We start from the raw sequence: 115,343 nt of genomic DNA on the forward strand, positions 1-115,343 counted from the left end.
ACGAAGGTCTCGCGACCTTCGTGAGTGGCAGTGATGTCATAGAAAACGAGCTCGTCCGCGCCGGATTCGGAGTAGTATTTTCCCAGCGTCACCGGATCGTCAACGTCCTGAAGATTGTGAAATTTTTTGCCTTTGACGACGCGCCCGTGGTTCACGTCCAGGCAGGGAATGATTCGTTTGGCTAGCATAATGTTGCATCCTTTGCGGGTCTACTCAAATGTGGTGGATAAAGAAGGTTCGGGGTCAGCCCGAGGGGCGTGCTGTCCCTTGATTGCATGCGAAAGAGGTTCAGCAGGTTCAAGAGGTCCAAGAGGTTCAACGGGGATGGTGCGGCGCATAATACTATGGAAGCGCCGCGAAGTAAAATAGAGCGATGCCCAAAAGTCGTATTCAAGTCACCAGTCACTAGTCCCCAGTCACTCGAGGCACCTAATTCCTAGCCACTCATCCCTAATCCCTGCTTTTAAACTTGTAGTGCGGCGCAGCCGCCACATCAACCTTGACCCCGTCAGCCTGAACCCTTTACTTTTCCTGGATCTCCACGATCTCTTCCATCGAAACTTTTTCTTCATAGAGGGCTTTGCCGGTGATCGCACCGTAGAGTCCCATGTCAGAGAGCTTCCGCAGGTCGTCTGCACAGGAAACGCCGCCGGAAGCGATGAGGTGGATCCCGGGAAGTGCCTGCAGCTTTTCCATCATCTCGAAATTCGGTCCTGTCAGCATACCGTCACGGCTGATGTCGGTGTAAACGATGGTATTGACGCCATTCTCCAGAAGCGTCTTGACGAAGGGCAGGACCTTCTGGCGACTGCCGTCGACCCAACCGTGGGTAGCGACGGTGTCGCCGTGGGCATCGACGGAGACGGCGATATGGTCAGCGCCGTATTTCTTAGCGGCCTGGATCGCAAAGTACGGAGAGGCGACCGCTTTCGAGCCGATGATGACGCGCCAAACGCCGTTCTCGATATGCTGCTTGATGGCCTGCTCTGTGCGGATGCCGCCGCCGACTTCGACGGGAATCTTCACCGCCTGACAGATGCGATGGATCACCTCGGTATTCACGCCATTTCCTTTGAAAGCACCATCAAGGTCGACGACGTGGAGGTATTTCGCCCCGAGGGATTCCCACTTGAGTGCCATTTTCACCGGATCATCGCCATAGACGGTGAGGTCCTGAATTTTGCCCTGTTTCAGACGGACGCAGTGCCCGTCTTCTATATCAATTGCTGGAAATATTTTCATTTTTGTAACCATTCTGCTAAATTCTTCCAGATCCTAAGTCCTACGGGCCCGGATTTTTCTGGATGAAACTGGAATCCCAATACATTGTCTTTCCCGACGACGGCAGGCACGGTGACGCCGTAGTCTGCGGAAGCGATGATGTCTTCGCTGTCCCCGGGTGTCTTGTAGTAGGAATGCACAAAGTAGACGTAGCTCTTCTCGGGGAGACCGGCAAGCACTTCATGCGGCCGGTGCATCACGAGCTCATTCCATCCCATGTGCGGGACTTTGAGATCGCCTGGCGGAAAATGAGCAATGCGCCCCGGAAGAAGTCCCAGAGCTGGCACTTCGCCCCCTTCTTCGGAGACTTCATAGAGCGCCTGCATGCCGAGACAGATACCGGCGAGTTTCTTGCCCTTTCTGACTTCTTCGCGGATGATGTCCGTGAGACCGTAGCCGGAGAGGTGATCCATGGCATCCTTCATCGCACCGACACCAGGGAGGATCAGGGCTTTCGCTTCGCGGATTTCCTGCGGATCACGGGTGACGACGACATCAAGACCGGCCCGGGTGGCAGCACGCACGACGTTCGCCAGATTTCCTGCATCGTAATCAATGATGGCTATTTTCATCAGAGCACTCCTTTGGTGGATAATACCGTGTCGCCTTCGATGGTGACAGCCTCCTTCAGCGCGTGGCCGATGCCTTTGAAAAGGGACTCGACGATGTGATGCCCGTTCACGCCATAGAGTGTCGACATATGAAGATTCATCTTCGCGTTGTTTGCAAAAGCGAGGAAGAATTCTCTCGTCATTTCCGTCTCGAAGCTGCCGATCCTCTCAACAGGGATATCGACATCAAAGACGAGGTACGACCGACCGGATAGATCGAGCACGATGCGGGAAAGTGTCTCATCCATCGGGCAGAAGAAGCAGCCATAGCGATGGATCCCCTTCTTATCCCCCAGTGCTTTTTCGAATACCTCTCCCAGCGTGATCCCGATGTCTTCGATGGTATGGTGGTTGTCTACGTCAAGGTCGCCCTTACAGGTGAGGGAAATGTCCATGCCGCTGTGACGGGCCAGAAGGTGCAGCATGTGGTCAAAGAATCCGATGCCGCTAGTCCCTTCAAAACGTCCTGTCCCATCGATAGTCAGACTGATGGAAATATCCGTCTCGCCTGTCGTGCGGCGAAGTGTGGCTTTTCTCATGCGAGTGCCTCCCGGAATACAGAAATCAGCACATCATCGACGTCTTTCGTGGTGACGGAAATGCGGAAACCATTCGGGATGTCTTGGCTGTTTCTATAAATCTTGACGAGAATGTCTTTCCTGCGAAGAGCTTCAAAGATCTCCTCCTGCTTTTTATCCACCTGAACGAGGAGGAAATTGGTGCAGGACGGGTAGACCGTGACGCTCGGGATCTCCTTCATGGCCGCGTAGAGACGATCTCTTTCCACGCAGATGGCATCGCGCACTTTGAAAATATCCTCTCTGTGACGGATGACGATCGGCGCAAAGAGCTGGGTGAAAGCGTTCAGATTGTACGGTGCCTTGATCTTCGCGATGGCTTCGATCAGCGCTTCATCGGCAGCAAGGTAGCCGCAGCGCATGCCGGCCAAAGCAAAGGCTTTCGAAAGCGTGCGGAGGACAATGAGATTCGGGTATGTATCGATGAGATCAATGACGCTTTCCTTCTGGGCGAACTCCATGTATGCTTCATCGACGAATACGATATTGTCAGCGGCCTTCAGCACTTCCTCGATGAATGCGCGCGGAAGCAGATCGCCTGTCGGATTGTTCGGATTGCAAATGACGGTCACCTTCGGCTGGTATCGCCTGACCGCTTCCAAAAGTCCCTTCTGATCGCGCCGGTATCCCGGAAGATCCTTGACCTTGATGGCAGATGCACCCAGCGTTTCCGCGCCAAGCTCATACATGTCGAAGGTCGGGCTGTGGATCAGGATCTGATCGCCCGGATCAAGGAAGGTCCCCAGAAGATAGGTGATCATTTCATCCCCGCCATTGCCGACGATGAAGTTCTCCGGCTTCGCGCCGATGTAATCCGCCAGCGCTTTCCGGATGTCATCGGACATCGGCTTCGGGTAGATCTGCGGACGGAAGGTATCGAGAGCTTGGATGAGCTCCTCTTTCACGCCGGGGATGGTCAGGACATTCAGGTAGTTTTCATTCGCATTGATAACATGCTTTTCTGCGATCGGCGCTACGAAGTACGGATCAAAGTCAGCGATCGTTTTTCTGAGCCATTCAGTCTTCATCACGCACCTCCATCGCATGAGCGTGAGCCGTCAGGCCTTCCGCTTTGGCAAAAATCTGGACCTTCTTGGAGATCTTCTGGAAGGCCTCTTTATTATATATTTCTACACTGCTGTGCTTGACAAAATCATAAACGCCGAGCGGCGAGGAGAAAGCGGCGGTACCGGAGGTCGGAAGCGTGTGGTTCGGGCCAGCCATGTAGTCACCGAGCGGTTCGGAGGTGTATTTCCCGAGGAAAATAGCGCCTGCATTATAAATGAGCGGCAGATACTGCTTCGGATCCGGCAGCTCGACTTCCAGATGCTCCGGCGCGATCTTATTCACGATGTCAAAGCACTGCGCCGCATCCTTGCAGAGGAAGGCCTTCGCATAATCATCGACGGAACTCTTTATGATCTCATAGCGGGAAAGCTCTTTCATCTGGCGCTCCATCTCCGCTTCGACCTTTTTACCAAAGTCTGCATCCGGCGTGATGAGGAAAACAGCCGCACGCGGGTCATGCTCCGCCTGCGATAAGAGGTCGGCTGCGATCCATGTCGGATCCGCGTTGGCATCTGCCACGCAGCACACCTCGGATGGGCCTGCGATCATGTCGATGCCGACCGTACCGAAGACGAGACGCTTCGCCATAGCAACGAAGGCATTGCCCGGTCCTACGATCTTGAAGACCGGCTCGACAGACTCCGTGCCGTATGCCAGCATCGCGATGCCCTGCGCACCGCCGACCTTATAGATCTCCTTTACGCCAGCCACATAAGCAGCCGCCAGGATATTCGGATTCACCTTGCCATCCTTCCCTGGCGGTGTCGTCATCGCGACCGAAGGGCAGCCCGCCACGAGCGCCGGTACCGTATCCATGAGTACAGTCGACGGATAGGCCGCGCGGCCGCCAGGTACATAGACGCCGACACGCTGGATGGGAAGAAACTGTTCACCGAGCTCCACACCATCTCTGAAATTCTTCGTCCAGGACTTTCTCACCTGTTCCTTGTGGAATGTCTCAATATTCGCTTTCGCTTCTTTCAGAACTTCCAGAAATTCCGGCGTCACCTGCGCGAGGGCTTCCTGCATCTCTTCTTCCGTCACACGGAAATCGGAGAGCTCTACCCCATCGAATTTCTTCGTCAGCTCACGGATGGCTGCATCTCCCCCATCTCTGACCTTTTCCAGAATGGCAGAGACGGACTTCTCCAGCTCTTCCGACAAATTCACATTGCGGTTTGTCAATGTACGTACTTCTCTCAAAGTAAAACCTTTTTCAGGTACTGTGATCCATTCCATGATGTTATTATCCTTCTTTCAGTATATAAGTTGGCGGTTTCAAGGTTCAGGGTGAGCCCCCGGGCGGGGTGCCCTTTGATTGCGTGCGAAAGAGGGGGGCGGGTACTATAGCTTTCTACGGGTTCAAAGGGGTTGGTGCGGCGCAAATAATAATGAAGCGCCGCGGAGTTTTGATAGCGCTTCGCGCTGTCGTCATTTCGAGCGTAGCCGAGAAATCTATATTGCAGAACACTCATTGCCTGATGTGAGGCAGCACCAAGACATCGTTTCCCCTCAGCGCATACACGCTGATTTCCGCAGTGCAGTAGAGATCCCTCGGCTACGCTCGGGATGACAATGCCGGAGAATCCCAGGCACCAGTCGCTAGTCACTCCTAATCTCCAATTTCTAATCCCTAGCTACTAGTCCCTAGCCACCAGTCACTTATTTAACCAACGTCATAAACTCTGCAATTTCCTTCTGCTTCATTTTATACGATACCTTATTACAGATGAGGCGGGCGGAGAAATCCATGAAATAATCATAGGCTTCGAGCCCATTCTCGCGAAGCGTCGTCCCCGTTTCCACGATATCGACGATGACATCCGAGAGGCCGACGAGCGGCGCCAGCTCGACCGAGCCATTCAGCTTGATGATATCAATGGGCTGGAAGCGATCTGCGAAATATTTTCGCGCGATGGACGGATACTTCGAAGCCACCGTCAGGATCCGCTTCTGCATGACCTTCTGATTTCCTTTGATACCAGACACCGCCATGCGGCAGCGGCCGATCCCAAGATCCAGCACTTCATAGACATCCTCTTCCCCGTCCTCCATGAGGACATCCTTCCCGACGATGCCGGCATCGGCTGCCCCGCGGCGTACATACACCGCGACATCCTGGCTCTTCACCAGCGTCACGCGGATACGCTCCTCATCATCGGTGAAAATGAGCTTGCGGCTCTCATCCGAATAATCAGAAAAATGGAAGCCCCCCTCCGCCAGTCGTTTCATGACCGTCTTCGCGATGCGCCCTTTCGCTAGTGCAATATGCAGCATACTACAGACCTCCCAATTTCTCTTCCAGCTCTTCCTTCGTGAGCGCCGTCCCCTCTAAAAGGAAACGCCCCTCTTTATAAGAAACGATCAATTTATAATCACCTCTGGTGATCGCATTCGTACTCGCGACCCCCATCACCGAGTAGCCCTTCTTGCGCCATGCCATGAGCGTCACGATGAGATCCCTATCCGCCTTCTCATAGACCACCGCCAGATCGCACGAGGGTGCCATCTCTTCCAAAAGATTCGAGTCAGCCATCACTTCATAGAGCAGATTCATATTCATCCCGAAGCCGCACGCCGGACGCGGCACCTGGAACTGCGCCGCCAGCGAATCATACCGCCCGCCGGAAATCAGCGAGTACAGCGCGCCATCCGCATAAATACGGAAAACCAAGTCCGTATAGTATCCCATGTGCGACGTGAAGCCGAAGTCCAGCTGCACGCGATCCGCATAGCCCGCGACCGCCAGATACTCATACACCTTCTCAAGGCGGGCGAGGGCATCCGCCATCTTATGATTCAGACAAAGACCTTCCGCACGCTTCAGCGTCTCTTCATAGCTGCCAAAGAGCCGCGGCAGCTCCAAGAGCACATCCCGCTGGATCTTCGTGATCGACAACCGGTCAGCCAGCTTCTCAAAGGAAACGAGATTTCTCTTCTCCAGGAACTCACGCACCTGCGACAGCTCCTCCTTCGAGAGACGCAGCTCTTCGAAAAGCGCATCCATGTACGCCACACTCCCGAGATCGATACGCATATCATGGATGCCCACCGACTCCAGGAATTCCGCCGCCATCACCATGACCTCGCCATCGCACTCCGGCGTCTCATCCCCCAGGACTTCGACCCCGCTCTGCAGGAAATACTTCCCGTGCGTCGACTTGCCATAGTATTCACGAAAGACCATCGACACGTAGCCGAATTTCAAAAGCTGCCGCGCATCCGGATACTCGCGCGACGCCGTCTTCACGAGCGGCACCGTCACATCCGGCCGCATGACCAGCACCTCCCCCTCGCTGCTGATGGTCTTGATCATCTCGCGCTGCAGCTGCGGGAAATAGGTGCCGTATGTATCATAATCCTCAAAAGTCGGCGTCTGGATGATTTTGCATCCGTGCCGCCGCATGATGGAAACCACCGCACTCTCGATGCGGTCATAATTTTTCATTTCCTCTTCATGCACCATTTTTAAATCGTCTATTGCATGAGCCATACGAGCCCTCCTCTTTCTTTGTTATGGTTATACTTTACCACGATAAAGAGAAAAAGTAAAGGGGCTTGCCGTATTTTTTATCACGCTCGTACATCATTTTCATTTCTAACGTGCGCCTCACGGCTCTTCACAAATAAAAATGCGCAGACCATAGGCCCGCGCATCCCAAACAACATGTATTTTCTTACATCATAAGAGATCCTTTTCTAAGGGGTATCTCTCCAAAAGTTTCGTTAAATCCTGTCGCGCAATCAGTTTGACGCCGGCTGCAGCGGCTCGTTCTTTATCATGGCTCGTGAAATCAAGTGCATTTGTGACTACCACCCCTGAAAAATGATACCCGAGCTTTTTCTCATAAAACGGGATCGCGCTGTAGATGGCTTCTACGCTATCATGAGACAGGCTTGCCCCCATCATCTGCTGGCATCGCACCAAAAGTCCCCGCCGGGATTTCTGATCGGTTTCCACAACCACATCTGCCCCGTAATTATTGGTTTGCTTCGTCTCTTCCGCCGCATAGCCGGGGATACTCGCATAGAGTTTCGCCACCATGCGTTCAAACACATCGCCTGTCACCTTATCTGTGTCTTCGATTGTCCAATATGACGCTGTGCTGCAGGCAGATCCCGATTCCATGTCATTATTCCATCCTACCAGCTTATTATACATATCCTGCCCATCTACTTCGGTATCCGCGGTAGGGAAAATGACACTCTGACTCAGTGAACGCTTGTACTGCAAAAGCTGATCCAGCTTCACATCGAAGGAGTCGCCCCCTTCATACTGAGCAATCGGCAAGTACACATGCACCTCTTTTTTCTGCCCGATGCGATACACGCGATCCGTTGCCTGATCCTCCTTGGCTGGATTCCAGCAGCGACTCAAATGGATAACATGGTTCGCTGCCGTAATGTTAAAGCCGACGCCACCAGCCTCTGCAGAAAGGATCAGAATCGCAAACCCCTCCTTTTGATTGAAGGCATCCACGATCTGCTGTCGCTTCAGGCCTATCAGTTCTCCATTGATGGGCGGCTGGATGGAAATCCCGAATGCCTTTTCCAGAAAACGCTTCAGGATTCGCTGCATTTTTCGGCTCGTCACAAAGATCAGTACTTTTTCTTTTCTGGCTTTGATATTCACCAGGGCCTGAAATGTTGCTTTCAACCGCGCTGACATATTGAAAAAAGCATCGACACTCATATTTTCAAACGTACTATCCGCATATGAAGTCAGATGCGGGCAAAGCGATGTATCTCGAAGCATCGCAATCACTTTCAGGATATCTTTCTTCTTTCCTTTCTTTGCGTCAGCAATTATTTTTTCATACGCTTCTCTCTGCACAGGAGGCATCAGCACAGGTTTCGGTATGACCTCTTTATGCGGCAGTCCTTCCAGGTAGTCAGTCTTCTGCCGCCTGAGGAAAATCGGCTGAAGCTCTTGTTCCAATTTCTTTCCCAGCGCTTCCTGTCCAGCCATATCTCCTTGCAGTTTCTTCAGTTGGTTTTGGTAGGTGTTACAGAAATTCTTCAAATCCCGCAAACGTCCTGGCTCTACGAAATCCATGATACTCCACAGATCCACCCATGCATTCTCGACAGGCGTCCCTGTGATAGCGATTGCAAAATCATATTTCATGGATTTCACTGCATTCGTGATGAGTGTCACTGGGTTTTTGATCTTCTGCGCTTCATCAAGCACCATGAATGACCAGTCAATACAACCAAAGCTGATATCGTAATTACGAAGCGTTTCATAAGAAGTCAATACAATCCTGTTCTTTGCCACCGGAGAAAAATCAAGGCGCAGATCATGCCCTCTTTTGAAATCTCTGAAACTATTTCCATACAGGGGGACTATCTCTTCAAAAACGCCTTCTTTCACAAAGTGAATGAATTCGCTTTCCCAATTTGCCAAGAGCGATACCGGGGCCACCACCAGAACAGAGTTCATGTCTTTTTCACCATAGGCATTCTTGACTCCGGAAATCAATCCCAAAACCTGCATGGTTTTGCCAAGCCCCATGTCATCGGCGAGAAGTACCCCCTGATACCCTGCCTTCCAGTTTTGTGCCATCCAGCGAATGCCCTCTTTCTGATAGGAAAAAGGCACTACGTCATCTTTGAAGCCGGATAATACCTGCTCCATCGACAAATCCGCGCCCAATTTTTGAAAACGCGCCTCTCTTCGCTTCTGCCTCCTCTGCTCATTTGCCTGCTCGTAGCCTACACTTTCGGCATTTTCTTCACTAATCAGGTTTCCTCTATCTTCCTTTGGCTTCTCTCCGTCTGCGCTGCCACCGGTGCTATCTGTTACGTCATTCTTCCCCATCACCTTCTCAATGAAAGCACCAGTAAGTTTGTACGTTTTTCCTTGATAAGAAATCGAAGACTTGTTTTTTGCAAAAGCATTCTCGATCAATTCTTTGAGAATCGCCACATTTTCCTCGGTCACTTCCGGTTCGTCAAGTTCATCAATCCCGTCAAGATCTTCTCTTCCTACACTCCCTTCCTCCGGCAGCCAGCCGCCTTCTATCCCGTTGAGGTAAGGATATTTTTTTGCGATAAAAGCTCCATACTCAATCACACGATCCGAGTACTCACCCCGATCAAAGCGAAATGGAGCTCCGGTAAAGACACTTTGTGGAGACAGAACCAAGGTTTTGGCCTGCTCCTTTGTCAGTTTCCGGGCCTTCTTGATCTGCTGCAATCCATCTTGCTGCTCCTGATCAAATACGTAATAGGTACGATCTTTCCCCATGTACGACCGCTGCGCTTTGCTCCCGTTTTTAAACTTGCGTCCAAATTCACTGGCATCCTTCTCCCCATAAGGACTGCCATCAGCATTCAAAATGACGGGAGAGGCATAATATGTACCATCCGTATCTTCTTTTACCGAGATACTTAAATAATCAGGTGCCACTACATCGATCTTTTCCAAAAACGGATCGAGTCTGGCGTCAATCTTTTTGGCATTCTCTTTGATAAGTGCCACATATCGCAGGCTGCAAGCTAAGATTTTCTCTCGCTCTTTCAATCGACCAATCTCAGCATTACATGACGATGCGCTTTTCAAGATGGCATACTGCTCCTCACTGCACATATAACAGCACCCGGGACGAATTTCTATATAGGAGCCAATCACTTCCGGATTCATGAAATATGTCTCATCCGCTTTTTGAAAATTCACTTTCAAGCGGAAACTGTTATTCTGCGGCAGACCTTCTTTTCCTACAAACAACGGATAGGGAAATATGGGAGGCAGCGTCAAGAGCTCCCTTTCATCACGCGAAAAAGAGACAGCTGTCTCGTGAGAAATTCGATACGAATCCCCCACCTTCGCTGCCTTCCCTTCCATTTCCAACATATCCAGTTCTGTATGGATATCTTCCCACTGCGGGCTGTCCCCCTCCCAGTGAAAATGGTATCCCTCTTCGCTGCAAGTCCAGTAGGATATATTCATGGCTGTACCTTCCATTGCTCTTCCTTTCTCCAAATGTCGCAATGATCATAAATCCAGTTTCTCACCTTAGGCTGCCAATTCGGCCCTCTCCCCATCGGATTGGTATGAACAAACTCCTGCTCCGTATCTGATTTTATTAAATCGCTGTAAGGAATCGTACGGTGTCTCTGATCAAAAATCTGGATTGGCGATTTTTCGCGGCTATAGATGCGAAGCTTTCCGTTATGACTGACCTCTATAAAAGTATACTGCCCTATCGTAAATACCAAGAGACTCGTGTCTGAAGATTTTCCTTCCAGATAATCATATGCCATTAGCTTGCTCTTCTCCTCTTTTGGCAGTTGATTCAGAATGAGCTTTGCCTTTTGGCCTATGATGATGCGGGAAGCACGTATTTCATCCATGTACGCGCCCCAAAAAGCCTGACGATACTTCCACATGCTATCGGCCGTGCTGGCAATGATATGAAAGAACACGGCAAAGTCATTTTTGACCAGCCAATGCAAGAAAATTTCCTTTGCTTCTTCTTCCACGTATAGCCAAGCCGTATCATTTCCTCTCGGATCTCCCATGTACCGAAAAATAAGCTGCATCAGCCAGTTCTTCGCACTGTCACTGCCTTCTTCGTCCACACTGATGATGACAGGCCCGACTACTTTGTTGGAAACCCACTCTTTATTATAACGCGGATCTTTCGTCAAATCGTTAAGCAGGTTCTGCTTCGCATCCAATCCGATATCCATTTGAAACGCATTCACTATAGCGGCTTTCACAAAATTGCTTCCATATAAAGTAGACGGAAAAGACAATGTTTGGAGTCCGCCATAGAGATCCCCCTCAGAAAAGAATTCTGCCATTTGAGAAACACCATCTTTGGCAAGAAGCTGCGGGAAATCCTGCAGAAAATGGATACTTCTTACCCTCCGGTCATTTTTCTGCATTTGTTTCCAAAGCACGGTACGTATCCATTCCGTCTTACGTTCTTTGGGCTCATAGTCACGAAAATAAGCAAAAAGCAACCGCCGAAAACAACTCGTTTTATCTAAATCCACCTGACGCAAAGCAAATTTAGCAACTGGCATGGATAACTCAGAAGAGGATATGACGAAAGGAAGATTTCTGATTTCCCTTCGCGTAAACTCTTCTTGACTTCCCTGATAAATACGTACTGTCTTTTTCACCAGCACTTTTTGATCCAAGGGGTCCACCCGGATCATCTTATCTGCCTTCTCTCTGAGTTTTCTGAGCACCATTTCTGTCCGAGGAAGGCGGAGCGTATTCCACCGTTCTTTGCTTTCTCTCGCTTGACGGCTCAAAGTGTTCGCTTTCATGTTGAGTCTGGCAATGGTTTGACTTAATTCACTCATCCTCTTCACACCCATTTATCAGAATAAAATCATCATTTGGACTCATCCACCGGAGGCATCATTGTAAATCGCAAATCAATACGCCGGTTCGCCTGCCTGCCTTCTTCTGAGTCCTCATCATATTCATCATCCACGATGGGCCGGGTATCTGCATAGCCGGAGCAAGAGAATATCGGCTGCTCATTGGCATTCTTTTCTCTATCCAGCTCCGGCACATCCCCACGCATCAGATTCCATGTATTGATGGCTCTCTTCGTAGACAGCTCCCAATTCGATGGAAATTCATCCGTATGAATATCCACATTGTCCGTATGCCCTTCGATAAAGACAGTTTCTACCACATTTTTATACTCTTTTTTATCGAGCAATTGGTACAAGACATCCCCCAGATTCCGGATGACCTGCTGCCCTTCTTCTTTGACATCGGCTTCTCCCTGTGCAAAAAGTGCGCCTTCCGGAATACGGAGAACCCCCTGCTTCTTATCGATCTTAACAGAGATTCCCCGCTCACTCATCTCCTCTTGGATTTCTTCAAGCAGCTGGTCTCTTTTGGCATTGTTTCCCATATATTGATCTTTTACCTGCCCCAAATTCAGCATGAAGTAGCAGACCGCCAAGATGAAAACAGAGAGCATCCCTGCCATGAGATCACTGATGGACAGGTTAAAGGCATTTTCATGATTTTCCTGCATTTGTGTATTTCCACGAGTTCTTCGCATAGTGAACTTTTACCTCGATTATCTCATTTTCTTAATGGCATCTGTCAAATCTTCAATGTTCTCATTTACCTCCTCCGTTACGCCGGCCAATGTATCGACCGCCGTCGAAATCGTTTCATCAAATTTTTTCAGCTTCTCCATCAGGCCCTCATTGGTGACTCTGTTATAGTTCTGCATCCCATTATCCAGCTGTACAAAAGCTTTCTCCAACTCTCCGCTGACACCTTTGAAACGGGCTTCGTAGGCAGTCCAAGAGTTCCTCGTCTCTTCCAGTGCGCTTTTTACATACTGAGAAGATTTCATATAATCGTCGGAAATCTTCTGCATCGACTCTGCTACGCTCTTTGCCTCCGCCTGCTGCTTTGTGATAGACTGAGCCAGCACCTGCACACCGCTGTCCAGTGAAGCCGCGGCCTGTTGCAGAGGCTGGGCTGCCTTTTGTAAAGGTTCTGCCGCTGTTTTCAATTTCATAGAAACATCATCCGCCGCTTCTACGAATACCTTGGCGGTCTTGCCCGCCGCCTCTACCGTCTTACCAGCCGCATTCACCACATTTCCAGAAGAGGACACCGCCTGCCGCATCTGGTCGAGCGTTTCCTGCATATGTTTTTCATGCGTATCCACCATCGACTGCATCTGCTGCATATGATCAGCAATTTCTGCCATGAGTTCCTTGACACTGGAATTGATAGCGCTCAGATTTTCTTTCGTCTGGTCAGCACTGTCTTTAGCGATTTTCCCAATTTCTGTGCGCTGTTCCTTCGCACTCGCTGACATCTCGTCAAAAATATCCTTCATGGTCGTTTTCATCTCTTCCATGAGAGCTGTCATCCTCTGAATATTTTTATCCGTCTCTTCCGTCTGTTTATTCGCCATGCCTTCCATGGTCTCATTCATTTGGGAAATCGCCTCATTCAATGCATCCAGCGTTTTCTGATTGGCTTCCGAAGAGGCCTTCGTCGAGCGGTCCAGAATGTCCCGAATTCCTTCAGCAAGAGATGCAATATCGGAAGATAAGTTCTTCAGCGAATTTCCTAATTCTTCTGCCCCCTGACCAACACCTTTTTTCAGAACATCCCCCAGCTGGTCAAAACCGCCACTTACAAGGGAACTGGTATTAGACGAAATCTGCATCAGCTGTTCAGTTTGCTTATCCTGTCTTTCTGAAAGTCCCGCAAGCATAGTATCCAGATTGCCCTTCATGGCACTGTCCATCTTCTCCGCCAGCTGATCCAACACATCCGGCAGATGATCGCAAATAGAGATAGCCATATCTGTGCTGAGCTGTTCCATCGCTGCCCGCTGCGCCCGGCTTTCTGCCAGCTCTTCGAGCAGGATCTCTTCCACGCTTTTGCGAATGAAGACCTGATCCAGTGCATCAGTAAAACGGGAAACCGCATCGCCAAACCTTTTCATATTCTGACTATGCCACACGCCAAATACAATAGCGCTCACAATGCCGAAAATAGATGTGTAGGATTACAATACATGTGTTACACATTGAAAACATGAAAAGCGAGATATCCTTGTGATATAGTTAATTCGTCAAAAGAAACTTTTATCAAAGGAGTATCTCGCATGAACAGTATAACACAACTTATGAAATATCGCAGATCTATGGTCGAATATGCATTGAAGCATGGCGTTACTAAAACTGCCATCAAATACAATACATATCGCCAATACGTATATCGCTGGCTTCGACGTTATGACGGCTCATTGGAGTCCCTACGTAATAAATCCCGCAGGCCAAAACACCATCCCAAAGCACATACAGCTGCGGAATTAAAGCTCATTCAGGATATGAGGCGTCGAAATCCAGAAGCCGGTCTGGTGGTTTTCTGGGTAAAGCTGCGTCAGCGTGGATACAGTCGTTCAGTTACCGGACTTTACCGTACATTGAAACGCATAGGGGTGACTCCGGTGAAACCACCTAACCCAAAATATGTGCCCAAACCCTATGAACAGATGCTGTATCCAGGGCAGCGAATCCAGATTGACGTAAAGTTTGTGCCGTCCGCATGTCTGACTGGTGAAGCCAAAGGAAAACGATTCTATCAATATACAGCCATTGACGAGTTCTCACGCTGGCGTTATGTGGAAGCCTTTGAAGAGCACAGCACCTACTCTTCCATGATATTTCTGGTGCATCTCGTTCAGGCTTTCCCGATGCCTATTGAATGTGTGCAGACAGATAACGGCACCGAATTCACTAAACGATTCACCAAAGCAAGGCTTGACGAAGACCTTACTCTTTTTGAACGTAAATTAAAGGAATTAGGCATCAAGCACAAAAAGATTCGTCCCTATACCCCAAGGCACAATGGGAAAGTAGAACGCAGTCATCGCAAGGATAACGAACGCTTTTATGCCACGCATTGTTTCTTCTCTTTTGAAGATTTCAGAAGACAACTCAAAAGATATAATTATCGAGATTATAACTGCTTCCCAATGCGACCGCTTGGATGGAAATCTCCCAAAGATACACTCCATGATTTCATCAAGCACGGTGTAACATATGTTTGACAAACCAACAAGCGCTCACAATGCCGAAAATAGATGTCACAAACGCAGTACTCATCCCGCCAAGAAGACCACTGATACTGGAAGAAAGCGCGCCAGTACTGCTGGTATCTACACCTGCCAGACCAATAGTCAACCCTATAAAAGTACCTAAAATGCCGATACCGGTAAAAGTCCCCGCTAACCCCGACCAAAGTCCGCCTTTCATGCCCTCGGTAAATGCTGCAACTGAAAAATAGGACTCAGATTCAACAGTCGAATACTTCTCTAGCCCATCGTTTCCAGGGATAGAAATCAGTGTCCGCTGATACTTTCTCCAAATCCCCTTTATGAGATCACTATTCTCCATTTCCTGAGATAATGACTCAAAATAAACATTGACATTCTGCGGATTGTATTTTTTCAATATATCAAGATATGTCTCTATTTCTTTATACCGAGCGTCCAATGGTTTTACAAAATGGTATTTATATAAAAGGAATGTAGCAACGAATGCCACAATGAACACCCAATTTATCGTTTGAGAAAAAAACATTTTACAAAACTGAATAAATTCCATCACGCACTCTCCAATTCAAAACACTACACTAAAAAAGCGCATTTATAGAAAATCAACGTCTACAAACACGCATGATAAAATGAATAGGGAGATAAATGCCCCACAAGACTTCTGGGCAGGTCAAAGTACTTTGCTAAATCACATTTCATATGGTTTCGGCTCATAATTCCCATCCTCCTCATCTCCTGCATATTTTATTTTTAATTATATATCATATGTAATGACAAAAACAGAGTCATTATAAAATTTATTTTACTTCATCTTCGTTTCATGCATTGCCTTGCCCCATCAATGCAAAAACCGCCGGAAGGTGATCCACAAGGGATCCTCCTTCCGGCGGTTTTATCCTGTACGCAAAGGGCTACAGAATGTAATTCGAAATATCAATATTTTCCGTGACGTCGCCGAGCTTATTTCTCACATATCTCTCGTCGATGGTGACGTGCTTATCTTCGAGGTCCGGCGCATCGAAGGAGAGGTCTTCCAAGACGCGCTCCAAGATCGTATAGAGGCGGCGGGCGCCGATGTCTTCGGTCTCGGTATTCACGCGGGAGGCGATGTCTGCGATGGCGGAGAGGGCGTCTTCGGTGAAGGTGATGTCGACGCCTTCGGTCTCGAGGAGCGCGGTGTACTGGCGGATGAGGGCCTGCCGCGGCTCGGTCAGAATGCTGCGGAGGTCATCCTTGGTGAGGCTTGAAAGCTCGACGCGGATCGGGAAGCGTCCCTGGAGCTCGGGGATGAGGTCGCTGGGCTTGGAGACGTGGAAGGCGCCGGCGGCCATAAAGAGGATGTGGTCGGTCTTCATCTGGCCGTACTTGGTCTTGACGGTCGCGCCTTCGACGATCGGGAGGATGTCGCGCTGCACGCCTTCTCGGGAAACGTCGGGGCCGCCGGAGGAGCGGCCGCCTGCGATCTTGTCGATCTCATCGATGAAGATGATGCCGCGTTCTTCGGCGTAGTGGATGGCTTTGTCTTTGACGACTTCCATATCGACCATCTCATCGGCAGCTGCTTCTGCGAGGATTCTCTTCGCGTCGCGGACGGTGACTTTCTTCTTTTTCATCTTCTTCGGCATCATGGAGGAGAGCATCATGGAAATCTGGTTCGCCTGTTCATTATCGGTGTTCCCCGGATTTCCTTTCTCTTCCACTTCAATCTCGATCACACGGTCGTCAAGGTCGCCGTTTCGGATGCGCGTCTCGAGGTCTTTTCTTCGCTCTTTCTCGCCTTCATCCATCGGCGTCTCTTTCTTCGTTTCGCCGAAGATGATGTCCATGGGGCTTCGTGTCTCGACTTTCTTGGAGGGCCACATGGCTTCCGCGATGCGGTGGATCGCTTCTTCATCGGCATCTTTGCCGTGGCGGGCGCTCTCTTCTTTCTTCACAAGGCGGACGGCTTCTTCGGCAAGGTCGCGGATCATGGACTCGACGTCGCGGCCGACGTAGCCGACTTCGGTGTACTTGGTCGCTTCGACCTTGACGAAGGGGGCGCGGGTGAGGGTCGCGATGCGGCGGGCGATCTCTGTCTTGCCGACACCGGTCGGCCCGATGAGGAGAATGTTCTTCGGGCTCACCTCTTTCGCCATTTCCGGCGTGAGGCGGCTGGCACGCCAGCGGTTTCGGAGGGCGACGGCTACAGATCTCTTCGCATCGCTCTGCCCGATGATGTACTGGTCCAAGTATTCCACGATTTTTCGCGGGGTCAGGTTTGTATTTTCGTTCATCAGATTTCCTCCACGATGACATTGTGATTCGTATAGACGCAGATGTCGGCGGCGATGTGCAGGGATCTCTCCGCAATGTCGCGGGCGGAGAGATCGGTCGCGGAGACCAGAGCGCGCGCGGCGGCAAGGGCGTAGTTTCCGCCGCTGCCGATGGCGAGGATGCCGTCGTCCGGCTCGATGACTTCGCCGTTCCCGGAAACCAGGAAGAGGTGCTCCCCATCAGTCATGATGAGAAGGGCTTCGAGCTTCTGCAGCACGCGGTCGCGTCGCCACTCCTTGGCAAATTCGACGGCTGCGCGGACAAGATTGCCATTGCAGTCGGAGAGGCGCGCCTCGAATTTATCGAAGAGCGCAAAGGCATCTGCGACAGAGCCTGCAAATCCGGCAATGACGCGGCCGTGGTAGAGGCGGCGCACTTTGCGGGCGGTATTCTTCATGACGACCGCATTGCCCATGGTCACCTGTCCGTCGCCGGCGACGGCGGTGTGTCCATCCTTCTTGACCGCGAGAATGGTGGTGGCGTGAAATAGAGAGTCTTGGGACATGGGGTGTTCTCCTTTATCGTATTAGCTAAGGGAAATAGTGTTCAGGGTTAGCCCCTCGGGGCGTTGCCTGCGTGCGAAAGAGGTTCAGCGGGTTCTACAGGTTCAGAGGGTTCAACAGGGTTGGTGCGGCGCATAAAAATCAAAAACGCCACGAGTATATATGAGGCAATGCCCGCATTCCAAATTCTCCCTCCTTCCTCTGAAAGGAGGGAGTACTATCGCGATCCGCTTCCTCTAAAAGAGGAAAACCCGCGCAGAGGAAGGGGTTGGCATTTTTATTTGCGTCGCTTTGCAACGCCTCGACTTATCTAAAACTCACGACGCCTACTTATTTTATGCGCCGCTCCGCAACCTTGAACCTGTCAACCTGAACCCTGAACCCGTCGCGCCAGCGACTAGACTAAAATGCAAAGAGACTCATCTGTTCTTCTTCCGGCAATCCTTTGAGGACGCCCATGGAGTCTAAGGTATCTATGATGGACTGGCTGACCTTGCCTCGCTTCTTGAGGTCCTCCTTCGAGGTGAAGGGATGATCCTGTCTGGCAAGGACGATCTCCTTAGCCACCGCATCACCCAGAGCAGGGATGCAGTTGAATGGCGGCAGGAGCTTTCCATCGACCATGAGGAATTGCGAAGCGTCAGATTTTTCCAAATCAATCGGCAGGAAGGAGAGGCCGCGCAGGTACATTTCAGCAGCGACTTCGATGACGGTCGCATTTCCTTTTTCCACGGCTGTCGGCTTGTCGAGCGCTGCGATGCGGGCCAGCTCCTGCTTCATGGACGCAAGACCGCGCAGGATGACGGGTGCATTGAAGGAGCCTTCGGCACGGATGGTGAAGTAGGCGGCATAGTAGGCCAGCGGCTGATAGACCTTGAACCATGCAATGCGGAAGGCCATCATGACATAGGCGACGGCATGGGCTCGCGGGAAAAGGTAGCCGATCTTGAGGCAGGAGTCGATGAACCACTGCGGCACGTGCGCGGCGTCAAGCTCGGCGCGGTTGTTCGAGCCGCCTTTTTCGAGGCCCTTGCCTTTACGGACATTTTCCATGACTTTGAAGGATGTCAGGGGCTTCACGCCATGCTGGATGAGGTAGTTCATGACGTCGTCTCGGGTAGAGATCGCATCCTCCAGTTTGACGACGCCGTTCTTGATGAGGTCCTGGGCATTGTTCAGCCACACGTCAGTGCCGTGGGAGAAGCCGGAAATACGAACCAGCTCCGAGAAATTCTTCGGACGCGTGTCTTCGAGCATGCCGCGGACGAAGGGCGTCCCGTATTCCGGCAGGCCGAGGGCTCCGACGGTGACGCCTTTATTTCCGATCGCACTCGCAAGCTCATCCGGCGTCAGGCCCAGTGCCTCGGGCGAGCTGAAGAGGGAGAGTGTCTTCTGGTCGTCGAAGGGGATCTTCAGCGGGTCGATACCGGTGATGTCCTGCAGCATACGGATGACCTTCGGATCATCGTGGCCCAGAATATCCAGCTTCAGCATACGGCCGGAGATGGAGTGATAATCGAAGTGTGTGGTGATGGTCCCGGGGATCTGCCGGCCATTCTCATCCTTCAGGTATTTTTTATTTGCGGCGTACTGGAGCGGCGTGAAATTGTGAATATCCATATCACGCGGGCAGACCATGATGCCTGCCGGATGCTGGCCAGTCGTGCGCTTCACCCCGGCTACACCGGCGGAGAGTTTTTCGATGAAAATATCATTGAATGTCAGCCCGCGATTCTCTGCGTATTTCTTGACGAAGCCATACGCTGTTTTATCCTGAATGCCTGCGATGGTGCCGGCACGGAAGACATTGTCGCGGCCGAAAAGCTCTTCGGTATATTTGTGCGCGACGCCCTGATCGTCTCCCGAGGAGAAATTAAGGTCGATATCCGGTACCTTGTCTCCGTCGAATCCGAGGAAAACGGCGAACGGGATGTCATGCCCGTTCTTTGAGAGGTCGCTCCCGCACTTCGGGCATTTCTTATCCGGCAGGTCGAAGCCGCCGCCGACAGAGCCGTCTTCGAAGAAATGGGTCCAGTGGCACTTCGGGCAGACGTAGTGCGGCGGGAGGGGATTCACCTCTGTGATGCCTGACATCGTTGCGACGAAGGAGGAGCCGACAGAGCCTCGCGAGCCGACAAGGTAGCCGCGGTCATTCGAGTGCTTGACGAGTTTATGCGCGATGTAGTAAAGGACGCCGTAGCCGTGATTGATGATCGGCGTGAGCTCAAGCGTCAGGCGGTCCTGTACGACCTTCGGGAGCGGGTCGCCGTAGATGGCCTTCGCATTGTCGTAGCACATCTTGACCAGCTTCTCATCCGCGCCTGCGATTTTCGGGTTGTAGGATTTCCACTCTTCAGCGAGTGGCTTTAAGACTTCGCACTGCTCGGCGATCTTTCTTGTATTCGTGACGACGATCTCGATGGCCTTTTCTTTGGGAAGGTAGCTGAATTCATCCAGCATTTCCTGTGTGGTACGGATGTAAACGGGCGGATGGGACTCGATCTTCCCCGGTTTCTCCCAGTTTGAGAGGAGAATGTCACGATTTCTCTGGTCTTCCGCAAACATGTAATGGGCGTCGGATGTCGCGCAGCAGGGCATGCCTGCCTTGTCGGCGATCTCGATGACCTTGCGGTTCAGATCCTCTAGGTCCTTCTTCGTATTGATCTTGCCATACTTGTCGTCATTGATGAGGAATTCATTGTTCCCGAGCGGCTGGACTTCGAGGTAATCGTAGAACTTGGCTTTTTGGATGAGTTCCTCATCGCTTTCCCCCGCAAGGACCGCGCGGAAGAATTCTCCCATGACGCAGGCGGAGCCGTAGATCAAGCCTTCGTGAAGCTCTTCCAGAATGGGCTTGGGGATGAGCGGACGTTTTCTGTAAAATTTGAGGTGTGACAGTGTCACCATGCGGTACAGGTTGCGCAGGCCGGTGATGTTCTTCGCAAGGATGATGATATGACCGTACTGCTGGCGGTCGGCGTCCGGATCTGCCGGGATCTCATCGATCATGTACCCCTCCATGCCATAGATGACCTTCTGGTGATACTTGTCTGCGAGATCCTGGATCTTCGGGAATGCCTGAATGACGCCATGGTCTGTGATCGCGACCGCCGGATGATGCCACTTTGCTGCCGTCTTGATGATCTCTTCATTGTCGATAAGACCATCAAGGCTCATTTTTGTATGCAGATGGAGCTCGACGCGCGGCGTCTCGTAATTGTCCTCGTGGTCGATCTTGACTGTCTCTCCCTTTTCCATCTGAGACAGCTCCAGCACAAGCCCGCCGGAGTACTTGTCGAGGCGCACATTGCCGCGCACCTTGACAGTCGTCCCCGGCTTCAAAGACTCGACAGCTTCTGCCTCCTCGGGGCGGTCGAAAAATTTCTTGCACGGGATGCCATTCGTTTCATCGGCGAGATTCATGAGAAGGAGCTTCTTTTTGCTGCGAAGCTCGCGGACCTCGATAGAGATCACCGTGCCGACAAAAATGACACCATCCTTCTCTTCATTTACGCTGCGGATCTCGATGGCCTCTCCCGTGATATGCTTCCTGCCAAGGTATATGCCATTCACTGCGCCGCTTTTTTTGGCTGCGGGCGAAGGCGCTATGAAAGCGCTCTTCGGCAGGACGCTCGAAAGAGATGGCAGACTGCTCGGCATGGAGATCCCCGGCATCGGTGTCTCTTCTGCCATTGCCGGCATCGCCATTTCCGCTTCCTGCGCCGCGGCAATGTCGTCAGCGGTCGGGAAGACAGGGATATCCGGCGCAAGGCTGTAGCTCTCCATGGGTTCTTCCGGCGGCGGAAAATCCACCGGCGGCATATCCGGATCCATCATGGGCGCTGCGGGCGCAAAAACCACACTCGACACATCATCTCCATTGATATAGATCGTTTCCACGCATGCCAAAGCCGGCCCCATATCTTTGAGCGCCTTCAATGCGGCTTCTTTATGGTCGGCCTTGATGTACCATGCGCGGCTCTCTGTGTCGATCTCCATCAAAGTGATGACGGATCCCGCCTGTCGGGACTTCAGACGATACTTTCCCATAGGATCTCCTTTCGAGGTATAGATAACACAGGTGGTGGCATTTCGACTTTTTAGGATGAGACATTAGAAATTAGGGATTAGGGATTAGGGATTAGAAATCCCAATTAACCAGTGACTGGTGACTGGTGACTAGTGACTAGTCACTAAATGCCACCGTCAGGCATTACCATGATTTACGCTCCGCGGCGCTTCTATATTTTGATGCGCCGCTCCACCATTTCTCATTTCTAATTTCTCATTTCTCATCACTTCATGCTCCCTTCTTCACTGCCTTAGGGGAGGGCGGCTCGGATGGCTCTGGTGGGTCTTCCGGTTTCACCTGATAGGTGATGACGGTGTCGACCGGTTCATAGTCGGAGTAGAAGCTGTCATGGTAGATGCGGCCGTCGGCCCACTTGACAGACTGTGTGACGAGGACATTGTGTCCTTCGTGGCCTTCCTCGACCTTTTTATCCTCTTCCTGCGAAGGGTCGACACGGATCACGGTCTTAAAGGGCAGGACTTCGTCGCTCTTCTTTGCGATCTCTACGAAAGAGGGCTTGTCTTCTTGATTTCCTAAGATGCGCACGGTCACAGCACCCGGTTCGTAGACCGCATAAATGTAGACGCCATGCTTCAAATGATTCAGGAAGCAGAAATCTAGAGAACCTTCCGCGACGGTCGCATCACGCCCGATCGGTGCATAGGATGCCGGCGAATAGTGGCAGGTACGCTCTGTCACGGCAAGTCCTGACAGGATGACGGCATTGAAGAGCGTCGTACTCACCTGACAGACGCCGCCGCCTGGCCCCGGCTCGACCTTGCCATTGATAATGACAGGGGCTTCGAGATAGCCATTCGCGCTGGAACGGGAGCCTGTCGCCTGGTTATAGGAAAAAGAGACTCCCGGTGCGATGTACCTGCCGCTGATACTGTTTGCAGCGATCTCGATATTTCTGCTGCGGTTGCCCCCGGCATAAAAGGTGGTCGTGTATTCGGCAAGGACCGCATTGATTTCCTTGGCAGCCTCCTTTGTCATATTCGGCTTCTGGATGTCTGTGGCCGGGATCTCCACCTCTCCGCTTTCGCCCTTTTTGAGTTGGAGCGCGGCTGCTTCTTCCAGTGCCGCCTTGTCGATTTTCATGGAAGGCCTGCCTTCATCGAAGGAAACGGATCCGTCTTTCCCAAACCGGGGCTTCGCATTGACAGGAGGCTTCGCATACTTGGCGGCCAGCTGGGCGATATCCTCGATGAGGTGCTTCTCATCAAAAGAAGCATCGATGGCCGCACTATGCCCTGTGAGGAGGATCCGCCAGCGATCGTACCAGCGCTGAAAGAGCCCGCCCGTCCGTCCAAGAGCCATGGCTTTCTCTATGGCCTTCTCGTCATAGCGGACAGAGAGCGAGCGGAAGGAGATCTCTTCGTGAGCATCCTCCTTTGTAAGTACCAATTTTCCGTGCAAAAGATCCGCATTTTTCACGGAAAAAAGCTCCTTGAGCTCTTTCTCCGTCGAGCCGCCTGCCTTTGTCCCATGGATGGTGACGCCGGGGATGACCCTGCCGTCACTTACCCAGAGAAACGGCGCGCTTCCGATGCCGATAACAGCCAGTGTGAAAAACAGTCCGAATATCCGCTTCCAGCGGTATCGTCTTTTACTCAATGATAGTCCCTTCGTTTCGTATATGACATTGGGGTGTAAGGTGTATGGGTTCAGGATTAGCCCCTAGGGCGTGCTGCCCTTTGATTAGGGATGAAAGTCTCTCTTGAATGAGGAATTAGGAATGAAGGTGGCTGCTTCGCCGCGAATATATATGTGGCGATGCCCGAAGGTTCCTTGGATAGCAGATTTCCCGTTTGAGCATTCCCAAACATCGACCACCTGACCGCGAATGACAAAGATTTCTCGCTGACGCTCGAAATGACGATACGAGAGTCTGATGTCTCCCAGTCTCTTAGGCTTTTAGTCTCATCCCCAGCCGCCAATCACCAGTCACTTATTTCCTCAAACAATACTTCAGCAGCAAATCTTTGAGTTCAAGCTCCGAGGCGCCTTGACGGGAAGCGAGCTGGTACTTCATGATTTCCAGAAGAAACCACTCCGCCTCTCCTTCCGTGACCTTCCTTGCCTCGGCCTGCACGGCCCGCCACTGCCAGGAGGATCTCACCCCCAGCGCCTGCTGGATACGGGTGGGCGGTACGTGATTCCTTTCCATTTCCTTCAAGATCTTGATCTTTCTGAATTTGGAAGAAAGAAGTCCGAGATTTTTGATCGTGGTGGTCATATCCGTGAAGACGCGGTCCGCACTCTCTAAGACCAGCTGTGACTTTTTGTCCAGAAGAGCATCGACGAATTTGAAGATCCCCTGATTCATGTAGTCGGGAAGTGCAAGCTCCAAAAGCTTCTTCGTCACGACGGACTTTTCCCCGCACATCAGTACCATCTTATCACATTCCGTCTGCAAAAGGGGAAGGGAAATCGTATCCCACGAGGAGAGTACATCCTCCAAATAAGTCCGTGCGGAGAAATCGACACGCTTGCCCGCTGCTGACAGGAGACGTATCATCGCACCTGCCGCATCACGCGGCAAAAGGAGCGAAAGCTCTTCACTGTAGCAGACAGACAGCAGCCCTTTCACGATCTTCGTTCGCTTGTCCGGCTTTCCATCGAGCTGGATCAGGCAGAAAATATCAGGAGGCAGGCCTTCGAGCCTCTCCACAAAGTGGAGGGCCGCCTTTTCTTCTTTCTCTGCTTTTGAAATGCGCTTCAGGAAGGGGGGATTGTGTATCACGACCGCAGTCGCACTGGAAAACAGTGACTGCCCTGCCAGGGCATTCTCATACTCTTCCAGACTTCCCTCTCCATCGAACAGAACGGGATCCGGCGGATCTCCCTCAAAATAGGCCTTGAGCAGTCCCTCCCGACGAAGGGCAAGGGATACCAGATCTTCACCATAGAGAAAACAGCAGTTCTTTTTATTTAACTTTTTGGCAGGCATAAGTGATCGTCCTTGTATAAATGTAACCGGGAATCGGGAGTGACTTGGGCTGGTGTCTAGGGATTAGGGATTAGACTTATAGACTGAAAGACTAAGAGACTGGGACGTCTGATGTCTGATGTCTGACTTCTCCCCCAGTCCAGAAGCTGACAAATCGCAATACCAGTCACTAGTCACTAACTTCCACCCATTCTTGTACACGATCTCCTGCATCCCCTTCTGATACAGGTTCACGGATGGGATGTCTTTGAAATCGAAAAGCTCCATATCTTCATAGGCATGGACGAGACGGGTCCCGCCGTAGATGACCAGCTCGGGCGCCATGGTCTCCGCGTCTTTTTCCGTATATTCTTGAAAGCCATGGCTGCCGGTGATCCACAGGGTATGAGGAGACGCTTTTGGCATGGGTCTTCGTCCGGAAAGGAAGATGTCCTTCTCCCCCATCACCATCTGCCAGCTGCTGCCATTGGTGATAAAGTGCAGCTCATCCAAAGAAAGTGCGGTCCTTCCCAGGCATCGCACGCGCGCTGTCTGCCCCGATAGAAGCTGCGTCGCCCATTTCCGCGGATCGCCGCCTGTCACCCAGATCTCCCTGACAGGTATCCCCATCACGAGAGGGAGCGGCTTATCGACATCCTCCAGATCCAGAATGAGTACATCTGCCTCCTCTACCCCTTCATAGGCAAGGATGGAATTCCACTCCCAGACAGCAGTGTGTGAGGAGATGCGGCTTGCCTTATAGTATAAGATGTTTCGCCCGTCATTGACAAGAAGGATTCCGCGGTCACCGCCAAGATCCGGGCAGATGACGCGGGTCGAAGGCGCCAGGAGCTGAGCCGTCGCTATGGCAAGAAAAAGAAGCGACAGCATGCCTCCGGCAGCCATGCGAGAGCGACCGGAAAGCCGCTTTCTGAAATACACCGCCGCAAGAAGTGCATAGTAAAAGGCTATTTCTAAAGAAGAAAGACCGCCTGTCACAAGCTGCGCTCCCCTGGCCGAGGAGAGGAGCAGATTCAGACGCAGGGCTAAAAAGACCGCATAGTCTGCCGCATAGAGAAGCCCTGCCATCAGCGGACGGCAAAGAAGGGAGACGGCCGCTGCGATAAGCCCTGCGATGATGACCCATTCCAGAAACGGCGTGACGAAAAGATTCGCAAAGATGAAATACACCGGAAAGCGATGGAAATCATAGAGCATGATCGGTATCGTGAGAAGCTGCGCCGCTGAAGACAGCGCGATCCCTTCCTTCACCCATTTCGGCAGCTTTTGGAAAAGGCTCATCCAGCGGAGGATCGGACGGTAAAAGAGGAGGATCCCCGCGGATGCGCCGACTGAGAGCTGGAAGCTCACATCGTACACATAGTAAGGATCCCAGAGCAGCATGCCAAAGACCGCTGCCCCCAGAAGATTCAGTGTCTCCCTCTCCCGGTCAAGGAAAATCCCAACGACAGAGAGGATCCCCATGACCGCCGCACGGATGACGGGCGGCACAAGCCCTGAGAGCACCGCGTAAAACAGCACAAGCAGGATGGCCGGCAGGATCACAAGGCGTCGCGGCAGCGAGAGCCAGCGTCCCAAAAGGTACAGGAAGCCAAAGAGCAGCGCCACATGCGAGCCCGAGACAGAGAGAATGTGGATGATGCCCGTCGCGGAGAATGACGTCATGACCTCTTCCGGAATATCATTATAATTTCCTCCGAAGAGGAGCGTCATCAGGATCGAAAGGCGCACCGGATCCATGTAAGGCACAAATGTCTCCTTCAGCGACTGCTTCATCTCCGAAGAGAATCTCTCTATGCGATAGGCGCCGCTCTCACCGGCAAAGACGGGATGCATGCCTTCGGTGAGATACAGCCTTCCAAGGAGATGGCGGCTCCGATAGCGTCCCGTGAGATCGATCTTTCCCGGATTCTGATACAGGCGGATCGGGCTCATTTCTCCTTCGGCGTAAAGGCGGTCCCCGGGATGGAAATGCCTGATCTCCTTCTGATCATAGAGGTAGCACGTCCCCGAGAGCGGCTGAAGCGTCCCATCGGCGTATCGGATGGAAACGAGCGCAAACGCATATCTCGCATAGCCCTCCTCCCCTTTTTGTACCAGCGGCTCCTCCATGACGATGCCTTCATAGGTACCTGCGCTTCGGCTCGCCCAGTGCGACTGCTCCTGCCACAGGGCATCAGAGAGTGCCATACGGAAAGCACCGATCGTCAGAAGAGAAAGCGCCGCTCCCAAAAGGACAAGGGAAAAGCGTCCGCGGAAATGACCATAGAGAAGGCAAAGCACACCGGAAAAGAGCAGCAAGGCATACCCATAAGGCAGCAGAAAAGGCGGAAGCTCCTCGAAAAGAAAGACTCCCGCTGCCAGCAAAAGCGCACTCCAGAAAAGCCCCAGCCGGATCATCATAGGGTGATCTTATCCGCCATCTTCTTGTAACGACCCTCACCGATAGAGGGCACCTTTTTGAGCTCCTCCTTCGAGGAAAAGCGGCCATGCTCCTCACGGTAGCGGATGATCTTCTCCGCCGTCACCTGACCGACGCCCGGGAGTGCTTCGAGCTCTTTCGCGCTGGCGGCATTGATAGAGATGAGCCCGCTCCCCCGTGCATCCACCTGCTCCGGATCAAGCGGGATATGGATCTTCATCCCGTCAGAAAGCGGCTCGGCCATATTGATATCTTCCATGACCGCATACGGCAGCACATCACCCGCAGCCTTCACCGCATCGAAGAAGCGACTTCCCAGAGGAAGCTCATAGACACCCGGCTGCCTCACGGCACCCGTCACATAGACGAGGAGAGTCCGGGAATACTCCTTGCCGGAAAGCTCGACCACAGGAAGCGGCTCCTCTTTCGTCTCCCCTGCGGCATGCCACAGAAAAAAGGCCGCTCCCAGAGCCAGAAGAGCCGCCGCAAAACAGATCACAAGGATCCGTCGGCTTTCCTCTTCTCGTCCCATGGGAATGGCCTCCTGTATGCTTCATTCAAAACCGGAATATCACTTATCCCCTTCCCCGAAAGAGGAATGAGAAATAAGGAATGAAGGTGCGTCCTGAAGCATCATCCATCAATCTGATGACGCCGACGAAACGCAACATGCGTTCCGTCTTTACATGAAAATATGCCGCAGAATGCAACGGACTCATTGGGTGCAGCGGGTGCTGATCCCCAAACTCCGCCCCTCGTCACTTATTCTCTTTTTCCTGCTGACGGGCAGCGGCGGAATTGGAATCGATCAGGCTCTGACGGTTTTTTTTCAGGCTGTCTAAGACATTTTCCATATTTGTTTCCACATACTTCAGAACATCTGTCGCATAGGTGACAGAGCTGGTGCGGAGCTCATCAGCGGATTTATTGGCCGAAGAGATCACTTCATTGGCACGCTCTTGCGCCTGCTTGACAAGTTCGCTTTCTTCCGTGATGCGGGCGATATAATCCTTCGCCTGCGCCACCGTGTCCTCTGCTTTCTTTTCTGCGTCGAGCATGATACGCTCTTTGTCCGCGACGATGCGGCGTGCGCTCTCGAGTTCATTTGGGAGCGACTGATTGATGGCATCGATCAGTCGTTCGATCTCATCCTTATCCACCAATTTCTTATTGGTGAGCGGTACTTCACTCGCGTTATTGATGACATTTTCTAATTCTTCTAAGAGTTTTCTTGTGTCCATAATTGCAAGCCTCATTTCTTTTTCGAAGTTTGAGAAAAAAGCCGATGGCGATCAGCGATTCTCTACCTTTTTCTTGATCATTTCCTGTACATAGGGCGGGACCATCCGGGTAATATCACCATCAAAATGGGCCAGCTCGCGAACGCCGGTAGACGACAGATAAGAATAGCGTCCATCCGTCATGAAGAATGCGGTCTCCAGCGTGGGATCGATCTGTTTGATCATGAGCGCCCGCTGAAATTCGTATTCAAAATCACTGAACGCACGAAGTCCGCGAATCAGAAGATGGCAATTCTTCTTCGCTGCGTATTCATTCAAAAGACCATCAAAAGCATCCACTTCGACATTGGGAATGTCTTTGGTCGTCTCACGAAGCATATCCAACCGTTCTTCCGTAGTAAACATATAATGCTTGGTCGGGTTTAAAAAAGCTGCCACAATCAGTTTATCGACCAGACAAGCGCTTCTTCTGATGATATCCAGATGACCATAGGTCACCGGGTCGAAACTTCCTGGGCAAATCGCTATTTTCATTGCACTTCTCCCTCTGTAGATCTGCATAGCAGATAGGTAACAACAATGGCCCCCACTTTTTTCTCTTTCCAGACTTCACACCGGTCAGCAAAGAGTGATATATCTGGGGGTTCTGATATAGAATGTTCTGCAATAATGATCGCATGATCAGCAGGAAGGCCGCAGTCGAAAACCATCGCCAGTACTTCATTGATATAACCCTTCCGATACGGAGGGTCCATGAAAATATAATCAAAGGTCCTGCCCTGAAGAGACTTCAGGGCAGCCCCTACATCTCTCGATATGATCTGTACCTGATCTTCTACGTGGCACTTCTTCGCATTTTCGCGGATGATGCGGCCCGTTGTCTTGTCGATAAAGACCGCAGACGATGCATACCGGCTGAGCGCCTCAAGCCCCATCGCGCCTGTCCCAGCGAAAATATCAAGGACATCCGTCTCAACGAGCCCCACATTGGCAAGTACATTGAAAATGCTTTCCCGTACCCGTCCCAGCGTCGGTCTCGTCGTATTTCTTCCTACGGGTGCCAAAAGGTTCGTGCCTTTGGCTTTTCCACCAATAATTTTCATATCTGTTTCCTCATCGTGATTTCAGCAGGAAACCTGCTGATTACACTCATAGTCATTATAGCATAAATGAAGGAAATTGGAATTAGAAATTTGTGATCGGCAACTAGGGATTAGGGGCCTCGAGTGATCGGGTGACTGGGAGACCGGGAGACTAGAAGACTGGGAGACATCAGACATCAGACATCAGACATCAGACGCCAGACGCCAGACATCTGACTTCTATCCTCCGGACTACGGGCATCGCCCCGTTTCGTCATCCTGAGCGGCAAGAAACGTCGTATGTGAGATAACGAATGCCAGAACAGCTGCGACCTGAGTCGAAGGATCTCGGCAAAGCCGCACCTTCATTCCTAATTCCTCATTCCTAATTCCTCATTTGAGCAAGGGCAGCTCCCCACAGGCTAACCTCAAACCAAAAGAGCCACAGAAATGCGGCGCATTTCTGTGGCTCTTTCCTCTCTTAGCAGTACGCGAGTGCTGCTTCGAGTCTATCCATGGTCTTTTCTCTTCCGAAAAGTTCCATCATTTCAAACATGCCCGGGCCCTGGGTCACGCCGGTCAAAGCGATACGGGTCGGTTCGTAAGCAGCTTTGCCCTTGATGCCCTGTGCTTTCATGCATGCATTGAAGCATTTCTTGATCTCTGCCTGATCGAAGGTCTCCACCGTTTTCAGATCTTCGATGAAGGCTCTGAGCAGCTTGCCGCTGGTTTCTTCCTTCATGATAGCAAGGATATCTTCGTCGGTGATCTTCGGCATATCTTCGAAGAAGAATCTCAGCTCATCGGCTGCCTGACCTGCGAAGTAGATGTGGTCTTTCATGAACCAGATGACCTTCTTCAGCCAGTCTTTCTTTTCTTCACTGACTGCAGCATCCACATAGCCGGCTTTCACAAGGAACGGGACGATCAGATCATAGAGCTGGTCTGCGTCCAGCTTCTTCATGTACTGGAAGTTGATCCAGTTCAGTTTATTGATATCGAAGACAGCATCATTCGAGGAGACACGCTTCATGGAGAACTGCTTGATGAGCTCTTCTTCCGTGAAGATTTCCTGTTCGCCCTTCGGAGTCCAGCCAAGGAGCGCCAGATAGTTCACGACCGCTTCCGGCAGGTAGCCCATATTTCTGTATTCGGTGACAGAGGTCGCCCCATGGCGCTTGCTCATCTTCTTATGATCTTCACCGAGGATCAGGGAGATATGACCAAATTTCGGAGGTTTATAGCCAAGCGCTTCATAGATGGCAAGCTGGCGCGGGGTATTCGAGAGATGTTCTTCCGCGCGGATGACGTGGGTAACTTCCATGAAAGCGTCATCGATCACGACAGCGAAATTGTAGACCGGGATGCCGTCGGATTTCATGATGATGAAATCACCGACACCGGCTGCCTGGAATTCGACGTGCCCGCGGACCATGTCATCAAAAGCGAAGACGCCGTCTTTTCTGACTTTGAGACGGACGACCGGTTTTCTGCCTTCGGCTTCGTACTTGGCTTTTTCTTCTTCGGTGAGGTGGCGGCAATGTTCATCATAGATCGGAGTCTTGCCGGCATCGAGCTGCGCCTTGCGGCTTACTTCCAGTTCTTCTGCGCTGCAGTAGCAGTAGTACGCTTTGCCTTCATCAAGAAGTCTCTGTACTTCCTTCTTGTAGAGATCGAGGCGTTCGGTCTGGCGGTACGGGCCATGCGGGCCGCCTACGTCGATGCCTTCATCCCAGTTCATGCCGAGCCATTTCAGAGAATCTTTGATATTCTCTTCGGATTCCTTGGTGGAACGCTTCAGATCCGTATCTTCGATACGGACGAGGAAGGTGCCGTCAGCGTGACGAGCAACCAGCCAGTTGAAGAGCGCGGAGCGCGCACCACCGATATGAAATGGGCCTGTCGGGCTCGGGGCAAAACGAACTTTCAATTTCTTTTCCATCTGTTAAAACTCCTTCTTATTTTCTATAAATGATAACGGATGCCAGAGCTGCCATACCTTCCCTGCGGCCCACCGCACCCAATTTTTCATTCGTGGTGGCTTTCACACCCACCTGATTCTCGGAAATCCCGAGAAGATGCGCGATCGATGTTTTCATTTCCGCTATATGCGGCGCAAGCTTCGGCTTCTCTGCGATCACGGTGCTGTCGATATTTCCAGCCTGCCAGCCTTCTTCAGAAAGGACGCGCGCGACTTCGAGCATGAGCTTTTTGCTGTCCGCTCCCTCATAGCGGGGATCGGTATCGGGGAAATAGTGCCCGATATCGGGAAGACCTGCTGCGCCCAAGAGCGCATCCATGATGGCATGCAGCAGCACATCCGCATCCGAGTGGCCCAAAAGACCGCCTGTCTTTGCGATCTCTACGCCGCCAAGCATGAGCGGACGGCTTTCATCGTATCGATGTATATCATACCCCTGTCCGATACGGAAGGGCAAGCCCTCTTTTTCGATCATTTTTGTAAACCGGCTCCAATCTCCCGGTGTCGTTACCTTGAAAAACTGTTCTTTGCCGGGCAGCACCGTGACCGGCACGCCCGCTTTTTCCAGGATCGAAGCGTCATCCGTGATCCCTTCTTCGGAGGAAAGAGCCTCCATCGATGCTTTGAGCAGCTTCGAAAATGCCCCCTGCGGCGTCTGTGCGCGGAAAAGGCGGCTCCGATCCAGCGTCCCCTGCACCAATTCTCCATCGACCTCCTTGATGGTATCCACGCAGGGGATACCGACCACGACGGCCGGATGCGCCTCGCTGATGGCAGCAAAGGCATCATCGATGGTCTTCCCATCGACGAAAGGACGCGCCCCATCATGCACGAGGACTTTTTCCGAATCCTTCGAAAGACAGGAAAGTCCATTCTTCACCGACTGGGTGCGCGTCGCTCCGCCCGGTGCGAAGCGGACAGGGATATGATGCTCGATCCCTTTCAATATGTCAGCAAAAAGCGGCTGTTCCTCGACCCTTGCGACGATGATAAGCTCTTCCAGAAAGCGGCTCTGAAAGACATGCCGTAGCGTATAAGAAATCAGCGAATGGCCCCGATGCTTCAAGAGAAGTTTATTCACCGGAGCCCCCATGCGGCTGCCCTGACCGGCAGCCACCAGTATGAGACTGTTCATAAATACATGTACTCCTAAATGGATTTGAGGGTTTGAAGGTGTAAGGTGAGCCCTTTGGGCGTGCTGCCCCTTGATTGCGTGCGAAAGAGGGGGAGCGGGTTCTATAGGTTCAGAGGGTTCAGCGGGGGTGGTGCGGCGCATTTCGTCATCCTGAGCGGATAAAAACGTCGTATGTTTGGAAATGGCTTATCTGAAACATGAGAACTGAGTCGAAGGATCTAAGCGCCGCGGAGGTTTGAAACGAGCGGTTTTCTCGTATCGCAAACCTAATCCCCAGCTACTCATCCCTGTTTTCAAACTTCAAGGTTCCAACGATACAAAGGGGGGCGATGCCCGAAAGTCTCTTGGATAGCAGGTTTCCCGTTTGGAATTTCCAAACATTGACCGCCAGACCGCGAATGACAAAGATTTCTCGCTTGCGCTCGAAATGACGAAACGAGAGAATCTGATATCTCTTGGTCTTCGAGTCCCCAGTCAACCACTACCAAGTTAGCAACCCCCATTTCAAATGGGGGTTTATTTGGAACCCCTCCGGGGTTTTGTACTGACACCTGCCTATGGCAGGTCTAGCAAATCGTCTTTGTACTTACAGCCGCCTATGGCGGCTCTTTCGCTTATTCGTCTTACTTACTTCTCGAACTTATCGCTTTCTTCTTGCTCTGAAATGTAACGCTTGATAACTTCTTCGTTGATATTCCCGACGGTTTCTACATAATAGCCTCGTGCCCAGAGATGCCGTTCTCCCCATCTGGCTTTTATCTCGGGATGCCGGTCGTATATCATTAACGCACTTTTCCCTTTGATATAGGCTACTACGTCTGATATATTCAACTTCGGCGGTATCCCGAGATACAGATGCACATGATCCACGCATGCAGCTCCCTTGATCAGTTCCACTTTCTTCATCTCGCACAATTTTCGGATGATTTCAACCAAATCTTTCCTCATTTGCCCGTAGAATACTTTCTTGCGATATTTTGGGATGAATACGATATGATATGTGCAATTCCATTTGGTATGAGCTATACTATTGTTGTCCATTTGGACTCCTCCTTTGTTAGCTAAAGTGGTTTGCTAGACCCTCTTTATTCTAACACTGGAGGATTTTTTATACTCTAGGCAAAGCTACGGCTCCACCGGGTCCCCCATCTCAGATGGGGGCTTAATATACGAATACAGTCACCCTATTCTTCGAGCTTCGCAAAGATCATCTTCCCTGCCGAGGTCTGAAGGACGGAGGTAATGATGACGGCGACTTCCTTGCCGATGCTTTTGCTGCCGTCTTCGACAACGATCATCGTGCCGTCATCAAGGTAGGCGACTCCCTGACCTTCTTCCTTGCCATTCTTCACGAGCTGGACGAAGATCTGCTCGCCGGGAATGACGGCCGGCTTCACAGCGATGGCGAGGTCATTCACATTGAGGACAGCGACGCCCTGCAGCTCCGCCACTTTATTCAGATTGTAGTCATTGGTGATGATCTTGTAGCCCTTTTCACGGGCGAGCTTAATGAGCTTGGAGTCCACCTCACTGATCTCCTCGAAATCATCGGTGATGATCTTGATGTCATCGCGGTTCTTCTTGCGCATATGGTTCAGGATATCCAGTCCGCGGCGGCCGCGATTTCTCTTCAGTACGTCCGAGCTGTCAGCGATCTTCTGCAATTCTTCCAGCACAAAGACAGGCACCACGATAGGCCCTTCCAAAAATCCAGTCTGGAAAATATCTGCCACACGTCCATCAATGATGATATTCGTATCCAGCAGCTTACCGATGCGCTGTTTTTCCTTTGATTTCTTTTTCTCGCTCTTTTCTTCCGCATGCAGCTTAAACCAGCCGACCATCTCCGGCTTCTTGCTGACTGCGAGATGCATCCCCAGGTACCCGAGCACGATGGACAGCACGACAGAGACATACGGCCCGATGAACGGCACCGAGCTGAAAGCAAGTCCGACCAGATTTGCAATGATGAGCCCCAGAAAGAGCCCGAGCGTCCCTGCGATGAGATCCTGCGTACTCATGGCAGACAGCGACTTCTCCATCCGCGATGTCAATGCGAAAAGGCGGGAAATCAGGTAGGGCGATACAGCGCAGCCCACGACAGCTCCTAAAATACCGCCCAGAAGCATCGTGGCCAGAGACATGAAGGTGATCCCCAGAATGGTCTCCGTCAGGACAGAGCTCGGGAGCAGTGCCGTCAGCACTGACTCGCCCTGCCTCGAAAGCACGACGCCAAGAACGGTAAAGAGCAGGATGAATATCAATCGTAATACTTTTTCCGGCATCTTGAATCCTCTTTGATTACACTATGTTTTTGTAGAAAACAACTTTTTCAGATAGTAAGTCCATTTTTACATTTTAAGCATCATCTTATTATAGCAAACTTTCGCTCTCATTTATACCGGAAATGAAAAATTTCTTTTCACACCCTTCGCCATAGCGACAAATCCCTCATCGGGAGCCGCCCAGAAAGACAGCTGCCTGTGATCGTTCTCCTTCCCATTCCATTCTTTTCTGTGTAGCTATAATGGTCTCATAGAAAAAAATGATCCAGTGAAGAGGAAGGGCATATCTCATTTTCTAAAAAATCAACGGTGAGCACGTATGGATCACAATCCTATCAATCCGTGCTCACCGTTGTTATTGTAGATCATTTTATCCTTTCTGATCTGATTTTTATTTGTTGCCCTTTGCCTTGTTATGGGTCTTGCAGAGCATTTGACAGTTGGATATATCAGTAGAGCCGCCCTTGCTCCAGGCCGTTACATGGTCGGCATCCATTTCAGATAGTTTGTAAATCCTTTTTGCATTATTATCATGACCAAGAGCGCAGAGAGGACAGTTGGAAATGCCTTCTTGTTTGGCTTCCTTCGTCTGTTTCTCATACACCTTCTTGATGGTGACTTTATCAAATACACGGATATTCAGGAGCTTCGTGTCTTTTTCACCGCCAAGGATATACTCGAAAATGCCTCGATGATCCGTGACCTGTGGGTCCCCCAGAAGCTCATCCACCCTTTTCTCTACCTTTTCTTTGGAATAGGGATGATGATGGTACTCATTGTACAGGCGGCCCCATTCCAGACCGCACATTTCCTTCCCTGTATATTCGAAAACAGAATCCACCCAGTCAATGACCGTATCAAAGTGATTTTTCAATTCATCAATGCTCCTGTCATTCCGGTGGCGAGCCATGTAATCCTCAATATTCCCATGGCTTACCCAGTCCAGAGCCATTTCCAAAATGGCCTGCCGTTTGGGGTCTCCTTTGATATAGGTCTGCCAGCGATTCATATTGGCATTGTTGGTATTGGAAAACTCCTCTCGTGCCAATGTGACGAAGGGACCGTGATAGGCTGCATTGCGAAGCTCCTGCTGTACCAAGGGTACTCCCGCAATATTGATGGTTTCAAACCACGCTTCAATTTCCGAAGGCTCCCCTTCGCAGACGTAAATGGTGAGCGGCGCATGTAAAACCCTGTCCCTGTCATCATCATCCAGACTGTCGATATATCTTGTCTTGCCCTTCCAGTTCACCGCAAAGGGCCAGGTTTTCTTCACGAACCGGGCAAAGGATGTGATTCTCTGCTGCCCATCAAGGACTTCATATTGACCGTCCTTGTTCAGGACGAAATAAATCAGCCCCAGAGGATATCCCTTGAGTAGGGATTCCACCACGGCCACATCTCTTTTGCCATCGCCGTAGATATAGTTTCTTTGGTATTCCGGCTGGATAATGAGCTTTCCATCCAGTCCGAAAAGCCCTTTATTTTCATTCTTATCAAAAATGAAACCTTGGCAAAGGTCTTCCACTGTCCAGTTCGTATGCAAAGTAGTTTTCAACTATTACCCCTCCTAAAGCGAATGAGGATACGCCGATATGGAACTATTGCTTTCCCATCAGCCGTATAAAGGCCCAAATCCGGATGACCAGGCTTCATTGATCCTGTACCACCTTGCGCAAAATAATCATCTAAAAAATTTTTACGCATTCCTGTATAGCCCGGTGCATCTCTACTCATAGAAATAATTTTAAATTGTGCCGGATTATACTTGTCCAAAAAAGTAATTGGGACCCCCATTATCCCATCATAATCACTTGGTATAGACTCAACAAAAGGAACATAAATAGCATCATAATTATCATAATTTGGATATCTAATAGCCCCAAAATCTTTTTCGAGCTTTTTTCGTAATTTCTTATTGAATTTCAGATTATGGGCCATGGTGTCCAGTTTCAGCCATTCATGACGTTTGCCATGGTCGATATTGGTAAACCAGCAGGCAGACGCCAATCTGCCCATGACTACGCCGTTAATGATTTTATAGGCAGACCCTTCCTTCTTATTGGCCAGAAGCCAGGCCTTGTAATCGTCGGTGACATTGAAATACATATCATGATTCAAGTCCTTGTACCCCAGCCAAATCACATTATCCTTCAGGTAGGGAAACACTTCCTTATAGGTAATGGCGTTCATATTTCCCAGAATGATAAACTGCTTCTTTGCTTCCATAATCCACGCCAGAAACTTCCTGAACTGCGAAAATGGCGGATTGGTAATGATAATATCAGCCTCATCCCGGAGCTTCCGCACTTCCGGGCTGTTGAAATCTCCATCTCCTTCTAAATATCCATTGAATTCGATATCGTCTGTATCTATGCTCCCAGAGTGATCCTTGTCTCTAGTCACTGTAAAAAGTTTGCCGTGGGTGCTGTGCTTTGCTGCATCAAAAGCAGGGGATTCGCTCTCAAACAGGCTGATTTCCCTGTTAGCTGCTCCCTTGGCATAGGAAGTAGAAATCAGCTTTTTGATCCCAAAACGGGTGAAATTGGACGCAAAGTATTTCGTAAAATTTGACCATTCAGGATCATCGCAAGGAAGAAGGATCTTTTTCCCTCTGAATACATCAGGATTATATTCCACATACGCATTCATTTCTGCTTCAATATCGTTATACTGGGTATAAAACTCATCGTTTTTAGCTTGTTTCGCTGTTCCTAAGCTGGAATTATCTGCCACTTTACATTCTCCTTTTTACCTTACCATTTCCTTTTCTCCGTGTATGGACTTTTTAGCTATTTCCCTATGATTGAAATACGCTTACGTTCATTGACAGGTCTTTTGAAATTTGGCTCAAAAAATGAGGAAAGTCCCCTTTCTACTGCCATGGTTTTGTCATTTCCGATTCTTCACAGAATTGTTCCAGCTTGTCATAGACGGGAGCTACCCATGTAATATGCAGTATTTTATCATCCTTTTTGGGTTTAGGCATTTTATTGTATTATAGCATGCCTTTTTATAGAAAAAGTGTTTCTATTTCGCTTCCCTGTTTAGGAGAATGAATGATGCTGCCACATCGTCAGCCATCTGTTTCTAGTGAATACAAAGATCGGTATGACAGACTCATACCGAAGGATCATTTTCTTCGTAAGCTCTTCGATCTTGTAGATATCTCATGCATATATGATGAGCTTGTGGAGGTGACCATCGGGCACGAATCCCCTATGTCATGGGCAGGGAAACAGGATTCGTGGAGAGGCTGCCCCTAATCATTTCACGGCTTCCATCAAGTCTTTCAGATTTCTGACGAAGACGGTATGTTCTCTGATCTCGTCCAGATGATGCGCTTCATAATAGGCCAGGACTTCTTTTTTATTGCGTTCCGACAGGATGAAATGGGTAAATTTCATCTTGAGTGCTTCTTTGAGACGAAGCGTGACACGGGAAACGGGCATGATCTCTCCGGTGAGACCGATCTCTCCGAGTGCCATGAGGTTCTGCGGGATAGGGGCGTCGCCTCTGACAGAGATCAGTGAGAGTGCGACAGCCAGGTCGGCGGCAGTTTCCTTCACACGGAAGCCGCCTGCCACATTGAGATATACATCTTCGGTCGAGAAAGGAATGCGTCCGCGGCGTTCCAGGACGGCAAGGAGAATGATCATGCGGTTGTAGTCATAGCCCGCCGCGATGCGGCGCGGGATGGCAAGAACCGAGTGGACGGTGAGCGCCTGGATCTCTACAAGGACAGGGCGCAGTCCCTCCATGCAGGCGACGACAGCCTGACCCGGCGTCTGGCTCGTGCGGTCACGGAGCAGGTACTTCGACGGGTCTTCGATCCCTTTGAGCCCCTGCCCCTCCATGACGAAGAGCCCGGACTCTGCGGTGGAGCCAAAACGGTTTTTCACCGTCCTCAGCACGCGGAACTGGTAGCTGCGGTCGCCTTCCAAGTAGAAGACCACATCGACCATGTGCTCCAAGATGCGCGGTCCCGCGAGATTTCCTTCCTTCGTCACGTGACCGATGATCATGACAGCGATATTCTCACTTTTCGCAAGGCGCACGAGCACGGCGGTGCAGTCGCGGATCTGCGCAGGACTTCCCATCGGGGATTCATTGGCAGAAAGATACATCGTCTGGATGGAGTCGATGACCAGCATGGATGGCTTTTCTTTCTCAGCCTCAGAGACGATGACATCCAGATTACCGCCGGAATAGACGAAGAGATCGTCATCAGCAGCGCCGAGTCTTTCGGCGCGCATCTTGATCTGCGCTTCGGACTCTTCCCCACTTGCATAAAGGACGCTCCGTCCCGCCTTTGCCATGGCGTGGCAGACCTGGAGAATCAGTGTCGACTTGCCGATCCCCGGCTCTCCGCCCCAAAGGATGACAGAACCGGGGACGACGCCGCCTCCGAGCGGACGATCGACCTCGGGCATCGAAAGCTGCATGCGTTCATGGTTTTCCAGGTTCACTTCCGAGAGTTTCTGCGGACGCTTGCCGCTGACCACCTCATGCGTCGTCCGCAGCTGCTTGGGGAGGACTTCCTCCACCGTCTCCTCGAGTGTATTCCATGAGCCGCACTGCGGGCATCGCCCCATCCATCTCACAGTTTCTGCCCCGCAGTTCGAGCAGACGAATTTGGTTCGGTTCTTGGCCATGGACGTATCTCCTTTATCATCATATCGTTCATCAGTACACTATACAATTTCTCAAAGTTAGGAGTGAGAAGTGAGGAGTGGTGGTGGCGGCTTCGCCGCAATTTTATCATTCGGCGCTTCGCGCCGCACCTTCCCCGTTGAACCTTCAGACCCCAGAGAACCCGTTGAACCCCTAAAAACACAAAAAGAGTGCAACGGGAAATGTCTACTACATTCCCATTGCACTCTTATTATATCATCTGCCTAAAGGCGATGGCATCATTCCGCGTGGAAAGTCAGCTTGCCATCCTTGGCATCCATGTGGAGGACTTTCTTCTTTTCGAGCCCCTCCTGCAGAATGAGCTCGGAGATCGGGTCTTCGACTTCTTTCTGGATGGTGCGGCGCAGCGGACGGGCACCGTATTCCACATCGGTACCATGATCGATGAGGAGCTTTTTCGCTTCTTCGCTGGCATCGAGCTTCACTTCGAAGTGCGCGAGCTTCTCGCTGACCTTGGCAAGCATCAGGTTCACGATAGAGGAAAGATCGGAAGCGGTGAGCGGATGGAAGACGATGATCTCATCGATACGGTTGATGAATTCCGGACGGAGCGTGTGTTTCACTTCATCCATCATCAACTTCTTCACATCCTCGAAGGTTTCCTTCTTCTCGCCTTTGTCCTCTGCTTTGAATCCCAGTTTCTTCATCTGGTTTTTCAAGAGGGCAGAGCCAAGGTTACTGGTCATGATGATGACAGCATTCGTGAAGTCCACGGTGCGGCCCTGACCATCGGTCAGACGACCATCATCGAGTACCTGCAGAAGGATATTGAAGAAATCCGGATGCGCCTTTTCGACTTCATCGAAGAGGATGACGCTGTACGGCGTCTTTCTCACGGCATCGGTCAGTTGGCCGCCTTCTTCATAGCCGACATATCCTGGAGGCGCGCCGACGAGACGGGACACTTCGTGTTTCTCCATGTATTCCGACATATCGAAACGAATCATATTTTTCTCACTGCCAAACATGCATTCAGCGAGCGCTCTGGCCAGCTCGGTCTTGCCGACACCGGTCGAGCCGAGGAAGAGGAAGGAACCGATCGGACGTTTCGGATCCTTCATGCCGGCACGCGCACGACGGATCGCCGTGGCAACGGCATGGACAGCCTCATCCTGACCGACCACTCTCTTATGCAGCTCTTCTTCCAGATGGAGCAGACGCTCGGAGTCGCTCTTCTTCAGATTCTGCAGCGGTACCCCCGTCCATTTAGCGACGACTTCTGCCACATCTTCTTCCGTGACTTTAAGATCATCATGATCCGCGCCCTTCCAGTCCTTCTTCATGAGGGCGATCTCACTCTGCATCTTCTTGGCAGCATCACGATACTCGGCGGCTTTTTCAAAATCCTGCGAAGCCACAGCCGCTTCCTTTTCTTTCAAAAGGGAGGCCAGCTTTTCTTCCTTCTCTTTCAGCGCATCCGGTGTCGAAGACGCTTCCATGCGGACCTTGGCGGCGGCTTCATCGATGACATCGATGGCTTTATCAGGCTGGAAACGATCCGTGATGTAACGACCGGAAAGTTCGACAGCCGCTTTCATTGCTTCATCGGTGATCTTCGCTTTATGAAAGGCTTCGTAGCGATCACGCAGGCCCTTCAAGATCTTCAGCGTATCTTCCGGTGTCGGTTCACCGACTTTGACCGGCTGGAACCGACGTTCCAAAGCGGCATCCTTTTCGATATACTTCTTATATTCTTTCAAAGTGGTCGCGCCGATGCAGCGCAGCTCCCCGCGTGCCAGAGCCGGTTTCATGATATTGGCTGCATCCATGGAACCTTCCGTCGAGCCTGCTCCCACCAGTGTATGCAGTTCATCGACGAAAAGGATCCAGTCTTTATGTTTCTTCACTTCATCAATGACTTTTTTCAGCCGTTCCTCGAATTCTCCTCTGTACTTGGTACCGGCGACGACGGAGGACATATTGAGAGAAATCACATGGCAGTCCTTCAGGATCTCCGGCACATCATGAGAAACGATCCGCTGTGCAAGCCCTTCTGCGATGGCTGTCTTGCCTACGCCCGGCTCACCGATGAGGACAGGGTTGTTCTTATTTCTGCGGGACAGGATCTGGATCACACGATTGATCTCCGTCTGACGCCCGATGACAGGGTCAATCTTGCCCTGTTTGGCTTTTTCATTGAGGTCGATGGCAAAATCACCCATCTCTCCCAGCTCTGCACTGCCTTCTCCATTTCCGTCTTCCGAAATATAAGTATCGAAGGCTTTCTGCAGCTTCTCCTGCGTCACGCCGAAATGCTCCAGGATCTGCATCGCAACGCCGCTGCCTTCCCGAAGAATGGCAAGCAGCAGATGCTCCGTGCCGACGAAGGAATTGCCAAGATCATTGGCTTCCTCCAGCGCCATTTCCAGCACCCGTTTCGTCCGCGGCGCTACATACAGCTCACGGCGAGAGAAGAAGCCGCTCCTTCCCTGCCCGGCGAGCAGCGGCTCCACCGCCTCTACGGTCACACCGAGCGAATTCAGGATCTTGCCGCCGGCCGAATCTTTTTCGTGGGCAATGCCCAAAAGCAGATGCTCGGTCCCCAAATAATCACTGCCCAGCTTCGCAGCCTCTTCTCCTGCAAATTTCCAGGCATTTTTTACACCATCTGTATATCTGTCTTCCATAGAAATCCCTCCTTTGTTTTGGGGTTTATATTAAATGAGAAATTAGAAATGAAGGTGGTATTTCAGTCACCAGTCACTCATTTCTTTCCTTCAATCGCCTTGATCTTATCTCTGACCTCGCAGGCACGCTCGAAGTCTTCGCGATCGACGCAGCTCTTGAGCTCCCTTCTTAAGGCTTGCAGCTCCTCGCTCTCCGCCGGAGCATCCACCTTTTCTTTGGCCTTCGGTTCATTGACGGGAATTTCATTCTTCCCTTTCTGGAACGACGGCCGGATCGACTCTTTGAAGCGGTTGTAGCCGTCTTCATTCTCCGGCAACTTTTCCGGGCTGACTTCGATGAATTGTCCGCCGCCCTGATCTTCCAGCGTGCGGGTCCCGAAGGGGTCTTCTAAGAGATGCCCAAGCATCGAGCCGCCGAAGAAATGATCCAGCGGACTGTCAAAGAATCCACTTCCAAAGAAGCTCTGCTCCTTCTGGAACACATGCTCTTTCTCTGCGCACTCACTGCAAAGATGCTCCTCTTTTCTATGTCCGTTCACCACCTGCACCATATGAACGGTGGCAGGATGTGCATGACAACGTTCACAAAGCATATTTATTCTCCTTTCAGCGCCCATTCGATGCGATGGATCATCGTCCGTCCGGCTTCCTTTCGGTGTCCTTCCGGACAATACTCCAACATCGTGTGCGTCATCGCATACATCAGCCGATACTCACGCTCGGAAATGATGTCGTAATTTAAAAGCATCTGGAAATATCCCCGAAGACCATTTTCTATCTCCTCCTGAGATACCGGTTTGTCTTTTGTTTGATGATTTGACTTTTCATTCTGGTACTGGCTCGCTGCCTCCTTCAAGCGATGGTAGTAGTCCGGCACCTCCTCACGCTCGACAGGTCGCAGGGAGATCTTGATATATCCACCGCTCCCCCGCCGTGACTCGACGATGAATCGATCATTGGCGGAGAATCTCGTATTGATCACATACGTCACCTGTGAAGGCGCACACGCGAGCCGGTCGGCCACCTCCTTGCGCTTTAGCAACAGCTGGTCTGTATTTTGCTTATCCATCAGATCCAGAATGAAATTTTCTATTTTATCAGATAGCATCGTGCTATTCATATCACTCACCGCTTTCCGCTTGACCTCTTACCTCATTTCTGTAATCTATTATACATCAAATAGTCAAATAGTCAATAGCCTTTTTAATTTATTCTTTTAGAAGTTCCAGAGATCAGAGATCGGAGCTTATGTGTGACCGGCAGGCAGCCGGCCGCCTCCAATCAAAAACGGCAGACCCATCGGTCTGCCGTTTCCTTTTTACTCTTCTGTTTCCTCAAGATCCATCTCATGCATCACCGTCATGACGGCATCATGGGAAAACCCCCTTCGCAGGAGAAAGGAGGCTGACTTTTTGAAATCTGTCCGCAGCTTCGGACTCATGCCCCACTTCTTTTGCAGGAGGGCGGCCGCCATCTCGATCTCTTCCTCAAGCTGCAGGTGCTTCTCCGTAGCAAGCCCTTTCAGCTTCAGCTTCTGATGGATGTAGGCGTCTCCGTACTGCGCGCGGCGGCGGTAGGCTTCGAAAAGCTCATCAGCGAGGTCCTCATCATTGACATATTCATAGGCTCTGAGCCGTTCCATCGCCTCTTCGATCTCCTTCTCCGTGTACTCCCGCTCTTTCAGCTTCCGTGTGAGATCTTTCTCGCTCTGGTCGCGGAACTGCAGGAGGTACACCGCCGTCTCGTAGCAGGTCCTATCCTTCGGACGAGTCCGTTTCGCTGTCCGCTTCCGAGTGTACGCCATCTTCGAAATGATCCGGTTCTACGACAAGGGTGTCACGGATGATCTTATCGATCTCCGCTTCGACATCCGGGTGTTCCTTCAAGTAACGCTTCGCTGCCTCACGACCCTGGCTGATCCTGCTGCCTTTGTACGAGTACCATGCCCCGCTCTTTTGGATGATCTCCATATCGACCGCGATATCAAGGAGTGTGCCTTCCTTGGAGATCCCTTCCCCGTACATGATATCGAACTCAGCCACCTTGAATGGCGGGGCGACTTTGTTCTTCACGACCTTCGCCTTCGTACGGTTGCCGATGATATCCGAACCATTCTTGATGACTTCGAGCTTGCGGATCTCGATGCGGATCGAGGAGTAGAATTTCAGTGCGCGGCCGCCCGTCGTGGTTTCCGGATTGCCGAACATCACGCCGACCTTTTCACGCAGCTGGTTGATGAAGATGACGATGGTCTTCGATTTGCTGATGATCCCCGTCAGCTTACGGAGTGCCTTGCTCATGAGGCGCGCCTGCAAGCCGACCGAAGCATCACTGATATCCCCTTCGATTTCCTGCTTCGGTACGAGGGCTGCGACCGAGTCGATGACGATCATATCGACCGCGCCGCTTCTGACCAGAGACTCTGCGATGGAGAGCGCCTGCTCGCCGCTGTCCGGCTGGGAGATCAAAAGCTCTTTCGTATCGACTCCGAGGTGATGCGCATAGACAGGGTCGAGTGCATGCTCGGCATCGATGAATGCGGTGACGCCGCCCATCTTCTGCGCTTCTGCGATCGCATGCAGCGCCAGCGTCGTCTTACCGGAGGACTCCGGCCCATAGATCTCGATGACACGCCCGCGCGGATAACCGCCAACGCCGACAGCGATATCAAGGGCGAGCGAGCCCGTCGGGATGACCTCGATATCGAGCTTATCTCCCATTTCGCCAAGACGCATGATGGAGCCGGCACCAAATTCCTTAGTGATCTGCTTCATCGCATTTTCGAGTGCCTTCTGTCTGTCCTGCTGTGCATTCATTTCTTTCGTGACTGCCATAGATACCTCCTTGAAAACCAAGTCTCAAATCGTTTTCTTATACTGCAATTATACGATACAGCAAAGGGAAAAGATAGCGAACCCCAGATTAAATCTCGAAACCAGTCTTTCCTGTATGCCTCCCAAACACTTCATCAGATAGTCAGACGCAAAAACCCGCCGCGCTTTCCACGCGGCGGGTTTCGCAGGGATATATGTGACTGTCATCTGGCAGCGGGTCCTCAGATCAAGCTCACGAGGATCCCCTCTCACCTACTTATTCTTCGGTGTCTTCTGCTTCCGGATCATTCGAGAGCACGTCGATGGAGGCGATGCGATCCCCATCCTCGAGACGCTGGAGAATGACGCCCTGCCCTGCTTTCGTCTTCTTGCTGACGATCTGGCTCGCTTTGGTCTTGATGGTGATGCCCTGTTCGGAGACGCCGACGAGCTCATCCTTGTCATCCGCTGCGACAAGGGCTACGACCTCGTAGCCGCGGCGGAAATTCCGGATGCCCTTGCCGTTTCGGCTCTGGATATGATAGGCAGAGGCCTTGTTTCTCTTCGCATTGCCGTCCGCAGAAATGGTGAAGATATCCTTATCTGCTGCGATGCATGCGCCAACGACTTCATCATCGCCCGCGAGCTTGATCCCATGGACACCGGCAGCGGCGCGACCCATGGAGCGGACCTCGCTGTCATCCACAGAGAAGCGGATGGCCATGCCATCCTTGGTGCCAAGGATGATCTCCTCTTCACCGGTGATCGCAAGCACAGCCGCGAGGCGGTCGCCCTCATTGAGGCGGATGGAGATGAGACCGTTCTTGTTGATGTTCTTGTATTCCGCAAGCTCCGTCTTCTTCACGTAGCCTTTCTTCGTTACCATGAGGAGGTACTTCGTCCCTTCCTGCACATTGTCGAGGTCGAGAAGCTCGGTGACTCTTTCATCACGGGCCAGATTCGGAATGAAATTGATGAGCGCACTGCCGCGTGCGGTCCTCGTGGATTTCGGGAATTCCACGGCCGTCTTCATGTAGACCTTGCCCTTGTTTGTGAAGAAGAGGATGCGGTTGTGCGTGGAGGTATTCAGGATCTTCCACACATAGTCTTCGTCCTTCATCTTCATGCCGGAGACACCGCGGCCGCCCTTCTTCTGGACACGAATATCCGCAGAGTCCATGCGCTTGATGTAGTTCTGCTTCGTCAGGGTAATGGTCATCGGTTCATCCGGGATGAGGTCAGTCAGGGTGAAGTCCTCCTTCGTGGCCGAGATCTGGGTGCGGCGTTCATCGCCGAAGTTTTTCTTTTCATCCTGGAGCTCGTCTTTGACGACGCCCATGATCTTTTCTCTGGAGGAGAGGAGGTCTTCGAGGTAAGCGATGGTTTCCTGCACGTCCTTATAGTCCTGTTCGATCTTGTCTCTTTCGAGGCCTGTCAGCTTGCGCAGACGCATGTCGAGGATGGCGATGGCCTGCTTTTCCGAAAGTCCGAATTTCGACATGAGAGCCTGTTTCGCCACATCATCGGTGCGGGATTCACGGATGGTCTTGATGACTTCATCGATGTGGTCGAGCGCGATGAGGAGACCCTCCAAGATGTGCGCTTTGGCTCTGGCCTTGTCGAGTTCATACTGGCTTCTTCTGGTGATGACTTCTTCCTGATGCTTCAGGTAATAGTAGAGGATCTGCTTCAGGTTCAGGATGCGCGGATGTCCGTCGACCAGTGCCAGCATGATGGCGCCGAAATTCACCTGCATCTGGGTATGTTTGAAGAGATTATTCAGCATGATGTCCGGGCTGACGTCGGCACGCAGCTCGATAGCGATGCGCATGCCGCTGCGATCGGATTCATCACGAAGAGCAGTGATGCCGTCTAAGACCTTCTGACGCTGCAGGTCGGCGATGGACTCGATGAGGCGCGCCTTATTCACCTGATACGGGATCTCCGTCACTACGATGCGGTGTTTGCCGCGATCCATGTCTTCGATCTCCGTCTTTGCACGCACGGTGATGCTGCCGCGGCCGGTGCGGTAGGTATCCTCGATGCCCTTCACGCCCTGAATGATACCGGCGGTCGGGAAATCCGGACCTTTGATATACTTCATCAGCCCATCGATCGTGATGTCGGGATCATCGATCATGGCAGAGAGGCCATCGACCACTTCCGACAGGTTGTGCGGCGGGATATTCGTCGCCATGCCGACGGCGATGCCGTAGGAACCATTCACGAGCAGGTTCGGGATGCGGGACGGCAGGACGAGCGGTTCCTGCAATGAGCCGTCATAGTTCGGCATGAAATCAACGGTATTCTTGTCGATGTCGCGCAGCATTTCCACGGTGATCTTCGCCATACGCATTTCCGTATAACGCATCGCAGCTGCAGAGTCGCCGTCGACAGAGCCGAAGTTCCCGTGTCCATCGACCAGCGGGTAGCGCGTCGAGAAGTCCTGCGCCATGCGGACAGCAGACTCATAGACTGCGATATCGCCGTGCGGGTGGTACTTACCTAAGACATCACCGACGATGCGGGCCGACTTCTTGTACGCCTTGCCCGGCAGCATCCCGGCTTCGCTCATCGCGTAGAGGATGCGGCGATGTACGGGCTTCAGGCCGTCTCGCACGTCCGGCAGCGCACGAGTCACGATGACCGACATGGCGTAGTCGATGTAGGAATTCTTCATCTGCCCTTCCAAGGGGGTATTGATGATCTTTCCTTCTTTCCATTCGATATCCATAGTGTCTCCTTGCGAAAAAAGACAGCGCCTTTCGCGCTGTAAATTAAACAATTACATATCTTATTATAGCACAAAAACGCTCTCACAGCCATTTGAGAGCGTTTTATGGGATCCTTTTGAAAAGTTAAACAAAAGCAGGCTCTATGCATAGTCAATCGTCTTTGCCGGAGCTTGCTATGCATGGACACATCGATGGTAAGCGCTTCTTTCATCACAAAAGAGCAGCCGCAGGGAAACGCCGGTTCGATCGCAGTGTCAGATGTGATCCGTGTTTCCCTAGAGCTGCCCTCTTTATTTAGATACATATATATTATCTTCGAGCACCATGCGCCACGGGAAATTTCTTCCATACTTCGCATAGTCGATACCGATGCGTTTGGTGCGCTTCACAGGGAAATGCTCCTCTCCCTTTTCGATCCAGAGACGGTTTCCTGTGAGGTCTTCTCCATAAAAGGAGCGATCGATCCCCATCGCCATCGTCAGGCGGCCGGGCCCTCCTGTGAGAAGCCTGCCCTTCGCCCCTTTCCGTCGATGCTGCATGAGTTCTACGCCAGAGAGCGGCTCGATAGCGCGGATAAGGACGCAGCCGGGTATTCCTTCGGACTCGCAGACGATATTGAGGCAGGTATACATGCCATAAATGAGATACACGTAGGCATGACCGGGCTCGCCAAAGATCACCTTCGTCCGCGCGGTGATGCCCTTGGCAGAGTGCGCGCCATCGTCTTCATGACCGCGCCAGCATCCGCCATAGGCTTCGCACTCCACGATGCGGCCCGTAGTCAGCCCCTCCTTCGTGCGGCAGCAGAGGACAGCGCCGATGAGCTTCTTCGCCAATGTCACGGGATCGGTATCGTAGTCGGCGCGCTCCCATTTCATTTCACATCGACCTCCATGCCCATCTCGAGGTCTTTCGTCGGATCCGTCACGACACGGTCGCCCTCAGAGAGACCATCCATGATGAGCAGGAATCCCCCTGTCTCGCTGGCGACGTCTACGGTCTTGATGTCGATGAGCCCGTCATCATTCACAACAGCGACGGAGTCCTCGCCGATCAGAGCTGTCTTGGGAATCATGTAGGAAGACATGGTCTTGCCGCTTTCGATGCGAATATTGTACTCATTCCCGATGGTGATCTCATCATCGCTGTTATCCACCTGCACTTTGTAGGTGGTGTATTTGTCGCCGTCCTCATTCGGCTGTTTTTTGAGCTCGCCATACCAGATCTCATCGCCATCCGTCATCGTGACCGTCAGCGTCTTGTCATCCTTGGCGCGTTCCATCAGCGTATCCAGCTTGGACGGGATCTCGATGGAGGCCGTCACCGGTGAATCCTGACGGATGACGAGAGCGGGCTTGCCTGCCATGGCCATGTGCGTATCTCCGATGTAGACCTGCGAAATGATCCCACTGATCGGCGCACGGACAGTGCAGCCGGCGATGGTCTTCTGCAAGGCTGCCAGTGCGGATGCCAGATTTCCATCCACCTGCGCCCCGCCACCGGAAGGGGCCGGCTCAGCCACTGCGCTCCGTCCCTTGATGCGGTTATACTCTGCGCGGGTGATGATGCCCTGCTTCAGAAGCGAAGCTTCCATGCTGTTATCGATCGGCGCGCCGCCATAACTGACCGCCGGAGCCGAAGAGGCACTCTCGGCGATCTTCGCTTCGAGCGCTGCCGCCTGCGACTCATACTGAGAGGAGTCGATCCGGAAAAGAACATCGCCTGCTTCGACCGTGGTCCCAATATCAGGCAGATCAGAAAGAAGGCCGCCTGATACAGACGGAATGACCGGCGCGACATGAAGCGCCTCCGGCACCGCTTTCGTCTCCAGGGTAAATGGTTCCTGGCTGGCTTCGGCCTTCATGACATGCACGGAGGGTTTTCCGCAGCCCGAGAGAAGCAATACGGCAGAGAGCGCTCCTGCCGCCATCCAAGAGATCCATTTCTTCATCATGCGCCTTCTTTGCCAAGAATATCCGCGGCCAGCGTATCCGCGAGGGAGATCAATGCTTCGTCATCACCGGTGGTGCTGCCCTTCACGTGGAGCGGCTCTTCGATGATCTCACACTTCTTCCACGTGCTGACGATATCCTTCATGAGCTTGCCGGATACATTGGGCGCCCAGCTGCTGTTCCCCAGGATCGCCACTTTGCGGTTCTGGATGCCCATCGTCGTACATTCGTGAAGGAAGGCTGCCATCGCCGGATTGAGGCACATATTCATCGTAGGTGCTGCCAGTACCATGTGGCTTCTGCGGAACACTTCCGCCCACGCATCACTGACAGGGGTCACGCAGAGATCGATGAGCTTCAGATTTCTGACACCTCGCTCGCCGAGGAGCGTCGCGAGACGAGTAGCTGCCATCGCGGTATGACCGTAGGCAGAAGCGAAGAAGATGGAAGCCGACGTATAATCCGGTGTAAAAGACGCCCATTTCTTCATGCGCTCTATCACATACGCCTTGTCCTTCTCCGTGCGAAGGACGGGCCCGTGAAGCGAACAGATGATGTCGATGGGAAGAGCCTCTGTCTTTTTCAAAACGGAAAGCACCTGCATGCCGTACTTGCCCGTCGTATTCGTGTAATAGCGACGGCCTTCCACGCCATACACATCCGCATAGTCAACGGCATCGGCAAAGATGGAGCCATGGATCGCACCGAATGTCCCGAAGGCATCCGCAGAAAAGAGGACTTTGTCTGTCTCATCATAGGTAAATGTCACTTCCGGCCAGTGGACCATCGGCGCCTTGATGAAGCGGAGCTTGTGCACGCCGAGATCCAGCACCATCTTTTCGTCAGAGATGATGGTGCGATCTTTGAACGATACATGGAAGAACTGCTCGAACATTTTGATCGCCTGCGGAGAAGCGATGATCTTCGCCTTAGGATGTGCCTCTGCAAGTGCCAGAAGCGAACCGCTGTGATCCGGCTCCATGTGATTGATGATGATATAGTCAAGCGCACGACCTTTCAGAAGGTACGAAAGGTTATCCATGAAAATGTCCCGGCATGCATTGTCGATCCCATCCAGGACACAGGTCTTTTCATCATCGATAAAGTAAGTGTTATAGGAAATCCCCTGCGGGAGCGGTACCAGATTATCAAAGCGAGGCGTCACGAAATCGTTTGCGCCGATCCAGTAAATGCTGTCCGTCACTTTCTGTTCATTGTGCATCATAACAAGACTCCTTTGGAAATACGAATAGATATGTATTATTATAGCATTCATGGGAAGAAGGCTAAAGACTCAACGGGTTCAATGGGTTCTAAGGGTTCAAGAGGTTCTAAGGGATTGGAGCGGCGCTTTTCGTCATCCTGAGCGGAGAAAAAAGCTGTATGTTAGGGAAACGATTATCTGAATAATGGCAGCTGAGTCGAAGGATCTAAGCGCCGCATCGTATACATATGGAAACGCTGATTAAATCGCAGAGTCAGATTCCACAAGAATTTTTATACATGACTTCGTCATAGCCTTCCTTAAATAGCTCGCTATTCGCGTCAGGTTATTCCTCGTCATGTATAAAAATTCAAGAGTAAAATCTGACAACGATTTAATCAGTGTTTCCATAAAGCGATGCCCGAAGTTGTAGTCACAAGTCACTCATCCCTGCTTTCACACATCCATCGTTTATCGGTCTGCAAGGAAGATTTCTCGGCAACGCTTTCAATGACGATACGGGAGTCTGATGTCTTCTAGTCACTAGTCACCAGTCAAAAAAAGCACCTGCCTTCGCAGATGCTCACATGTTCTTTTCCAATTTGGCAAGGATCCGGCTGGTAACGACCGTCAGAAAGAGATAGATGACGGCTGTCGTGATGAATGTCTCCCACACGCGATAGTACTGTGCATTCGCTGCATTCGCCCAGTACATGAGCTCTGGCGTCGCGATGACGGAGGCGAGAGACGAGTCCTTGATCAGGCTCACGAAGGAATTGCCCAGTGCCGGTACGACCGACTTCAGCGCCTGCGGCAGGATGACATAGCGCATGCTCTGCCATGCGGAAAGCCCCAGCGCACTGGCGGCCTCCCCCTGCCCTACATCGACGGACTGGATGCCCGCACGGATCGTTTCCGCAATGTATGCCCCCGCATTGATAGAAAGCGCGAGTGCGGCCGAAAGGACACCGTCCGGCTTCTTCATGAAAAGAGGTACGATGCCGAAGTAGGTGATCAGCAGCTGCAGGAGGAGCGGCGTCCCGCGTATGCTTTCGATGAAGAGCAGCGCAGGGAAAGACAGGCATTTCTTTTTCGAAGTACGCAGGAGTGCAAGCACAAGCCCCAGCAGAAATCCACAGAGGATCGCGATCAGCGAGAGCTTGATCGTGAGCCATGTGCCGGATAAGAAAAACGGCGCATATTCCTGAATGATAGAAAATTTGAAATCAGACATGATTAGCCTCAGAATCATAAAATGATGCGTTCCGGATCAGCGGTTCCCCAGTTTTTCCAGCGTCTCCTCATCGACTTTCGTCTTGAACCACTTTTCATAGATCTTTCCATAGGTACCGTCAGCGATCATGTCCTTGAGCGCCTTGTCGATCTTGCTCTTGAGCTCTGCGCCCGTATCCTTCGGATAGAGGATACCGAAGAACTCAGGCGTGAAGGCTTCGTCATCATAGACGATCGAAAGATGCGCCTCGGGGTACTGCGCCTGGATGGACTTCACGGACGTCTCATCACCGACCAGCGCATCGACCTGCCCGCCGATCAGCATCTGGATGGACATCGGCGTCTTCTTGATGGAGGGATGATTCTTTCCGAGAAGCTTTTCCAGCGCCTCCTGCCCCGTCGAGCCGTTCTGCACAGCGATCTCTTTGCCGTCCATCAGATCCTTCGCGCTGTGGATATCCACACCTTCCCGCACCAGGATCGCCTGCCGGGAGAGGAGATACGGCGCCGAAAAGAGATAGGATGCTTCTCTATCCTTCGTGACGGTGACACCGGAAATCGCCATGTCCGCCTGATGTGAGCGGATCTGCTCAAAGAGCGCTTCCCAGCCCGCATCGGTGAGATCCATCGTAAGCCCTGCGCGCTTCACCGCTTCTCGTGCGAGGTCCACGTCAAATCCGACGATCTTGCCATTCTCCATGTACTCGAAGGGATTCCAGTTCGCATGAGTCACGACATGTATCTCATTTTTCGTCTGCTTCGGCGCGTCTCCTCCGCAGCCCGTCATGAGAAAACAGCCTGCCGCGAGAAGCGTTGCCCCTATGATGATGATTTTTTTCATTGTTCTTCTCCTACTTATTTCATGGGATACCATGGAAGAATTTTACGCCTGCCAAAAAAGGTTTTATTCAGCATGCCTCTTTGATATTCCCATTATACGACCGCGAGCATTTCAATACAAGTTGTTTCGTATTTATTTTATAAAACTTTAAGTAAATACTGATTCAATCGTTATCAGATGTCATCCGTATTTCCCTTCGTCTCCAACAAAAAGGCGATGTGAAATAACGATCATCTCCTTTTCGCGTTCCATCTGCCGCGGGGGACTTGCAGCTCTCATAGGAGTGACCGGGAAACCTTATCCCAGCTGTCTTTCATGCCATAGTCACCCATCCACCCCTTTCGGGCACCTTCCCCTCGAGGGGAAGGCTGCGATACGAGAATGCCATCTTCTAAAAAAAGGCGGCGAAGCCGCCACGAGAGCCCTGAACCTTGAACCCTGAATCAAATGAAAGCAAAGTAAAAAAGGGCTGTGAAGAAATGAGGATTCATTTCTTCACAGCCCCTATCCCCCTGATCGTACCTAAGGAATGTAGGCCCGGGTCGCATGGCCTAAGATGCATAAATGCAGATCCGTCAGAAGAGAGCGACCGATCGGAAGCACCCTTCTGTTTTCTGTAAATATATCGACCTCGGCTTCTTTGATGTCCTGCACCAGAGAAGCGAGTTTTTCTTCAGCACGTTCCCAGAAAGCAAGCAGCTCCTTCGCCTGCTTTACATTAGAAGCCACTACAGCATGGACGGCAGCAGGATGCGTGATCTTCCTGTGCATAAAGAAAGCAAAGGAAGGCAGAGCCTCTCTATCCATGACGCGCTCCACATAGACGAGACGCAGGATCATCAGCATGGCCGAGCAGCCGACGCCGAAGACCAGCCCGAGCCAGTAGGAGTCTGCTCCGAGACCGACCACATGGTCAAGGAAAAGGCTCATCGGGAAGCAGCCGCCCCAGTACGCAATGACCATCAGAATAAAGGAGACACGCGTATCCTTGAGACCGCGGAGGATCCCCTGGATCGGAGTGGAGATCGCATCAAAGAGCTGCCAGCCTGCACTATAGATCAGGAACTGTCCGGCAATGGAGGCGACGATCGTGTCGCTCGTATACATATTTCCGATGGAAGAGCGGAAAAGCACCGTCATCGCAGCCGTCATCGCTGCTCCGGAGAGGGCCACGACAAAGCCGGCCTTTTTGTAGCGGCGAGCGAGCGGGATATCATGCGCGCCGACAGCTGTCGCGATGAGGATGGTGAGGGCCATCGAGCAGGAGACGGGCAGCATGTAGACGATAGAAGCGAAGTTATCCGCAATCTGGTAGGCAGCCAGCGTGTCCGTGCCATAACGGGCAAGAAATACGATGATCAGACTGAAAAGGCTCATTTCCATAAAAATGGAAAGTCCGCTCGGCACACCAACGATCAGGTACTCCTTGACGTCAGAACGCTTCACGAGGATCGAATGGAAGATCTCATGCCCCTTGAGCGCAGAGGACTTCAGTACGACGATAAGGAAAAGAACCAAAAGGAAACCATAGGTCAGCATCGTCGCAAGACCGGCACCGATCCCGCCCAGACGCGGCAGACCGAAATGCCCATAGATGAAAAGATAGTTGAATACAGCATTGACCGGCGGCGCCATCAGGAAGAGCTTCATGGAAGTCGACGTCGAGCCTGCCGTATCCGTCAGACAGCGAAGGGGGACGATCATGGAAATGAAGAAGACCACGCCCACCATCGTCATGAGATAGTAGCGCGCCACATATGCCACTTCCGCTTCCAGCGTGAGCGACGTCAGAAGGTCATCGATGAAAAGTACATAGGCTGCCCCGAACAGGAAGGAGATCACAAGCCCGATCAGAAGTCCGCCGCGGACCACATAAGGAAGCCCTTCCGGCTTCTTTTCACCAAGAAGCGTCGCCATGAGCGGCGTTCCCGCCATGAGCAGCCCCACGATGGAAGCCAGAAGCGGATAGAAAAGTCCCGCGCCCACCGATACGCCTGCGAGGTCATCGCTTCCGGCATGCCCCGCCATGGTCGTATTGATAAAAGTGATGCCCGCTGTCGAGATCTGCGCGACCAGGATCGGCAGCATCACGGATAATAATTTCTTTATATCTTCGATTAAGGAGTACATCAAAGCTCACTCTCCAGAGATTTCATCAAAAAAGACGCCCTGCGGCGTCTCTTCTCACTGTCAGAAAAGGATCCTTTGGCGTATTCAAAAGCCAAAGGCAGGCACGATATCCGCGCCCCACCGCCGCATGAAATAGAAAGAAGCGGCCCCATAAGGCAACGCTTCCGGTACGGCTGCTGCTTTTCCGATCCTTTTTCACTCTTTCAAGCCAAGCAATAAACAGGTACACAAAAAGATCAGAGAGCAGCAGATGCTCTCCATCCCCCCGCGCCGATGAAACCTCTGAAGAAAGAGGCAAAACGAGACAGGATCCGTTTGAAATTAACGTTGACACGGCACGGCACCAGAAGGTTCGCACCTTCTACATAGAAATAGGCCATGTAAAAGAGCAGGTACATGCTGCTGTACATCGTGAGATCCATCAGTTCATCGATCCCCATCATCGTTCTCGCCTCCTTTTGTTTTTCTACTATAAAAAGCCCATCGGAAATGGACTTTTCAAAACTCTTGTGAGAAAAAGCAAAGTTTCCAAAATGCAAGCCTGCATTTGTATATTTTATGCTTTTGGGTTTATGGTATTTTCGATACCTCTGTATAAATTATATCATTAGCTGAAAGAAAAAGCAAATGAGGGGAAAATGGTGACTAGTGACTGGTGACTAGTGACTGGTATTTCGATTTGTCACCTTCTGGACTTAGTGAGAAGTGCTAGTCATCAGTCGCTCGAGGCGCCGAATCCCTAGCCATTCCTCCCCAATCCCTTCATTCAAACGTTATGTTCGCAGTAAAAACGCAAAACAAAACGGTCTGCCTAGACGTTGGCAGACCGTTTTGTTTTTAAAGGATGATATTATAGCACGGCGGAAGGTGTTATTTTTATTCTTGGTTTCCGCCGGATCGACAGATGAGTGACAGATTCTCACGCAGCGTTCTTACGCCGCCTCTTTGGCTGCGCCCGTTGCTTCGTTGTCCGCTTTTGCTTTCTTCAGGTCAAAGCGATAGGAGGTGAGGCCGTAGAGCGTCCAACCGAGGAAGGTCACCAGAGCACCGTAGGTCATGGCATCGAAGCCGGATGCATAGCATGCATACAGACTGTAGATGGAGGCAACGAATGCAACGAATTTCGTCTTGGAAAGCTCGCTGCCTTCGTGACCGGCTGCTTTCATGATGCCCGAGCCCATCATATTCACCGCAGTGAGGATGGTCAGCTGAAGGACGCTCATTTTATTTGCACTTTAGCTCATGATGATCCCCTTATGTATTTGTCTGTGTCTCATTGATGGCGAGAAAAGCGATGCTTCCCGCTCCCCTTGCCGTCAACGAAGCGTTGCTTTATTTTTCAAATTCTTTCTTCAGAACATAGCCGTAAGCATGTTTCAGCCCGTCTTCACCGGTCTGTACATAGACGCCCTGGATTTCAGGAGCGAAGCCCGGGAGCTGGTTGATGCCTTCGACAAGGTCTAAGAAGTAAGTGACTGCGGTCTTGGACCAACGTTCACCCGGATGTACGCAGAGAACGCCTGGCGGATATGGAAGAGCGCCTTCAAGAGCGATGCGGCCTTCCGCTTCGGTGAGGTCGACGAGGTCGCCGTGGCCTCTCATGTATTCGAACTGTGCTTCTCGCGGATTCATCACATATTCCGGGAAGTAGTCAGCGAGGAAGAGCTGCTTCTGCAGGGTGGATACTTTGCGGTCTTTGTAGAAATCATGCATTTCCTGGCACAGACGGCGGATGGTGTATCCTCTGTATTTTTCTTCGTATGCGTTGTAAATGGACGGGAGTACTTCAGACATCGGAGCATCTTCGTCGATGAGCTGTTCGAAGCGGATGAGTTTCGCTACGAGGTCATCCATCTTGGTCGCGCTTTCTGCCGGAGTCATCAGGAAGAGGATATCGTTCAGGTCGCATTTTTCCGGAATGATGCCGTTTTCACGCAGGTAGTTTGCGAGAATGTTGCCCGGGATACCGAATTTTTCATAGCCGCCATTTTCTACGTCGATGCCTTCGGTCACGAGCTGCAGCTTCATCGGATCGATGAAGTACTGGCCCTTGCCGTAGCCATCGAAGCCATGCCATTTAGCGCCCGGTTCGAATGCCCAGTAATCCATGTCATTTGCCATCTGTTCGGTATTGCCCTCTTCCCACTTCTTGCCGTGGACCATCGGCGGTACGAGCGGACGGATGTAGTGGCAGTTGCGGAGCACCTGTTTTCTGGTCTCGATCACGGTCTTTACAGCGTCGACCCAGAGCTTCTTGCCGCCTTCGCCTTCATGCATCTTCGCATTGACATCGAGTGCTGCGAAGAGCTGGTAGAGCGGAGAGGTGGATGCATGCATCATGAATGCGTTGTTCACGCGCTTATGCGGTACGTAGCGATCCTGACCCTTGATGTGGGAGTCTTTCTTGTGGATCTGGGAGGTCATGGAGAAACCAGCCTGCTGTTTGTGGACGGACTGGCTGACGAAGATGCCCGGATCTTCCGGTCCGAGGTCGAGCAGCAGCGGGCTGCAGTCCTTCATCATCGGGATGAACTGTTCGTAGCCGACCCAAGCGGAGTCGAAGAAGATGTAATCGCAGAGGTGACCGATCTTATCTACGACCTGACGAGCATTGTAGATGCAGCCGTCGTAGGTGCCGAGCTGGATAACTGCGAGGCGGATCGGGCGCTTTGCCTGTGCTTTCACCGGATCTTTTTCAGCGACGAGCTTTCTGATGTAGTCTTCATTGAAGCAGTGTTCCAGGATGCCGCCGATGGAGCCGAACGCATTTCTTGCGGTTTCCAGATAGACCGGGGTCGCACCTGCCAGAACCAGTGCGCCGTGGTCGATGGATTTATGGTTGTTTCTATCGAAGAGAACGATATCGCCCGGTGTCAGGACTGCATTCAGAACCACCTTGTTCGAAGTGGAGGTGCCGTTCAGTACGAAGTAGGTCTTGTCTGCATTGTATACGCGTGCTGCGTGCTTCTGTGCTGCCAGTGCCGGACCTTCATGGATCAGAAGGTCGCCCATTGCTACGTCAGCGTTGCAAAGATCAGCGCGGAAGGTATTCTCGCCGAAGAATTCATAGAATGCACGTCCAGCCGGATGCTTGCGGAAGAAAGCACCGCCCTGGTGGCCTGGGCAGTCGAACTGGGAGTAACCATTTTCGACATATTTCTTGAGGTCACGGAAGAATGGCGGCAGCACATCTTCTTCATAGTGAGCCGCAGCGCTCTCGATCTGGCGAGCGTAGAAATCATGGTCGGTCTCATTGAGATCCATGACGCGGTATACCTTGGAAAGCAGTGCGTCTTCTGTCAGGCCTTCGCCGGTCTTGATCATCAGCACCGGGATCTTGAAAGCGGCAATCATTCCCTTTTCAAGGACATCCTTGTCCTGATCCGTGATAACGACAGCAGCTACATCTGTGAAATCAGTGCGGGCGAGGTCAGCCTGCTCGCGGCCGGCGATAGCGCCGAAGATTTCCAGAGCTTTGTCAGTATAAGCGATCTTTAATTTTTTCATGAGTAAATCCTCCATTTTTTTATCACTCTATGTCTCGAACTGTGTACGTTGTCCGGATGATTGCTTCATCTGTATACATCTTACTTGAAATTCTCTATTTCTTCCAATACTGAAACAGGCCGAAACGAAGAGAATCCACATTTCTATCACAAAAGGCATGGTGATGGGAGTGTATCCCCTATATCATAACAATCTTGATATAGGATGAAGTGGCTGGTGACTAGAAATTAGACTAAGAGACTTAGAGCCTTTAGACTTAGAGACTTGCAGACATCAGATACCCGAAGTCTGATGCCTGATGTCTCCCAGTCTCTTAGTCTCCCAGTCTCCTTCATCAGAAGTACAAACAGCCATGCAAAAGCATGATTGCTTCTTTTATAACAGACTTGTTATAAAAAGTAAAAAGCCGCCGGAAACGGTTTCGTTTCCGGCGGCTTTGCCGGTATCATTCCATGGGATAGGTCCTGTTTGCCGTAAAGCGGACATACTCCCAGAAGTGATCAATGAGGACTATCCGTCTCCCTATGTAAAACCGTTATTGGCTCATATTTTAGAGGGCATTGGCAGTGTGGGAACATCCCCTATGGCGTCATCCTTCCCCGCGATCAGGTAGAAGACATGGTTGTTCGTCCCTTTGCCTATGTGTGTATAATAAATATATCCATTGGTTGAAAGAAAGGATGATCCTTATGACAGAAGAAATCAGAAATACACTCACCGAAGAAGTAAAGAAGCTCATCGCCGCTCCCTCTGCTTGCCAGGAAGCAAAGGCCGCTTGTGAAAAGTGGCTCGCTGCAGCCGGCACCGCTGACGAAGAAGCAGCCACGGCTATTCTGAAAAAGGAAGTCAACGCAGACATCATGCCGATCGATGGACTGATCGGCTTTGCCGGCTCCGACGCCGGCAAAGCACTCTTCGGGGAGGAAAGAGCCGCTGCCATCCTCGCTCATGCGAAGGACATCAAGGAAAAGGGTGCTCGCTTCTGCGACTGCCCGGCCTGCAGCGCCTGCGCCGAGATCATAGGTACATTGAAATAATGGATCAGTCAAAAGAAAAACCAAGTGTGGCTCTCTATCCATTGCCTTTCGTAAGGAAATGCTGCTTTCCTCGCATTTGGTTTCCCTACGACAAAAACTGTGGGCTTTCATTCGCAGGCTCGCAGTTTTTTATTTCCCATCCTCCTCAGATATGCTATGATAAGGAAATCGGCTGTTTTAAGAAAACAGGATCCGCCAAAGCAATCTCTCATCATCAGTCACTAAGGAGCTACCCATGGAAACATTTCTTCAATATGCTGTCATCTGCCCGCTGGTCATGCTTGCGGGCTTCGTCGATGCCATCGCCGGAGGCGGCGGGTTGATCTCCCTGCCGGGCTACCTGCTCTCCGGGCTTCCCGTCCATAATGCCATTGCGACAAATAAGATGAGTTCGACGATGGGGACAGTGCTTGCGACATTCAAATTTGCCAAAAGCGGCTTCATCCCGTGGAAGCTCTCGCTCTCCTGCGTGGTCTGCGCCTTCGCCGGTTCCTCGCTGGGCGCGAATCTTGCTCTCCTGATGGATGCGAAGATCTTCATGATCTTCATGCTGATCGTTCTCCCTGCGACAGGGCTCTACCTCACGCGCGGCAATGTACTGGTCACAGAGAAATCGCCGTACACGTATAAGAAAACGGTCATCCTCAGCATGGTGACTGCCCTCTTCCTCGGCGTGTATGATGGCTTCTACGGCCCCGGCACCGGCACCTTCCTGCTGCTGCTTCTGACGGGCATCGCGCATCTTCCTCTGAAAGAGGCGAACGGCGTGACGAAGGTCATCAATTCGACGACGAATATCGCAGCGCTCTGCATCTTCCTCCTGCATGGCAAGGTACTCTTCCCCTTGGGCATCATCGCCGGTCTCTTCGGGATGGCAGGCAACTATCTGGGTGCGCTCTACTTTGAAAAGGGCGGCGCACGCAATGTGAAGCCGATCATTCTTCTGGTCCTTTCGATCTTCTTCTGCAAGATCGTGTATGAAATGTATATCAAGTAAAAAAGCAGCCGAAGGGCTGCTTTTTTTGTACCAGGCACCACACGTCATATGCTCCATCTTTGCCAGATGCGTTCTATCTTTACGATTTCCTCTCTCGGAATCCGGCATTTTTCTGCCAGAAAGGGGTACTCCACCTGAATGATTTCCTGCATGCGCTCGATTTCCTCGCGAGGGCATGCCACTTCATAGTAGGGAGCCGTCTCTATCACCGCCTGCAGGTCTGGTCTTCGGTTTCTCTCATCGATAGCCAGTGCGAAATCTTTAGTATAGAAATTTGGATTGATATCATACGCCGGTGCGAGACGCCAACCTCTTTCGGTCAGCAGAAAGCCGTGATTTCTGAGGTGACAGTCCGTATTATTTACGAGTACGCTAAAAGTCACACGCCGCCACAGCTCCTGCAGGTCATTTCTGGCATCACAGCTGAGGGAGCTGATACATTCCGCAATATCAAAAAAAGAAGCATCATCTCCATCCCGCTTGCCGACCATCGTCATCGCAGAAGCGAAATGAATCCGCGCATCCTGTTCACGGTCAAAGCGTTTCGTGAGATAGCAGCTCCGATTTTCTATCATTTCCAGCTTCGCCTCTGCCATATGAAGGCCGCACTTCTCCCCCAGCTCATGAGTCAGATACTCCCAGCTTTCCGTGTGCTCCCTGTCCCGATCGGATTGAAACTTGGCAATCCAGATTTCGCCTGCTTCGTCGATGACATTCATTTTCGGACGGGCACCGCCCAAGGAGGAACCAATGGAAATCAAATCCTGAAAATCGGTATTCTGTAAAACAGCGCCTGCCCGCTCGAAAGCGTGAGCGCAGTCTTCCAGCGCCCGGAGGCTTGTCAGCGGTGGTACCCGCCGTTTGTCGTGAGAAATATATGCGCTGCCATCATAGATACGGATACCGCCCATCCGTACATCATCCTCCACGCCGAGCAGGAAATCGCAGGCATCGAGCTCTCTTGGAGATCTCCCTTCCCTTTCGGCCATCTCTTGTTCTTTCCGCTTCAGAAGCTCCCGTCCCCATCGGTCCGGTGAAGCATCTTCCAAAAAGCCAAACAGGCCCGCTTCTGCATACTGCCGCCCGGGAAAAGGAAAAAGCGCTGGGTCCAGCATAAAGCCCGGGTGCTTCTCCAGCCAGTCTTCCTCATACTCGAACGCAATCATCTGCCCCCGCCGGTCATGGCTGATGATGAGGCGTCCGATGCGGTGTCCTTCCTCCCAGGCGGCGTGCAATTCATAACTTTTTTCGTCTTTCATTCAGTTCCCTTTCACTTATACTTCAACAGCTCATCATCCTGCAGCATGCGTCCCAACGGGTCATCTGCCAGGAAATTGTCCAGTTCCTTCACCATTCCGATCGCCATCAGCACATTGACATAGATGCCAATCGCTACAGAAGGCGAGCCATTCTCTACCTCGCGCACAGAGAAACGCGAAATCTTCGCACGCTCTGCCACCATCTCTATTGTGAGTTTCCGGCGAAGCCGCGCCAGTTTGATGCGGTGTCCCAAGTCTTCTAATTTTTTCTGTACCTGCGGATACAGAATGACTTTCCCTCTTCCCATGTTGTTATTTACCTACATTTCTGACTATAATGTTGTTATTTACCTACATTATAGTCAACATCGAAGATAAAGTCTAGGGAAACACTGATTCAATCGTTGTCAGATTTTACTCTTGAATTTTTATACATGGCAAAGAATAACCCGACGCGAATAGCGAGCTATTGAAGTAAGAAACTCCCCTAGTCACCAGTCACTAAAAAAAGCACGCTCCTTTCGGAGCATGCTTTTTTATTTGGCAAAGGTTATTCGCCCATTTCGGTGAGGACATGTGCGCAGCGAGCGCAGACACCCGGGTGCTTCGGATCGGCATCCACATCCGCCGAGCGTTTCCAGCAGCGTTCGCACTTGGCGAGCGTGCAGACAGCGACAGATGCTTTCACCGTGCCTTCTTCATTCGAAGCAGCATTTTCCGGAGCCGCTGCTGTACCGGAAACGATGTGCGTCTGGGACACGAGGAGGAAGTCTGCGAGTTCTTTTTCCATCGCTTTGACGATGTCATAGGCTTCGCCGTCCGCATAAACGGTGACTTCCGCATCGAGCGGATGGCCGATGACCTTCGCCTGACGGGCTTCTTCGAGTGCCTTCATAGCGACGCTTCTTACAGCGAGGCGCTTCTTCCATTTTTCATCGAGTGCTTTGTCAAGGTATGCTTCATTGACCTTCGGCATATCGGACATATGGACAGACCATTCTCTTTCTTCCTTATTGGGAAGAGCCTGCCATACTTCTTCGGAGGTGAAGCAGAGGACCGGAGCGACGAGGCGGACCAGCGTAGTCAGGATCTCATACATCGCGGTCTGTGCGCTTCTTCTCAGCTTGGAGTCAGCCTTTTCCGTATAGAGGCGGTCTTTCAGGATATCGAGATAGATCGCAGAGAGATCAACCGTGCAGAAGTTATGGACAGCATGGTACATGACATGGAATTCATAGTCATCATAGGCTTTGAGGACAGTCTCCTTGACCTGTTCCATGCGTAGCAGTGCCCAGCGGTCGAGTTCTTCCATATCTGCGTAAGCGACGGAGTCGGTCTTCGGATCGAAGTCGGACAGATTGCCGAGCAGGTAGCGGAATGTATTTCTGATCTTTCTGTAGACGTCGCTCATGGACTTCACGATCTTGTCAGACAGACGGACATCGCCCTGGTAGTCGACAGAGGAGATCCAGAGTCTCATGACATCAGCGCCGTATTTGTTGATGACATCCTGCGGAGCGACGACATTGCCGACGGACTTACTCATCTTTCTGCCTTCGCCGTCCATGGTGAAGCCATGGGTGAGGACAGCCTTGTATGGCGCATGGCCATTGACAGCGACAGAAGTCAGAAGAGAGGAGTGGAACCAGCCGCGGTGCTGGTCAGAGCCTTCGAGATAGAGATCGCACGGATAGGACATATCCTTCCAGGACTCTTCATGCGGATAGCGGAGGACGCCGTTCCATGTGGAGCCGGAGTCGAACCATACGTCCATGATGTCTTTTTCTTTATGGAAATGTGTGCCGCCGCAGTGCGGGCATTTGAATCCTTCCGGCAGAAGTTCTTCTGCGGAATGCGCCCACCATGCATCGGTACCCTCTTTTTCGACGATCTCTTCGACCTTCTTCATGGTTTCCGGCGTGATGATCCACTTGCCGCAGTCATCGCAGTAGAAAGCCGGGATCGGAACGCCCCAAGAGCGCTGGCGGGAGATACACCAGTCCTGACGATCACGGATCATGTTGTACAGACGGTCATGGCCCCAGGATGGGATGAAACGGGTGTCATCGACGGCTTTCAGTGCCTTGTCACGGAAATCATTGATGGAAGCGAACCACTGATCGGTCGCTCTGTAGATGACCGGCTGCTTGCAGCGCCAGCAGTGCGCGTACTGATGGTGCAGGGATTTCTTGCCGAGGAGTCTGCCTTCATGCGCGAGGGTAGAGATCACCGGACCCTCCGCTTCCCAGATGGTCTTACCGACGAGGAATTCGCCGGCTTCTGCCGTCATGTGGCCTTTTTCATCGACCGGGCAGACGATCGGCTGGTGGAGCTTGCCGGCATTTTCATAGGTCTTGTAGACTTCGAAGTCGTCGACGCCGTGTCCCGGTGCGGTATGAACGCAGCCGGTGCCGGCATCCAGCGTGACATGGTTGCCTTCCAGAACATAGATGGTGCGGTCGCCGTAGGTTTCCGGAGCGAAATGAGCCAGCGGGTGTTCGAATTTCGCAAGGTCAAGTTCAGAGCCCAGCATTTCACGTCCGACAAATTCATAGTCTTCGACTTTGCAGTCGGAAAGGGATGCCGGAGCCAGCTCCTTATTCATGAGGTAGTATTCATCAGCAGCCTTGTTGTGTACCCAGACATAGGTGAATTTCGGATTCACGCTGATGTAGCAGGAAGCCGGGATGGTCCACGGGGTGGTGGTCCAGATGACGGCAAAGACCTTGCTCGGATCTACGCCTTCCGGCTGGAGGCCATGGACGTCGATCATCGGGTATTTGACATAGATGGACGGAGACTTTCTGTCCTTGTATTCGATCTCTGCTTCGGCCAGTGCCGTCTCGCAGTGGGTGCACCAGTAAACGGCTTTCTTGCCCTTGTAGATGTAGCCCTTGTTTGCCATTTCGCCGAAAACTTCCAGTTCCTTCGCTTCCAGATGCGGATCAAAGGTGACATAGCGATGTGCGAAATCGCCGACAACACCCATACGGATGAAGTCTTCCTTCTGGATCTCGATCCATTTCTTCGCGTAAGCGAGACACTTCCTGCGCAGTTCCAGCGGGGTCATGTTCGCACGATCTTCGCCGGAGTCCTTGAGTACGGCGTATTCGATCGGCAGGCCATGGGTATCCCAGCCCGGTACATAGATGGCTTCATTGCCAGCCATATGGTGGTATCTGACGATGATATCCTTCAGTGTCTTATTCAGCGCATGACCGATGTGGATCTTGCCGTTTGCATAAGGCGGGCCATCGTGCAGTACGAAGGTCGGTGCGCCTTCCTTTTTTCTCTTTTCGATTCTCTTTTCATACAAATGATTCTGCTGCCAGAATTCTACGAAGCCCGGTTCCTTTTTCGGAAGGTTGCCGCGCATCGGGAATTCAGTTTCCGGTAAGTGCAGGGTCTTGCTGTAGTCCATGACGAATTTCCTCCTGGGGTCATACAAATGACCAAAATAAAAAATTCCCGCCCGATAAGGGGCGAGAATTGATTTCCCGTGGTACCACCCTCATGACCTTATGGCCACTCGGTACAATTAACGATGTCCCGTCGGGGCTTTTCTTCCCCGCAGCTCTGAAGTGATCCATCCGCAGCCCCAACGCTCTCCTCCCACCATCGGAAAGCTCTCTGTGCATGAGGTCCATGCGAAACGTCTTCATCCTTGCCTTTACATAACTTTTGTTATTATAGGCTGATTGGAAAGGCAAGTCAAGAGGGAGTTTTGGGGTTAGCCCGTGGGACGTACTGCCCTTTGATTGTGGATGAAAGTTCTGCTCGAATGAGGAATTAGGAATGAAGGTGGCGGCTTCGCCGCAAATATATATAGGCGATGCCCTAAAGTGGTATTCAAGTCACCAGTCACCAGTCACTCATCCCTGCTTTCAACCGTGAACCTATCAACCTGAACCCGGAATCTTTTCATTCAAAGAATGAGAGCTTCGCGCGCCGTCCTCTCACCCACGGGTGATTCGCACGGCGATGGCGGATGCGGCGGCGCGCCCAAGGTGAGATCTCGCGGCGCAGGACGCCGCCGATCTCCTCTTTATGAAGTCCGTCTACCGAAGACGCCGGCTCAGTCTTTTTTAGGAGCTTCCTGAGCGGTGCTACCAATTTCTTCAGCTGTTCCAGGATTTTCACCGGGATTTCCTTCTTTCTTGGCTTCTGCCTGCTTCTTGGCTGCGCGTTCTTCGATCTTGGCCTTGTATTCGCTGGCGGTCTGCTTGAGGCTTTCTTTCGCTTCTGCGGCCCTGGCTTGGGCGGCTTCTTTGTATTCTGCCGCCTGCGTTTTTACTTTTTCAGAAAATTCCTGAGCAGAGGCTTTCGCCATTTCTGCCTGCTCTTCCGCCTGCTTTCTGAATTCTTCGGCCTGGATCTTCAGCTTGTTCGCCTGGATCTTCGCTTCCTGCATCTGGACGCGTGCCTGCGCTTTCAGTTTTTCGGACTTGAGCTTCATCTGCTGGGACTGGACTTCGGACTGGCGCTTCATCTCTTCCCGCTTCTGTTGGAGCACTTCCATCTGGTCCTTGGCCTGCGCTTTCACGACCTCCGCCTTCTTCGCCGCATCCTTCTTGAATTCTCTCGACTTGATGCGCGCGATAGCCTGCAGATCCTTGGCGGCCTTTTCTGCCGTTTCCTGTGCGATCTCCGAAGCACCGAGTGCGGTGTACTTCGCCTTCTCGATCTGTTCATCGGTCACGCCGACTTTTTTCAGGGCAGAGAGGAATTTATCGCCAAGCACCGTGACGGATTCCGAAAGCTGATCGGCCAGTTCATTCATCTTGGCATGTGCCTTTTCCGGGTACACGTCCTCCCAATTCTTTTTCAATTCCTTGGTGAAGTCCTTCTTCTCATCTCCGAGCGGTTCGTCTTTCTTCGGATTTTCTTCGAGTTCCTTTTCTTCAGATGCTGCCAGCGCCTTTTCTTCTTCAAAAACAGCGCGGTACGGGCGGGTATCGTCCGGCATGCCGTCTTTGATCCAGCGCTGCGCGGCCTTGCCGACGCCATAGGTGACGGTGACGCCGATCGGGATCTGCATGATGGAAATCGGGATCAGTGTCGCAAGCGTCGTGCCGATGACCGTCCCGCCAAGCGAACCGATGAAGGAAAGGATCGCGGTCTGGTTCACTTCGACATCATACACCTTCGCGACCTTCGCGATCATGTAGACTTCATTAGCGACCAGAGCGACCGTCCCGAGGACAGGAGCCGCCACGATCACGCCGGCGCGTCCTGCCGCCCAGCGGATGAGGTTCTCGGCTTCTTCATCCCGGTTATCAATGATACGGATCTCTACATCAGCTTCCGGAGAGTCGACATGGGCTTCTTCCTTTGCTCGGGCGACAGCCGGTACTTCAGCGGCTTTCTTCTCTGCCGGCAGCTGCGATTCCTTCACGACAGGAGCATTCTCTTGACGGACAACCGGTGTCTTTTCCATTTCTTCACTCATAAGTCCCTCCTTCTCCGGCCTTCCCGGATTTTCAGGTTTAATTTACAAGGATCAGGCTGTCTTTATTATAACGTATTTCTCTGGGAGTGGGTAGTAGGAAGGTTCGGGGTTAGCCCTTGGGCGGGGCGTCCTTTGATTGTGGATGAAAGCTTTGCTAGAATGAGAAATTAGAAATGAGAAATGGTGGTGCGGCACAAAAATAATGAAGCGCCGCAGAATTTTGATAGCGCTTCGCGCCGTCATCATCGGAAGCGCAGCCGAGGGTCTTTCTTGGGAAACACTGATTAAATCGTTGTCAGATTTTACTCTTGAATTTTTATGCATAGCGAGGAATAGCCTGACGCGAATAGCGAGCTATTTAAGGAAGGCTATGACGAAGCTATGTATAAAAATTCTTGTAAAATCTGACTCTGCGATTGAATCAGCGTTTCCCTTGAACTACTGTCAGTATCACATAGACACCGGTACGGAAACAACGCCTTGGTGCTACGTATTTCTGTTTTCACACATTCTTCGTTTAGCGGTCTGCAAAAAAGATTTCTCGCTTCGCTCGAAATGACGATATGGTAGTCTGATGTCTCCTAGTCCCCAGTCACTAGTCACTAGTCACAAGTCACCAGCCACAAGTCACCAGTCTGTCAGTCCGCCATCGACAGGGATCACCGCCCCTGTCATAAAGGAAGACCTCTCGGAGATCAGAAATGCGATCACTTCGCCCACCTCAGATGCTTTCGCAATGCGGCCCAGGGGATACCACTCTGCCATTTCCTCGCGGCTGCCGCCATAGACTGCCAGCTGCCTTTCAAGCAGCGGCGTATCGACATCCCCCGGGCAGACGACATTCGCGCGGATCTCATCGACAGCAAGCTCTAAGGCCAGCGAGCGTGTGAAAGAAGTGAGCGCCCCCTTGGTCGCACTGTAAAGGCTGCACTGCACATTGCCCTCAAGTGCGGCATCCGAGGCCACGGAGACGATACTCCCCTTTGCGCCGCGCATCCGGGGGATCACCGCACGGGCGAGCTTCATCGCACCGAATACATTCACGGCAAACATCGTTTCCATATCCGCGTCTGTCATATTATCCAAAAGCCCTTCTGCATAGATACCGGCAGAAATGACAAGCCCACGAACCTTTCCCCGCATGGCCGCTTCTTGAGCTGCGCGCTCACAGTCTTCTGTCTTCGTCACATCGCAGCGGATGAAATGGCTGCCCGCTGCCTGTTTCTCTGCAAGCTGTCCCTTTTCCTCATCGCGGCCGAGAAGAATCGGCTCATAGCCTTCCCGAGAAAGGATCTTCGCCGCCGCGAGGCCGATGCCTGACGTGCCGCCGGAAATGAGGACGAGATTTCGTGTATCTGACATAGCGTATGCTCCTTTGTATGGAAAATATTTTTTGAGGTGGGCAATAGATTCAATGGGTTCTATGGGTTCTATGGGTTCTATGGGGAAGGTGGCGGCTTCGCCGCCTTTTTTGAGTAATGCCATTAAGTTAAGCGGCAGAACGTTCTTGGCTCCCCATCGGGGGAGCTGCCCGAAGGGCTGAGGGGGCAGCACTACGGTATATCCCACATTGTTCGATAACCGCTAGCATGCCCCTATTGCCTTCGGCACTTTCCCCGAAGGGGGAAGCAAGACGCTGCGTCGCTAACGATTTCCTTAGCACGAGCCGCCCTAATCACTAATCACTAGTCACTAGCTACCAGTCACGTTTTTAACGACGACAGGTACACGAACTCGATCCCCTGTGCCTTGAGCTTCGGCACCATCTGGCGGAAGGCTTCGGCGGTGTGCGGACGGCAGTGGCCGATGATGATATACGTACCCTTTTTCTTCGCGCGATCGGCGCCCTCCTGGATCATCGCACAGATGTCAGAGACAGAGGCCGAATTATCGACGAAGAGGTCATTTCTCACATAGGGCACACCGTATGTCTTCGCAGCCTTGTCCGCAGCCGTCGTGCTGTTTGTGTGGCTGTCGAAGAAGAAGAGCCCGCGATGGTGGAGCTCATTCATGACGATATCCATGGTCCTCGCGTCGATGGTAGCCTTCGATCCCTGATGGTTATTGATGCCGATGGCTTCCGGCAGCTGCGAAAGCGAGTCCCTCAGCATCTGCCGGATGGCCGCATCGCTCATGGACGTCAAGATGACCTTCGGCTCCATGCCGATGCCAGAGACGGACTCCATGGGCTGATGGAGAATCACGGGAAGTCCGTGCGCGCGCCACGAGAGTGCGGCATCTCTGGTATGGATCTGATCCGGCATGACGGCCAGCGTGAGCGGGATACCCATCTGTTCATAGATGTGCTGGGAGTCCAGATCGCGCCCCGCATCATCGATGACGATGGCAAGGCGGCCGGTCACTTGCCCGCCGGCGTTTTCTTTCGGCGGCAAGATGGATGCCGCTTTGACCGGCAATGCTTTTTCAGAGCTGCCATTCGCACGAGCTTCACTCTTGCCGGACTTTGCAGGTGCTGCTTTGGCGGGCTCCGTCTTCTTTACGGAGGAAGGAGCCGGCGCAGATGTCCTCTCACGAGAGTCTGCGCTCTCTGTCCTTTCCGAAGAAGCGGAAGCCACGACCGTTTCTTTCGCCGGTGTTTCCACCTTCGGCTCTTCTTTGCCTGTGATCTTGGAGACGACATGGCTGATGCTGAAAACTTCCTTCGACGGCTCTGTCTCTCTCGCCTCATCCTCTTTCATGCGCTCTGTCTCCCTGTCAGCTTTCGTGACTTCGGCGGCCTTCGGCGTATCCTCATCGTCCGCTTTGGCTTCGACGACGACGGTTTTATTGATGATATCCTTGATCTTTTCTTTCACGCTCTCGGGCGTCCCCTGGTCTTCCTTCGGGACGAGCCCCTGCATTTCCTTGTCATTGAAAATATGACGGATCGCCGTCACCTGATCCGCATTGTCCGCCGTCGGTGCGTTCGTCATCCGGTCTGTCATATATGCCGAGCCCACCACGAGGCTGATAAAGAAGAGAAGGACCAGAAATGGATGTCCATTGCTCTTTTTCGTTGCTCTTTTTCTTCTGACTGCCATGAAGATCTCCTTTGGGAAATGGTTATATCTATTTCGTCTCTATGGCTTTAGTATAAAGGTTCAAGGTTCCGGGTTCAAGGTCAGCTCATATCGTAGGTATCTTCTTTGGCGTTCTCAAAAAGAGACAAATCTCTTAAAGGCAGGGAGACGGGGAGAGTCGAAGACTTTAGCCCAAAGACTTCAGACCTCAGACCTCTGACTTCTCACAGCCTCCTTATCTCCATAAAAAAAGAGCCCGAAGGCTCTTTTTTTATTTCCGATTTCTCCACATATGCCACGCAGAAAGGACGAAGCAGAGTGTCACCATGCCCGCCGTCACAAGTGTCATGGCGTCATCATGGCTTTGTGTCCGCCAGAGGGCAAACGCGGTGAGGATCGCAAGGAAAAGAAGTTTGATGGTATTCGTCATAAAGGCTCCAAAGAATAGTGACTTGGGACTGGGTTCTATAGGTTCAAGAGGTTCAAAGGGGTTGGTTCGGCGCAAACATAACGAAGCACCGCAGATTTTTGATAGCGTTTCGCGCCGTCGTCATCAAAAGCGTTGGCGAGAGATCTCTATGGCACACTACGGTAAGTATCATCGCATAGGCACTGGCAGGGAACCTACGCCTTGGTGCTAGGTATTTCTACTTTCACACATACATCGTTTATCGGACTGCAAGAAAGATTTCTCGCTACGCTCGAAATGACGATACGAGAGAGTCTGATGTCTCTCAGTCACCCGTGACTAGTCACTCGAGGCTCCTAATCCCTAGCCACTAATCCCTAATCCCTGCTTTCAAACTTTTGTCATGTAACATGCGTATTGTCCCCCCTTTCCTCCGGAAAGGGGCTCTCCGTGCACGTTCTCCGATCCTGAAACCTGTCAACCTGAACCCAACAACCTTATCTATTCCGCTCTCTCCAGCATGAGCTTCAGATCCTCCTTATGGAAGGACTTGATCTCCGGTTTCTCTTCAAGCATGGCGAGGATATAGGCGAGTGCCGCTTCGACGCCGACCTTGAGGCCGCTCTCATCGATATCAAATTCCGGCGTATGGTGGTTCGCTCCGGTGCCCAGCGCTTCATTTTTCACGCCGGTGAAAGTGAAGATGCCCGGGTAGGTGGACTCGGTGATGGCAAAGGTCTCCGAAGCCATCCATGGATCGGTGTCTTCCATGACATCACCCACACGCTCGGCGATGGCTTTCCGCGCCAAGTCTACACACTCTTTATTATTGGCCGTGACAGGGAAGTACTGGTCTTCCATGATCTCTGCCGTGCAGCCGTAGTTGTCGCAGATGTCCTTGAGCAGCTTCCAGAAATCCTCACGGAAGGAAAGCCCGTCTTCATTCACAAAGCAGCGCGCTGTACCGGCGAAAGTGAGCTCGTCAGGGATGACATTCGGCGTGTCACCCGCCTGCACCATACCGAAGGAATAGGTGAGGCAGTTTCTCGGACTGACCTTCCGCATGCGGTAAGACTGAAGCGCCATGTAGAAAGTATTGAAGCAGTCGATCGGGCTGACGGCAAGGCTCGGCATGGAGCCATGTCCGCTCTTGCCATGGATCTTTACACGGTAGAAGAAGGCACCTGCCAGTACACCATCATACATGACCGCGACCTTGCCCGCAGGCAGGCAGTACATCATATGCGTACCATAGCAGGCATCCACATGGATCTTCTTCTCGTCCAGATAGGACAGCAGATGACCGACACCACGCTCTCCCATTTCCTCTGCTTCTTCGAACATGAGAAGTACCTTGCCTTCCCATTCATCCTTGTGTGCTGCAAGGATCTTCGCCGCGGTGAGGAGCATCGCCGTGTGACCGTCATGCCCGCAGGCATGAGAAACGCCGTGATTCTTCGAGAGGCACACCTTTTCGCATGCCAGATTCTTCGGATTCTCTTCGATCGGCAGCGCATCGATATCTGCTCGCATCAGGACCGTCCAGCCATCCTTCCCGCTGTCGATCATGCCAAAGATACCGCCTCGCGGTACACGGACCGTAGAGATCCCCCAGCCATGGAGTGTTTCTTCGATGAAGTCCATGGTCTGGAATTCCTGCTGCGACAGCTCCGGATTTTCATGGAAATGACGACGAAGAGAAATGAGAAAGCTCTCCTCGGCTTCGACTGTTTTCTTTATATCCATTATGATCAGCTCCTTGTAGGGAAACACTGATTCAATCATTGTCAGATTGAATCAGCGTTTCCATAGATCATCGGCAGATATTCTGCCGCATGTCTTTCGTTATACATGTCTTTCATTATAGAAAGGGGAAAGATACGTGTCAAATGATATGGGAAAAAGATTCAAGGGGTTCAACGGGGATGGTGCGGCGCATAAAAATCAGAAGCGCCGCGGAGTATCAATAGTGGCAATGCTCGAAGGTTTCTTTGAGAACAGGTTTCCCGTTTTGAGCTTTCCAAACATCGACTGCCTGACCGCGAATGACAAAGATTTCTCGCTTCGCTCGAAATGACGATACGAGAGCATCAGCAGACGCTCGAGACTCCTAATTTCCAATCCCTAGTCACTAGTCCCAGTCACTCCTAATCCCTAGCTACTAGTCCCCAGTCACTAGTCACTCCAATTCTTCCAATCGAGGCATCGAAGGGATCGCACCGGCTCTGGTCGTCGAAAGGCTGGCCGCACGGTTTGCAAAGGTAAGGATGTCTTCCAAGCGCTCCTGCGAAAGACGGCTGAGATCTTCGCGGCAAAGCTTGGAAAGGGCCGCACCGAAGAACGTGTCTCCCGCACCATTCGTATCGACGACTTTCGCAGGGAAGCCATGGACGCGGCCGGTCAAATGCCCGAGCCGGTAGAAGCAGCCTGCCTCTCCGAGCGTCACAAGGATGAGGGGAATGCCCTTCTCCATCAGGCGCCGGCTCCCTTCCTCCCAGTCCTCCGAGCCAGAAAGGAGCGGAAGCTCTTCTTCGGACACCTTGAGAATATCCACGAGCGGCAGCGGCTGGCGCATCACGATGATCGCCTCCCGCGGATCGTCCCAGAGACGGGCGCGGTAGTTCGGATCATAGGTGATGACCGCGCCATAGGATCTTGCGCGGCGGATGGCAGAGAGCAAACTGCCGCGGGCCGGCTCCGCCGTCAGAGACACCGAGCCGAAATGCACCATGTGTGCCTGTTTCAGGAGAAAATCCTGGATCTCCTCCTCCATGAGCATGGTATCCGCATGGGATCTCCGATAAAACGTGAAGCTCCGTTCCCCGTTTGCATCGACAGAGACGACGGCAAGGCTCGTCGGGTGCATGGCATCGACGGCAAGCGCAGACACGTCGACGCCATCCTTTTTGAGAACGTCCGTCAGGTAACGCCCGAAGGCATCATCCCCGACCTTGCCGATGAAGGCCGTCCTCGCCCCGAGCCGGAATGCCGCGACAGACAGATTGGCCGGCGCGCCGCCCGGATTTGCCGCATAGAGCGGCACGCCCTTTGCATTCACCCCGGTCTGCGTGAGGTCGATCAGTATTTCTCCGATGGATAAGATGTCCATGATACGTTCCTTTCGAGAAAATGGTTGGCAAGGATTAGTAGCTAGTAGCTAGTGACTGGTGACTGGTGACTAAATGCCACTTTCGGGCATCGCCATTTTTTATAGTCCGCGGCGCTTCTATATTCTTATGCGCCGCACCACCATTTCGCATTTCTCATTTCTAATTTCTCATTCGATCAGAGCTTTCACTCACCATCAATGGGCAGTACGCCCGTGGGCTAACCATTGCACCTATTCCAATCAAAAATCCGAACCCTTCCTCCAGAAAGGTTCGGATCATTTGGTGCCGGAGGCGGGACTTGAACCCGCACGATGTCGCCATCGCCAGATTTTGAGTCTGGTGCGTCTGCCATTCCGCCACTCCGGCATATCGATAGTATGTATTGTAGCATACCTATCGACATGCCGTCAATGACAAGTAAGCAGTCAGTGGATTTCTGATCCGGCCATCGTCAGCTCGCAGTGCTGCATTTTCATACGACCGGAGAGAAGCCCCCTGAAATGGCAAGTATGAGGATCCCCATGCCATGCTCACGCCTAGCCCCTGACTTTGGAAAAAGGAGAGCACACTCTGCCGCACACGTCCCGGGTTATTTTTCGATCCCTTTGAAGGTGTAGTCCTTATCTTCGACCGCTTTCCGGATGTCTGCGTCGGGGATTTCTTTGGAAAGTGTCAGGATCGCCGTGCCCTTCTCGTGAGAGACGTCTGCCTTTTCCACGCCGCTCAGCGCTTCCAGTGCTGCCTTCACCGCCTTTTCGCAGTGACCGCACATCATGCCTTCGATTTTGACTGTTTCTTTCATTTCGTTTTCCTCCTTTGGAAATTGAATCGATCTATATGTATAGTCTGCTGCTTCCAGAACCTTCCTGAGGTCGGCTTCCTGGGGCAGCAGTGTGTAGCTGATGGTCGCCTTCCCTGTCTTGGCATCGGCTTTCAGACAGGTCACGGAGGGGAGAGTCTCCAATGCTTTCTTCACATGCGCTTCGCAGTTCTCACACATCATGCCCTCGACATGGATAATGGCGCAGCCGGGGCTTCCCTCCTTCACGGGAGTGACTTCTTTTTCCTTGGTGCCCACGCGATGCCTGAGAGGCTTGTCATGAGATGCATCATGGATATTCACACGGCCGAGACGGAGCGCATTCAGGCACACGCTGAGACTGGAAAGCGACATCGCTGCCGCCGCCCACATAGGCTCTAAGGAGATCCCCGGATACAGCCCCGCTGCCATGGGGATCAAAAGCGCATTGTAGGCGAAAGCCCAGAAGAGATTCTCGTGGATATTTCGCAGTGTCTTTCTTGAAAGGCGGATGGCTGCCGTCGCGTCCGTCAGGCGCGAATTCATGAGTACCACATCGGCGGAGTCGATCGCGACGTCAGTCCCGTGTCCGATCGCCATACCGACGTCGGCACGTGTGAGAGCAGGCGCGTCATTGATGCCGTCGCCGATCATGAGGACATGCCCGCGCTCTGCCAGCTTCCTGACAACCGCTTCCTTCCCTTCCGGAAGGACCCCCGATAGGATGGTATCGACGCCGGCTGCCTCTCCGATGGCACGAGCCGTCTTTTCATTGTCTCCCGTCAGCATGACGACCTCGATGCCCATCGCATGCAACTCCTGCACGGCCTTGGCCGAATCCTTCCGGAGAACATCTGCGACAGCGATGAGCCCGAGAAGTATACCGTCCTTCATAAAAAGAAGCGGCGTCTTCCCTTCTTCGGAGAGTGCGTCCGCACGGGCGCGAAGAGAGGTCGTATCTGTCAGAGACGTGATGTAGGCAAGGGAACCGCCAAAGAGCGTTTTCCCCTGCTCTTTGCCTGTGAGACCCTTTCCCGGAAGGATGAGAAGATCCGTGATCTCTTCTGCTTTGATCCCTCTCTCTTCCGCAAGATCGGCGATGGCGCGTGCGAGCGGATGCTCCGATCTCCGTTCCAGCGCATACGCTGCCTGAAGAAGCTCCTCCTCCGAAACACCGTCCTTGGGTACGATGTCTGTCACGCGGGGGGCGCCCTCGGTGAGCGTCCCTGTCTTATCGAGCGCCGCGATCTCTATACGACCCGTCATTTCCATCGCTTCACTCGTCTTGAAAAGGATGCCATTCTTCGCGCCCAGACCATTTCCTACCATGATCGCGACCGGCGTGGCAAGTCCCAGCGCACAGGGGCAGGAGATCACGAGAACGGTGATGGCATAGGTCAGGGCCTCCTGCGCGCTGCTTCCCCATACCAGATGCGCTGCGAAGACGAGGGCAGCGATGCCAATGACCGCAGGCACAAAGACGGCGGAGACCTTGTCTGCCATACGGGCGATCGGTGCTTTCGTCGCAGCCGCCTCACTCACCATGCGGATGATCTGCGCAAAGGATGTATCCTCACCCACGCGCGTCGCTTTCGCCTGGATGTATCCATTCGTATTGATCGAGGCCGCACGCACGGCATCGCCGATCCCCTTGTCGACCGGCACCGACTCGCCCGTCAACGCCGCCTCATCAAGCGCTGCCGTCCCCGACAGGATCTCTCCATCGACAGGGACCGCTTCGCCCGGCTTCACCAGAAAGATATCCCCCACTCTGACCTCGCTCACCGGGAGACGGATCTCCTCTCCGTTTCGGAGGAGCAGCGCCTCCTTCGGCGCCATCCTCATGAGCGACTTCAGCGCATCCGTCGTGCGCCCCTTTGAGAGAGCCTCCAGAAGCTTGCCCACGGTGATGAGTGCGGGGATCATCGCAGCAGACTCGAAGTAGAGCTGATCATGGTAGAGCGGCATGATATTCATGTTCGACACATCATTTGTGATGAGCCATGTCATTCGGTAGAAGATGTAGAGTGACCAGAGGAAGGAGATCCCCGATCCCATCGCGACCAGCACATCCATATTCGGAGCGCCCTGCGAGAGCGAGCGGATACCGGAAATGAAAAAGTCACGATTGATCCCCAGCACAAAGAGCGCGAGCAGCATCTGCGAAAGCGCCAGCCCCAGATGGTTGTGATCCAAAAATGCAGGCACCGGCCAGGAAAGCATATTATGCCCCATCGTGATGTACATGAGAAGCGCCAGAAAAAGGATGGACCAGATGAGGCGCTTCATCAGCCGCGGCGTCTCGCGATCCTTCAGTGCTTCCTCTTCGGCAGAGATCAGCGGACTGCCTTTCGCCCTCGTATCTCCCATGGGTGAAGCTCCATAGCCTGCCTTCTCCACCGCACGCACCACGTCGTCCTCTCCGGCCGTCCCCTCGACGATCATTGAATTCGTCAAAAGAGCCACGGAGACCTTGGAAACGCCGGGCACTTTTTTCACCGCCCGCTCCACATGACCCTGACACGCCGCACACGTCATGCCGGTCACCAGATACTGTTTTTTATTTGTTTCGTGATCCACGATTCACCTCCAAGCTGCCACACCCTGTCAGCACCACGATCCGGGAAAGCGGTCAGCACACGGGTCGGCAGATCCTATGGGTCTTGCTGGAAAGGAGCGGCGAGAGCCTCGGCTGCGCTCTCCCTTTCCTTCCCCATCACCCTTTCTAAAAATCCAAGTCAACTATTCTGCTTCTTCCTATGAAAGGAAGCACCAGAAATCGGTCTGCCATTGATTTGCGCAAAGTCCGGCTTCCTCTCACTTCACGCGAAATGACGCCGCTCCTTTCTACTTCATCAATTTCTCCAGCATCGCGCAGAGCTCATCGACTTTATCCTCCTTGCCTTCACGAATATCTTCGGCAACGCAGCCGCGAATATGGGCCGCAAGAAGGAGCTTGTTGAAGCTGTTCAGCGCATTTGACACGGCAGAGACCTGCATCACGATGTCGGGACAGTAGGCATCATTCTCTACCAGCCTCTCGATCCCGCGGATCTGTCCCTCCATGGTCTTGAGCCGCGTCATCAGCCGTTTTCTTTCCCGCTCCGTTCGCTCCGTGTGACGGCAGCACTCGCAGGATGTGGTCGTTATTTTTTCAGTCATGACAGATGTCCTTTCGAAATAAAGTGAGAATGGTTCAAGTTGATGGGTTCATGGTTCAGGGTTGTAGTGGCGGCTTCGCCACGAGTATATGGGGCGATGCACGAAAGGCTTTTGATAACCGATTTCCCATTTGGGCTTTCCTATCATCGTCCATTTGCCCCGCGAACGAAAAAGATTTCTCGCTTGCGCTCGAAATGACGATACGAGAGAGTCACCAGTCACCAGTCACCAGTCACCAGTCACCAGTCACCAGTCACCAGTCACCAGTCACCAGTCACCAGTCACCAGTCACCAGTCACCAGTCACCAGTCACCAGTCACCAGTCACCCATAGACTACACCCCCCTGGGGTGTTCTGTCAATTGAAAAAATCAAGAGCCTGCAATGCACATGCTGGCTCTTTGAGAAAGGTGTAGGGTTAGCCCTTGGAGCGTACTGCCCCTTGATTACGATTGAAAGCCTCACTTGAATGAGAAATGCGAAATGGTGGTGCGGCACATAAAAATATAGAAGTGCCGTAGAGTATAGATGACGGCGATGCCCGAAGGTCTCTTGATGGCAGGCTTCCCGTTTGGGGCTCCACACATCGACCACTAAGCCGCGAATGACAAAGATTTCTCGCTGCGCTCGAAATGACGATACGGGAGTCTGATGTCTCCTAGTCTCTTAGTCACCATTCACTCGAAACTCCTAATCCCTAGCCACTCATCCCTGCTTTCAAACATCCATCGCTTATCGGTCTGCAAGGAAGATTTCTCGCTCCGCTCGAAATGACGATACGGGCGCCCGATGTCTCCTAGTCTCCATTCACTCGCGAAGCCTCAGCCTCGGGCACGATTTTCATGGCCTCATCCATCTTCCCCGCATCCGTCTGATCCCAAGTGATCGGCGTCAGGGTCGGATAGCCGCGGTGTGCCCAGTATACATCCGTCTCCGGATCTTCGCAGGAGAGCGCCTTGCCGGAGAGCCAGAAGCCCAGATGACCGGACGGATCTCTCATTTCCCGGATCGCATTGTCATAGTGCTGCAGGCCGAGGCGTTTCACCTTGAGCTGCGCGAAGGAGAGATGTTCAGCAGGCTTGGGCATATTGAGATTCAGGATGCCGCGATAGTTCTTCTCGATGAAATATCGCTTCACAACATCCAAGGCAAAGTCTGATGCCTTTTCCAGAAAAGCCTCCTCCTTTGTCGTCTCCGCAGAGAGCGCAATAGACGGTATCCCGGCGAAGATGCCCTCGAGCGCACCGCCGACGGTCCCGCTGTAAATGCAGTCGCTTCCTGTGTTGTAGCCATTGTTGATCCCAGAGACGATGAGATCCGGCATATCGCTCTTGAGCCAGTGGCAGAGTGCGAGCTTCGCACAGTCTGCCGTCGTCCCGCTGCAGGCGAGCACAGTGATGTTCTCCCCATAGCTTTCCTTGTACCACAGGCGCAGATATGTCTGCAGCGACAGGGAGGAGGAGCAGGAGCTCCGTCCCTTATCCGGCGCGATCACCGTCACGCGCCCGAGCGTCGCCAGCTTCTTCGCCATGGCGACAATGCCCGGTGCTTCATATCCATCATCATTCGTCAAAAAAATATGCATGCGATTGTCTCCTTAGTGTTTTTCGAGTATGTATTATGATAGCCCATAGGGCATGGTGCCCCTTGACCCTGAATGAAAGCTTTGCTTGAATGAGGAATGGTGGTGCGACGCGTAAAAATATGGAAGCGACACGAAATTTTTATAGTGCTTCGCGCCGTCGTCATCCCGAGCGCAGCCGAGGGATCTTTCTTGCACTGCGATCAGTATCACATAGGTACCGGCAGGAAAACGACGCCTTGGTGCTACGTATTTCTGCTTTCACACATCCTTCGTTTAGCGGTCTGCAAGGAAGATTTCTCGCTTCGCTCGAAATGACGATACGAGAGCCTCATGTCTCCCAGCCACCAGTCACCGCTTCCCCCATTGTACCAAAACTGACTCGCTAATAAAACATCTTTCCCATCGATTTCCTTCTATGCTATAATAGGATATTGTGAAAGCACAGAATATGTATGCTTACGAGCATATCATCAGCGTAGCATCCCAATGTATAGAAAATCTATGCTCTTTGAAAGGAGTTTGTTTACATGACCGCAGATAACTTGACCTTTTCCATTGAAATCGATTTCATTCCGGATATTCAGGACGGCCGCGCCGAGCTGAAAAAGAACATGAAGAGCGTCTCCGAGAAATTTGACGGCACCTACATCCTCGATCCGAAAGCCCGCCCGATCATCTCCGGGCTTTCCAAGGATGACGTAGAGGGCGCGCTGAAGGAGCTCGGTCTCCTTGCCTTCGGCACCTGGCCGGCATGCATCCTGACCGCCACCATCGTCTCCCCGCTCCCGATCCGTGCAGTCGGCATGTCGGACGGCTGGGACATCTACACCGGCAAGAAGACCTTCTTCGCCTTTGCACAGTTCCCGGCCGATGCCCTCTCTATCATGGTGAAAGCCTGCACCTACTATCTGGAACATGAGTCCTACCAGTCTCTGGAAGAATTCATTGATGCCATGGGCTATGAAGCCTTCCGCGATACCGTCCTCGGAAACACCACAGCGGGAAATGATGCCGGAAATGACTACTACGGCTCTTCCTGGGGCGCCCCCGACGTACCGCCGCTCAAAGAAGGCGACTTCGTACGTCCGGAAAACAACATCATGCAGATCATCGAAGTATACCCGGAAATGGGACCTTTCCTCATGGAATACGGCATGTCCTGCGTCGGCTGCTTCGTCTCCTATGATGAAAACCTCTGGCAGGCTGCTCAGGGCCACGGCATCGACGTCTTTGAGATCATCGGTGAGATGAACGAATTCATCGCGGATAAATACAAGAAGCCGCTCCTCACCGAAGACACGCCGATGGAGACCATCCTCACCCTTTACCCGCAGCTCCTTCCCGTCTTCCAGAAGAAATCCATCGCCATGCCACAGGATATGAAAACCACCATCGGCACTCTCTGTAAAGAAGCAAACGCAGATGCCAAAGAGCTCATCGCTCTCTGCGATGAAAGACTGCGTGGGAAGGAAGAAGCGTAGTTTTTGGAATTAGGGATCAGGGATTGGGAGTGACTGGGGACTAAGGATTCCCCGTAGCGTCATCCCGAGCGCAGCCCTCGATCTTTACTGCACTGCAATAATCAGCACGTATGCACTGAGGAGAAACAACGTATTGGTGCTGTTTCACATCAGGCAATGAGCGTTCTGCCATAGAGATTTCTCGGCTACGCTCGAAATGACGACGGCGCGAAGCGTTATCAAAACTCCGCGGCGCTTTATAAATATGATGCGCCGCACCACCATTTCTAATTTCTAATTTCTAATTCAAAGGTCGCCCACCCTCGCGAGCTAAACCCGAACCATTTCAAAAGCCGGATGCACATTCCATGCATCCGGCTTTTTGCTTGCTTTCTTATTTCATTTTCCATCCTGCTTTTTTGAGTGCCATGACGATCGGCACCACGATGACACCGGAGACGAGAGCTTCCGGGATACCATTTGCAGTGACGATCCCCATGATCATCAGACCGACCGCTTCGACAGAGATTCCCTTCGCTGCGGCATACGGTGCGCCGACCAGCAGAAAGAAGGAGCCCAGGAAGAGCACCGTATTCGTGATCGCCCCGCCCACCGCTGAGATGCCGGCACGCAAATGCGCATTCCCCGGAATGTACTTATAAAGAAGCCACACCACGATCGGGATACAGATCCGCGGCACGATACAGATGAACGCATCAGCGATGACACTGTACTGCAGTGCGAACTGCATCATCAGGCTCGGCGCACGCAGCGTCTGAATGAAAGAAAAGAGCCCGAAAAGGAAACCGACCAGAATGCCGACCTTCGGCCCTGCGACGACCGTCCCGATGATGGTCGGGATGTGCAGGATCGTCGCATTCATCACGACGAGCGGGATGAATCCATAGCCTGTCAGTCCGAGAAAGATCGTGATCCCTGCGAGCAGCCCGGAAATCGTCAGCTCGCGAATACTCATAAAAGTCTGATTCTGATGGGGATTGTTTTGTTCCATACCTGTTCCTCCGTTCTTATTCTCCGTGAGATATAAGCCGTCAATAAAATACAGGCGCGAACGCGCTCTGCAGTCCAGCCCGCGCAAGCGATGCCAGCTAAAAGGCAGTGCGTTTTCTGCACCTGTAGTTATTATAATCTGTGTCCCCTATTTGTCAACGGGGATGGAAAATTGGAAGACTTGGAGACTTCCGTTCTCAGACCTCAGACTTCAGACATCTGAGCCCATGGGCAGCGCCTTTGCTTTTGTTATGAATATAGCTTGATTATACGGGTTTTGCAGGAATTGTGAGTCCCGCGTGATCAAAGTCTCATCCCATCACGATGCACAGGATCCCTGCAAGAGAAATCCCCACCCCGATGAGCTGGCGAAGAGTCAGCTTCTCTTTATAGATCAGAAATCCTGTCAGCATCAGCGCCGCTACGATGAGACTGTTCGACACGACGAAAGCCACATTCACCGCCCAGCCGGCCCGGTACATGAAGAGCGTCCCCATCTCGATGCCGACGATCGCGAGTCCCATCCCTATGGCAGAAAGATTCACGGAAAATGCGCCGCGCAAAAAGCTCTCCTTCCCCAAAGACTGAAAGAAGTAGATCACAAAGGAAACGACAGACGCTGCAAGATACGTCACCAAGAGAGAAGCCATAGGATCCCCGATATCGGAGACTTCCTTCATCCCCACCTGATATCCCACACTGGATGCGACAACGAGAAGAAGCGGCCACCAAGTCGAAAACATCTATTTTCTCCTTACCTTACAATACAAAACATGCCAAGACAGGTGAGTGCGACCCCAGCGAGCTTCATAAGCCCCATCGGTTCCGTGTAAATACAAGAACCGATGAAGAGCAGCAGCACAACAATGATCCCCGTGTACACGATAAATCCCACATTCATCGGCCAGCCCGCACGATACATGTAGATCGTCCCCACCTCCAGCCCTGCGATGGAGACCCCTGCGATGGCCGCCGGAAACGGCACAGCGGCAAGCGCCGCCATGAGATCTCCCGCCGGAGAAAGCACCTCGAAAAGCAGCACGCAGATCAAGGCACTCACCAGGTACGTCGCCCCCAGTGCCGCGAGCGGAGAGGCGGCGGACGACAGCTTCTTTGCGCAGATCTGGTATATCACATCAGCCACAACGATCAGAACGACAGGCCACCATAGAGCAAGCATGGAGATCCTCCTCTCAAAAAAAAGACGCTCCAGCCACTCTCTCCCGGCTGCGCCGTACCTACGGAGAATGACTGAAACGCCTGTCTGCTCCACCCGGTGGCGAAGCAGCGGTTTTGTTGCTATGTTATAGGAAATATAGCATGAGAGCCTTTCCCCTGTCAAGGAGATCACGCTCGGCCGGCATGTCTCGCGCAGATTGATGGCCCGCAGGACATCCCCCGGAAGCACATATCCGCACTGGCTCAAATCGCGCAGTGACGTATCGATCCCATATAGCTTTGAAATCAGTTTTACTATATACTTATAAGGTTATCATGGAAGGAAACATAGGCACGCACGAAGGATTCTGCATCATGCCAAGTCTGTGTTTCGACAAGGAGGTATTATGAGATTTTTCAGTTATCAGACCCTGCTCGCCGCATGCCATTTCTGCTCGGACATCAATCAGAGCGCACTGGCGGCGGTACTGCCCTTTTTGGTCGCGGCCTATCACTATGACTACGCAACCGCTGCTATGCTGGTGCTGTCCTCAAACATCATCGGTTCACTCATCCAGCCACTCTTAGGGACTCTCTCCGACAAGCACAACTGGCCCTGGATCATGCCGCTCGGTCTCTTCATGGCAGGCAGCGGCATCGCATTGACAGGCGTCACGTCAGATTTCTATCTGCTCTGCCTCTTCACGATGATCTCTGGCATCGGTGTCGCGATGTTTCACCCGCAGGGCGCGCTCATGGTCAACCGCGTCTCGACAGATGACAACCGCGGCATCAGTCTTTCGGTCTTTTCTTTTGGCGGCAATATGGGCTTCACCTTCGGCGCAGCGATCATCTCTGCATCGATCGCCTTTTTCGGCCTGCCGGGCACGCTCATTTTCTTTATCCCAGAGATCATCATCTGCGTGCTCCTTCTCGCTCTCTATCCCCGTCTGAAGGCCATCGGCGAGAGATCGATCTCCTCACACAAGAAACACGCCGTGACGGACGCACCGGACCAGTGGGGCTCCTTCTGTCGTCTCGGCGCCGTCGTTTTCGGCCGCTCTATCATGTACCTCGGGCTGAATACCTTCATCGTGCTTTACTTCATGAATCATTTCCATGAATCACAGAATTTCAGCAACCTGCTCCTCAGCGTATACTATGGCATCGGCGCGCTCTTCACACTGATCGGCGGAAAGCTGGGCGACAAGCATGGCTATCGCACCTTCGTCCGCTTCGGCTTCCTCCTCGCATTTCCTGCCGCGCTCATTCTCGCATGGACGGACAGCTCCATTCTCGGTATCCTCTGCCTCATCGTCCTCGGTGCGGCTCTGAATCTTACGTACAGCCCGATGGTCGTTCTAGGCCAGCAGTACCTGCCGAACCGTGTCGGCCTCGCCTCGGGCATCACGCTCGGCCTTGCCGTCAGCGTCGGTGGCATCACAGCGCCGCTCCTCGGAAAGGTCGGCGACATGTATGGTCTGGAGACGACCTTCTACGTGATCGCCCTGATCACTCTCATCCCGCTCATTTCTTCCTTCACCTTGCCCAAGCCAAAGAAATAGCGGCTGCCGGCTGTCCAGCGCAGTCGCATTTTCCCCTGACAGGCATACTAAAAAAGCCCGACCTCTCTATGAAAGAGGCGGGCTTTTTTAGCGTGTACGCCGATCTTCCTTCCTACTTTCCCCACAGCACTAGGTACGCCCCGATCAGAACGGCCAGAAAGCCCAAATTCGCCCCGGTAAAGACGAGAAAATAGGCACGGGCAAAGTGGAATCGCATCGAGAGATACGCCTTGAAGGAAATGAGACTCGCCATGGACGCGATGAGGGTACCGAGGCCTCCGATATTGACGCCTAGGAGAAGCGCGGTATAGTTTTCCGTGTACGGAGAGAGCATGACGGTCGCAGGGACATTGCTCACGACCTGCGAAAGGAAAAGAGAGATCCAGAATTCGTGTCCGGCAAGGAGCGCGGCCGGTTTCTCCTGAAGCCCTGGGATGTGCGTCAGATTTCCTACCGCGATGAAAAGCGCTAGGAAGAGCGCAAGCAGCTTGTAGTCGACCTCGCGAAAGGCCTTCCGGTCAAGGAGCGCACAAGCCGGGATGACGATCGCAAGGAGGAATGAAATCGGGAGGAGGCGAAGGACATTCAAAAGGCAGAGTGCAAAGAGAAGGAGCAGGAGCGCGATACGAAGACGCGGTATGCCTGTCGGCTTTGCGAAGCGGAGCAGGAGCGGCCGATCTTCCAGCGTATAGCTGGCAAGGAAGAGCAGGACGGCCGAGAGGACAGTGATGGGTGCGGTGATGGAGAGAAATTCGGCAAGCGGCAGATGGTAGTGGGCATAGATGAAAAGATTCTGCGGATTTCCGATGGGCGTCAGCATACTGCCCAGATTCGCCGCGATGGTCATCCATGTGAGGACAGGGATCACCAGGCGGAGGGCATGGGCCTCTTTGAAGAGAGAAATCGCAAGCGGCACGAAGATGATGAGTGAGAGGTCATTCGTGAATACCATGGAGGTAAAGAAGGAGAGAAAGAGGAATACCTGCCCCATCCGCCGGCTATTCATGGGCTTCTGAAAGAGATGGCAGAAAAGGCCGCTGAAGAATCCGGCGCGCCGAAGAGCCGCTACGATGGTCATGAGAGAAAAAAGGAGCGCCAGGAGCGGGAAATTGATACTCTCTCTCAGCGAGGAAAAGCTGACCTCCGAGAAACACGCCGTCACGAGCGCAAGGAGCGCCGCTGCAGCAAGATCGGGATTTCGTCTGATAAGGCTCATGGGTGGCTCCTTTCGAATGGGGACTTGGGACTGCTGCCTGATATTGTTCACTGGATATGAGACAACAAAGCTGTAACACGCTTCGAGTCAAAGTGAGGAGTGAGGAATTAGGAGTGAGGAGTGATGGAAGGGGCGCACAATTCATAGAGCGCCCCAATACCCCTCATAACAAAAAACAGGTCGTTCCGTATTTATATAAAATTCTGCAGCTCATTTCGTCATCCTAATCGGAGGAAAACGTCATATGTTAAACAGTAGTCACCCGGGAAACGCTGATTAAGGAAACACTGATTAAATCGTTGTCTGATTTTACTCTTACATTTTTATACATGGCTTCCTTAAATAGCTCGAACTGATGAGGGATGAACCGAGGGATCCAAGGGTTTGAAATTATGGATGCCAACCTCGTTTTACCCTCCATGATCTGAAAAGCAAAGGAAGCCGCGCGCGGCTTCCTTTCTATTTTCTTGCAGGGCAGGAGGGGAAATAGGTTTTCACTATCGCGTCCAGCGCGCCCGCGATTTCTTCGAAGGGGCGGCTGAGGTCGAGTGTCTTGACCTCGATCTGATTGCCATGCATCTGATAGATATGATCAGGTTGCAAGGCTTCGTCGGTACCTGCATAGAGAAGCATCCCCGATACACGCTGCCCTTCCTGCCGCTCATACGCCCGGTTTTTGACGTAGGTGAAAATCTGATACAAGTGCGCTGAGCGGAGTTTGTCCGTCTCATACCTTGACTGCAGAATATGCCTGTAGTACTTGGCATCTATAATCAGCACGCCGCCCCCCTGCTCCAGCTGCACATCGGTCTGCATCACCGGGAGAAGCGCACCATTTTCCTCATCGAGTGCCCAGGGAATTTGCGGCGCACCGGCAGAAAGCGCAGGAAAATGCCGCCGGTAGTAGGCGAGAATGAATTTCTCATACAAGTGGCTCATGCGCTGCGTATCCATCCATTTCCGCACATGGTATGTTCCCTGCTGGTCCGTCTGCAGCAGTCCTTCCATAATCATCTGGCAAATTGCAAGCAGCATGCGATAATTCTGCTGATTTCTCTGATAGCGAATCGTATTCCAGGAAATCGACGTATGGCGCAAAACATCCACCTGCGAGAAGAAGAGCATCTGCTTCTTGAGCGCTTTCCTGTACTTGGGCTCTACGCTTCCATGCCGGAGAAGCAGCATGACCGTTGTCTTGATGACTTGATTCAACAGATGGTTTTCTGAAAGTTCATCGAATACACAGAAGAGCCTGCGTTTTTTCCGTAGCAAGAGTCGCATGCTTTCCGGCATATCGATACGTCCGCGGACACCTGCCAACACCTCGCGCTTCTCTTCGTAAGAACGTGAAAGCCCCTGCTTGATCTGCCAGCTAATGCCCTTCGCAAGGATCGCCGCGAAAAAATTCTGCATGTCAGGGAAATCCTCTGCCGCCACCTTAGCATAGGACTTCGCCTCCAGCGTCTGGAATGCATAGGAGAGCATGTAATAGATATTTCGAATGAGGTGTCCGTGATCCTTTCTCATGCCAGGACCCCGCGCAACTCACTCTCCCACTTTGCCACCTGCGCCGGACTGTCAAACCAGTACTCTTCGAGCATCGGAAGAATGTCGTACTCTACAATCTCGCGCATCTGGCCGACCATCGAGTCCTTTAGATTTTCCAGTCCACAGAAATAGCTATGCCCGATACAGAAGCCCTTCCCCAGCGAGCTGTCGTTTTTTATTTCTTCGTTCAGCCGCTCGACCACCGCGATCAGCTTGTCAAACGTCTCATTTCCCAGCCTCTTCTGGTAGGCTTTGAACCCCTCTGTCTTAAAGCCGGGCTCCATCTCAATGAAGCTGAACCGCCGCCGAAGCGCATAGTCAATCATCGCTAGGCTGCGATCAGCGGTATTCATCATACCGATCACATATAGTTTTTTCGGCACAGTGAACGATTCTCCATTAGCGGAAAGCATCACAGGCTTTCCTCGATAGCCGTTTTCGATCAGCATCAGGAGCTCGCCAAAAATTTTGCTCATGTTCCCGCGATTGATTTCATCGATCAGGAAGAAATAATCTTCCTTCGGATGCTGCTGCGCCTTCTGACAGAATTCGTAGAAAACCCCAGGCGTTAGCACAAAACCATTCTCCGTCGGACGATACCCCATGATGAAATCTTCATAGGAATAGTTCTGGTGAAACTGGATCAGTGACACATGGGAAGTATCTTTCTTCCCAAGCATCGAATACGCCAACAGCTCGGCGGCAAACGTCTTCCCCACGCCCGGCGCCCCCTGCAGGATTATGTTTTTCTTCCGCTTCAGCACGGAAATCAGACGGTCATATTTGTCTTCACCCATGTAGACATCTTTAAGAAAATCCGTTTTCGTATAGGCAGCGTATGACTCATTCACACGCGACGCAGGATTCTCTTCACGAATCATATCCATCAGACAGTCGTACTCATTCTTACTGAGCTTAAAGAGCGTTCCCTGCGTCATATTGAAATATTCCATCGACTGCAGTTCTTTCGTGTCTCTAAATGCGGCAAAGTCAATCGGAGCTGATAGTCCCTCCAGCTTCTTAAAATAAATCTTTTCCCCATCCTGCGCCTGGCTAACCTCTAGTAAGGCCACGATTTTCTTCGACGGACTAGACTCATAACCGATCACACGATCCCCCGCCTTGGCATCGAGAAAATTCTGGTAAATACGCCTTTTGTGCCCATTGTCATTCACAAGCGTAAAAGCTTGTACTTCACCCACCGCCTGCGACGACATACTCCAAATTCTTGGATTCGCGGACAGAAACCAGTAGTTTGATTTTCCCGAAGAAACGATGGGCTCAGGCTCTGGGACAGTCGGTACTGGCGTGGAATTCACAAGATAACGACTGATATAGAAGCCGAAGTCAAACGTCAACGTCTTCAGCGCCGGATCCGGATAGCAGGTGTCTGTCAACTGCGACTGCAGCAGGCGCTTCATCTCATCGTCCTGACTCAGTTTAGCGCAAACCTCATCATAGATGCGATAGAAATTGCGGAGATTCTCCTCATAACGTCCTTTCACAAAATGGGCATCTCCACCAAGTTTTTGAATAGCGGCCTTGATTTCACCGTACTTATAGATGTAATACTTATCCGGATGGCGAAGCCATAAATACACGCTGATTGCATTTTCTGTCTGATAATGGTTCTTCGCTCCGCCCCCATATCTGTCCAACAGCGTGACCGATTTCTCTTTAAATGAAACGATTCTATCGATAACATCCTGCTTCTCGTCAAAGAGCTGGCGAAACATGTCTCGTACTTCTTCAGGAGCTGCTTGTGCAAAAACAACTATCATCTGTTTAGGATAGTTGTTACTAGCAGCAAGCAAGATAGACGTCTTAGACAGAGAAGCATCCAACATTCCCGCAAAATCTTCCGCTTCCATATCCCAATGATCCTGAAACCACTTCACCGCTTCCCATTTCCACTTCTCCCGCGGCCATTGTTTACGAACGAAATCCCGCTTATAGCATGCCAGCGCGTCTTGAAATTCAGCTTCATCGATCATAAGTTCCCTCCTCTTAGGACTGGATGGAAAAACTCTCTGTACTCCTCTTTGTATTCTACCACATTTGAAAGTGCAGATTCGTATTCCAAGACTGGCTCTGCCTAGGGAAATCAATGCTAGGCAAAAATTGATCTTGCTCCGTCCCCCCGCGCGTAGCTGAAGGATCTTTGTTGCAGCGGAAATCCGCGTCAGGTACGTTACTTTTTTGTATGAAACACCGTATTATACGCCAGTCAAGATAACAGGTTTCCCATTTTTAACTTTTCCCAGTCCTCCGTTATACCGCGAACAACAAAGATCCCTCCACTTCGGTCGGGATGACGATACGAGAATGCCGCTATCCCCCTATGCACATTCTGAATATGTTACGAAAACGAATCATCTTTTCCTTAACGGACATCGCCCTTTTCATCATACTGTGCGGAGTTAAATGCCTTTTTGTTAGAAAATCGTGCTCAGAAAGTGAAGGACTGCGCAGAAGGATTTCGGCGCAGCCGCCACCCCCCTTTCTCATTTCTAATTTCTCATTTCGCTCATCCAAAAATCCCGCCCTCCACAAGGGGGAGGCGGGACTTTTGATAATTATGATTTATTATTCCCACTCGATGGTGCTCGGTGGCTTGGAGGTGATGTCGTAGACGACGCGGTTTACGCCAGCGACTTCGTTGCAGATGCGACGGCTCATTTCGTCGAGCACTTCCCACGGGAAGCGGAAGTAGTCGGCGGTCATACCATCCGAGGAGGTGACGGCACGGATGCCTACGGTGTAGTCATAGGTTCTTTCATCGCCCTGGACGCCGACGGAACGGATCGCTGCCGGAAGGACGGCGAAGGACTGCCAGATGGTATTGTCGAGACCATGCTTATGGATGACATCTCTCACGATGAAGTCCGCACGGCGCAGGATATCGAGACGTTCCGGGGTGATGTCGCCGATGATACGGATGGCAAGGCCTGGTCCCGGGAATGGCTGACGATTGACGACTTCTTCCGGAAGGCCCAGCTGACGGCCGAGCTCGCGGACTTCGTCTTTAAAGAGTTCACGAAGCGGTTCGATGAGGGAGAATTTCATATCCTTCGGGAGACCGCCTACATTGTGATGGGACTTGATGGTAGAAGCGGTCGCGGTGCCGGATTCTACGACGTCCGGATAGAGGGTGCCCTGTACGAGGAATTTCACATCTTCGAGCTTGTTCGCTTCTTCCTGGAAGGTATGAATGAATTCTGCACCGATGGTCTTACGTTTCTTTTCCGGTTCGGTGACGCCTTCCAGAAGCGACATGAAGTGCTTGGATGCATCGATGTGTACCAGCTTCATGTTGAATTTGTTCGTAAAGGTATCGACGACCTGTTCTGCTTCGCCGAGACGCAGGAAGCCGTGGTCGACGAAAACGCAGGTCAGCTGATCGCCGATGGCTTTGTGTACGAGGACAGCTGCGACAGAGGAGTCGACGCCGCCGGAGAGGGCGCAGATGACATTGTGATTTCCGACTTTTTCACGGATATTTTCGACAGCGATGTCGATGTAGTTGCCCATGGACCAGCCGCCTTCACATTCGCAGATGTGGAAGAGGAAGTTCTTCAGCATGGTGGTGCCTTCCGGGGTGTGGACGACCTCCGGATGGAACTGGACAGCATAGAAACGGCGGGCTTCATCTGCCATCGCAGCAGTCGGGGTGAGGTCGGTGTGACCGGTGAGTCCGAAGCCGGCCGGCATCTCTGTGACTGCATCGCCATGGCTCATCCATACCGCTGTCTTTTCGGAGACGCCTTCGAAGAGTACGGAGCTGCCGTTTCTGTAGAAATCGGTGTGACCGTATTCATGTTTTTCAGGTTTAGAAACTTCGCCGCCCAAGGTCTTGGCCATGAGCTGCATGCCGTAGCAGATGCCGAGGATCGGCACGCCTGCTTTGAATACGTCCGGATCGATCTCCGGCGCATTTTCCGCATTGACGCTGGATGGGCCGCCGGAGAAAATGATCCCCTTCGGCTGCTGGGCTAAAATTTCTTTTGCGCTTTTGTTGTATGGCAGGATCTCGCAGTAGACACCGCACTCACGTACACGGCGTGCAATGAGCTGGGCGTACTGTCCGCCAAAGTCAACAATCATCACAATTTCCTGATGCTTCATCGTTTTCCTCCTGTAGGAAATGAATCTTGTGAATGGAATAATTCGTATTGTTTATTATAGCATAGATGAAGGGGGAGAAGGAAGGGTATAAGGGTTCGGGGTTCAGGGTTCGGGGTTTGCCCCTCGGGCGTGGTTCCCTTTGATTACATGCGAAAGAGGTTCAGCGGGTTCAGCGGGTTCAACAGGTTTAGAAGGTTCAACGGTGGTGGTACGGCGCATAAAAATATGGAAGCGCCGCGGAGGTTTGAAACTAGCGGTTTTCTCGTATCGCAAACCTAATCCCTAGCCACTAATTCCTAGCTACCAGTCACTCCGCCTCAAAGAGCGGGAGCGGCGCGAGGAAAATGATATCCTCTCTTTTGGCAGCATCGCCTTCCGCGAGAATGGCTGCTTCCCCGATAACCTGTCCGCCTGCTTTTTCCGTGATCTCTTTCATCGCTTTCATGGAGCCGCCGGTGCTGATGACATCATCGACAAGGAGGACCTTCCTGCCGCGGATGAGATCGACATCGTCCTGCGAAAGGTAGAGACGCTGCTTGCCCATGGTCGTGATGGATTCATCCTCGACGCAGATCGGATTCTCCATATAGGCCTTCACACTTTTACGTGCGACGATGTATTTCTTCATGCCAAGCGCACGCGCCATCTCATGGGCGAGCGGGATGCCCTTCGTTTCCGCGGTGAGGATGATATCCGTCCCCTCGGGGACCTTCTTCGCCAATTCCTCTGCGGTGCGGGTGACGATCTCTGTATCGCCCAGTATGACAAAGCCTGCGATGGCAAGGGTGTCGGAAATATTCAGGATCGGCAGCTGGCGCGTGCATCCAGCGACATGCAGTTCATAGTATCTTTTAGCCATAATGATTCCTTCTTTTGTTATTTATGTGATTGATTGTTTGGAAATAAGATCAAAGTTTAAGGGTTCGGGGTTCAGGGTTAGCCCCTCGAGCGTGGTACCCTTTGATTACATGCGAAAGGGTTCAGCGGGTTCTTTGGGTTCAAAGGGGTTGGTGCGGCGCATAAAAATCAGAAGCGCCGCGGAGGTTTGAAACTGGCGGTTTTCTCGTATCGCAAACCTAATCCCCAGCCACTAATCCCTAGCTACCAGTCACCAGTCACTAGTCACTTTTCCCCTTCGCCCTTCACGATCTCCACCTGAGGGGCTTCTGTGATGGTGACGGTCACCTCTCCATGCGGCGCGGGCAGGGGGGTGGTGCGGACAACGGACTTCCCTTTCGCCGGGCGAGCCGCCTTTGGGTCAGCAGCTTTGGGCGTCTGTCCGAAAGAAGCCGGGAGTGCATTGGCAGGCACGATGGAGCCCGGATCGCCTTCCTGTGCTGTTGCGAGCTTCTCGATCTGACTCATGTAGGTATCGCGGCGATCTTCATTTCCCATTTCCTCACGCACGAAGTAGACAGAGAGCGCAGAGGGATCTTCTGTGCCGGAGGCGACCTCCTGCCAGCGATCATCCGTGCGAAGCACCCATGCCTTGCCGTCCTCTGCGTAGCGGACATGCAGGAAGCCCGTCCTGACAGACTTGCCCTCCGCGAGTTCAAAAATCTTCACACGCACAGCCAGTCCGTCATTGAATACGCCTTCGATGGTCATGGAGGTGAGGTCCATGAAGAGCCCCGTCTTGCCGTCATTGTAAATGCCGCCCGTATTCTGTATCATGGGCTGCGTCTGGTCGCCATTCAGATAAAAGGGCTCGAAAGCGAAGACCGGATCTGCCGTGTAAAGGAAGAGGGCTGCGCCCAGAGCCGTCACGATCTTTTCCCATTTTTTCATAGTTTCATCTCCTTTGGTATGGTACATTTCCTATGCCTTATTTTACTATAGAGAGAAAGAAGTGGCTAGGGAAACGCTGATTAAATCGCAGAGCCGGATTTCATATGGATTTTTATATATAGCTTCGTCATCATCTTCCTTAAATAGCTCGCTATTCGCGTCAGATGATTCCTTGCTCTGTATAAAAATCCAAGATTGAAATCAGACAACGATTGAATCAGTGTTTCCCTAGACGCATGATAAAAAGGTGCGCCCATTCAGATCCTGATGCGCCGCACCTTCATGTCTCATTTTTCAGTTTTCCTGTGCAGCGTAAATACAGCAAGCTCCCTGTCGCAGGAAAAGCGGAAGGGGAACCAGCTCGCATCCCCGCGCGAGACATAGCCTTGATGCATGCCATCGCTGTACATACCGCGTGTATAGCGGAAGGGGGTAATGATCGGCCGACCGAAAAGACCGAACTGTGTCCCATGCGTATGCCCTGTGAGCGTCAGGAAGGCGCCTCTTTCAAAACCAAGGTCGATGAAATCGGAATGGTGCGCGAGCAGGATCGACGGTGCGCCCTCGGGAATGTCCCGATAGGCGAAGTCCATCATATCCTGCATCTCAAGCGACCGCGCCGCCCCGCGGCTCCACGGGTAATCCACCCCCGCCACGTAGAGCGCCGCGCCTCCGCGCCGGATCACGGTACTTTCATTCTCCAAAAGCTCGACCCGCGTCCGGAGAAGCTCACTGCGGATGAGATCCTTGCCGCGATAGTACTCATGATTTCCCCAGGCATAGAGAATGCCATCGGGAAAAGCCTCCTGCCATTCGTCTAAGATATCCGCCGTTTCCTTCATATGGCGCACATCATCGATAAGATCCCCCGTGAAAAAGACCGCCTCTGCCCCTTCTGCCTTTGCACGCGCCATCTCACGCGGAAGATCCGTATAGCGGAAGTAGGGACCGATGTGCGTATCTGTCATCTGTGCGAAGCGATACCCCTCCAAGGCCTCTGGCAGATCCTTCACATAGATATCGTGATGCTCCGTCACCTCCCGATGATTTCCATCATAGGCTCCGTAAACGCCGATCCCAAGTGATGCGAGAAGCCCCAGTGCGCCCAAAAGCTTCGCAGCACGCCGAAGGGCTTTCACCAGACTCAAAAGCGAAAGCGGAACGAGGAGAAAGAGCGCTATGATCTCCGCCACCATGAATCCTGTCATCCCATACGCCAGATAGAGCGACCAAAGTCCAAGCCCATCATACCCCTTGGCATACCAGAGGAAATACGCGCCTGCTGCCCCGCCAAGGAGTGCCATCGCAAGTGCATAGAAATAGAAACGCCTCCGGCGGAAAAGCAGCGCAAAAAGCGCGCCGTCGATAAGGCCAAGAACAGAAAAGAGGAGAAGGATCATAGTTTCGAAATGCATAATGGCTCCTTTGAGAGAACAGTTTTAGGGGATAAGTGGCTAGGGATTAGGGATTAGGAGTGACTGGTGACTGGTGACTGGTGACTAGGGACTAGAGACTAGAGACTAGAGACTAGAGACTAGGAAACTGGAAGACATCAGACTCCCGTATCGTCATTTCGAGCGCAAGCGAGAAATCTTTGTCATTCGCGGCCCAGCGGTCGATGTTTGGAAATCCGAAACGGGAAACCTGCTCTGAAAGAAACCTTCGGGCATCGCCCTATTTATACTTCGCGGCGCTTTATTATTTTTCGCGCCGCACCACCATTCCTAATTCCTCATTCGAGCAGAGCTTTCATACACAATCAAAGAACGGCACGTCCCACGGCCCCCTGAACCCTGAACCCTGAACCCTGAACCCATTATCCTTGATTCCTCCCTCTTTGTCAAAATGACTTCTTAAAAAATTCTTGACAATCCCCTGCCTCATATGGTATTATCTCTAAAGTCAGCTATGTGGAGTGATACTCAAGTGGCTGAAGAGGACGGTTTGCTAAATCGTTAGACCGGTTATACCGGTGCGGGAGTTCGAATCTCCCTCACTCCGCCACAGGAACGGATCTCGTCAGAGATCCGTTCTTTTATTTTTACAGAAAAAAAGAAAAGGCGATGTGAAATAACGATCATCTCATTTTCGCGTTCCATCTGCCGCGGGGGACTTGCAGCTCTCATAGGAGTGACCGGGAAACCTTATCCCAGCTGTCTTTCATACCATAGTCACCCTATCCGCCCCTGCGGGCACCTTCCCCTAGAGGGGAAGGCTGCGATACGAGAATACCATCTTCTAAAAAAAGGCAGCGAAGCCACCACGAGAGCCTTGAACCCTGAACCCTGAACCAAATGAAAGCAAAGTAAAAAGGAGCTGTGAAGAAATGAGAATTTATTTCTTCACAGCTCCTTTGGCATACAGTGATTTTCCGAGCGGGTCAAAAAGCCGCCTGTACAAGTTCTCTCTTAGTCTGTGCCATAAAAAACCTCCTGATATAAGAATCATCACTTCCAACATGTGATACGTCTTATAATAGAAGGAAATCAAAAAATGTAAAGAGAAAAATAAAAAAAGGCAGGGTTCAGGGTTAGCCCTTGGGGCGTGCTGCCCTTCGATTGTTCGCGAAAGAGGAGAGCGGGTTCTGTAGGTTCTACGGGTAGGGCGGGGAAGGTGCGGCGCTTTTCGTCATCCTGAGCGGAGAAAAAAGCTGTATGTTAGGGAAACGCTTATCTGAATAATGGCAGCTGAGTCGAAGGATCTCAGGAAACGCTGATTAAATCGCAGAATCAGATTTTACAAGAATTTTTATACATGACTTCGTCATAGCCTTCCTTAAATAGCTCGCTATTCGCGTCAGGTTATTCCTCGCCATGTATAAAAATTCAAGAGTAAAATCTGACAACGATTTAATCAGTGTTTCCCTAAGCGCCGCGGAGTTTTGATGGCGTTTCGCGACGTCGTCATTTCGAGCGCAAGCGAGAAATCTCTATGGCAGAACGCTCATTGCCTGATGTGAGACAGCACCAAGACATCGTTTTTCCTAGGCGCATACACGCTGATTCCCGCAGTGCAGTAAAGATCCCTCGGCTGCGCTCGGGGTAACGATGCCGGAGAATCCAAGTCACCAGTCACTGCTAATCCCCAGTCCCCAGTCCCTAATCCCTAGCCACTTATCCCTGCTTTCAAACTTACGGCGCTTTTGATTTGTGCGCCGCACCACAAACCTGAACCCGTCAACCTGAAGTTTGAAAGCAGGGATTAGGGATTAGTAGCTAGGGATTAGGAACCTCGAGTGACTGGTGACTGGTGACTGAAATGCCAGCGCATGGCATCGCCCCATATATACTCACAGCGAAGCCGTCACCTTCATTCCCCATTCCTCATTAGCCGCCCCCATTCATCCTTTTGATTTCAGCCAGCAGGTCCTCCGCTTCTTGGAGCGAAGCGGCTTCCCTGTCTTTATTTTCTACAAGGTTCATATCGATCGCCATGCCTTCGTGGAGATCCTCAAACCAGGCGGCAGGCAGCCGGATCTCCTCTTCCTCTTCCGTCAGGAAGACCGCCATCTTCTCCTCGATGCGGTCCAGTATCAGTTCCTTTTTCATCTTAGCGCTCCTTTGTGATCTTGTAGCCGTCGCCCGTGGTGGTCAGGGTCAGCGTGCCGTCACGGTCGGTACGGTAAATGTGAACCTTGGCTTTTTCAAGCTTCGCCACGGTCGTCTTATGCGGATGTCCATAGTCATTGTTCAGTCCGCAGGAAATGAAAGCCTCCTTCGGTGAGACAGCCCGCAAAAAGTCCGGAGACGTCGATGTGCGGCTGCCGTGATGACCGACCTTCAGCACATCGCTCTTGAGCGTCCCCCGGTCAGCGAGGATGGATGCTTCCTCCTCTTTTTCTGCATCGCCGGTGAACATCATGGAGAAATTGCCATAAGAGAGCCTGCCGACGATGGAATTGTTATTGAAATCCGAATTTCCCTTCTGGTCCTTAATGACCTTGACCGGCCCGAGCACCTTGTAGCTGACGCCATCGAAGAAGGTAAGTGCATCGCCCGCTTTCAGTGCCTTATAAGGGATCTGGTTCGCCTTGATGGCTTTCAGATAATTCTTGTAAGACGCCGTGCCGGCCGGCATGCCGTCATCATAGATGGCTTCGACCTTGAAATTTTTGAAAATGGCCTGCATCCCGCCCAGATGATCGGCATGCGGATGCGTGATCACGACCTTGGAGAGACTCTTCACGTGATACTTTTTGAGCAGTGCCACGATGGTATCACGGTGCTCGATGTCTCCGCTGTCGATCAGAACGAATTTTCCATCCTTCTCTAGCAGGCAGGCATCGCCCTGTCCGATATCGAGCATACGTACCGTGAGAGCCTTCCCGCTCTTCGCCTCACTGCTCTTTGCCTTCGAAGCCGCAGAGGACGAAGCTGCCGCGCCACCGCCGCAGCCCGCTGCCGCCAGTCCGACCGTAAGCGTGAGTACGATGGCCAGAAGGTATTTCCAGATCTGTTTGATGGATAACATATAAGTCTCCTTTTGTAAAATAGGTGCAAATAGTTCGGGGTTAGCCCGTGGGGCGTGCCGTCCCTTGATTGCGTGCAAAAGAGGTTCATCGGGTTCTATAGGTTCAAAAAGGGGTGGTGCGGCGCATAAAAATCAAAAGCGCCGCAAAGGTTTGAAACTTGCGGTTTTCTCGTATCGCAAGCCTAATTCCTAGCTACTAATCCCTAGCTACCAGTCACCAGTCACTAGTCACTAGCCACTAGTCCCCAGTCACCATTTCCCTCGCCCTCGGCATCATCCTTGCCACATCGCTTGCAGTATAGCCGACAGGTATCTCTCTCGCAAGGAGATCGCCCGCAAGGCCGTGAAGATAGACGCCGCAGATCGCAGCCGGCTCCGGATCCATCTCCTGCCCGGCAAGAGCGGCAATGATCCCTGTCAGGGTATCGCCCATACCGCCTGCCGCCATGCCGGGATTTCCGGTCTCATTCACATAAGCGAAGCCATCTTTCGCGGCGATGACGGTCGGCATGCCCTTCAGGACGAGCGTCACTCCCCGCTCCATCGCAAAAGCGATCGCGCCATCGATACGCTCTCTTTCCGCCTCAGCCGCCGTCCTTCCCGTCAGATGAGCAAATTCCCCCACATGCGGCGTCAGGATCAGCTGTCCGGGACAGCGAGCGAGATCGATCTCCATCTCCTTCACCGCATACAGCGCATCTGCATCGACAATGATCGGCTTCCTCCAGCGTGTGAGGATTTCCTTCACGAAGCGCTGCGTCTCTGCGTCACGGCCAAGCCCCGGGCCGATGGCGAGCACATCATAGGCCTCTGCCTTTTGGAGGACTTCCTCTGCCATAGCAGACGTGAAGAAATCCGAATCCCCCACGGACGAAACCATGAGCTCGGGCACCTTGCCCGCTATCACAGCCGCCGCCTTTGGCACAGTCACGACAGCCACCTTGCCGGCCCCGGCATGGAGCGCGCCCTGTCCGGCGAGGAGCGCCGCCCCCTCCATGCCGGCAGAGCCGGCGATGATGCCGATGAATCCATTCTTTCCTTTATGACACATGCGCTCCCTTAAAGGCAGCAGATTTCCCACCTCTCTCTCTTCGATAAGGCTCACGGGAAGAGAGCGGCCCACAGCCGCAGGGAGGCCGATCGCGCTATAGAGCACCTTGCCGCAGTACTCATGCCCCGGAGAAAGCACATGACAGCGCTTGTACGACTCCAGCGCCACCGTGTAATCTGCCATGACGGCAAGCCCCATAGGCTCTCCCGTATCCGAAGACAGACCGCTCGGTACATCGACAGAGACCACCGACGCACGCGACGCATTCATCATCTCTATGACCTCGGCCTTCACGCCGCTGACCTCTCGGGAAAGCCCCGTACCGATCAGCGCATCCACGATGACATCCGCGCTTTCCAAAGGCGTCTCCCAGTCCGTATCCTCACTGACAGGGATGACCTGCACCCCCATTTTTTCAACGATCCGGCGATACAGACGTGCCGTTTCACTCATATGCGCCTCATTGCCGCACAAGAGTACCGCGACGCTTGCGGTCAGCGCGCACAAATACCTGGCGATGACGAAGCCGTCTCCGCCATTGTTGCCCGTCCCGCAGACCACCACCACAGACTTTCCCTTCCAATCAATCTCCGGCTGAATGAGCGATACCACATCGCTTCCTGCATTCTCCATCAGCACCGCTTCGGGAAATCCGTAGCTCTTCATCGCTTCCCTATCGAGCAAGCGCGACTCATCAGCCGTCGTGATGTACTTCATGATGACCTCCTGCCATGACGACCACCGTGATCGCCATCTCCTCTTCATGTGAAATAGAGATCGACATCTCCGTAATGCCAAGCTCTTCTGCCCGCTTGGCGAACGTCCCTGCGAGGTGAAGCATCGGCTGCCCCCACTCGCCCCAGGTCACATACGCATCTCGCCACGCCGAACTGAAGATGCCGATCCCGAGTGCCTTTCCAGCCGCTTCTCTCGCGCCCCAGAGCGCTGCATACGACTCCGCACGCTTTTTTCCTTTCTTCTCGCAATGCGCGATCTCCTCTTTCGTGAATATCTTCTCCGTGCGGCGGGGAAATTTCTCAAGGATCCGCTCCCACCGCGCGATCTTCACCAGATCTACACCGACAAACATAGCTCGTACCTCCTTTTGCTCTATTGTACTAAAGAGGGGGACAGGGTTCAAGGTTCAGGCTTAGACCGTAGGGCGTGCCGCCTCTGGATTGCATTTGAAAGCCTCGCTTGAATAAGAAATCAGAAATGAGAAATGCGAAATGGTGGTGCGGCGCGAAAAATAATGAAGCGCCGCAGAATTTTGATAGCGCTTCGCGGCGTTGTCATCCCGAGCGCAGCCGAGGGATCTTTCTTGCACTGCGGTCAGTATCACATAGGCACGGGCCGGGAAACAGCGCCTTGGTGCTGCGTATTTCTGCTTTCGCACATCCATCGTTTTTCGGTCTGCAAAGAAGATTTCTCGCTTCGCTCGAAATGACGATACGAGAGAGTGACTCGTCACCCTGCGCCCCTAATCCCTAGCCACTGGCCACTCATCCCTGCTTTCAAACTTGTGGGTTAGCCTCTGGGCGTGCCGTCCCTTGGCTGCGAATGAAAACCTCGCTTGCATGAGAAATTAGAAAAGTGGCGACTTCACCGCTTAATATGAATAGCCTTCCCCTCGAGGGGAAGGTGCCCCGAAGGGGCGGATAGGGCACTGGCGGCATGAGAGAGTGTGGGAAAATACGTTTCAAGCAGGCGACTTATGGCAGCAGTCAAGCGCCGTACCAGCCCCTTGACCCGACAACACGGACATTAAACCTAAAATAAAAAATCCCACAGTCCTAAGACCATGGGATTTCTCTCTCGGAAAATTAAGCCTTTTCTTCCATCTTTTCCTTGTAAGCTTCTTTTGCTTCCTCTCTAGCTTCAGCAGCAGCTTCTTTAGCTTCTGCAGCTTTTTCAGCAGCGATAGCAGCATTTACGTTTGCGTTCAGACGGGATTTTTTACGAGCAGCAGCATTCTTGTGGATCACGCCTTTTTTAGCAGCGCTGTCAATGATGCTTACAGCAGCACGAAAAGCTTCGTCTTTATTTTCAGAGTTAGCAGCAGCGACAGCCTTCTTGATAGCGCCGTGAATCTGGGATTTAACAGCAGCGTTAGCAGCTTTCTTAGCAGCGTCCTGTCTCATGCTTTTCATATTGGATTTAATCTGTGGCAATGGTTTCACCTCCCGTCTGCATTATTCATACCAAAGTATTTTATCATAAAGGACGAGTGATAGCAAGGTCGTTTGGAAAGAAAATTTAGAGAAACGTTTCCTGCAGGCTCTAGGGTGCAGTGCATGGTGCGGATATACGGCAAAATCCCTTTCCTAGAAACGGCGTCTCTGTTCCTTTATGCGTTATGCACCATCCGCTCGCCTTCCTATAAAAAAGGACATGCGATCTCTCACACGTCCTTTTCATGCTCTTACAGCGTCAGCGCTCTTTCGAAATGTTCCTTCAGGACTTTGATCGAAGCCTGGAGCTCCGCATTTTCTTCCTCCGTCAGATGCAGCTCGATGATGTCTTCTACGCCATCCTTGCCGATCTTGACCGGTACAGAAGCGAAGCTGTCTTTGATGCCGTACGGGCCATTGAGGTATACAGAGACCGGCAGCACCTTGTGTTCATTGTGGTAGATCGCGCGGACCAATTCTGCCGTTGCGGACGTGACACCGAATTCCGTGCAGCCCTTGGTCGTATTTTCCACATAGCCTTCACGGTGTACCTTTTCCAGGATGACATCCTTCGGATCCATCTTGTAAAGCTCCGGCTTTTCAGCGAGCAGTTCATCTAGCTTCTTGCCGGCGACCGTGACATGGCTCCACGGGATCATGCTGGAGTCCCCGTGTTCCCCCAAGAGGTACGCGGTGAGCGAGCGGCGGTTGATCTTCAGCTGGTCAGACAGCTGGTACTGCAGACGAGCGGAGTCAAGCGCCGTGCCGGAGCCGATGATCTTATTCTTCGGATAGTCCAGCTTGTACTGGATATATTCTGCGATGATATCGCATGGATTGGAGATCGAGATGATGATCCCGTCAAAGCCGGACTTTTCGATGAGCGGCAGGAATTCCTTCGTCGTCGCGATGCCGCCATCCATCATATCAAGGCGGGTCTGTCCCGGCAGACGAGGCTTGCCGGATGCATTGATCATGATGTCTGCATCCTTCATGTCATCGATCGTACCTGCATACGCTTCGAAATGATGCGGCTGGTAGCTGACCGCATCCATCAGGTCGAGGGATTCGCCCATCGCCTTGTCATTGTTCACGTCGTAGAAAACGACTTCATCCGCCAGCCCCTGTACCGCAAGCTGCAGCCCCAGATGAGAGCCGACATTGCCGGCACCGATGATTCCTACTTTTCTTGTCTTGATTGCCATATTCTTCTACACTCCTTTGCTTCATTTTCTGGCATTGATATAGAATTATTCCTATATGTCATTCTATCATGTGCTTATGAGATGACGTATGCATATTATACTACGGATCTTGAAAATTGGAAATAGAAAAGAACATCGCTATCACAAAAAGCCTCTCCTCATAGACGCCGCCGAGAGAGCTTTTCGTTGACCGCTCGCTGTTTCCTTCGCGAATGAAACGCCGTGAGCCAAGAGCGTATGGAGTACGGTGCTTCCCGTTTTCCGATGTTCTCTCATTTCTTCTTGACCGCAAACGAAAAAGATTTCTCGCTTTCGCTCGAAATGACGGTATGGGGAAGCGATGCGGGGACACGACTCTCCCTCCTTCCTATGGAAGGAGGTGCCCCGAAGGGGCGGAGGTTGGCTCACGCAGCGAAATAAAAAGGAATGGAGAAGGAGCATTTTCTCATATCACCTTCCCAAGCACAGCCGAGGGCGCTTTTTTCGTTTACCGCTCGCTTTTCCCTTCGCGAATGAAACGCCGTGATCTCGGAGCGTATGGAGTACCGTGTTTCCCGTTTTCCGATGCCCGCCCATTTCTTTCATGACCGCAAACGAAAAAGATTTCTCGCTTTCGCTCGAAATGACACGCGTGAGAAGGTCGCCCCTCATCATCTTTCACACTACCACATAGAATTATGCCTCTGCGAAGTACTCTATCCTGCGCCTTTGTAAGACTATCCCTCCTCTCGTATCGTCATCCCGAGCGTAGCCGAGGGATCTTTGTTGCAATCCTCTTCCTCGCCAGTTCTGCTGATCCGTTTGCATGAAGCACCGTATCCCACATTCTTGGAGTATCAGGCTTCCCGTTTCCGTTCACACGCATACACCGTCTTACCGCAAACGAAAAAGATTTCTCGCTTGCGCTCGAAATGACGGTATGGGAAAGCGGTATTCTCGCATCGCTTCCTTTCCCACGCAGGAAAGGCTTTGTCTGTCGCCATTAGCCGAAGCAAGTCATTCTGCTGCTTATCAGAAATAAAAAAAGAGCACTGCCATCGGGCGATGCTCTTTTTGACCTTCTGTGCCTATCAAAAGTACTCGTTTCAAACGCGCAAGATCGTTCCTTCGGGCAAGTCCCGCCGATCCTGTATCCTTATACCAGTTCCGCGAGCTCGAGGATAAGGGCGCGGCTCTTTTCCCAGCCGAGGCAGGGATCGGTGATGGATTTGCCGTAGATGCCTTCGCCGATCTTCTGACTTCCATCTTCGATGTAGCTCTCGATCATGAGGCCTTTCACGATGCCGGCAACGTCAGAGGAGTAGCGGCGGCTGGCCATGACGTCTTTGGCGATGCGGATCTGCTCCATGTATTTCTTGCCGGAGTTGTTATGGTTGCAGTCGACGACGATAGCAGGGTTGGCGAGCGTTCTTTCACCGTACAGGTCGAGGACCTTCTTCAGGTTCTCGTAGTGGTAGTTCGGCATGCTGGTGCCGAAATGGTTCACGTAGCCGCGGAGGATGGCATGGGCGAGCGGATTTCCTGTGGTGTGGACTTCCCAGCCGTGGAAGAGGAAGTCCTGCTCATTCTGCGCGGCTTCGATGGAGTTCATCATGACGGAGAGGTCACCGGAGGTTGGATTCTTCATACCGACAGGGATACCGGCGCCGCTTGCGATCATGCGGTGGAGCTGGTCCTCGACAGAACGCGCGCCGATCGCACCGTAGGAGAGAAGATCAGAGAGGTAGCGGTGGTTTTCCGGATAGAGGATCTCTTCAGCGCAGGTGAAGCCGGTCTCTTCGATGACGTGGACGTGCATGCGTCGGATGGCCTTGATGCCTTCCATCATGTTCTCATTGCCCTCAGGGTCCGGCTGATGGAGCATGCCTTTGTAGCCTTTGCCGATGGTTCTCGGCTTATTCGTATAGACTCTGGGCACGATGAAGAGCTTGTCCTTCACTTCGTCCGCGACTTTCGCAAGGCGCGTGCAGTAGTCGAGGACGGCAGGCTCATTGTCTGCCGAGCAGGGGCCGATGATGAGGAGAAGTCGGTCGTCTTTGCCTGTCATGATGTCCTCGATGGCTTGGTCTCTTTCTGCTTTCAGCTTTCTGTATGGTGCGCGCAGCGGGATCTCCTGCTGCACTTCGATCGGTTCCGGCAGTTTCCGGACGAATTTCATCTGTTCTTTCATAGGGTTAGCTCCTTTGGGTGGTTGGAAATCGGGTTCGGGGTTCAGGGTTAGCCGGGGGCGTGCCCCCCTTTGATTGTTTGCGAAAGAGGTTCAGCGGGTTCTATGGGTTCAAAGGGTTCAAAGGGGGGAAGGTGCGGCGCATTTCGTCATCCTGAGCGGAGAAAAACGTTGTATGTTAGAAAATGGATGATCTGAAACAGGAGAACTGAGTCGAAGGATCTAAACGCCGCGGAGTATAAATAGGCGATGTCCGAAAGTGAAATTTTAGTCACTAGTCACTCCTAATCCCTGCTTTCAAGCTTTTGAGAGTATCCCTTTCCCGTATCGTCATCGGAAGCGTAGCCGAGGGATCTTTCTAGGGAAACACTGATTAAATCGTTGTCAGATTTCATTCTTGGATTTTTATACAGAGCAAGGAATCATCTGACGCGAATAGCGAGCTATTTAAGGAAGATGATGACGAAGCTATGTATAAAAATCCATATGAAATCTGACTCTGCGATTTAATCAGCGTTTCCCTCGCACTGCGGTCAGTATCACATAGGCACTCATACGGAAACGACGCCTCGGTGCTACGTATTTCTACTTTCAAACATCCTTCGTTTATCGGTCTGCAAGGAAGATTTCTCGCTTCGCTCGAAATGACGATACGGGAGAGTCTAATGTCTCTTGGTCTCTTTGTCTCCTAGTCGCTAGTCACTCAATTTCTCTATCTTAAACACATTGATCGTATCGACATCCGGACAGCAGAAGAGGGCCGTGCCCTTCTCCACGCCGCGCTGGGGGATCTCGCCGCCGTAGCGAAGGATATCTACATAGGGGAATGCGACGTGCATCGCCATGGGGCAGAGCTCTCCTCTGTCCTTGTCGAAATCCCACGAGTCCCCGACGCGGTGACCGCGGTGACAGGGACAGGGGCCTTTGCGATCGATGAGCGTGATGCGGATCTTCGGTCTTCTTGGCATCAGTCAAGCACCTCCAGCGAATTTTCAATGGCGATCCCTTTGAAGGTGTCCTGGCTGTCCTTGTTCTTCATGATGAGGAGCTTCACCGCGCCCATCGCTTTCTCGACGGAGCGGATGAGCAGCTCGCCATTCAGGATCTCTCCCATGAAGATGGAAGAGAAAATATCGCCCGTCCCCGGGAAGCGGATCGGCACCATGGTGAAAGTGCGGAGGAAATATTCGTCGCGCGCGGCATCATAGCCAGCGACGGCATCTTCCCCGTCGACCTTCGCGCTGGTGATGATGACCGAGCCTTGGCTCATGGCATGGAGCTTGTTCAAGAGTGCTTTCGCCTCTTCCCACGTCAGGCCTTCTGCCTTGTACGCCGCGCCTGCGATGAGGGCGGCTTCCGTATAGTTCGGCACCATGTAGTCCGCATTTCTCGCAAGCTCCCGCATTTCCTTCACGGTGTCTTCGGTAAGGCCGTTGTAGAGATGCCCCTCGTCACCCATGATGGGATCGACGAAGATCTTCGTCCCTGTTTTCCTCTTCTCGCAGCAGTAGGAGGAAATCAGATCCGCCTGCTCATGGGAGACGATGAAGCCTGTGGAGATCGCATCAAAGGTAAAGCCGAGCTCCTGCCAGACCTTGAGTGTGTTCCTCATGAAGTGCGTGGTGTCCTGAATTTCAAATTTCCCGTAGTCCAGTGTATTCGATACCAGTGCCGTCGGCAGATTGTAGGTGATATGGCCCATGTGCGCCAGGACCGGCATCATCGCCGCCAGTGCCACTTTGCCGTAGCCGGGAAGATCATTGACAAGAAGAATTTGTTTTCCCATTTGCGTCCCTCTTTTCTCCGCCATTGCGGATGTGATTTGCATTCCATTGTAACATAAAAGGTGTGTGATGGGCAGGGCTTAGTGGTGAAGGATGAGGGAGTGGCAGGGGGCGGCTCGTCCTTTGATTCCGTTTGAAAACCTCGCTTGCATTAGAAATGGCGGTGCGGCGCATCATCATATAATGCGCCATGAAATGATAGAGCAGCGGTACTCTCGTATCGTCATTCCGAGCGATGTCGAGGAATCTTTTTCATTGGCGGTACCATGTTTACATGCGTAAAAAAATGGGAAACACCGTTGTCTGATGTCTCCCCGTCTTTATGTCTCATGGTCTTTCCGTCTGATCCCTCAGCCCTGCTTTCAAACCTTAGAGAGCAGGACGATACAGGATGCCCGCCCTCCATTCTCGCCCCTTCCCTCCACTTTGCCATATACCATGCAAAAAGCGCATCCCCACATATGCGAGGACGCGCTTCGGCGTACTATATGAAAGATGTATGGCGACTGCGGTCATCCCGTATCGTCCTAATCCCTAGACTATTTCCCCATGATCTTCTCTGCAGCGCCCATGACGGCAAGGACGGCATGTTCGAAGGTGAGTGCGCCCTGGAAGTACATGATGTAGGGCGGACGTACCGGACCGTCAGCAGACATTTCGATCGTGGAACCCTGTACGAAGGTACCGGCTGCCATAAGGATGGGATCGACGTAGCCAGGCATCGGGCCGGGCACCGGGGTCGCGTCAGAGTCGACAGGCGACCAGCTCTGGATGGCTTCGGCGAATCGGCACATGTTTTCTTCGCTGTTCAAAGCGACCGTCGTGATGAGATCCGTGCGGAGATGTCCCGGCTCCGGCGTCACGGCAAAGCCGAGCTTTTGGAAAACAGCAGCGCAGAATTCTGCTGCCATCACAGCCTGACGGGTCATGTGCGGCGCAAGGAAGAGGCCTTCAAAGAAAGGACGATAGGAAGCTGCGTAGGAGCCCATCTCGTCTCCAAGACCGGGGACAGTGAGCTGGTGTGCGCAGCGCTCGACGAGGTCTTTTCTGCCGCAGATGTAGGCGCCGGTCGGTGCGAATCCGCCGCCGGCATTCTTGATGAGAGAGCCGGCTGTGATGTCTGCGCCAAGCTCGATCGGTTCCTCTTTGTTTGTAAATTCGCCGTAGCAGTTATCCACGAAGCAAATGGTCTTCGGGTTCTTTGCTTTGACGACGTCAATGATCTTCTTGATGTCTTCCGGGAAGAGGGAGTTCCTGAGGCTGTAACCGCGCGAACGCTGGATCTCTACGAGCTTGGTGTGCTCATCGACCATGGCTGCAATGCCTTCCAGATCATAGGTGTCGCCTTTGAGCGGCACTTCCTTGTAGTGGACGCCGCGGGACTTCAGATTTCCCGGAGCGTTGCCGGAAATGCCGATGACGCTCTGCATGGTGTCATAGGGAGTGCCGACGGCAGAGAGCATGGTATCGCCCGGTTCGAGGAGAGCGAGAAGGACGGTGCCTAAGGCATGGGTGCCGGAGACGAACTGCGGGCGGACGAGAGCGGCCTCGCATTTGAAAACGTCGCACCAGATTTCTTCGAGCTTGCCGCGGCCGGGATCATCGTAGCCATAGCCGTAGGACGGCGCGAAATGATAGGCAGAGAGGTGATGCTTACGGAAAGCCTCGAGGACTTTCTGCGTGTTGTAGAGGGAAATTTCTTCCATCTCATGAAAAACAGGCGCACAAAGTTCGAGCGCCTCGTTTTTGATCTGTTTCAGTTTTTTATCCATTGTTATTGTTTAGATCCTCTGAATTGTAGATATAGCGTGCTTGTAGATCAGCTGAGAGCGGTTTTCGCTGACCAAAAGCACGGTAAAGCTGTCGAAGGACTTCACTTTGCCCTTGAGCTGGACACCATTCATCAGGAAGATGCTGACTGGCACGTTTTCCTTTCTTGCTTCATTCAAAAATGTGTCCTGCAGATTCATTTTACCTTCCATCTTGTGATTCTCCTCTAACTTGTGAAATGACATAGGCTAAGATTTCCCTGTACCATATGTCTCCGTCTGATGGTGTTTTTTCCACCCAGTGAATATATGGCATTCGTCTGTACCAGGTCAGCTGTCTTTTGGCGAAGTGACGGGTATTCTTCTGGATCAGCTCCTCAGCTTCTTCCAGCGTGCGCTCGCCGCGAACCACAGGGATCATCTCGCGATAGCCGATGCCCTTCATGGCCTGGCAAGCTTCCGGGACGCCCGTTTCCAAAAGTGACCTGACTTCCTCTAAGAGTCCTGCTTCCATCATCTGGTGGACCCGCTTATTTATTTTATCATATAATATCGCCCTGTCCATAGCAATTCCCAAAACCGGGCCGTCATAGATCCGCGTGTGGGCTTTGCCCGCCTCTCTATCCTTGTTTCCGGAAGAGAGAAGCTCGAGCTTTCTCACCATGCGCTGCGGGTCGATCGGCACGTCTGCGCCCCGCTTTTGAAGCTCTTCGATGAGTGCTTCCTTCCCCTCTTCGGCAAGGAGATGCTCCCAGCGGCTCCTTCCCCCGACCTTGGGAAGAAATTCGTAGCCTTCCAAGAGCGACTGGATGTAGAGCCCCGTCCCGCCGACGACGATCGGGATACGGCCCTTCTCATTTTCTTCATGGATGATAGCCTTCGCTTTTTCCTGAAAATCCGCGGCTGAGTAGCTTTCCGTCGGCTCCAGGCAGTCCACGAGGAAATGGGGCACGCCCTCTGCCTCTTCCTTCGTCACCTTCGCTGTCCCGATATCCATGCGGCGGTACACCTGAAAGGCATCTCCGGAGATCACGACCGAGTCCAGCGCCTTTGCGAGGTACACGCCGAGCGCCGTCTTTCCTGAAGCCGTCGGGCCAAGGATGGTGATGAGTTTTTCTTTGGGCATGGTGAAGCTCCTTTCATGGTGAAATAGTAACTAGGGACTAGTGACTGGTGACTAGGGATTAGGGATTAGGGATGGTGGTGGCGGCTTCGCCGCGAATATGTATGGGGCAATGCCCAGGACTTGGAGACTTTAGAAGTCAGATATCAAATGTCAGATGTCTGACTTCTGATGTCTAATGTCTCCTAGTCTTTTAGTCTAATCCCTCATCTCTGCTTTCAAACTTCGGGGTTCGGGTTTAGCCCATGGGGCGTGGCGCCCTTTGATCGTTTACGAAAGAGGTTCAGCAGGTTCTATAGATTCAAAGGGGGTGTTGCGGCGCATTTCGTCATCCTGAGCGGAGAAAAACGTCGTATGTTAGAAAATAGATGATCTGAAACAGGAGAACTGAGTCGAAGGATCTAAGCGCCGCAAGGTACAGATAGTGGCGATGCCCAAAGTTAGTATTTAGTCACCAGTCACTCGAGGCTCCTAATCCCTAGCCACTAATCCCTAGCTACCAGTCACCGCTTCTCTATTACCCCATATGCGGTCGACTGGCCGCGCTTCATCCGGACATCAGTGAAGATGGGATCTCTGAAAATGCCCGCGAAGGGCCGCTCCTTCACGATGACCTTCCTCCGGCAGACGCGGAGAGCTTCTCGTAAGATCTCCGCCGTCAGGCTGTCATACACCGCTGCCGCTCGGAAGCCTTCCATATCATTTTCTCTGCGCTTCACCGGATGGCGGAACATGGGGTCAAAATAGATGACATCGTAGGCGTCATCCCTGCAGCCTGCCAGATACTCTCTATAGTCGGCATGGATCAGGTGGATCCGCCGGACGGCATCGGTGAGGCTCTCGTCTTTATCCTCGTAGCCTGCGATGCCGGCGCGCCCCACCTCATAGAGGATGGGGCTTTTTTCCAGCGCGGTCACACGCCCTCTGCCCGTCAAAAACCATGACATCGTACTCGAGTCCCCTGCCTGCCCGAAGGTGCAGTCGAGCACATCACAGGGGCCGTCCGCAGGAAGGAGAGCGCAGAGGCGGTCAGGATTTCCCTTTCGAAGCTGCGTGGTCCTTAGCACCGCCGTCCCCATATGGAAGCGGTACTCCTCGCCGTCAGACCAGTAAAGAGGGAGCTGTTTCCCGTAAATGAGGAAGCCGGAAAGCCCCGTCTCCTCCGTCATCTCTTCCAGTGTATCGCCGCGCGGGATGTAGGGAAATCCCAGCGCTTCTCCGCGCCGCTTCGCCTCTTTGATGATGGAGGAGTCCGCATGGCGGATGGTCGTGACGCCCGTCCTCATGGGCGTTTGAAGAGCCTTCCCAGCTCTTCAGGGGTGAATTTCACGATGGTCGGGCGGCCATGCGGGCAGACGAAGGGGCGGCTCGTGTGGAAGAGGTCGACGATGAGTTCTTTCATCTGCCGGATGTTCAAGGGATCTCCGCGCTTGATCGCACCGCGGCATGCGGCATACGCCATCATGCGATGACGCATCGTCTCCGGTGAAGGCACATCCTTCTCATGGAAAGCGCGCGTGATGTCCTTCATCACACGATCCATGTTCGCTTCCGAGAGATCCTCCGGACTTCCCGTGATGCGAATGACGTCCGGGCCTGCCTGCTCGAAGGTGATGCCAAGACGCGCCAGATCCGCCTCATGCTCTTCCAAGAGCGCGAGATCCTCGGGGTCGGCATGAAGGAGATAAGGCACCAGAATCTCCTGTACAGGGATGCCCTCTGCGCGCGCCGCCAGACGGTCATAGCGGACGCGCTCATGCGCCGCGTGCTGGTCGATGATGAAGAGATCCATCCCCCGCTGGCAGAGGATGAAGCACTTGGCGACCTGCCCCAAAGGGATGATCGGCTCTTCGGCCTTTGGCGCATCGAAAAGCACCTCGGGCGTGAGTGCTTCTTTTTCTTCATGCGTCACACCCGGGAAGACGGACTCCTTCGAGAAAAGTTTCTCTTTGGAGATCGAGGGCGTAAAGGGGATCTCCCGCCTTTCTCCTGCCGGCTTTCCCTGCGGATGCCAGGCAGGCATCGGACGCCGTTCTTCTGCTGCATAGGCTGCGCCCGGCTCTCCCCAGCGCGCGGGATCCTTTTCTTTTTCCGTGAGTCCGATGTCAGGCCCCACGGAGCGCGCTTCTTCGACCTTGACAGACGTCAGGTCAAAGTCGCTCTCCTTTGCCACCTGATGCCCCGGGTCTTTGATCATTTCGCGCGCGATCTCATCCGGCGTATCCTTGGTCGTCAGCGACTGAAGGACGCTGTGATAGACGAGGCGGAAGATGCTCTGCTCATCAGAGAATTTGATCTCCCGCTTCTGCGGATGCACATTCACATCGATCGACTCGGGAGCGACAGTGAAGGCGAGGACAAGGATCGGATACCCATTCTTAGGGAGCAGCGAGTGATAGGCATTGTCGACGGCTTTCGACACCGCACTGCTCTCGACGACGCGGCGGTTGATGATGATCGTCTGGTATTGGCGGCTACTCTTCAAAAGCGAAGGCTTGGAAATGAGCCCCGAAAGGATGCCTCTTTCGTTTTCACCCGAGACTTCAAGCATCTCGCCAGCGGTCTTTGTGCCGTAGAGTGCGGACACGACATCGAGGAGACGGCCGTTCCCCGGCGTCTCGATGACGGTGCGTCCGTTATTGATGAGACGGAAGGAAATATCCGGATTCGCGAGCGCCAGCTTCCCCATCATCGTATTGATACGGCTGGCCTCGGTCCGTTCGGATTTCAGGAATTTCTTCCGGGCCGGCACATTATAGAAGAGATCGCGCACCTCGATCGTCGTGCCGCCCGGTGCGCCGGTCGGCTTCACTTCGCTGACTGTCCCGCCCTCGACTTCGACGATCGTGCCCTCCACGTCTTCTTGGCGCCGGGTCGTGATGGCCGTGCGGGAGACGGCAGAAATGCTCGCCAGCGCCTCTCCGCGGAAGCCCAGTGAGGCGATGTGATAAATGTTATCCACCGTTGAGATCTTGCTCGTCGCATGACGCACGATGGAGAGCTTCGCATCTTCTGCCGACATGCCGCTGCCATTGTCCGTGACGCGGATGTAGGTAAGTCCGCCGTCCGCGATCTCCACCTCTATATCGCTCGCGCCGGCATCCACGGCATTTTCTACCATTTCCTTGACGGCGTTCACCGGACGCTCCACCACTTCACCGGCGGCGATCTGATTCGCCGTCACTTCATCGAGTACATGGATCAATGCCATCAGCGTCCCTCCTTCGCTTCGCGGCTCAGCCGGAATAAGATCTCCATCGCTTCGATCGGTGTCTTGCTCATGACATCCAGTTGCGCCAGCTCGTCAATGATGGGCGAGCTGAAAAGGTCCATCGCGCCGGCGGCTGCCTGCGTCTTCTCCGGAGCGGGACGGCTCTTCCCATCCTCCTTCTCAAGCCCCAGAAGGATCTCATCGGCTCTGGCAAGCAGCGACTCGGGAAGCCCCGCAAGGCGTGCGACATGGATCCCATAGCTCCGATCCGCCGAGCCCGGCACGATACGGCGCAGGAAGGTGATATCCTTCCCCCGTTTCTTGACAGATACCGTGTAATTTTTGATCCGCGGGCTTGTCTCTGCCATATCGGAAAGCTCATGGTAGTGCGTCGCAAAGAGCGTATAGCCGTGGATCTTCTGATCGATATACTCCACGACCGCCTTCGCGATGCTCATGCCATCATAGGTACTCGTGCCGCGTCCGATCTCATCCAGAATGATAAGACTGTTCTTCGTCGCATGCCTAAGGATGTAGGATACCTCCTGCATTTCCACCATGAAGGTACTCTGCCCCGTAGAAATATCATCCGTCGCGCCGACGCGCGTGAAAATGCGATCGACCGGCGCGAAGACCGCGCTCCTTGCGGGAATGAAAGAGCCCACCTGCGCCATGATGGTGAGGACAGCGACCTGACGCATGTAGGTCGACTTACCGGCCATATTCGGCCCCGTGATGACCAGGATCTCCTGATTCCGATGATTCAGCTCCGTATCATTCGGGACAAACATGTCTCTCTTCAAGGCATGCTCGACCATCGGATGACGGCCGTCTTTGATGGAAATATACCCATCCTTCGGGCTAATGATCGACGGACGGATGTAGCGGTCCTTGATCGCTGCCCGCGCAAAGCTGGCGAGGCAGTCCACCGCTGCGAGCGCGCGCGCCGTCTTCTGCATATCAGGGATCTCCGGACGGATTTCCGCCTTCACCGCCTGATAGATCTTGAGCTCGAGCTGCTCTGTCTTTTCTTTGGCAGAGAGCGCCTTCGTCTCGAATTCCTTCAGTTCCGGCGTGATATAGCGCTCCGCATTCACGAGCGTCTGCTTTCTCACATAGTACGCAGGGACAGGGAGCTTATTCGCATTGGAAATCTCAAAATAGTATCCGAAGACATTATTGAAGCCGATCTTGAGCTTGATGCCCGTCTTTTCCTTTTCCTTCTCTTCCAGCTCTTGGATGTACTTCTGGCTGTTCTCCGACAGCGAGCGCACTTCATCCAGCTCGGCGGAGAAGCCTTCGCGGATGTACTTGCCGTCCTTGATGTTGCCCGTCCCGTTCTCATTCATCGCACGGTCCAGAAGGTCAAAGACAGGGCCATGCGTCGAGAGCTGGCTGTTTAGCTTCTTCAAAAGCACCGAGCCTGCGCCGGAGAGGAGCTGCTTCACCTGCGGCACCACGCGAAGCGTCGCTTTGAGAGAGAGCAGGTCTTTGGGCGAAGTCGAATTCGCCTCGATGCGGGAAAGAATACGCTCGAAGTCAAAGACACCGGAAAGCATCTCTTCCAGACGCGAAAGCTCCGTCATGTGCTGTGTCAGCTCCTCGATCGCCGACTGGCGCAGTATGATGCGATTCACATCCGTCAGCGGCCGCTCCAGAGAACGCTTCAAAAGGCGCGCCCCCATCGCTGTATGCGTATAGTCGAGAAGCTCGAGGAGCGTGCCGCGCCGCCCGCCGTCACGCATATTCCGCGTGATCTCCAGATTTCTAAGGCACTCCTCAGTGAGCGTCAGCGTATGATCCTCACGGATCGGCCGCGGATCATGGAAATCCGCCGCCTCCGAGCGCATGACCTCCTTGAGGTATCCGGAGAGAAGGGCGAAGGCCTTCTGCACATGGCGATTCTCTATAGACGACGCCGCCGGTGGGATCGCGCTCTCGTCCTCATCATCCCTTCGCGTCAGGAGACAGGCCCCGAGGCGCGCCGCGGCGAAGCGGGAGAGCTTCTCATAGAAATCATCCGACACGAGACACACCGCTTCTGCGGGACTATATACCGACAGAAGGTCGAAGAAGGCATCCTGCTCCTTCTTCTTGTCCCAAGTCCCCCACCAGCACTCGCCCGTCGAGACATCGGCGAGCACGGCGGCGATCTCCTTGTCCGCCTCTAAGAGGTAAATGAGATAATTGTTCGACTTATCTGCGATGGAATTCTCAAAAAGGATCGTCCCCGGCGTGATGACACGGATGACATCCCGCTTGACCAGCCCCTTTGCCTTCTTCGGGTCTTCCAGCTGCTCGCAGATCGCCACCTTGTACCCCTTCTGGATCAGCCGATAAATATAGAGCTCTGCCGCATGGAAAGGCACCCCGCACATCGGTACGCGGCCATCCGCTCCCGCAGACTTCCCCGTCAGCGTCAGCTCCAGCTCATGCGATGCCGTCAGCGCATCGTCATTGAAAAGCTCATAGAAATCGCCCAGACGGTAAAAAAGCAGACAGTCCCGGTATTTCTCTTTGACTTCCTTATACTGTGCCATCAAGGGCGTTTTGGCCATGATCTTGTTCCTTCTTTCTGGTCATTCTAATTTAGGCAAAAGGCATATATCTCCAAGTTAGGAGTGAGGAATGAGGAGTGAGGAGTGAAGGTGCGGCGCAAAACAATAATAAAGCGCCGCCAAGTTTTATACTACGCAACGCGCACAATAATAAAAAAGGGGGATTGGGGCGCTATATGAACTGTGCGCCCCTTCCGCCACTCCTCACTTCTCACTCCTAACTCCTCACTATGTAGATAGGCGTTCAAAGAAAACTCGAAACTACACCAATTTCCCCTTCAGCACCCACGTCTGGCCGACCTCGA

The 115,343-nt window shown here is 52.5% G+C and carries 90 protein-coding genes, 2 tRNA genes and 1 pseudogene (2 of these 93 cut by a window edge); 8 read left to right on the forward strand and 85 right to left on the reverse strand.

Features of this window, described 5'->3' with window-relative positions:
* The 12 genes from hisF to ACGG9R_RS07760 form a co-directional block, all read right to left on the reverse strand.
* Window positions 1-188, reverse strand: partial view of an imidazole glycerol phosphate synthase subunit HisF gene (gene hisF / locus ACGG9R_RS07705; RefSeq protein WP_390153527.1) — the 5' portion only. 568 nt of this gene lie to the left of the window's left edge; only the first 188 of its 756 coding nucleotides appear in the window; it begins with the start codon at window positions 186-188; its stop codon lies beyond the left edge, outside the window.
* A 334-nt stretch (window positions 189-522) separates the two neighbouring features.
* Window positions 523-1,242 carry a 1-(5-phosphoribosyl)-5-[(5-phosphoribosylamino)methylideneamino]imidazole-4-carboxamide isomerase gene (hisA, locus tag ACGG9R_RS07710; protein ID WP_390153530.1) on the reverse strand — a complete coding sequence of 240 codons (720 nt, stop codon included), beginning with the start codon at window positions 1,240-1,242 and terminating at the stop codon, window positions 523-525.
* Complete coding sequence (gene hisH, locus ACGG9R_RS07715; RefSeq protein WP_390153533.1) at window positions 1,239-1,853, reverse strand: imidazole glycerol phosphate synthase subunit HisH; 615 nt, start codon at window positions 1,851-1,853, stop codon at window positions 1,239-1,241. Before hisH ends, hisA begins: the two co-directional genes overlap by 4 nt.
* Window positions 1,853-2,431 carry an imidazoleglycerol-phosphate dehydratase HisB gene (hisB, locus tag ACGG9R_RS07720; RefSeq protein WP_390153536.1) on the reverse strand — a complete coding sequence of 193 codons (579 nt, stop codon included), beginning with the start codon at window positions 2,429-2,431 and terminating at the stop codon, window positions 1,853-1,855. Before hisB ends, hisH begins: the two co-directional genes overlap by 1 nt.
* Window positions 2,428-3,498: a histidinol-phosphate transaminase gene (hisC, locus tag ACGG9R_RS07725; protein ID WP_390153539.1), complete on the reverse strand. Its 1,071-nt coding sequence runs from the start codon at window positions 3,496-3,498 to the stop codon at window positions 2,428-2,430. Before hisC ends, hisB begins: the two co-directional genes overlap by 4 nt.
* Window positions 3,488-4,777 (reverse strand): histidinol dehydrogenase, encoded by a 1,290-nt coding sequence (hisD, locus tag ACGG9R_RS07730; RefSeq protein WP_390153542.1) that lies wholly within the window; start codon window positions 4,775-4,777, stop codon window positions 3,488-3,490. Before hisD ends, hisC begins: the two co-directional genes overlap by 11 nt.
* A 423-nt stretch (window positions 4,778-5,200) precedes the next feature.
* The gene (gene hisG, locus ACGG9R_RS07735) at window positions 5,201-5,815 is read right to left on the reverse strand and encodes an ATP phosphoribosyltransferase (protein WP_390153545.1); all 615 of its coding nucleotides are present in this window, start codon (window positions 5,813-5,815) and stop codon (window positions 5,201-5,203) included.
* A gap of 1 nt (window position 5,816) precedes the next feature.
* Entirely contained in the window at window positions 5,817-7,031 is a 1,215-nt protein-coding gene (locus ACGG9R_RS07740; protein WP_390153548.1) for an ATP phosphoribosyltransferase regulatory subunit, read from the reverse strand.
* A gap of 189 nt (window positions 7,032-7,220) precedes the next feature.
* The gene (locus tag ACGG9R_RS07745; RefSeq protein ID WP_390153551.1) at window positions 7,221-10,505 is read right to left on the reverse strand and encodes an SNF2-related protein; all 3,285 of its coding nucleotides are present in this window, start codon (window positions 10,503-10,505) and stop codon (window positions 7,221-7,223) included.
* A complete protein-coding gene (locus ACGG9R_RS07750) occupies window positions 10,487-11,857 on the reverse strand; it encodes an EH signature domain-containing protein (RefSeq protein ID WP_390153554.1) in 1,371 nt (456 codons plus the stop codon). Before ACGG9R_RS07750 ends, ACGG9R_RS07745 begins: the two co-directional genes overlap by 19 nt.
* Before the next feature lie 32 nt (window positions 11,858-11,889).
* Entirely contained in the window at window positions 11,890-12,549 is a 660-nt protein-coding gene (locus ACGG9R_RS07755; protein ID WP_390153557.1) for a flagellar motor protein MotB, read from the reverse strand.
* A 45-nt stretch (window positions 12,550-12,594) separates the two neighbouring features.
* Window positions 12,595-13,992, reverse strand: a complete 1,398-nt coding sequence (locus tag ACGG9R_RS07760; protein ID WP_390153560.1) for a hypothetical protein — start codon at window positions 13,990-13,992, stop codon at window positions 12,595-12,597.
* A 162-nt stretch (window positions 13,993-14,154) separates the two neighbouring features.
* On the opposite strand from ACGG9R_RS07760, the gene ACGG9R_RS07765 reads away from it, so the two are divergent.
* The gene (locus tag ACGG9R_RS07765; protein WP_390153166.1) at window positions 14,155-15,102 is read left to right on the forward strand and encodes a DDE-type integrase/transposase/recombinase; all 948 of its coding nucleotides are present in this window, start codon (window positions 14,155-14,157) and stop codon (window positions 15,100-15,102) included.
* Here the strand turns inward: ACGG9R_RS07765 and ACGG9R_RS07770 are convergent.
* From ACGG9R_RS07770 to speF, 33 genes and pseudogenes are all read right to left on the reverse strand, one after another.
* Window positions 15,077-15,658, reverse strand: a complete 582-nt coding sequence (locus tag ACGG9R_RS07770) for a MotA/TolQ/ExbB proton channel family protein (RefSeq protein WP_390153563.1) — start codon at window positions 15,656-15,658, stop codon at window positions 15,077-15,079. The genes ACGG9R_RS07765 and ACGG9R_RS07770 overlap by 26 nt on opposite strands.
* A gap of 361 nt (window positions 15,659-16,019) precedes the next feature.
* Window positions 16,020-17,381, reverse strand: a complete 1,362-nt coding sequence (gene hslU / locus ACGG9R_RS07775; protein WP_390153566.1) for an ATP-dependent protease ATPase subunit HslU — start codon at window positions 17,379-17,381, stop codon at window positions 16,020-16,022.
* A complete protein-coding gene (gene hslV / locus ACGG9R_RS07780) occupies window positions 17,381-17,926 on the reverse strand; it encodes an ATP-dependent protease subunit HslV (RefSeq protein ID WP_390153568.1) in 546 nt (181 codons plus the stop codon). Before hslV ends, hslU begins: the two co-directional genes overlap by 1 nt.
* 400 nt (window positions 17,927-18,326) lie before the next feature.
* Window positions 18,327-21,974, reverse strand: a complete 3,648-nt coding sequence (locus tag ACGG9R_RS07785) for a PolC-type DNA polymerase III (protein ID WP_390153571.1) — start codon at window positions 21,972-21,974, stop codon at window positions 18,327-18,329.
* Window positions 21,975-22,224: 250 nt separating this feature from the next.
* A complete protein-coding gene (locus tag ACGG9R_RS07790; RefSeq protein ID WP_390153574.1) occupies window positions 22,225-23,613 on the reverse strand; it encodes a VanW family protein in 1,389 nt (462 codons plus the stop codon).
* 334 nt (window positions 23,614-23,947) lie between these two features.
* Window positions 23,948-24,949, reverse strand: coding sequence for a DNA polymerase III subunit delta (holA, locus tag ACGG9R_RS07795; RefSeq protein ID WP_390153577.1), 1,002 nt, complete (start codon window positions 24,947-24,949; stop codon window positions 23,948-23,950).
* A 63-nt stretch (window positions 24,950-25,012) separates the two neighbouring features.
* Window positions 25,013-27,352 (reverse strand): ComEC/Rec2 family competence protein, encoded by a 2,340-nt coding sequence (locus tag ACGG9R_RS07800; RefSeq protein ID WP_390153580.1) that lies wholly within the window; start codon window positions 27,350-27,352, stop codon window positions 25,013-25,015.
* Complete coding sequence (locus tag ACGG9R_RS07805) at window positions 27,349-27,903, reverse strand: helix-hairpin-helix domain-containing protein (protein ID WP_390153583.1); 555 nt, start codon at window positions 27,901-27,903, stop codon at window positions 27,349-27,351. Before ACGG9R_RS07805 ends, ACGG9R_RS07800 begins: the two co-directional genes overlap by 4 nt.
* Window positions 27,904-28,129: 226 nt before the next feature.
* A complete protein-coding gene (locus ACGG9R_RS07810; protein ID WP_022105323.1) occupies window positions 28,130-28,612 on the reverse strand; it encodes a hypothetical protein in 483 nt (160 codons plus the stop codon).
* Window positions 28,613-28,663: 51 nt separating this feature from the next.
* Window positions 28,664-29,146 carry a pantetheine-phosphate adenylyltransferase gene (coaD, locus tag ACGG9R_RS07815; protein ID WP_390153586.1) on the reverse strand — a complete coding sequence of 161 codons (483 nt, stop codon included), beginning with the start codon at window positions 29,144-29,146 and terminating at the stop codon, window positions 28,664-28,666.
* Window positions 29,143-29,721 (reverse strand): annotated as a pseudogene (gene rsmD, locus ACGG9R_RS07820) (16S rRNA (guanine(966)-N(2))-methyltransferase RsmD); the annotation flags it as partial. The gene coaD and the pseudogene rsmD, both read right to left, overlap by 4 nt.
* A 454-nt stretch (window positions 29,722-30,175) precedes the next feature.
* Window positions 30,176-31,636 carry a glutamate--tRNA ligase gene (gene gltX / locus ACGG9R_RS07825; RefSeq protein ID WP_390153589.1) on the reverse strand — a complete coding sequence of 487 codons (1,461 nt, stop codon included), beginning with the start codon at window positions 31,634-31,636 and terminating at the stop codon, window positions 30,176-30,178.
* Window positions 31,637-31,652: 16 nt separating this feature from the next.
* Window positions 31,653-32,810 carry a 2-C-methyl-D-erythritol 2,4-cyclodiphosphate synthase gene (gene ispF, locus ACGG9R_RS07830; RefSeq protein WP_390153592.1) on the reverse strand — a complete coding sequence of 386 codons (1,158 nt, stop codon included), beginning with the start codon at window positions 32,808-32,810 and terminating at the stop codon, window positions 31,653-31,655.
* Between the two features lie 627 nt (window positions 32,811-33,437).
* On the reverse strand, window positions 33,438-33,851 hold the full coding sequence (tnpA, locus tag ACGG9R_RS07835; RefSeq protein WP_045172396.1) for an IS200/IS605 family transposase: 414 nt from the start codon (window positions 33,849-33,851) through the stop codon (window positions 33,438-33,440).
* A 143-nt stretch (window positions 33,852-33,994) separates the two neighbouring features.
* A complete protein-coding gene (locus ACGG9R_RS07840) occupies window positions 33,995-35,095 on the reverse strand; it encodes a PIN/TRAM domain-containing protein (protein WP_390153595.1) in 1,101 nt (366 codons plus the stop codon).
* Between the two features lie 391 nt (window positions 35,096-35,486).
* Window positions 35,487-36,653, reverse strand: a complete 1,167-nt coding sequence (locus tag ACGG9R_RS07845; protein ID WP_390153598.1) for an HNH endonuclease family protein — start codon at window positions 36,651-36,653, stop codon at window positions 35,487-35,489.
* The gene (locus ACGG9R_RS07850; RefSeq protein WP_390153602.1) at window positions 36,650-37,831 is read right to left on the reverse strand and encodes an adenine-specific methyltransferase EcoRI family protein; all 1,182 of its coding nucleotides are present in this window, start codon (window positions 37,829-37,831) and stop codon (window positions 36,650-36,652) included. Before ACGG9R_RS07850 ends, ACGG9R_RS07845 begins: the two co-directional genes overlap by 4 nt.
* A gap of 530 nt (window positions 37,832-38,361) precedes the next feature.
* Entirely contained in the window at window positions 38,362-39,750 is a 1,389-nt protein-coding gene (gene radA, locus ACGG9R_RS07855) for a DNA repair protein RadA (protein WP_390153605.1), read from the reverse strand.
* Between the two features lie 258 nt (window positions 39,751-40,008).
* Window positions 40,009-42,417: an ATP-dependent Clp protease ATP-binding subunit gene (locus tag ACGG9R_RS07860; protein ID WP_390153607.1), complete on the reverse strand. Its 2,409-nt coding sequence runs from the start codon at window positions 42,415-42,417 to the stop codon at window positions 40,009-40,011.
* 77 nt (window positions 42,418-42,494) lie between these two features.
* Window positions 42,495-43,010, reverse strand: coding sequence for a UvrB/UvrC motif-containing protein (locus ACGG9R_RS07865; protein ID WP_390153610.1), 516 nt, complete (start codon window positions 43,008-43,010; stop codon window positions 42,495-42,497).
* Window positions 43,011-43,012: 2 nt separating this feature from the next.
* Window positions 43,013-43,537: a CtsR family transcriptional regulator gene (locus tag ACGG9R_RS07870; protein ID WP_390153613.1), complete on the reverse strand. Its 525-nt coding sequence runs from the start codon at window positions 43,535-43,537 to the stop codon at window positions 43,013-43,015.
* Between the two features lie 198 nt (window positions 43,538-43,735).
* On the reverse strand, window positions 43,736-44,221 hold the full coding sequence (locus ACGG9R_RS07875; RefSeq protein WP_390153616.1) for a regulatory protein RecX: 486 nt from the start codon (window positions 44,219-44,221) through the stop codon (window positions 43,736-43,738).
* On the reverse strand, window positions 44,172-45,251 hold the full coding sequence (gene recA / locus ACGG9R_RS07880) for a recombinase RecA (RefSeq protein ID WP_390153619.1): 1,080 nt from the start codon (window positions 45,249-45,251) through the stop codon (window positions 44,172-44,174). The genes ACGG9R_RS07875 and recA overlap by 50 nt, the downstream gene beginning before the upstream one ends.
* A gap of 256 nt (window positions 45,252-45,507) precedes the next feature.
* Window positions 45,508-47,964 (reverse strand): DNA gyrase subunit A, encoded by a 2,457-nt coding sequence (gyrA, locus tag ACGG9R_RS07885; RefSeq protein WP_390153622.1) that lies wholly within the window; start codon window positions 47,962-47,964, stop codon window positions 45,508-45,510.
* Between the two features lie 291 nt (window positions 47,965-48,255).
* Window positions 48,256-48,843: a DNA-3-methyladenine glycosylase gene (locus ACGG9R_RS07890; protein WP_390153624.1), complete on the reverse strand. Its 588-nt coding sequence runs from the start codon at window positions 48,841-48,843 to the stop codon at window positions 48,256-48,258.
* A complete protein-coding gene (locus ACGG9R_RS07895) occupies window positions 48,840-49,919 on the reverse strand; it encodes an efflux RND transporter periplasmic adaptor subunit (RefSeq protein ID WP_390153627.1) in 1,080 nt (359 codons plus the stop codon). The genes ACGG9R_RS07890 and ACGG9R_RS07895 overlap by 4 nt, the downstream gene beginning before the upstream one ends.
* Complete coding sequence (locus ACGG9R_RS07900; protein ID WP_390153630.1) at window positions 49,916-51,142, reverse strand: FprA family A-type flavoprotein; 1,227 nt, start codon at window positions 51,140-51,142, stop codon at window positions 49,916-49,918. The genes ACGG9R_RS07895 and ACGG9R_RS07900 overlap by 4 nt, the downstream gene beginning before the upstream one ends.
* Window positions 51,143-51,704: 562 nt before the next feature.
* Window positions 51,705-52,355 (reverse strand): amino acid ABC transporter permease, encoded by a 651-nt coding sequence (locus ACGG9R_RS07905; RefSeq protein ID WP_390153633.1) that lies wholly within the window; start codon window positions 52,353-52,355, stop codon window positions 51,705-51,707.
* A 36-nt stretch (window positions 52,356-52,391) separates the two neighbouring features.
* Window positions 52,392-53,195 carry a transporter substrate-binding domain-containing protein gene (locus ACGG9R_RS07910; protein ID WP_390153636.1) on the reverse strand — a complete coding sequence of 268 codons (804 nt, stop codon included), beginning with the start codon at window positions 53,193-53,195 and terminating at the stop codon, window positions 52,392-52,394.
* Between the two features lie 522 nt (window positions 53,196-53,717).
* Window positions 53,718-55,325, reverse strand: a complete 1,608-nt coding sequence (locus ACGG9R_RS07915; RefSeq protein ID WP_390155132.1) for an MATE family efflux transporter — start codon at window positions 55,323-55,325, stop codon at window positions 53,718-53,720.
* Window positions 55,326-55,561: 236 nt separating this feature from the next.
* Window positions 55,562-55,768, reverse strand: a complete 207-nt coding sequence (locus tag ACGG9R_RS07920) for a hypothetical protein (protein ID WP_390153639.1) — start codon at window positions 55,766-55,768, stop codon at window positions 55,562-55,564.
* 489 nt (window positions 55,769-56,257) lie between these two features.
* A complete protein-coding gene (locus tag ACGG9R_RS07925; RefSeq protein ID WP_390153642.1) occupies window positions 56,258-56,548 on the reverse strand; it encodes a hypothetical protein in 291 nt (96 codons plus the stop codon).
* Window positions 56,549-56,657: 109 nt separating this feature from the next.
* Entirely contained in the window at window positions 56,658-58,832 is a 2,175-nt protein-coding gene (gene speF / locus ACGG9R_RS07930) for an ornithine decarboxylase SpeF (protein WP_390153645.1), read from the reverse strand.
* Between the two features lie 689 nt (window positions 58,833-59,521).
* Here speF and ACGG9R_RS07935 point away from each other — a divergent pair.
* Window positions 59,522-59,869 carry a molecular chaperone Hsp90 gene (locus ACGG9R_RS07935; RefSeq protein ID WP_390153648.1) on the forward strand — a complete coding sequence of 116 codons (348 nt, stop codon included), beginning with the start codon at window positions 59,522-59,524 and terminating at the stop codon, window positions 59,867-59,869.
* Window positions 59,870-60,104: 235 nt separating this feature from the next.
* Complete coding sequence (locus ACGG9R_RS07940) at window positions 60,105-60,866, forward strand: TSUP family transporter (protein WP_022105040.1); 762 nt, start codon at window positions 60,105-60,107, stop codon at window positions 60,864-60,866.
* Window positions 60,867-60,910: 44 nt separating this feature from the next.
* Here ACGG9R_RS07940 and ACGG9R_RS07945 read toward each other — a convergent pair whose 3' ends face one another.
* From ACGG9R_RS07945 to ACGG9R_RS07985, 9 genes are all read right to left on the reverse strand, one after another.
* Window positions 60,911-62,125 carry a type II toxin-antitoxin system HipA family toxin gene (locus ACGG9R_RS07945; RefSeq protein WP_390153652.1) on the reverse strand — a complete coding sequence of 405 codons (1,215 nt, stop codon included), beginning with the start codon at window positions 62,123-62,125 and terminating at the stop codon, window positions 60,911-60,913.
* An 11-nt stretch (window positions 62,126-62,136) separates the two neighbouring features.
* Entirely contained in the window at window positions 62,137-62,433 is a 297-nt protein-coding gene (locus ACGG9R_RS07950; protein WP_390153655.1) for a helix-turn-helix domain-containing protein, read from the reverse strand.
* Window positions 62,434-62,675: 242 nt separating this feature from the next.
* On the reverse strand, window positions 62,676-65,546 hold the full coding sequence (gene ileS / locus ACGG9R_RS07955) for an isoleucine--tRNA ligase (protein ID WP_390153658.1): 2,871 nt from the start codon (window positions 65,544-65,546) through the stop codon (window positions 62,676-62,678).
* 500 nt (window positions 65,547-66,046) lie between these two features.
* Entirely contained in the window at window positions 66,047-66,265 is a 219-nt protein-coding gene (locus tag ACGG9R_RS07960) for a hypothetical protein (RefSeq protein ID WP_390153661.1), read from the reverse strand.
* Window positions 66,201-67,574 (reverse strand): hypothetical protein, encoded by a 1,374-nt coding sequence (locus ACGG9R_RS07965; protein WP_390153664.1) that lies wholly within the window; start codon window positions 67,572-67,574, stop codon window positions 66,201-66,203. Before ACGG9R_RS07965 ends, ACGG9R_RS07960 begins: the two co-directional genes overlap by 65 nt.
* A 627-nt stretch (window positions 67,575-68,201) precedes the next feature.
* Window positions 68,202-68,936: an SDR family NAD(P)-dependent oxidoreductase gene (locus ACGG9R_RS07970; RefSeq protein ID WP_390153667.1), complete on the reverse strand. Its 735-nt coding sequence runs from the start codon at window positions 68,934-68,936 to the stop codon at window positions 68,202-68,204.
* Window positions 68,937-69,277: 341 nt separating this feature from the next.
* A complete protein-coding gene (locus ACGG9R_RS07975; RefSeq protein ID WP_390153670.1) occupies window positions 69,278-70,615 on the reverse strand; it encodes a divergent polysaccharide deacetylase family protein in 1,338 nt (445 codons plus the stop codon).
* A 250-nt stretch (window positions 70,616-70,865) separates the two neighbouring features.
* A complete protein-coding gene (locus ACGG9R_RS07980; RefSeq protein WP_390153673.1) occupies window positions 70,866-71,024 on the reverse strand; it encodes a hypothetical protein in 159 nt (52 codons plus the stop codon).
* Window positions 71,025-71,504: 480 nt separating this feature from the next.
* Window positions 71,505-72,749, reverse strand: a complete 1,245-nt coding sequence (locus ACGG9R_RS07985; protein ID WP_390153676.1) for a M20 family metallopeptidase — start codon at window positions 72,747-72,749, stop codon at window positions 71,505-71,507.
* 136 nt (window positions 72,750-72,885) lie between these two features.
* Between ACGG9R_RS07985 and ACGG9R_RS07990 the strand changes: the two genes are divergently transcribed.
* Window positions 72,886-73,080, forward strand: a complete 195-nt coding sequence (locus ACGG9R_RS07990; RefSeq protein WP_390153679.1) for a hypothetical protein — start codon at window positions 72,886-72,888, stop codon at window positions 73,078-73,080.
* A 102-nt stretch (window positions 73,081-73,182) separates the two neighbouring features.
* Here ACGG9R_RS07990 and ACGG9R_RS07995 read toward each other — a convergent pair whose 3' ends face one another.
* The 5 genes from ACGG9R_RS07995 to surE all read right to left on the reverse strand — a co-directional run bounded on the left by ACGG9R_RS07995 (window position 73,183) and on the right by surE (window position 79,658).
* A complete protein-coding gene (locus tag ACGG9R_RS07995) occupies window positions 73,183-74,112 on the reverse strand; it encodes a carbohydrate kinase (RefSeq protein ID WP_390153682.1) in 930 nt (309 codons plus the stop codon).
* 281 nt (window positions 74,113-74,393) lie between these two features.
* Window positions 74,394-74,479: transfer RNA gene (locus tag ACGG9R_RS08000), tRNA-Leu, on the reverse strand.
* A 223-nt stretch (window positions 74,480-74,702) separates the two neighbouring features.
* On the reverse strand, window positions 74,703-77,492 hold the full coding sequence (locus tag ACGG9R_RS08005; protein ID WP_390153685.1) for a heavy metal translocating P-type ATPase: 2,790 nt from the start codon (window positions 77,490-77,492) through the stop codon (window positions 74,703-74,705).
* A gap of 267 nt (window positions 77,493-77,759) precedes the next feature.
* Complete coding sequence (locus ACGG9R_RS08010) at window positions 77,760-78,074, reverse strand: metal-sensing transcriptional repressor (RefSeq protein ID WP_390153688.1); 315 nt, start codon at window positions 78,072-78,074, stop codon at window positions 77,760-77,762.
* Window positions 78,075-78,869: 795 nt separating this feature from the next.
* A complete protein-coding gene (gene surE / locus ACGG9R_RS08015; protein WP_390153691.1) occupies window positions 78,870-79,658 on the reverse strand; it encodes a 5'/3'-nucleotidase SurE in 789 nt (262 codons plus the stop codon).
* Window positions 79,659-80,185: 527 nt separating this feature from the next.
* Here surE and ACGG9R_RS08020 point away from each other — a divergent pair.
* A complete protein-coding gene (locus ACGG9R_RS08020; RefSeq protein WP_390153694.1) occupies window positions 80,186-81,139 on the forward strand; it encodes a DUF1858 domain-containing protein in 954 nt (317 codons plus the stop codon).
* 373 nt (window positions 81,140-81,512) lie between these two features.
* Here the strand turns inward: ACGG9R_RS08020 and ACGG9R_RS08025 are convergent, their stop codons facing one another.
* From ACGG9R_RS08025 to ACGG9R_RS08035, 3 genes are all read right to left on the reverse strand, one after another.
* Window positions 81,513-82,130 (reverse strand): ECF transporter S component, encoded by a 618-nt coding sequence (locus ACGG9R_RS08025; protein ID WP_390153697.1) that lies wholly within the window; start codon window positions 82,128-82,130, stop codon window positions 81,513-81,515.
* 310 nt (window positions 82,131-82,440) lie between these two features.
* The gene (locus tag ACGG9R_RS08030) at window positions 82,441-82,872 is read right to left on the reverse strand and encodes an EamA family transporter (RefSeq protein WP_390153700.1); all 432 of its coding nucleotides are present in this window, start codon (window positions 82,870-82,872) and stop codon (window positions 82,441-82,443) included.
* A gap of 11 nt (window positions 82,873-82,883) precedes the next feature.
* Complete coding sequence (locus ACGG9R_RS08035) at window positions 82,884-83,309, reverse strand: hypothetical protein (protein ID WP_390153703.1); 426 nt, start codon at window positions 83,307-83,309, stop codon at window positions 82,884-82,886.
* 385 nt (window positions 83,310-83,694) lie between these two features.
* Between ACGG9R_RS08035 and ACGG9R_RS08040 the strand changes: the two genes are divergently transcribed.
* A complete protein-coding gene (locus tag ACGG9R_RS08040; protein WP_390153706.1) occupies window positions 83,695-84,852 on the forward strand; it encodes an MFS transporter in 1,158 nt (385 codons plus the stop codon).
* A 112-nt stretch (window positions 84,853-84,964) separates the two neighbouring features.
* Here ACGG9R_RS08040 and ACGG9R_RS08045 read toward each other — a convergent pair whose 3' ends face one another.
* The 7 genes from ACGG9R_RS08045 to ACGG9R_RS08075 all read right to left on the reverse strand — a co-directional run bounded on the left by ACGG9R_RS08045 (window position 84,965) and on the right by ACGG9R_RS08075 (window position 94,944).
* Window positions 84,965-86,068, reverse strand: a complete 1,104-nt coding sequence (locus ACGG9R_RS08045; RefSeq protein WP_390153708.1) for an SLC13 family permease — start codon at window positions 86,066-86,068, stop codon at window positions 84,965-84,967.
* A gap of 459 nt (window positions 86,069-86,527) precedes the next feature.
* Entirely contained in the window at window positions 86,528-87,595 is a 1,068-nt protein-coding gene (gene mcrC, locus ACGG9R_RS08050; RefSeq protein WP_390153711.1) for a 5-methylcytosine-specific restriction endonuclease system specificity protein McrC, read from the reverse strand.
* Window positions 87,592-89,487, reverse strand: a complete 1,896-nt coding sequence (locus ACGG9R_RS08055; protein ID WP_390153714.1) for an AAA family ATPase — start codon at window positions 89,485-89,487, stop codon at window positions 87,592-87,594. The genes mcrC and ACGG9R_RS08055 overlap by 4 nt, the downstream gene beginning before the upstream one ends.
* A 715-nt stretch (window positions 89,488-90,202) precedes the next feature.
* Window positions 90,203-91,741, reverse strand: coding sequence for a glutamine-hydrolyzing GMP synthase (guaA, locus tag ACGG9R_RS08060; RefSeq protein WP_390153717.1), 1,539 nt, complete (start codon window positions 91,739-91,741; stop codon window positions 90,203-90,205).
* A gap of 307 nt (window positions 91,742-92,048) precedes the next feature.
* Complete coding sequence (locus tag ACGG9R_RS08065) at window positions 92,049-92,600, reverse strand: phosphoribosyltransferase family protein (RefSeq protein ID WP_390153720.1); 552 nt, start codon at window positions 92,598-92,600, stop codon at window positions 92,049-92,051.
* Between the two features lie 263 nt (window positions 92,601-92,863).
* Window positions 92,864-93,529 (reverse strand): hypothetical protein, encoded by a 666-nt coding sequence (locus ACGG9R_RS08070; RefSeq protein ID WP_390153723.1) that lies wholly within the window; start codon window positions 93,527-93,529, stop codon window positions 92,864-92,866.
* A gap of 287 nt (window positions 93,530-93,816) precedes the next feature.
* Window positions 93,817-94,944 (reverse strand): metallophosphoesterase, encoded by a 1,128-nt coding sequence (locus tag ACGG9R_RS08075; protein WP_390153726.1) that lies wholly within the window; start codon window positions 94,942-94,944, stop codon window positions 93,817-93,819.
* A gap of 497 nt (window positions 94,945-95,441) precedes the next feature.
* Here ACGG9R_RS08075 and ACGG9R_RS08080 point away from each other — a divergent pair.
* Window positions 95,442-95,533 (forward strand) — tRNA-Ser (locus ACGG9R_RS08080).
* Between the two features lie 1,322 nt (window positions 95,534-96,855).
* Here ACGG9R_RS08080 and ACGG9R_RS08085 read toward each other — a convergent pair.
* From ACGG9R_RS08085 to ACGG9R_RS08110, 6 genes are all read right to left on the reverse strand, one after another.
* The gene (locus tag ACGG9R_RS08085; protein WP_390153729.1) at window positions 96,856-97,077 is read right to left on the reverse strand and encodes a hypothetical protein; all 222 of its coding nucleotides are present in this window, start codon (window positions 97,075-97,077) and stop codon (window positions 96,856-96,858) included.
* 1 nt (window position 97,078) lies between these two features.
* On the reverse strand, window positions 97,079-97,999 hold the full coding sequence (locus ACGG9R_RS08090) for a ComEC/Rec2 family competence protein (RefSeq protein WP_390153732.1): 921 nt from the start codon (window positions 97,997-97,999) through the stop codon (window positions 97,079-97,081).
* A 238-nt stretch (window positions 98,000-98,237) separates the two neighbouring features.
* Complete coding sequence (locus tag ACGG9R_RS08095) at window positions 98,238-99,767, reverse strand: NAD(P)H-hydrate dehydratase (RefSeq protein WP_390153735.1); 1,530 nt, start codon at window positions 99,765-99,767, stop codon at window positions 98,238-98,240.
* Window positions 99,745-100,140 (reverse strand): holo-ACP synthase, encoded by a 396-nt coding sequence (gene acpS / locus ACGG9R_RS08100; RefSeq protein ID WP_390153737.1) that lies wholly within the window; start codon window positions 100,138-100,140, stop codon window positions 99,745-99,747. Before acpS ends, ACGG9R_RS08095 begins: the two co-directional genes overlap by 23 nt.
* Before the next feature lie 733 nt (window positions 100,141-100,873).
* Window positions 100,874-101,230 carry a 30S ribosomal protein S20 gene (gene rpsT / locus ACGG9R_RS08105; protein WP_390153739.1) on the reverse strand — a complete coding sequence of 119 codons (357 nt, stop codon included), beginning with the start codon at window positions 101,228-101,230 and terminating at the stop codon, window positions 100,874-100,876.
* Between the two features lie 242 nt (window positions 101,231-101,472).
* Window positions 101,473-102,426, reverse strand: a complete 954-nt coding sequence (locus tag ACGG9R_RS08110; protein WP_390153742.1) for an L-lactate dehydrogenase — start codon at window positions 102,424-102,426, stop codon at window positions 101,473-101,475.
* Between the two features lie 237 nt (window positions 102,427-102,663).
* On the opposite strand from ACGG9R_RS08110, the gene ACGG9R_RS08115 reads away from it, so the two are divergent.
* Complete coding sequence (locus tag ACGG9R_RS08115) at window positions 102,664-102,846, forward strand: hypothetical protein (protein ID WP_390153745.1); 183 nt, start codon at window positions 102,664-102,666, stop codon at window positions 102,844-102,846.
* A gap of 715 nt (window positions 102,847-103,561) precedes the next feature.
* Here ACGG9R_RS08115 and ACGG9R_RS08120 read toward each other — a convergent pair.
* The 10 genes from ACGG9R_RS08120 to miaB form a co-directional block, all read right to left on the reverse strand.
* Window positions 103,562-104,596, reverse strand: a complete 1,035-nt coding sequence (locus ACGG9R_RS08120; RefSeq protein ID WP_390153747.1) for a 3-deoxy-7-phosphoheptulonate synthase — start codon at window positions 104,594-104,596, stop codon at window positions 103,562-103,564.
* A 692-nt stretch (window positions 104,597-105,288) separates the two neighbouring features.
* Window positions 105,289-105,561: a TIGR04076 family protein gene (locus ACGG9R_RS08125; protein ID WP_022106606.1), complete on the reverse strand. Its 273-nt coding sequence runs from the start codon at window positions 105,559-105,561 to the stop codon at window positions 105,289-105,291.
* Window positions 105,561-106,379 carry a pyridoxamine kinase gene (locus ACGG9R_RS08130; protein WP_390153750.1) on the reverse strand — a complete coding sequence of 273 codons (819 nt, stop codon included), beginning with the start codon at window positions 106,377-106,379 and terminating at the stop codon, window positions 105,561-105,563. Before ACGG9R_RS08130 ends, ACGG9R_RS08125 begins: the two co-directional genes overlap by 1 nt.
* A 537-nt stretch (window positions 106,380-106,916) precedes the next feature.
* Window positions 106,917-108,149 (reverse strand): methionine gamma-lyase family protein, encoded by a 1,233-nt coding sequence (locus ACGG9R_RS08135; RefSeq protein WP_022106608.1) that lies wholly within the window; start codon window positions 108,147-108,149, stop codon window positions 106,917-106,919.
* 9 nt (window positions 108,150-108,158) lie between these two features.
* Window positions 108,159-108,359: an RNA chaperone Hfq gene (gene hfq / locus ACGG9R_RS08140; RefSeq protein WP_008859355.1), complete on the reverse strand. Its 201-nt coding sequence runs from the start codon at window positions 108,357-108,359 to the stop codon at window positions 108,159-108,161.
* A complete protein-coding gene (gene miaA, locus ACGG9R_RS08145; RefSeq protein ID WP_390153754.1) occupies window positions 108,349-109,272 on the reverse strand; it encodes a tRNA (adenosine(37)-N6)-dimethylallyltransferase MiaA in 924 nt (307 codons plus the stop codon). The genes hfq and miaA overlap by 11 nt, the downstream gene beginning before the upstream one ends.
* Before the next feature lie 500 nt (window positions 109,273-109,772).
* The gene (locus tag ACGG9R_RS08150; protein WP_390153757.1) at window positions 109,773-110,555 is read right to left on the reverse strand and encodes a class I SAM-dependent methyltransferase; all 783 of its coding nucleotides are present in this window, start codon (window positions 110,553-110,555) and stop codon (window positions 109,773-109,775) included.
* Entirely contained in the window at window positions 110,552-112,480 is a 1,929-nt protein-coding gene (gene mutL, locus ACGG9R_RS08155; RefSeq protein ID WP_390153760.1) for a DNA mismatch repair endonuclease MutL, read from the reverse strand. The genes ACGG9R_RS08150 and mutL overlap by 4 nt, the downstream gene beginning before the upstream one ends.
* Window positions 112,480-115,038 carry a DNA mismatch repair protein MutS gene (mutS, locus tag ACGG9R_RS08160; RefSeq protein WP_390153763.1) on the reverse strand — a complete coding sequence of 853 codons (2,559 nt, stop codon included), beginning with the start codon at window positions 115,036-115,038 and terminating at the stop codon, window positions 112,480-112,482. Before mutS ends, mutL begins: the two co-directional genes overlap by 1 nt.
* 261 nt (window positions 115,039-115,299) lie before the next feature.
* Window positions 115,300-115,343: the final stretch of a tRNA (N6-isopentenyl adenosine(37)-C2)-methylthiotransferase MiaB gene (miaB, locus tag ACGG9R_RS08165; protein WP_390153765.1), read on the reverse strand. Its footprint extends 1,279 nt past the window's final position; 44 of the gene's 1,323 nt are visible here — the last part of the coding sequence; its start codon lies beyond the right edge, outside the window — the gene reads right to left on this strand; its stop codon occupies window positions 115,300-115,302.

The sequence above is a fragment of the Dialister sp. i34-0019-2H8 genome, assembly GCF_042846925.1.
Classification (GTDB): Bacteria; Bacillota; Negativicutes; order Veillonellales; family Dialisteraceae; genus Dialister.

Coding starts and splice junctions, on each gene's coding strand:
- hisA (WP_390153530.1), bottom strand. CDS start 1,242: ATGAAAATATTTCCAGCAATTGATATAGAAGACGGGCACTGCGTCCGT.
- hisH (WP_390153533.1), bottom strand. CDS start 1,853: ATGAAAATAGCCATCATTGATTACGATGCAGGAAATCTGGCGAACGTC.
- hisB (WP_390153536.1), bottom strand. CDS start 2,431: ATGAGAAAAGCCACACTTCGCCGCACGACAGGCGAGACGGATATTTCC.
- hisC (WP_390153539.1), bottom strand. CDS start 3,498: ATGAAGACTGAATGGCTCAGAAAAACGATCGCTGACTTTGATCCGTAC.
- hisD (WP_390153542.1), bottom strand. CDS start 4,777: ATGGAATGGATCACAGTACCTGAAAAAGGTTTTACTTTGAGAGAAGTA.
- hisG (WP_390153545.1), bottom strand. CDS start 5,815: ATGCTGCATATTGCACTAGCGAAAGGGCGCATCGCGAAGACGGTCATG.
- ACGG9R_RS07740 (WP_390153548.1), bottom strand. CDS start 7,031: ATGGCTCATGCAATAGACGATTTAAAAATGGTGCATGAAGAGGAAATG.
- ACGG9R_RS07745 (WP_390153551.1), bottom strand. CDS start 10,505: ATGGAAGGTACAGCCATGAATATATCCTACTGGACTTGCAGCGAAGAG.
- ACGG9R_RS07750 (WP_390153554.1), bottom strand. CDS start 11,857: ATGAGTGAATTAAGTCAAACCATTGCCAGACTCAACATGAAAGCGAAC.
- ACGG9R_RS07755 (WP_390153557.1), bottom strand. CDS start 12,549: ATGCAGGAAAATCATGAAAATGCCTTTAACCTGTCCATCAGTGATCTC.
- ACGG9R_RS07760 (WP_390153560.1), bottom strand. CDS start 13,992: ATGAAAAGGTTTGGCGATGCGGTTTCCCGTTTTACTGATGCACTGGAT.
- ACGG9R_RS07765 (WP_390153166.1), top strand. CDS start 14,155: ATGAACAGTATAACACAACTTATGAAATATCGCAGATCTATGGTCGAA.
- ACGG9R_RS07770 (WP_390153563.1), bottom strand. CDS start 15,658: ATGGAATTTATTCAGTTTTGTAAAATGTTTTTTTCTCAAACGATAAAT.
- hslU (WP_390153566.1), bottom strand. CDS start 17,381: ATGAACGAAAATACAAACCTGACCCCGCGAAAAATCGTGGAATACTTG.
- hslV (WP_390153568.1), bottom strand. CDS start 17,926: ATGTCCCAAGACTCTCTATTTCACGCCACCACCATTCTCGCGGTCAAG.
- ACGG9R_RS07785 (WP_390153571.1), bottom strand. CDS start 21,974: ATGGGAAAGTATCGTCTGAAGTCCCGACAGGCGGGATCCGTCATCACT.
- holA (WP_390153577.1), bottom strand. CDS start 24,949: ATGCCTGCCAAAAAGTTAAATAAAAAGAACTGCTGTTTTCTCTATGGT.
- ACGG9R_RS07800 (WP_390153580.1), bottom strand. CDS start 27,352: ATGATGATCCGGCTGGGGCTTTTCTGGAGTGCGCTTTTGCTGGCAGCG.
- ACGG9R_RS07805 (WP_390153583.1), bottom strand. CDS start 27,903: ATGGGACGAGAAGAGGAAAGCCGACGGATCCTTGTGATCTGTTTTGCG.
- ACGG9R_RS07810 (WP_022105323.1), bottom strand. CDS start 28,612: ATGGACACAAGAAAACTCTTAGAAGAATTAGAAAATGTCATCAATAAC.
- coaD (WP_390153586.1), bottom strand. CDS start 29,146: ATGAAAATAGCGATTTGCCCAGGAAGTTTCGACCCGGTGACCTATGGT.
- gltX (WP_390153589.1), bottom strand. CDS start 31,636: ATGGAAAAGAAATTGAAAGTTCGTTTTGCCCCGAGCCCGACAGGCCCA.
- ispF (WP_390153592.1), bottom strand. CDS start 32,810: ATGAACAGTCTCATACTGGTGGCTGCCGGTCAGGGCAGCCGCATGGGG.
- tnpA (WP_045172396.1), bottom strand. CDS start 33,851: ATGGACAACAATAGTATAGCTCATACCAAATGGAATTGCACATATCAT.
- ACGG9R_RS07840 (WP_390153595.1), bottom strand. CDS start 35,095: ATGCCGGAAAAAGTATTACGATTGATATTCATCCTGCTCTTTACCGTT.
- radA (WP_390153605.1), bottom strand. CDS start 39,750: ATGGCCAAGAACCGAACCAAATTCGTCTGCTCGAACTGCGGGGCAGAA.
- ACGG9R_RS07860 (WP_390153607.1), bottom strand. CDS start 42,417: ATGGAAGACAGATATACAGATGGTGTAAAAAATGCCTGGAAATTTGCA.
- ACGG9R_RS07865 (WP_390153610.1), bottom strand. CDS start 43,010: ATGCTTTGTGAACGTTGTCATGCACATCCTGCCACCGTTCATATGGTG.
- ACGG9R_RS07870 (WP_390153613.1), bottom strand. CDS start 43,537: ATGAATAGCACGATGCTATCTGATAAAATAGAAAATTTCATTCTGGAT.
- ACGG9R_RS07875 (WP_390153616.1), bottom strand. CDS start 44,221: ATGGCGTACACTCGGAAGCGGACAGCGAAACGGACTCGTCCGAAGGAT.
- recA (WP_390153619.1), bottom strand. CDS start 45,251: ATGGCAGTCACGAAAGAAATGAATGCACAGCAGGACAGACAGAAGGCA.
- gyrA (WP_390153622.1), bottom strand. CDS start 47,964: ATGGATATCGAATGGAAAGAAGGAAAGATCATCAATACCCCCTTGGAA.
- ACGG9R_RS07890 (WP_390153624.1), bottom strand. CDS start 48,843: ATGAAATGGGAGCGCGCCGACTACGATACCGATCCCGTGACATTGGCG.
- ACGG9R_RS07895 (WP_390153627.1), bottom strand. CDS start 49,919: ATGATGAAGAAATGGATCTCTTGGATGGCGGCAGGAGCGCTCTCTGCC.
- ACGG9R_RS07900 (WP_390153630.1), bottom strand. CDS start 51,142: ATGATGCACAATGAACAGAAAGTGACGGACAGCATTTACTGGATCGGC.
- ACGG9R_RS07905 (WP_390153633.1), bottom strand. CDS start 52,355: ATGTCTGATTTCAAATTTTCTATCATTCAGGAATATGCGCCGTTTTTC.
- ACGG9R_RS07910 (WP_390153636.1), bottom strand. CDS start 53,195: ATGAAAAAAATCATCATCATAGGGGCAACGCTTCTCGCGGCAGGCTGT.
- ACGG9R_RS07915 (WP_390155132.1), bottom strand. CDS start 55,325: ATGTACTCCTTAATCGAAGATATAAAGAAATTATTATCCGTGATGCTG.
- ACGG9R_RS07920 (WP_390153639.1), bottom strand. CDS start 55,768: ATGATGGGGATCGATGAACTGATGGATCTCACGATGTACAGCAGCATG.
- ACGG9R_RS07925 (WP_390153642.1), bottom strand. CDS start 56,548: ATGAGCGTCCTTCAGCTGACCATCCTCACTGCGGTGAATATGATGGGC.
- speF (WP_390153645.1), bottom strand. CDS start 58,832: ATGAAAAAATTAAAGATCGCTTATACTGACAAAGCTCTGGAAATCTTC.
- ACGG9R_RS07935 (WP_390153648.1), top strand. CDS start 59,522: ATGACAGAAGAAATCAGAAATACACTCACCGAAGAAGTAAAGAAGCTC.
- ACGG9R_RS07940 (WP_022105040.1), top strand. CDS start 60,105: ATGGAAACATTTCTTCAATATGCTGTCATCTGCCCGCTGGTCATGCTT.
- ACGG9R_RS07945 (WP_390153652.1), bottom strand. CDS start 62,125: ATGAAAGACGAAAAAAGTTATGAATTGCACGCCGCCTGGGAGGAAGGA.
- ACGG9R_RS07950 (WP_390153655.1), bottom strand. CDS start 62,433: ATGGGAAGAGGGAAAGTCATTCTGTATCCGCAGGTACAGAAAAAATTA.
- ileS (WP_390153658.1), bottom strand. CDS start 65,546: ATGGACTACAGCAAGACCCTGCACTTACCGGAAACTGAATTCCCGATG.
- ACGG9R_RS07965 (WP_390153664.1), bottom strand. CDS start 67,574: ATGAGTGAAGAAATGGAAAAGACACCGGTTGTCCGTCAAGAGAATGCT.
- ACGG9R_RS07970 (WP_390153667.1), bottom strand. CDS start 68,936: ATGTCAGATACACGAAATCTCGTCCTCATTTCCGGCGGCACGTCAGGC.
- ACGG9R_RS07975 (WP_390153670.1), bottom strand. CDS start 70,615: ATGGCAGTCAGAAGAAAAAGAGCAACGAAAAAGAGCAATGGACATCCA.
- ACGG9R_RS07980 (WP_390153673.1), bottom strand. CDS start 71,024: ATGACGAATACCATCAAACTTCTTTTCCTTGCGATCCTCACCGCGTTT.
- ACGG9R_RS07985 (WP_390153676.1), bottom strand. CDS start 72,749: ATGGATATAAAGAAAACAGTCGAAGCCGAGGAGAGCTTTCTCATTTCT.
- ACGG9R_RS07995 (WP_390153682.1), bottom strand. CDS start 74,112: ATGGACATCTTATCCATCGGAGAAATACTGATCGACCTCACGCAGACC.
- ACGG9R_RS08010 (WP_390153688.1), bottom strand. CDS start 78,074: ATGACTGAAAAAATAACGACCACATCCTGCGAGTGCTGCCGTCACACG.
- surE (WP_390153691.1), bottom strand. CDS start 79,658: ATGCATATTTTTTTGACGAATGATGATGGATATGAAGCACCGGGCATT.
- ACGG9R_RS08020 (WP_390153694.1), top strand. CDS start 80,186: ATGACCGCAGATAACTTGACCTTTTCCATTGAAATCGATTTCATTCCG.
- ACGG9R_RS08025 (WP_390153697.1), bottom strand. CDS start 82,130: ATGGAACAAAACAATCCCCATCAGAATCAGACTTTTATGAGTATTCGC.
- ACGG9R_RS08030 (WP_390153700.1), bottom strand. CDS start 82,872: ATGTTTTCGACTTGGTGGCCGCTTCTTCTCGTTGTCGCATCCAGTGTG.
- ACGG9R_RS08035 (WP_390153703.1), bottom strand. CDS start 83,309: ATGCTTGCTCTATGGTGGCCTGTCGTTCTGATCGTTGTGGCTGATGTG.
- ACGG9R_RS08040 (WP_390153706.1), top strand. CDS start 83,695: ATGAGATTTTTCAGTTATCAGACCCTGCTCGCCGCATGCCATTTCTGC.
- ACGG9R_RS08045 (WP_390153708.1), bottom strand. CDS start 86,068: ATGAGCCTTATCAGACGAAATCCCGATCTTGCTGCAGCGGCGCTCCTT.
- mcrC (WP_390153711.1), bottom strand. CDS start 87,595: ATGAGAAAGGATCACGGACACCTCATTCGAAATATCTATTACATGCTC.
- ACGG9R_RS08055 (WP_390153714.1), bottom strand. CDS start 89,487: ATGGAAGCGGAAGATTTTGCGGGAATGTTGGATGCTTCTCTGTCTAAG.
- guaA (WP_390153717.1), bottom strand. CDS start 91,741: ATGAAGCATCAGGAAATTGTGATGATTGTTGACTTTGGCGGACAGTAC.
- ACGG9R_RS08065 (WP_390153720.1), bottom strand. CDS start 92,600: ATGGCTAAAAGATACTATGAACTGCATGTCGCTGGATGCACGCGCCAG.
- ACGG9R_RS08070 (WP_390153723.1), bottom strand. CDS start 93,529: ATGAAAAAATGGGAAAAGATCGTGACGGCTCTGGGCGCAGCCCTCTTC.
- ACGG9R_RS08075 (WP_390153726.1), bottom strand. CDS start 94,944: ATGCATTTCGAAACTATGATCCTTCTCCTCTTTTCTGTTCTTGGCCTT.
- ACGG9R_RS08085 (WP_390153729.1), bottom strand. CDS start 97,077: ATGAAAAAGGAACTGATACTGGACCGCATCGAGGAGAAGATGGCGGTC.
- ACGG9R_RS08090 (WP_390153732.1), bottom strand. CDS start 97,999: ATGTTATCCATCAAACAGATCTGGAAATACCTTCTGGCCATCGTACTC.
- ACGG9R_RS08095 (WP_390153735.1), bottom strand. CDS start 99,767: ATGAAGTACATCACGACGGCTGATGAGTCGCGCTTGCTCGATAGGGAA.
- acpS (WP_390153737.1), bottom strand. CDS start 100,140: ATGTTTGTCGGTGTAGATCTGGTGAAGATCGCGCGGTGGGAGCGGATC.
- ACGG9R_RS08110 (WP_390153742.1), bottom strand. CDS start 102,426: ATGGCAATCAAGACAAGAAAAGTAGGAATCATCGGTGCCGGCAATGTC.
- ACGG9R_RS08115 (WP_390153745.1), top strand. CDS start 102,664: ATGGAGTACGGTGCTTCCCGTTTTCCGATGTTCTCTCATTTCTTCTTG.
- ACGG9R_RS08120 (WP_390153747.1), bottom strand. CDS start 104,596: ATGAAAGAACAGATGAAATTCGTCCGGAAACTGCCGGAACCGATCGAA.
- ACGG9R_RS08125 (WP_022106606.1), bottom strand. CDS start 105,561: ATGCCAAGAAGACCGAAGATCCGCATCACGCTCATCGATCGCAAAGGC.
- ACGG9R_RS08130 (WP_390153750.1), bottom strand. CDS start 106,379: ATGGGAAAACAAATTCTTCTTGTCAATGATCTTCCCGGCTACGGCAAA.
- ACGG9R_RS08135 (WP_022106608.1), bottom strand. CDS start 108,149: ATGGATAAAAAACTGAAACAGATCAAAAACGAGGCGCTCGAACTTTGT.
- hfq (WP_008859355.1), bottom strand. CDS start 108,359: ATGGAAGGTAAAATGAATCTGCAGGACACATTTTTGAATGAAGCAAGA.
- miaA (WP_390153754.1), bottom strand. CDS start 109,272: ATGCCCAAAGAAAAACTCATCACCATCCTTGGCCCGACGGCTTCAGGA.
- ACGG9R_RS08150 (WP_390153757.1), bottom strand. CDS start 110,555: ATGAGGACGGGCGTCACGACCATCCGCCATGCGGACTCCTCCATCATC.
- mutL (WP_390153760.1), bottom strand. CDS start 112,480: ATGGCATTGATCCATGTACTCGATGAAGTGACGGCGAATCAGATCGCC.
- mutS (WP_390153763.1), bottom strand. CDS start 115,038: ATGGCCAAAACGCCCTTGATGGCACAGTATAAGGAAGTCAAAGAGAAA.